The following is a 115,343-nucleotide window of genomic DNA, read 5'->3' as shown; positions in this document are numbered from 1 at the left end:
CCAAAGTAGAACTCCTGGCTTTGACCGAAGTGGAATATATTGTGTATTGGTTCACCGAGCTTCCTCTGATTTGCGAAGAGCGCTACAAGGAGATACTGAAACGCTCGGAAGCCCCCTTGACTTATACCCCGCTTACCGCGATTTCCATGCTCGAAGGGCTCCTGAAAAGCCTTGCCTGCTACCTCAACGAGCAACCCTATGCGTGCAGCAAATACATTGAAATGAAATGCCAGGAATTGGTATACATATTGACATGCTACTATCCGCTACACCAAATCAGTACATTCTTCTACCCCATCAGCACTTATACGGAAAGCTTCCAATATTTCGTCATGCAGAACTACGACAAGGTGAAGAATGTGGAAGAGTTTGCCCACCTCGGTGGATATACCACCACCACATTCCGCCGTCTGTTTAAAAATATGTATGGGGTCCCGGTCTATGAATGGATTCTGGACAAGAAACGTGAAGGAATTCTGAACGACCTGCAATACACCAAACAACGCATTTCAGTCATCAGCGCCCGCTATGGCTTTGATTCCCTATCCCACTTTGCCCACTTCTGCAAAGACTCTTTCGGAGACACGCCCCGCGCCCTGAGAAAACGTTCAGCAAACGGAGAAAAGATTTCCATTATCTGCAAAGAGCAAGGCAAAGACCAGGAGGACGAGTAAACCTTTTACTTGTCCGTAAACTTCGCATTCTGCCGGATTACGGAATTATTTCTTTAATCGCTTGCTTTATCGCTGGATTTCTCCTATTTTTGCGAAACATTTACAGAAGTATCCTGATAGAACAAATTTTCAAACTATTAAATAACTTAAATTCAATCATTTATGTGGTTAAGTAATTCATCTGTAGGAAGGAAAGTGGTGATGAGCGTTACCGGTATCGCCCTTGTCCTGTTTCTGACATTTCACATGGCGATGAACCTGGTTGCATTAGTCTCGGCTAATGGCTACAACATGGTTTGTGAGTTCCTGGGAGCAAACTGGTACGCATTGGTGGCTACGGTAGGTCTGGCTGCCTTATTCATCATCCACATCATCTACGCTTTCTGGCTGACTATGCAGAACCGTAAGGCACGTGGTAGCGAACGTTATGCCGTTACGGAAAAGCCCAAGACTGTGGAATGGGCTTCTCAGAACATGCTCGTACTGGGTATCATCGTAATCGTGGGTTTGGGCCTGCACCTGGTAAACTTCTGGGCTAAAATGCAGCTTCCCGAGTTGATGCACAACATGGGCATGCATGCTGACACCCTCACGCTGGCATATGCAGCCAACGGTGTCTATCACATTCAAAACACCTTCAGCAATCCGGTATTCGTAGTGCTTTACCTCGTTTGGCTGGGCGCATTGTGGTTCCACCTCACTCACGGTTTCTGGAGCTCCATGCAGTCTTTGGGCTGGAACAACAAAGTATGGATTAACCGTTGGAAATGTATCTCCAACATCTATTCTACTATCGTTGTCCTCTGCTTCGCTCTGGTAGTTGTCGTATTCTTTGCAAAATCATTGTGCGGCGCTTGCTAAATTCAAATTGTAAATGACTAAATTGTAAATTGCATTATGACTAAGATAGATTCTAAAATACCGGAAGGACCGGTGGCTGAGAAATGGACCAATTATAAAGCTCACCAAAAATTAGTGAACCCTGCCAACAAGCGTCGTCTGGACATCATCGTAGTAGGAACCGGACTTGCCGGTGCCAGTGCTGCCGCCTCTCTGGGCGAAATGGGTTTCAGAGTATTCAACTTCTGCATCCAGGACTCTCCGCGCCGTGCACACTCCATCGCTGCACAAGGTGGTATCAATGCTGCTAAGAATTACCAAAACGACGGTGACTCTGTATACCGTCTGTTCTACGATACAGTAAAGGGTGGCGACTACCGTGCCCGCGAAGCTAACGTTTACCGTCTGGCTGAAGTATCCAACAATATTATCGACCAATGCGTTGCACAAGGTGTTCCTTTCGCCCGCGAATACGGCGGTACACTGGACAACCGTTCTTTCGGTGGTGCTCAGGTATCCCGTACTTTCTATGCCAAGGGTCAGACCGGACAGCAGCTGTTGCTGGGTGCATACTCTGCATTGAGCCGCCAGGTGAACGTAGGCACTGTGAAACTGTATACCCGCTACGAAATGGAAGACGTTGTCCTCATTGACGGACGTGCCCGCGGTATCATTGCAAAGAACCTCGTTACCGGTAAATTGGAACGTTTTGCCGCCCACGCTGTGGTAATCGCTACCGGTGGTTACGGCAATGCCTACTTCCTTTCTACCAATGCAATGGCATGTAACTGCTCTGCAGCAATGGCTTGCTACCGTAAAGGTGCCTGGTTTGCCAACCCTGCTTACGTACAGATTCACCCCACTTGTATCCCGGTTCACGGTGACAAGCAGTCTAAGCTGACTTTGATGTCCGAATCTCTGCGTAACGATGGTCGTATCTGGGTTCCGAAGAAGCTGGAAGATGCCAAGAAACTGCAGGAAGGTACACTGCAAGGAAAAGATATTCCCGAGGAAGACCGCGACTACTACCTGGAACGCCGTTATCCGGCATTCGGTAACCTCGTTCCGCGTGACGTTGCCAGCCGCGCTGCCAAAGAACGCTGCGACAAGGGCTTCGGCGTAAACAACACCGGTCTTGCCGTATTCCTTGACTTCTCCGAAGCTATCAACCGTCTGGGTAAAGATGTCGTTGCACAACGTTACGGCAACCTCTTCGATATGTATGAAGAAATCACTGATGTCAGCCCATACGAAAACCCGATGATGATTTATCCGGCTATCCACTATACCATGGGTGGTATCTGGGTTGACTACGAACTGATGACCTCCATCAAGGGACTGTTCGCCATCGGTGAATGTAACTTCTCCGACCACGGTGCAAACCGCCTCGGTGCTTCCGCCCTGATGCAAGGTCTGGCCGATGGTTACTTCGTATTGCCTTACACTATCCAGAACTATCTGGCCGACCAGATTACAGTTCCCCGTTTCTCTACCGACCTGCCCGAATTTGCAGCTGCAGAAAAGGCCGTTCAGGAGAAGATTGACTGGATGATGAACATCAAGGGTAAGAAGTCTGTAGACTCTATCCACAAGGAACTGGGCCACATTATGTGGGAATATGTAGGTATGGGACGTACGGCCGAAGGCTTGAAGGAAGGTCTGAAGAAGCTGAAAGAAGTCCGCAAGGAGTTCGAGAAAGAACTGTTCATCCCAGGCGACAAGGAAGGTATGAATGTAGAACTCGACAAGGCTATCCGTCTGTACGACTTCATCACTATGGGCGAGCTGGTTGCTTACGATGCACTGAACCGTAACGAAAGCTGCGGCGGTCACTTCCGTGAAGAATATCAGACTGAAGAAGGCGAAGCCAAGCGTGACGATGAAAACTACTTCTACGTGGCTTGCTGGGAATATCAGGGTTCTGACGAAAAGGAACCGGTATTGCTGAAAGAGCCGCTGGTTTACGAAGCAATCAAGGTACAGACTCGTAACTACAAGAGCTAATCGGGAAGTTGAACATTTAAAGAATTAAAGAAAATGGATAAAAATATATCATTTACGCTCAAGGTATGGCGCCAGAAGGGTCCGAAAGCAAAAGGCGCTTTTGAAACATACCAAATGAAAGATATCCCGGGCGATACTTCATTCCTCGAAATGCTGGATATCTTGAACGAACAGCTGATTTCTGAAGGTAAAGAACCGGTTGTATTCGACCACGACTGCCGCGAAGGTATCTGCGGTATGTGTTCGCTCTACATCAACGGACACCCCCACGGTCCTGCAACCGGCGCTACGACTTGCCAGATTTATATGCGTCGTTTCAACGACGGCGATACCATCACTGTTGAACCGTGGCGCTCTGCCGGTTTCCCGGTTATCAAGGACTTGATGGTCGACCGTACGGCCTACGACAAGATTATGCAGGCAGGCGGCTACGTCAGCGTACGTACCGGTGCTCCCCAGGATGCCAACGCTATCCTGATTCCGAAGCCCATCGCTGACGAGGCTATGGATGCTGCCAGCTGTATCGGTTGTGGTGCTTGTGTGGCTGCTTGTAAGAACGGTTCTGCTATGCTGTTCGTTTCTGCCAAGGTGAGCCAGCTGAACCTGTTGCCCCAAGGCAAACCGGAAGCATTGCGCCGTGCCAAGGCTATGTTGAGCAAGATGGACGAACTCGGTTTCGGTAACTGTACAAACACTCGTGCGTGCGAAGCTGAATGCCCGAAGAATGTTTCCATCAGCAACATTGCTCGCCTGAACCGCGACTTTATCATTGCGAAACTGAAAGACTAATCCGGTCTTTCTGCAAATAATATAGGATGCGCTTCGGATAAACCTTTTGAGCAAGCTCAGATTTATCACTCAGCTTTCACTATATTTGATTAATATCACAAGAGACTCCTCTGCCGGGAAACCGCCGGAGGAGTTTTTTATGACATGCCGTTTACTTCAGATAAATTGCCGGCACGCAAGCTACGGGGAGAAGCCCCGAAATTCTTTTTGCAGAAATTGGAAAAATGAGGCAGCGATTCAAAGCCATATTTATAGCAAATCTCTGATATAGAAGCATCCGTATAACGAAGTTCATAAACCACGCTTTCCTTCCTCCGTTCCATCATCCACTCGTACACCGGTTGATGAAAAACAGAATTGAATATACGCCGGAAAGTAGCTACTGTATATCCTCCCAACTGGGCAAGTTCCTCTACCGTCTTGACTTTGGCATGATTCTGCAAGACAAAGTAGTGGAAGGAATTAGTATACTGGGCAAGAGGATGTATCAGCATGGAAAGCTCATAGTCGGAGTAGTAATTTCCAAGAATGAAAGCAAGTTCTTTCCGTTTGAAACAAAGCATTTCCCGGCAAATCTTCTCCTCGGACAAATAGGCCTTGGAACTTTCCAGAAAGAGCTGCAACTCGGGAGTAATGGTCAAAGGATAGAATATCAATGGAGGGGTAACCTCTTTCATAATATGGTTATACCGGTCCTCACAGAAGAATTCAGGCTTACTGAACCGGTAACAAACGCATTCCACATCCGTCATGGCAAGTATTTCGTACTTGGAACCAATAGCTTGAAGGATGAACTCACCTGCATGCAACACAGTTCCCGCATACTCCTTACTGTTGACAAGCACTTCTCCTTTCAGCAGGAAAATTATAATATTTTCCTCACACTTTCGCGCCGGCAGATGGAATCCTCTGGGGTGGGAAGCATATATTATTGCATTGTCCACAGCCTTGGGACATTGAGCGCATTGTTTTTTACCTCTGCAAGCAGAAGAGTTGGGCATCGGCAAGTAGATTTGTTTGTTTGTTGCAGTGACAAAAATAGATAAATAATACTCATAAAAGAAACATTCCCCGAAAACTTTCATAAAGAAGTTTCGGGGAATGAATAAAATAGAAGTAATTCAGTTTTTTATTGCGGACAGTGCCGTTTTATTTTTCCACGTTCGTATCATCAGCCGTACTCCATGGACCAACTTCAGGTACAAAGGTTACTTTTGCCGCCTTATTGGCCAGCGTCAGCGTATAACGTATCTTTTTGCCTTCACCCCAGGCTTGTGTATCATTCAAGTCAATGGCGGAAGTTACAGTATCAAGAAGAACGTCTTTCTCATAGATGTCATAGACAACATTGATTTTGGCATTCGTATCCAACGTCTGGGGCATCAACATCCAGGCTGTATTCACTTCCACACCCGTTGTATTCACTTCCAATGCACTGCCGGCAATCGTATGCGCATAAGTGGCTGTTCCTTCTTGTGACTTCCATGTTGAATCATCAAAACCATAAGTTCCCTTATTGTGCACGCCGGATATTGTAAGTGTTTTCAGTTTATAAGTCAAAGCGTCGGCTGCCTTGACAGTGAAATTTATTTGGGTCAGTATATGGCCGAATTTCAAAGATACCCCACTGGCATTTGATGCCTTGGTTGCATCCGTCACTTTCGCGGCTACCAAGTCCGTTTGGGCAGCTACATCTGCTACCGTATAAGTAATGGAAGGATATATAGCACCAGCAGCCGGTTGATTGTACGTCAAGGCTCCGGTACCCGGATTCCCGTAAGCAAAGAACTGCAAGTTATCCGTCATTGGCCAATAATATGTTCCCCCAGTCAAACTCCAGTTGGGAGCACTATAGGTTACTTTAACATCTGTCATGAATTCCTTCATCGCATCAAAAGTCGCAACGGAGGCCATTGCTGTCGCTCCCGTATTATAAGCATACACAGTGAACCCTACCTTCTGCAATTCCGGCAAATCAGTCACTGTGGCTCTCGTAGTGTTACCCACTACTGTTCCCAATTTAATCTCTGCCTTTTGTCCGGCATTCTCTATCTCCTCACTTTCCGAGCAACTCATTACTGCTGCTGCAGCCAAAGCCAAAAATAAAACCTTCTTCATAATTGTCTGTTATTAAAGTTAATATATTTATTTGTCTGTTTGCTATCAATTCACCGGTAGCTCCACATCCGTCTCATCATCCCAATCATCCACATCGCCACCAATCCCTCCATCTCCTTCATCGGTTCCCGGTTCCAAATCATCCACCACAACCTTGTCCTCCGGTACGGGAACCTCGATATGGATTTCCGACCCAGGAACGCCCACATCAGGTTCTTCTTCGCCTCCTCCCGAGGGAGGAGCTGTTTCAATCACTTCCGTGATATCCACCTTCACCTCTTGAACCGTTTTATCTCGTTTCACAATCTTCAGTGTCAGCAACATAGGACTATCCGCACGGGTCTTGGTATCTTTCAGTAATACAAAACTGGAGAAATACCCCCATAAAAGCCCGTTTTCACGCTTTGTATCCACACATATAGGTACCTCGCTCAAATGGCAAGCACGGTTGCCTATAAAGTAACTTCCGTTCAAGCCGTCCACATGGCAGATGATGCTCGATATTCTATCCCATCCTTCCACCTTTATATCAAAGGAATAATGGTCCACTACCGCTTCCGGCTTCCAGTTCAACGGAAGCGCCACATCACTCTGCCTTATTTCCACCTCGTCCAAAGCCACCACATACAAAGGGTCGGGCGACCAAACCATATCTTCGTGTACATCCAGCCCCGTACAGTGTCCCGTAAAAGCCTCAATCGTCTCATAACTCTCGTCGCCCCGTATCTGTATACTCTCCGTATTGAAGTTATAGGCCACCACCGCATACTTCCCCGGCGGTACCTTCACCTCACCCCCTCCGGCAGGCAGATAACTTTCAACCTTTCTCCCCTGAGTATCTTTCGGATAGAAGATAATCCGCATGGTCTGCGGCAGCTTATCCGTCACCCCTTTCCAATCCAGTTTAATCTGTACTCCGCTAACGGGATAATCATCCAGCATATCGCGGAAGTCACAGCTTCCCAGCATTGGCAACAGTCCGAAGAACAGCCAGAGAATCATATGCCGTGCATCTTTCATACCACTCATCTCCCCGACGTTAGAAGCCATACCAAAGAAATTTTTGCTTTTGTCGGCCCGATAAAGTGATACTTTCCACTGCTGACCCAAACCAAGTCATTTCCATAAGAAGTATATTTCCTGTACTCCGTATCCAAGTATCCAATGCCCACACTGAATTCAATCGCCAGATGCCGAGCCAGTGGACGCACGTATCCATAAGTTATTCCTGCAGCTGCGTAATACTTCCCCCGGTATCCCTTCTCCTTTTTCAACTGAAAATCATAGGTACCTCCTTCGGCATATGCTCCCAGGAAGTGTCCGGACAATCTTCCGCGCGTATGGCGGTTTCCCAACCAGTAACGCGCCTCTGTCCCTCCCGAAAGGAGCTGATAGCAGAAATTACATCCGCTGTCAGACCACCAAGGGCATTTGTACTCAACATTCAAAGACCACCTCTTTCCCAATGGCAGCTCCACTTCTATGTTCGGAGCCAAGGCCAGGTCGTAAAGCAAATTATTTTTTAACGCCAGCACCGTTTTACAAGTATGGCTATGGGATTCTACCGACTTATTCTGCCCTATTACCTGCCCCGACATCATGCAAAAAAGGAGTAGCCAAAAGACATATATAAAAATGCGTTTTCCCATAATTTCGCGTTGTATACAAACAAAAGTAGAAGATAATTACCGAATAAAAATCACTTTCCATCACTCTTTTCAAAGGCTGAAAGGTTCTGTGAAACGATTGAAACAGATTTGCAACTTCTGCCTTATCCGGGACGCTGTGAATAGATTCTTCTCTCTCAAAAAGTCAATCCGTGTGCGAAAACAGTAAAATTCAGTGAAAGAAATACAAAAGAAGTAGCAGGAACATTCTGAAATTTGGAAGATAACAACGGGAACCTTACATTTGTAATGTGATTTTTTTCATAGTATTAGATTTAAGGTTAACAAAGGTTGGAGTACAGCGGTACTCCTTTTTTTATGCCCATACGTTTCTCCGAATGACAAAAAATAGCTATCTTCGATGGCTTTTATAACTGTTAAAGAAGAAAACATCACCACTTGAGCCCATTATGAAAAAACCGGTACTCGCATTGCTTTCCATAATCCTACTTACCGCAGGATGTTCCCAACGGCCTGCTGCCACCACCAAGATACCCCTAACCAGCGCACACCGTGGTGCCGCCACCATCGCTCCCGAAAACACAATGGCATCCGTAGATTCGTGCATCAAATACGGTGTAGGCAATATAGAATGCGATGTCTGCATCAGTAAGGACAGTGTCTTCTACGTACTGCACGATTCCACCCTCGACCGTACCACCAACGGTACCGGCGCCATCTCCCAATGGCTGTCCGCCGACATCGACACACTGGATGCCGGCTCTTGGTTTGCGCCCCGATTTGCCGGACAACGGGTACTACGTCTTACCGACCTGCTACGCAAGGCCAAAGAGCACGGTTTAAGAATCACCATCGACTACCGCAACGGCGGTCTGCACCAATTACTGAATCTGATAAAGGACGAAGGCATGCTGGAAAACTGCAACTTCACCTTCAGCAAGGAGTATCATGCCAAATGCTTCAGAAAGATGGCACCCGAGGTAAGAACCCTGCAAGCCTACATCAAAAGTGAAAAAGACATAGAGCATGTCGTAAAGGAACTGCACCCCGACATCGCTGTCGTCTGGATTGACTCCCTTACCCCGCAATTCGTAAAGAAATGCCGTGAGCACAACCTGCAGGTACTGGCACTCGTCCTGGGGCTGGACGACAAGACGGAAGAGAACCAGAAGGCAGTCGACCTGGGGGTAGACATCATAGCGACGGACCACCCGGAAAAGTTCATCATGAAATACGGGAAACCGTCCATGTAAGGCAAGAGACCTGCCGCGCTCAAGTCAGCAAGTGATAGACACCGCCCACCATTGCCTTGACCACTCCCTTCATCTCCAACTCAAAAAGCAAGGCACTCATCCGGTTGACGGGTATGTCCGCTTCCACCACCATCGCATTGATATGGAGGTCTCCCTGCCGCATAAGGATGCGCACAACAAGCTCCTCCTCTTCCGTCAGTTCCGGAAAGAGATTACGCTGAATACCTTCTGTCCGGGCAGGCTGCTCCGCTACGGCCCAGCCCATAATCTGCACAAACTCTTCCGCACTCTGGATAAGGGCGGCCTTGTTGTCGCGTATCAACCGGTTACAACCGATGGAAGATTCGTCCGTAACACGCCCCGGAACGGCAAAGCAGTCACGATGATATCCCTCTGCCAACTCTGCAGTGATAAGGGAACCTCCCTTTGCGGCAGATTCCACCACAATGGTAGCATCACTCATACCCGCCACAATACGGTTGCGGCTGACGAAATTATGCTTGTCCGGATTCGTCCCGGTAAGGAATTCGGTCAACAGTCCGCCTTGTGCCAGCATGTCGATGGCTGTTTTCCGGTGTACATACGGATAGATGCGGTCCAGTCCGTGAGCAAGGACAGCAACGGTAGGGAGATGATTTGCCAAAGCGGCCCGATGGGCATGGATATCTATCCCGTAAGCCAGTCCGCTTACTACCAGCACATCGGGACAAAGAACGGCCAAATCGCGCAGGAAGTCGGCACAGAATTGCTTGCCGTAATCGGTGGCACGGCGTGTACCTACCATATCGACGACATGCAGGCGGTTGAAATCGGTGTTTCCTTTAAAGAAAAGTACAATCGGTGCGTCCTCACATTCACGCAAGCGGGAAGGGTAAGCCTCATCCTTCAACGTCAGGCAGGAAAGACGATTCTTCTCTACAAACTCCATCTCCTGCTCGGCACGCAGAAAGGCAGCGGGACAATCAAGAGCCGTCACTACCCCCGGATTCACACCGGGCATGATTTCGGGGAGCTCCTTCCGCCGACTGAATACTTCGGCAGCACTGCCCATACCCTCTATTAAACGCTTTGCCCCGATATGTCCTATACCGGGGCAAAGTGTGAGAGCTATACTGCAAATCCGTTCGTCACTGTTCATTCCACCAAAGATTACACGGACTTACCCGGGTTGAGATAAGGGGCAAAAAGGCGGTCGAACAGTTCGCTGTCGCTCAACCGGCCATTGACTACACACACGGTCTCGACCACGCCCTTGAGGCAGACCTTACCGTCGGAAGCACGGAAGATGTCTTGATAGAAGACGTACTTGATGCCTTCCTTCTTCATATAAAGCTTGGAGACAAACTCGTCACCACTCCTCAGGGGAGTCTTGAAAGCCATATTGATACGTGCCACTACCGGGTCTACCCCCTGCTCGTGCAGTCCGGCAAAGCTGACGCCGGCACTCAACAGAAACTCATGGCGCGTATGCTCCAGATAATGCTGATAATTGGCATTATTGACGATGCCTTGCAGGTCGCATTCATAGTCGCGCACCTTCATGGGAAGTTCATAGATATAATTCATATTTACTATTGGACTATTTACTATTTGATACTTAGCCACGTTGTTTCTCCACATCCAAGCCTTTGAACTTCTTCAGTTCCTCTACGCTGACCAGCTTGTAGAGTTTGTCACTGGGACGTATTTTCACCGATTTCATCGAGAAATGCTGGCCTTTCTTTACAGTCTGCACGGGTTTCAAATCGACGCGTGCCTCGTCCAAAGTGACGAATTCGGCACCCGTTGTGGGACCCGTAATCAGCAACTTGTCGCCTACGCTCACTTCGGCTGCTTCTACCAGGAACTCTGCCACACCGATGTTTGAGAAGTAGCGGATGCCCTTACCCACATAGATTTTACGTTCCGTAGCGGCAGAACCGTAGTTCTTGGTCCATTCGCCCAAGCGTTGTCCCAGGTAGTAGCCGTCCCAGAAACCACGATTGAAGACCGTCTTCAAACGTTCGTCCCACCGGGCAATCTTCTCATCGGTGAATGTATCGTCCAGATAGGAACGGATGGCTTCTTTGTAACACTCCACTACCGTGCGCACGTACTCGGGTCCGCGGGCACGTCCTTCTATTTTGAAAACACGAACACCTGCATCCAGCATCTTGTTCATGAAGTGGATAGTTTTTAAGTCTTTGGGGGACATGATGTATTGGTTGTCCACCTCCAATTCCACATTCGTCTCCTTGTTGCGCACCGTATAACTACGGCGGCATACCTGCATGCAGGCACCGCGGTTGGCGGAGTGGTTCATTTCATGCAATGAGAGATAACACTTTCCGCTGACTGCCATGCAAAGCGCACCGTGACAGAACATCTCTATACGTATCTGCTCTCCACTGGGACCGCAGATATTCTCCTCACGGATATGTCGGTAGATTTCTGCCACCTGCTCCAAATTCAGCTCACGCGCCAGCACCACCACATCGGCAAACTGTGCATAGAAGCGCAGGGCTTCCACGTTGCTGATGTTGAGCTGTGTGCTGAGGTGTACCTCCTGCCCTATCTGCCGGGCATAGCTCATCACTGCCACATCAGCGGCAATGACTGCCGAGATGCCTGCCGCCTTTGCCGCATCTACAATGGTACGCATCAGCGGAATGTCATGGTCGTATATAATGGTATTGACGGTGAGGTAGCTCTTCATGCCATGTTCGTCGCACGTCCGGGCTATTTCCCGCAAATCGTCGATAGTGAAGGTATTTGCCGAACGGGCACGCATGTTCAGGTTCTCGATACCGAAATAGATGGAGTCGGCACCTGCTTGTATGGCTGCTGCGAGAGATTCGCGCGAGCCTACCGGTGCCATGATTTCGAAGTCACTGATTGAGTGTTTCATCATTTCTTTTTGAATTAGAGTATGCAAAGGTAGGCTTTTTTCTGTACTTTTGCGGACAAATCCGCTTAGATTATGAAGATTAAAGATATAGACCTGGGCCCACGCCCCGTATTCCTCGCCCCGATGGAGGACGTCACCGACCCTGCTTTCCGCCTGATGTGCAAGCACTTCGGAGCAGACATGGTATATACCGAGTTCGTTTCTGCCGATGCCTTGATACGCTCCGTAGGCAAGACCCAGCAGAAACTGAACATCAGCGATGAAGAGCGGCCCGTAGCCATACAGATATACGGACGGGACACCGCCACCATGGTAGAAGCCACCCGCATTGTGGAGCAGGCACATCCGGACACGCTGGACATCAACTTCGGCTGCCCCGTGAAGCGCGTTGCCGGCAAGGGTGCCGGTGCCGGTATGCTACAGAACATTCCGCTGATGCTGGAAATCACTCGTGCCGTGGTAGATGCCGTGAAGATTCCCGTCACCGTGAAGACCCGCCTGGGCTGGGATGCCAACAGTAAAATCATCGTAGACCTTGCCGAGCAGTTGCAGGACTGCGGCATTGCCGCCCTCACCATCCACGGCCGTACCCGCGCCCAGATGTATACCGGTGAGGCGGACTGGACACTCATCGGCGAAGTGAAGAAGAACCCGCGCATGCACATCCCCATCATAGGCAACGGCGACATCACCACCCCCCAACGCGCCAAAGAGTGTTTCGACCTCTACGGCGTAGATGCCATCATGATAGGCCGTGCCAGCTTCGGCCGCCCGTGGATATTCAAGGAAGTGAAGCACTACCTGGAAACCGGCGAAGAGCTGCCCCCGCTCAGTTCGGAGTGGCGGCTGAACGTGCTGTGCCAGGAAGTGGAGGACAGCGTGAACCTGCTGGACGAACGCCGCGGCATTCTGCACGTACGCCGACATCTGGCGGCAAGTCCGCTGTTCAAGGGCATCCCCAATTTCAGGGATACGCGTATCGCCATGCTGCGGGCAGAAACGAAAGAAGAATTGTACAGCATCTTCGACACTATCAGTCCATTACTTCCTTAAAACACTTTCACGAAAGGCCATGATTCAACCCGAAGTAGAAATCCCACTCTTCCTCAGACAGTTCCGCAAGTAAATGATAATTTAGTTTTCACCACAGAGGACACAGAGTCTCACAGAGTTTTCTCCTTTTATAAGCTAAAACTATCTGTCATTCAGAGCGTAGCGAAGAATCTACTCTCCTTGCATACAGCTGCGCTATCCTAACAAGAGAGTAGATTCTTCGCTACGCTCTGAATGACAGATACTGCGGATTCGAATTCATTAAAAAAACTCTGTGAGACTCTGTGTCCTCTGTGGTGAAATAAATTCCCATTTACCAGCAAGTGTATCTACCGTGATTTATCGGAGTAACTCAATTGTTTACCGGAGTAACTCAATTCCCCTCCTTCTTTCTCATCGGAGCTATAGACTCCTCGCCTGAAACAGCAGTACTTTTTCCCTGCCTCCTTAATGGATAATGCGGAGATGCACCGTGCTAAAGGACGGAAAGCTTTATTCTAAACTGCGCCACGCGTCCGTGGGCTGTCGGGCACACGTATGTGAACCCGCCGTCACACGCACGTGGGCTGTACAGCCCGCGGACGTGTGACGCAGTTTAGAATAAGGGATAAGGGGAAAAATGACAAGGCATAAGCGGTTTCAGGCTCTATCTTTCACTAATTCCGCCCATGTGTTTCAGACGACAGACAATGGCATTTCAGACGATAACACACTGGAGAACAACATCTAAAGCACTTCATTTAGAACAAACACAGTGCTGGCAAATGATTTGCCAGCACTTGCCAGCACAGTTGCCAGCACTGCATTACATCCATTATATCAGCAAGTTGCATGCGGTAGTGCTGCGTGCTGGCAGATATTGCGTTTTTTGAAAATTCATTTCGCAAGAAGCCCCACCAATCCTGCCCGATTATAAACAATCACATCGCCGGGTGTCACAATCCAAAGATTGCCGTTGGCATCGGCATATAGCCCTATGGTGTAGCCCAAATCCTTCTTCCCCTCCGGAGTATTGAGCGAAGCAAGAGTTCCCGGAGGAGTTTTCCCGTCTTTGCCCATGCACACCACTCCCTCACCCGAAACCAGCCAAATAACTCCCTCCCTATCTACAGCCATCCGGGAGAAAGAAGTCCCCTTAGGCTCATAAAGCGGAATCCATTGACCGTTCCGGCAGGTAAGCAGATTGCTTCCACACACCAACAAGTCATTGCCGTCGGCACACATATCCCTTACACCGGACAAAGGATTGCCCCACTTGTCTTCGTAGGAATGTTCCACCGGCACACCGGAGAAACTGCCCGACACGATTTTAAACGCCGACTTTGCCCACACCTTGCCGTCGGGCATCATCAGCACCCGGTCACCTTTCAGCTTATCGGAAGATGCAAGCAGCTTGCCGTCGGCCGACAAGAGCACCGTAGGCGAGGAAGTACCTCCATACACAAGCAAATCTCCCGCAGATGTTACCGTGACTGTTGAGTTACGGCCGGCAGAACCGTCATATTTAAAGATTACGGGTGAAGTGGCTATGCTCTTCCCGTTCCAGCAGATTAAACCGCGCCCGGTATAGAGCAGCAGCCTTCTTTTACGATCTACCGCCACACTTGCTATGTCCATAGCATCGTATGCAGTGGTCACTTCGCGCTTGCTGCCGCTCTCTTTGTCGATTGCCAGCAGCGGACCGCGCTTATACAGAATATACATCGTACAAGGGGCTTCGGCAAACTGCAACACTTCACGTCCCGATGCAGGGATGCTGACAGCGGTCTGCGAAGAACGCTTCAAGACGCAAGAGCCGGAAGTAACGACCTGAGCAGGTTCCTGCTTTTGTGGAGTTACAGTCGTTGCAGGTTCCCCAGGCAGTTCAGGTTCGGGTTCCGGTTGGGGAATCGCGATTATCAATTCGGGAGGTACAAGCGGCTTCGGAACGCCCACGGACAATGCACCGTGTTTCAGCTTGAAATGCTTCTCAAAGTCGGGACGCATCGTGTCGCTGAACTCTTCCGGGAATTTCTGCCTCATATCCGGGTTGATTTCCACTCGGTAGAAGAGGGCAAGCACCGTGGCATCTGCCTTGGGGTCGTAATATTGGTAAAGGTCGTAGTAAAAATCCATCGGAGGAACCATCGCACTCAATAAGCTCTGGCTCAACTTCATGATGAGCGCACGGTGCAATGCTTCCGTATCGCCCATAAAAGTCACTTTCTCTTCTATTTCCACATCACCCGCCTGCATCACCACTTTACCGTTTATCTGCATGTTTGTACGTGAGCGCAAAGTGGCGCGATGGGATTTATAAATCTCATCCACCAAGTCCATACGGCGTTCCTTGCCCCTCCATGCCACAACATAGACTTTGGAACGGTTGCCGAAGTAATAGTCAAGGCTCGGCAAATCTCCTTCTCTCACTTCCACATTCTCGGCTCCGAAAGGAGTGTACCGCTTGATGTAGTCCACCATCGGAATGGAATTGTCCTTCTTTCCCACTACCATGCTGTACTTCTCCTGCGAAGAAGACAGCAGTCCGCCCACCGTTGTATATAAAGACTGAGGATTCTCGAAGTAGAACAAATCATTTTCCAAAACTTGCGCCCTACACGAGAATCCTCCTCCAATCAGTACAACGGCGAGCATCGTTAAAAGTCGCCTTATACTCATCCTTATTTATTATAACGGTTATTTCTTCAATGTGTCATATTCTTCTTTTGAGATAAAGACCACTTTGCAAGCACCGCCATACTTAGGCATATCGTAAGAGAGCTTCAGCTCCTCGTCCAACACCTGTTCTGCCTTCAGCTCTACAGCCTCACGATTGGGAGACATTCCGAAAGGATATTTCAGGCTTGCTCCCACTACATTCCCTCCTGCATCCACATACTTATAGCAAACGGGATAGCCTGTGCTTTCGCCTTTGGCTACCGTCAAAGGTTCGTTTATCTTGATGCGGAAAGAGATAACGGCTGCCACGGCTTCCTTGCCGTTGGCATACGCCTCGGTCACCGTGAGCGGGGAAGCGATGGAATAGAACAATCCTTCGGAAAGTTCATAAGGCAATTCCATGCCCACCAGTTTCTTGGCAGCAGCATCCAGTTTTGCTTCGCTGTCCTTGTCCAACTGTTGTTTTCTCTCCGCCAACTTAGTTAGTTCTGCCACGTCGGGCTTCTCCGCTTTGGCAAGTTTCTCCAATTTCTGCTGTATCTCAATGTCTTCCGCCTGATAATCTGCTATGATACCTTCCACTTCGCTTGTCGGGCTTCCAGCCTTGCCTGCACTGCCCGCCGATGACGACGAACCGCCTCCGCAAGCTGCAAACAATGTCACTGCCAATACTCCACAAAGCACTGAATACAAAACTTTCTTCATAGTATTCTCATTTTAATTGTTAGTCATCATTCTTTTGAAACCCATGTAATAGGAATGTCACGTGCCTCGAATCCTTCCATATTGCTGACTGTGAACAGCACTGCTTTCAAGGACTTGGTTTCGGGAGATACCGTAATACGGCGCAACTGACAATCCGTAAAGGTTCCTGCCGCAACATCATAGCCATTGGAACCCTGTTCCCATTGCTTGTCGCCAACAAGGTTTTCACCGCCGCCACCCACAACGCCTTTCATCCTGATTGTAGCGGAAGTTTGTCCGGCAAGCGGCATCACCTTAAAGATAACAGTCATATTTCCTGTTGCCGGATCACCTTCAGCGCTTTTAAGTTCCATCTTCCACTCCCCTAATTTAGGATAGACAAAAAGTGTCTCCTTTGAAACGTCAATGCCCGTGGCAGACTCTACACCTTTCTTTACTTTATTCCACAACCCGCCTTTTTTCTTTTTAGGCGCATCTTGTGCCATGACAGCCCCAACAGCCAGAAAAGCTGCCAATACTAACCAAACAACTCTTTTCATATTTATTATATTTAAATGTTACACAAGGCAAATATAGCCGGATGAAAAGAAGTTCTTCTCACGGAATTCCGTGAGATTTCAGACAAATCCAACAAAAATCAGATGGAAATAGTGAGATAACCGCTTGCCAAAGCCTTTACTACCAAGTCCGTCGAGTTCTTGGCTCCGAATTTCAGCATCAGGTTTTTGCGATAAGTTTCCACAGTGTTTTCCGATATGCACAGTTTTCCGGAGATTTCTCCCGTGCTCAGGCCTTCGGAAATGGCTTTCAGCACTTCCCGCTCCCTCGGTGTGGGGACATCCTGGTTCAGAAGTTTGGAACCGGGACGGTGGCGGAGCTTATGACGGATATGCTCAAAACGGGGGCAGAAATAGGACTTGCCATCCAATGCCGCCTGAATGGCATTCTTTATCTGCTCCGTATCGGATGTTTTCAGGATTACGGAGTCAACATTACTTTGAATCAGCTTATTGATAATCCAGATTTCCTCGTGCATCGTATTGATAATGATATGCGCTTTCTTATCTTTGGCACGGATTTCCTTGATTACGTCAAAGCCATTCATCCCGGACAACTCAATGTCGAGGATATAAATATCGAAAGTTCTTGTTTTCAGCAATCTGACGAGTTCCTCACCAGTAAAAACCGCCTGTACGCTCCCTATCTGAGGCATATCGTTCAATATACTTTTAAGCCCTTCCAATACCAGACCATGGTCGTCAACTATTGCTATCTCCGTTTTCTTATCCACCATAACTTTATATTACAATACACCTAAGTTTGTCTTTCTATTCTTTTGGCAAATATAACCGTATATAGCTTACCGCTCCTCACGGAATTCCGTGAGAAAAATTATTTTCTTATGCTTGCATTCAATATGCCAACAACCAGTTTTACCTTCGTACCTGCTTCATTGCTCTCTATATTCAGCTCTCCACCAACAACAGAAGCACGTTCCCTCATCGTCTGTATGCCAATGCCACTGTGCTTGGAAGAAGGATTGAAGCCTATACCGTTATCCATGATACAGATGGTCAGGATAACTCCATCCAATTCCATGCTGACAGTGACAGATGTGGCGGAAGCATGTTTCAGACTATTGTTCAGAGCCTCCTGAACAATCCGGTAAACTTCATATCCGATATTCTCCGGCACAATGCTCCAATCCACTTCCGAAGGATCCGAATAGTATTTCAACTGTACCTGAGAAGAATCCACCAAATGGCTTACGTAATCCCACAGCATCTCGTCAATCGTGGCATACCGGAAAACAGGCGGCATCAGCTCATGAGAGATATTCCTTACGTCCTCACGAGTCTCCGAAAGAAAAGAAAAGACAGAAACATCCTTCTCTGCCAGCAATTTCTTCAGACGAGTTTCCAGAACAAGCAAATTGTTGCTTACTCCGTCATGCAGCTCTTTGGCAAGACGGCTGCGTTCAGTTTCAAGCCCGTCGATATATTTCCGGACAAGACGCAGTTCGGATTCCTTCTTCAACACGGCAAATTCGCGTTCTTTTTCTTCGACAGCTCGCTTCAGACGCTCCGCCCTTGTTTTCTGCCGTTGGACGGCATAAAGAAATATCAACGATGAGACCACCAAGCAGCTCACCAGAATCAATATGCGCAATTTTGCCTTTTGTTCATCTCTTGCTTTCCGGGCGTTCAGTTCTACAATTTCAAGTTCTTTTTCTTTGGCCTGGTACTTCACGGCAAGTTCCTGCAACTCCTTGGATTTTTGCGAGTCGTTCATGGAATCCCGCAGAGCTACCTGCCTGTCAAAGTCCTCGTAAGCAACCTTATAATTTCCCAACCGATAATGGCATACCCGTGAGTTTGCATAAAGTTCCTGCAAAACAAAGTTGGAGGATTGCACGCCTTCCTGCCGGAGAATCCTATCGGCAACCCTCAATGCCCCGGCATAATCCTTCTCTTTCATCAGCCACTTCATCAGCGCCTGAAAGTAGCTGACCTTCGGCATCACAGCCCGTACAAGCGGAACACGTTCTTCTGCCTTCCGGATATACCGCCGGACGGAATCAACGGCATATTCCCTATCTTTCTGAAGCATGATATAATAGGACAACGTCCTCAGGTAATTGTCATTCACACCCAGCTTCTCAGCCAGCACCAACGCACACTTCAAATACAAATCCGCCGCTTCATCTTCTCCTTCCCTCTGGTAAATACAGCCGATATTGGAATATACCTGTGCCAAAAATATTTCATTATTTACGTCACGAACCGTTTCTATGGCCTTTGCCAGATAATTGCGCACCTCCACTCTCCGCTTCATATCTATACACAGCACGGCAAGATTGATGTACAATGCGGTCAGTTCCTCCATCTCACTCGAGGTTCTCTTTTCTTGCAACAAAGACAAATCCAGCGCTTTTCCATAGTACGCCAAGGAGGAGTCCATATTGCCCAATGTACGGTAATACATGCCAAGCGCACGGTAACTGCCGGACAGATAAAAAGAATCACGCAATTCCGTGGAAGCCTCGACAGACATCTTTTCATAATGAATGGCAGAGTCTTTTTCTCCCATTCTGTAATAAGTATCTGCCAGACAAGACAACATGATGTGGTAGGACGATTCTGCCACGTGTTGCTTTGCATACGGCTGCATCAGGTATAAGTAGATTCTTGCCGAATCATATTCGCCTATGGCATTATAATAATTCCCAATATAGATGCAACAGTTTGCCTGAGCAGCATTCTTACCCAGTTTCCCATAGATTGAGTAAGCTTTGGCTTTGTACTCCATATAGTGGCTGAGATTTCCCTGAAGCATGTCATACTCTGCCTTACAATCATAATAACGGGCAATGGATTCCGCATTTTTTTCACGAAGAGCCATCCGGTAACCTTTCTCCAGATATTCTGAAAAAGATTCCGAGACCTCCCCATTCTCTACCAGATAGGAACAGACATCCAGGCAAGCGGAAGACTTATCCGCTTTTCGGGCAACTGCCAGCAGTTCCTCCAACGAACCATTTCCGGTTGAAGAAGCAACTGTGGCAAACAACAAGAAAGAAAGACCGGCAACCAGTCTGAGTATGTATTTCATAAATATCAGATTTTCATCTTCATTTGAACATCGGCTGTGCAAACCACCGCTTGAACATCCACGTGGCTGCGATATAAATGCCGAAAGCCGAAACGAAACCCACGATAGAGTCTATCAGGTAATGCGCCTGAATATAGACCGTAGCCCCGCACAGCAGCAGATAGAAAGGAAACAGGCAGGCAAACAAGCGCTTGCTGCCACGCCATGCCATAATCATCAGTACCGTAGACATTCCGACGTGCGAACTGGGAAAAGCAGCCGTGGGACGCTCACCCACCTGCTGGGAACTCTCCACCAGGTTGTAGAAGAAGCCGTGCTCATAGCCCGGACCGGGAAGAAGTTCCTGATGGTGATGGAAATAGTCACCGATGGACGGGAAGATACCTTGCGCCACATGGTCGCTTCCAATGGCGGGAAAGTAGAACTGCGGCCCGGCAACGGGGACGAAGATATAAATAAGGTAATAGATGAAGAAAGCGGTGACGATGACGAACGAAACCTTCTCGAAAAGGTCGAAACGATAAAGGAAATACCACACCACCACCAGCAGAATCATCGGATAATAGAAGAAGTACCCCATATTAAACGGCTCGCTCACCCACATCTGCGGAAACCTTTCACAGAACCACACAGCAGGCTGTCCGCCAAACATCCACTGCTCCACCGACGCGAACATGTGGTCGAGATTGGGGAATATCCGGTTGAACTCAAAGGTGTCGGGATACCAATAGGAAAGCAGTGACATCTGGATGGCTATGCGCACAAAGGCAGAGAACTTGCAGGGTGCCAGCCGGTAAAGATACATCAGCAGGAACGTCATACCCGCAATGACAACACGGTCTGCAAGCATCTGCACCGGATGATCCATTTCCTGAAAAAGAAACAGAATGAGAATGGAAGTCAGCAAATTGTATATCAGCGTAATCTTCTCTACCGCAAAAAGCCCCTTACGGGTTTCTACCCTTTTAAATAAATCTAAAGCCATCCCTTATCCTTATACCAGGCAATGGTTTCCTTTACACCCCGTTCCAGGTCGTACTCAGGACTGAAGCCCAGTTCCTCGACGGCCGGTGTGATGTCACACTGCCAGTTGCGTTGTTTCATTATTCTATACTTGTCCGAATTGAGCGTACTGGTCTTGTTCTGCCGCTTCGCCCAAAATTCAGCGAGCAAAGATACGACTTTCAATACAATTAACGGACATCTCAAGCGAATAACAAACGGATTGCCCAATTCTTTCCTTATCAAATCGGAAAAAGCACGGCTGCTATACACCTTCCCGTCAGCCAGGAAATAGGCGCGGCGGGACACCTGCTTCTCTATCCCGAGGAAGACGGCCTGCACGATATCCTTTACATATACAAACGTCAAGTCCTGGCGGCAGAAGCCTACAGAAAAGTCCGTATGCTGCCGAATGGACTTTGCCATAAGATAATAATCCTTCTCACGCGGCCCGTATACACCCGTCGGCCGGTAGATGACGTAGGGGAAACCCGGAATACTCTGCAAATAAAGTTCTGTTTTCAGTTTACTGAGTCCGTAGGCGGTATTGGGTGAAGGGGGGTCACTCTCCATAATCGGGTCGTAGGTCCTCTCGCGTACCGGGCCGAACACACTCAGCGTACTGATGAAGATAAACTGCTTGGGAATCATGTTCAGCTCCCTCAGCGTATCGATGAAGTATTTGGTCTGCAGATAATTCACCAAATCGAATTCGTTCTTGTCCACACACTTCGTCACACCGGCACAATGGACAATATAATCAAACTTATTGTAGGTCCCTTTATGTCCCGAGAGTTGTGCCCTCAGTTCATTGGGGTGCGCAAAGTCCAGTTCGAGGAAATGTATCTTGCGGTCACGCAGATACTCGCGGCTGCTGGACGAACGTACACCCGCCCACACACCGAACTTGCGCTTCAACGCCTCCTCCACGATGAAACTTCCGATAAATCCGCTTGCTCCTGTAATTAAAATCGATTCCACTTCTTCTGTTACAAATTACTAATTACTTTTCATCCGGTCCGTCACCTTGACGCTCCTTGTGTTACTCTGTCGCCTCGTTACTCTTCTTCACCGGCTCCACATGGATGCTGACCAGTGTTCCTTTGCCGAACTGCCTTTTCAACTTGTTCTCCACCGCCGTTGCCGTCTCGTGAGCTTCCTCCAGCGAGATGCTACCATCCATACGCACATGCACCTCGATGGCACAATAACTGCCGATGCGGCGCGTACGAAGGTGATGCGGCGAGCTGATACCGGGAAAAGAAAGAATCGTCTTCAGTATCTCATCCTCCACCTCGGCAGGCAATGATTTCTCCAACAGTTCGTCCACACACGGTATCAACAACTGCACAGCCACCTTCATAATGAAGAAGCTGACAATAACCGCTGCCACCGGGTCCAGCACCCGCCAATGGTTACCCAAAAGAATAGCGCCACCTATACCCGCTGCCGTGCCTATGGACGAAAACGCGTCACTCCGGTGATGCCAGGCATTGGCAACAACCGCCTGCGAATTCAACTTCCTGCCCTTGAATACGGTATATTGATAAAGCACTTCCTTGAAAACGATGGATACCAATGCAGCCACCAGTGCCAGTATACCGGGTTCCTGCAGAGAGCCGCCTTGCAGGAAGCGGTAAATGGAGGAAGCCCCGTTCCAGAAAATGCCGAATCCCACAAACAACAGAAAAATACCGATAATGGCAGTTGCCAGCGTCTCGTACTTGCCATGACCGTAATCGTGTCCTTCATCTTCGGGCTTTGCCGAAATGCGCACAAAAACAATGACAATAATATCTGTAATGAAATCCGACAAAGAATGTACCGCATCCGCCAGCATGGCGGCACTGTGACCTACAATACCTGCAAAGAATTTGAAGACAAGCAAGAGAAAGTTTACCACACTTCCCACAACCGTCACCCGGTAAATGTCTTTTTCCCGTGTGGCATCTGCTTTTTTGTTCAGAGTTTGCATTTCCATCTGCTTTTCGTCTAAGGTACAGCCTATCTTCACTTTGTGTGCAAATATAGTACATAAATCCATTACAATCTGTCGTTCCTTCATTATTTTCAATAGAATGATAATATTTTGAAGTCTGAGTGAACGAAGGAACGTATTTATTTGTTTACTTTGCAAGAGGTAATCACCACAGATTACACAGATTGACACAGAATCTCTATTTATACATAAAATACATCATAACATTATGGCCAAAAAGAAAGAAAAGAAAGCCGGCAAACGCATGAAGAAGAAAGAGCTCGTCAAAGTACTGCTGGAATTCTTCCACACAAAGCAAGACGAAGTATTATCCCTGAAATACATCTTTGAACAACTCCACCTCACCACACATCCGCTGAAGATGCTGTGCATGGACATCTTGTCCGAACTGTCGATGGACGACTACATCACAGAAGTGGACAAGCACAAATACAAGCTGAACAACCACGGCGTGGAAATGACCGGAACCTTCCAGCGCAAGAGCAACGGCAAGAATTCCTTTATACCGGAAGGTGGAGGCGAACCGATATTCGTGGCCGAACGCAACTCGGCCCATGCCATGAACAATGACAAAGTACGTATCGCCTTCTATGCCAAACGTCGCGGACGCGAAGCCGAAGGAGAAGTCATCGAGATACTGGAACGTGCCAACGACACCTTCGTGGGTACCCTGGAAGTTGCCAAGTCATACGCTTTCCTTGTAACGGAAAACCGTACGCTTGCCAACGACATCTTCATCCCCAAAGAAAAGTTGAAAGGCGGCAAGACGGGCGACAAAGCCATCGTAAAGGTGGTGGAATGGCCCGACAAAGCCAAGAACCCCATCGGCCAGGTAATCGACATCCTGGGGCGCGCAGGAGACAATACCACCGAGATGCACGCCATCCTGGCGGAATTCGGCCTGCCCTATGTCTACCCCGCTGCCGTAGAGAAAGCTGCCGACAAGATACCCGCCGAAATCTCCGCCGAGGAAATAGCCCGACGTGAGGACTTCCGGGGTGTGACCACCTTCACCATCGACCCCAAGGATGCCAAGGACTTCGACGACGCCCTCTCCATCCGCAAACTGAAAGGGGGACTTTGGGAAGTAGGCGTACACATTGCCGACGTGACCCACTACGTGAAAGAGGGCGGCATCATAGACAAGGAAGCCGAGAAGCGTGCCACATCCGTCTACCTCGTAGACCGCACCATCCCAATGCTCCCCGAACGGTTGTGTAATTTCATCTGTTCACTCCGCCCCGACGAAGAGAAGCTTGCCTACTCCGTCATCTTTGAAATGACGGAAAAAGGCGAAGTGAAGAACTCACGCGTGGTACATACCGTCATCAAGAGCGACCGCCGCTTCACCTACGAAGAAGCCCAGGAGATTATAGAAACCGGCAAAGGAGACTTCCAGGAAGAGGTGCTCCAACTGGATAAGCTTGCCAAAATACTGCGTGAGAACCGCTTTAAGGCAGGAGCCATCAACTTCGACCGCTACGAAGTGAAGTTCGAAATTGACGAGAAGGGCAAACCCGTCAGCGTCTACTTCAAGGAGTCGAAAGATGCCAACAAGCTGATAGAGGAGTTCATGCTGCTTGCCAACCGCACCGTAGCCGAAAAGATAGGCCGCGTGCCCAAAGGCAAGAAAGCCAAAGTGTTGCCATACCGTATTCACGACCTCCCCGACCCGGAGAAGCTGGACAACCTGGCACAGTTCATCGCCCGTTTCGGCTACAAGCTGCGTACCAGCGGTACAAAGACCGACATCTCCAAGTCCATCAACCACCTGCTGGACGACATCCAGGGCAAGAAGGAGGAGAACTTGATTGAAACCGTCTCCATCCGCGCCATGCAGAAGGCACGCTACTCCGTGCATAACGTGGGGCACTATGGTTTGGCTTTCGATTACTATACCCATTTCACCTCGCCCATCCGCCGCTATCCGGATATGATGGTACACCGTCTGCTCACCAAGTACTTGGACCAGGGAGGCCGCACCGTGTCCGAACAGAAATACGAAGCCCTCTGCGAACACAGCAGCAGCATGGAGCAGATAGCCTCCAACGCGGAACGCGCCTCCATCAAGTACAAGCAAGTAGAATTCATGACCGAACGCCTGGGACAGACCTTCGACGGCGTCATCTCCGGCGTAACGGAATGGGGACTCTACGTGGAGCTGAATGAGAACAAGTGCGAAGGCATGATTCCTATCCGCGACCTCGACGATGACTATTACGAATTCGACGAAAAGAACTACTGCCTGCGCGGACGCCGCAAAAATAAAATTTATAGTCTGGGAGATGCCATTACCATTAAGGTGGCACGCGCTAACTTGGAAAAGAAGCAGTTGGACTTTGCACTGGTGTAACCTCACCCCCTCTCCCCTCTCCGATAGAGAGGGGAGAGGAGAGCAATGAATTGAAAACTTGCGAAACTTGAGTGAAGTGAAATAAAGAATAACCCTACAATATTTAAATATCCCCACTCCCCTCTCTTTCGGAGAGGGGCCGGGGGTGAGGCTTTGCACATGAAGACAATTACTATTACAGACCCTACACAGATTGAGGAAATTATCCGTAAATGCCCATACTGCATAGTGGGCATCACAGACCTTGAAGGAAACCCATATACGGTTCCCATGAACTTTGCCTATCAAGACGGGGTAATATACTTGCATTCCGGCCCGGAAGGCAGTAAAGTGGAGATGGTAACAAAGCACCCGCAAGTTTGCATCACCTTCTGCGAAGGACACGAGCTGGTTTATATGCACCGGCAAGTGGCATGCAGCTACAGCATGAAGTCGCGCAGTGTTATCTGTCGTGGGAAAGTACACTTCGTGGAAGACATGGAAGAGAAGCGACGCGTACTCGACATGCTGATGAAGCAATATACGGAAAATGAATGCAAATATGCTGAACCCGCCGTACGCAATGTCAAGATATGGGAAGTAAAAGTAGAGAAAATAAGCTGCCGGTCATTCGGGTTAAGACCAAGCGAACTATAAATACCATCTGCCGGTCACCTGCTCCACATTGATGGAGCGGATAACCGGTAGAAATATTTACTTTTACAACGGATATTCCTCAAATGCATACAACAGCGTCGAAAGATACCGTTCTCCCGTATCGGGCAGCAGCGCTACAATCGTCTTTCCTTCATTCTCGGGCAACCGTGCCAAGCGGGTAGCTGCAGCAACGGCAGCTCCCGAAGAGATGCCGACCAGCAGTCCCTCATACTTCGCCAGTTCGCGACCCGTACGGATGGCGTCATCATTGGATACCAGCAGCACTTCGTCTATCACGGCACTGTTATAGTTCTTCGGCACAAATCCGGCACCGATACCTTGTATTTTATGGGGACCGGGCTTCCCACCGGAAAGTACGGGAGAATCTTCGGGCTCCACAGCCACAATCCTTACCTTTGGGTTATTGGCTTTCAAGGCTGCACCCACACCACTCACTGTGCCTCCCGTACCTACACCGGCCACGAAAATATCCACCCGGCCGTCTGTATCACGCCAGATTTCTTGTCCGGTAGTACGCTCGTGCATTGCCGGATTGGCAGGGTTGTCAAATTGCTGTAGAATCAGCGAGCCGGGGTTGGCGGCTTTCAGTTCTTCGGCACGGGCTATGGCGCCTTTCATACCGTCGGCACCCGGAGTCAGTACCAATTCCGCACCGAGGGCTTTCAAAAGGTTGCGGCGTTCCAAGCTCATTGTGTCGGGCATCGTCAGTATCAGCTTGTAACCTTTGGCAGCGGCCACAAAAGCCAGCCCTACGCCCGTATTCCCACTGGTAGGTTCGATGATGGTGGCACCGGGCTTCAACAGCCCTTTTGCCTCGGCATCTTCTATCATGGCAAGCGCCACGCGGTCCTTCACACTGCCGGCGGGGTTAAAATATTCCAATTTGGCGATAACACGGGCTTTCAGACGCTTATTCTTGTTATAATTATTCAACTCCAGCAAGGGAGTGTTGCCTACCAGGTCGGTAAGGCGTTCTGCTATCTTCTTCATAATCCAACTGTTTTTAAATTCCTCATTCCCCTAAGGGAAAAGACTAACAATCCGGAGTGGAACGAGGTATGTTATTTCTTACAAGACAAAAGTAGCGCAAAATTGGTTCGTAGAAAATACCACAAATATGGTAAATACATACTATAAATGAGGGATATGTAGGATATTTGACGAGTATTTCCTATCTTTGTTGCCACTTTTAAACTTAAGGATATCATAATGAGTCCACTCAACTTTACCCACATTTTGACACAAGCAGTCGATGAGCTATCGGAAAGCGAATCATACAAAGGACTGTTTCACCAGCATACGGACGGCAACCCGCTGCCTTCGGCAAAAGTGCTGCGCGACATCATCGAACTGGCGCGAGCCATCATCTTCCCCGGATATTTCGGAAATTCTACGGTCAACAGCCGTACGGTGACTTACCATATCGGTGTCAATGTCGAACGCTTGTTCGACCTGCTGACCGAGCAAATCCTTGCCGGCCTCTGCTTTGCAGGCGACGGCGAATGCAACTGTTGTACCGAGCTCCAACGGGAAGAAGCCGCCTTATTGGCTGCCAAGTTCATCAGCAACCTGCCGGCAATGAGACGTACACTCGCCACAGATGTGGAAGCCGCCTACAACGGTGACCCCGCCGCACAGTCGTTCGGCGAAGTCATCAGCTGCTATCCGGCCATCCGCGCCATCAGCAACTACCGCATCGCACACGAGTTGCTCAAGTTGGGTGTTCCCCTCATTCCCCGCATCATCACCGAGATGGCGCACAGTGAAACGGGAATCGATATCCATCCAGGAGCGGAAATAGGTGGTTATTTTACCATCGACCACGGTACGGGTGTGGTAATCGGCGAGACCTGCATCATCGGCAACAACGTGAAGCTGTACCAGGGTGTGACCCTCGGTGCCAAGAGCTTCCCGCTAGACGAAGACGGCAAGCCCATCAAGGGTATTCCCCGCCATCCCATTCTGGAAGACAATGTGATAGTCTATTCCAACGCCACCATATTGGGACGCATCACCATCGGACAAGGAGCCACCGTAGGCGGCAATATCTGGGTGACAGAAGATGTTCCCGCAGGAGCAAGGATTGTACAGACAAAGGCCAAGAAGTAAGTCACAAACAACCAATAAACAATTAAAATCGTAAATAACTCAAATCAGCAGTTCAAGTAGTTAAATGGTTATCAGCCACTAATGAGAGAAACGAGTGACAACTACCCAGATTGCCGATTCACATAAAGTAAATGCATAGATGAGCGAACAATCTTTTGAAATGATTGCCAAAACCTTCCAAGGACTGGAAGAGGTACTGGCACAAGAGCTGACTGCACTGGGCGCCAACGAAATAGAAATAGGCCGCCGCATGGTATCTTTCAGTGGTGATAAGGAAATGATGTACAAGGCAAACTTCTGCCTGCGTACAGCCATCCGGATACTGAAACCCATCAAACACTTCACAGCCAAGGATGCCGACGAGGTTTACGAACAGATTAAAGCCATCCGATGGGAAGACTATCTGGATACGGACAAGACCTTTGCCGTGGACGCGGTTGTATTCAGTGAAGAGTTCCGTCATTCCAAGTTCGTTTCCTACAAGGTGAAGGATGCCATCGTGGACTATTTCCGCGAGAAGACCGGCGAACGTCCCGGCGTGCGTGTCAACAAACCGGACGTGCTGCTGAACATACACATTGCCGAAACCAAATGTACGCTGTCTCTCGACTCCAGCGGCGAATCGCTGCACCGCCGCGGTTATCGCCAGGAAGCAGTAGAGGCCCCGCTGAATGAGGTGCTGGCCGCCGGCATGATATTGATGACCGGCTGGCGTGGCGAATGTGACCTGATAGACCCGATGTGTGGTTCGGGAACCATTCCCATCGAAGCGGCGCTGATTGCACGCAACATCGCTCCGGGCGTATTCCGCAAGGAGTTCGCTTTCGAGAAGTGGGTGGATTTTGACCAGGAGCTGTTCGACACGATATACAATGACGACAGCCAGGAACGTGAATTTACGCATAAGATATACGGTTACGACAACAGCCCGAAGGCAAACGAAATTGCCACACACAATATAAAGGCTGCCGGCGTAAGCAAGGACGTGGTATTGAAGCTGCAACCTTTCCAGCAATTCGAGCAACCTGCGGAGAAATCCATCATCATCACCAATCCTCCCTACGGTGAGCGTATCTCTACCAACGACCTGCTGGGCCTTTACTCCATGATTGGCGAGCGTCTGAAACATGCCTTTACGGGCAACACCGCATGGATTCTTTCTTACCGGGAAGAGTGCTTCGACCAAATCGGGCTAAAAGCCACCTCCAAGATACCTTTATTCAATGGTGCGCTGGAATGCGAATTCCGCCAGTACGAAATCTTCGATGGAAAGTACAAGGAATTCCGTGCCGAAGGCGAGGAGTTGAGCAAGGAGCGCAAAGAATTTCGTCCGGCTTCTGGGGAACGGAAAGAGTTCAAACCCGGAGAAAGACGCGAATTCCGTCCCCGATTCAGTGGAGAGAGACGTGAATTCGGTAGCGAAAGACGCGAGTTCAACGGCGAACGCAGACCAAGAGAATTCAAGGACGGCGAAAAGCGCGAATTCCGTCCGCGTGAAAGAAGAGAGTTCAAGGATGGGGAAAGACGGGAGTTCAGACCGAGGGAAAGACGTGAATTCGGTGGAGAACGCAGAACAAGGTCGGGTGAGTCTTACCCGGAAAGCAAAAGAAGAGAGGCGGGAAAGAAGGAAGAAGAATAACACGAACAATGACAAGGAGAATGAATGCAAAGAAAATAAGTAAGAGCATTCTTGCACTGCTGATAACAGTACCTGCTCTGCTTGCAACAAACGCTATGGCACAAGAACTGAAAAAGCCGACCCTGGAAGATCTGATTCCCGGAGGTGAGACCTACCACAAACCGGAAAACAAATCGTACCAGTGGTGGGGCGATGCCGCTTGTTTGGAACTTGGCATCGACAATATAGAAGGTACATGGGCTGTCAAAGGATTAGGTGCCAAGCCCGGAGAGAAATTCACTGCCATCACATTGGAAGAAGCCAACGCGCTGCTGGAAGAAAAAGGACTTGGAAAACTGCGTCACTTTCATGCTGCAAAGGCTGTCAACGTACCCCGAGGCGTCAATCTGGGTATTCAAGTCCAAATAGACCCACTCCTGCTGCTGAACACCGGCAAGTACCGTGCCCTCGTCGACTGGAAGAAGAAAAAAGTCATCTGGAGCCAGCCTTGCCCCACCCAAGCCGCAAATGAGGATTGGAACGAGGTAAGCCGCCATTTGGCTTATACTATCGGCAATAATCTCTATGTGATGACCGATGACGGGCAAACCCTGAAAGTCACCAACGAACCGGAAGGTATCGTCTGCGGACAAAGTGTGCACCGCAATGAATTCGGCATTTCAAAAGGCACTTTCTGGAATCCTGCCGGGGACCTGCTGGCCTTTTATCGAATGAACGAAAGCATGGTCACCCCCTATCCATTGGTTGACATCACGACAAGAATAGCACTGGTGGATAAAATACGCTACCCCATGGCCGGCATGCTCAGCCATCAGGTAAAGGTAGGTATCTACAATCCGGCTACTCAAAAGACCATCTACCTGGACATGGGCGACCCAAAAGACCGCTACTTCACCAACATCACCTGGGCACCGGATGGCAAAAGCCTCTATCTGATAGAGCTAAACCGAGACCAAAACCACTCCGAACTGTGCCGGTACGATGCTGAAAGCGGAAAGCTGCAACAAGTGCTCATCGAAGAGAGACATCCCAAATATGTGGAGCCGCAATCTCCCATTCTATTCCTGCCATGGGACAGCCACAAGTTCATCTATCAAAGCCAGCGTGACGGCTTCAACCATCTGTACCTATACAATACGGAAGGGGAACTGCTGAAGCAACTCACCTCCGGCCCCTGGCTTGTACAAGACATCGTAGGTTTTAACCGGAACACGAAAGAGCTCATCATCAAGAGTACGGAAATCTCTCCTTTGCAGAGCAACCTTTACGCTGTCAACCTGAAGAATGGCAAACGCAGCTTGATAGGAGACCCAACCGGCATGCACTCGGCACAAATTTCCGGTTTCATGGGAACTTACCTCATCGACAATGCCTCTTCGCCCACTTGCCCCCGTATCATAAAACTGATGTCCACCAACCCGAAAAAACAACGGGAACACACACTGCTGACAGCCAAGAACCCCTACGAAGGCTTTGAAATGCCCAGCATAGAAGTAGGCACCATCAAAGCCGCCGACGGCAAGACAGACTTGTACTACCGCCTGATAAAGCCTGCCGACTTCGACCCGGCAAAGAAGTATCCCGCCATCGTCTACGTATACGGCGGCCCGCACGCCCAGATGATAACGAACGGCTGGATGAACGATGCCCGCGGCTGGGACATCTACATGGCAAACAAAGGCTACATCATGTTCAGCCTCGACAACCGTGGCAGCAGCAACCGTGGACTGGAGTTTGAAAACGCCACCTTCCGCCAGCTGGGCATCGAAGAGGGCAAAGACCAGGTGAAGGGCGTAGAATTCCTGAAAAGCCAGCCTTATGTGGACGGAGAGCGTATCGGCGTGCACGGCTGGAGCTTCGGAGGACACATGACTACGGCGCTGATGCTGCGCTATCCCGAAATTTTCAAGGTAGGCGTTGCCGGCGGACCGGTTATCGACTGGGGATACTACGAGATAATGTACGGTGAGCGCTATATGGACACTCCGCAAGCGAACCCGGAAGGCTACAAGCAGACAAATCTGAAAAACCTTGCCGGTAACTTGAAAGGACATCTGCTCATCATACACGACGACCACGACGACACCTGCGTGCCGCAGCACACCCTTTCATTCATGAAGGCGTGCGTGGATGCCCGTACCTATCCCGATTTGTTTATCTATCCCACGCACAAGCACAACGTCCTGGGACGCGACCGTGTGCATCTGCACGAGAAGATAACAAGATATTTTGAAGAATATCTTTAATGTACAATGTACCATATACAATGTACAATTTGCTATGCAGTGCGGGCGTGCAAATAGGGAGTAGATGGTAGAAGAAAGAAGAGAATAAAAGAGAGAATAAATCATTAAGTATAACAATCTGTACAACTTACCTGATGCCCCACAGCACAGACAAATTGTACATTGTAAATTGTAAATGAACCCATGAAAGTATTATTATTAGGCTCCGGTGGCCGCGAACACGCTCTGGCATGGAAGATTGCCCAAAGCCCGAAAGTAGAGAAACTATATATTGCTCCCGGCAATGCAGGTACAAGCGAAGCAGGCGAGAATGTGAACTTGAAGGCGACAGACTTTCCCGCACTCAAGGCTTTTGCCCTTGAGAAAGAAATCGACATGATTGTTGTGGGCCCCGAAGACCCGCTGGTACAAGGCATCTTCGACAGTTTCAAGGAAGACCCTGCCACTTGCCATATCGACATCATCGGCCCCACCGCCAAAGGTGCCACACTGGAAGGTAGCAAGGAATTTGCCAAAGGCTTCATGATGCGCCACAACATCCCCACTGCCCGCTACAAGAGCATCACCGCCGACAACTTACAAGAAGGACTCGATTTCCTCGCAACCCTCGAAGCGCCTTACGTACTGAAGGCCGACGGACTGTGTGCAGGCAAGGGCGTGCTGATTCTCCCCACACTGGAAGAAGCTCAGAAAGAGCTGAAGGAAATGCTGGGCGGCATGTTCGGCGATGCCAGCGCCACGGTAGTCATTGAAGAGTTCCTCAGCGGCATCGAGTGTTCCGTATTCGTGATGACAGACGGCCGCCACTATAAGGTATTGCCCGTAGCCAAAGATTACAAGCGTATCGGCGAAGGCGACAAAGGCCTCAACACCGGCGGTATGGGCAGTGTTACTCCCGTACCTTTTGCCGACGAAACATTTATGGAAAAAGTACGCACCCGCATCATCGAACCTACCGTAAACGGTCTGCTGGAAGAAGAAATCGGCTATCAAGGCTTCATCTTCCTGGGACTTATCAACGTGAAGGGCGAACCGATGGTCATTGAATACAACGTCCGCATGGGCGACCCCGAAACCGAAAGTGTGATGCTGCGCATCAAGAGCGACCTGGTAGACCTGCTCGAAGGCGTTGCCCAGGGCGACCTCGACCAGCGTACGCTGGAATTCGACCCTCGCACAGCCGCTTGCGTCATGCTGGTGAGCGGAGGATATCCGGAAGTCTACGAAAAGGGCAAGGTGATGACCGGATTCGAGAAGGCTGCCGAAACAGACAGCATCCTCTTCCATGCCGGAACAGCCACCAAAGACGGACAGACCGTAACCGCCGGTGGCCGTGTCATCGCCGTCTGCTCCTATGGTGAAACGAAGGAAGAAGCCTTGCAGAAAAGCTACCGCGTGGCCGACATGATAGACTTCGAGAAGAAATATTTCAGAAGAGATATAGGATTTGATTTATAAATGAGAACGAAGAGATTCCAGAACCGGATAACGGCAGGGCGGTTCACACTACCCGCCGCTATCCTGATTTCAGTATCCTGCTGGATACTGACTGCCGTTCTGTTGCCCGAGACGGAGACACAGCAAAGCGGATATTCCCTTTGGGAAACATTCTGCGACTTCTGCATCCCCACCTGGGCAAACCGTCTCTTCAGCTTTATTCTGTATGCCGTCATCGGGTACTTCCTAATACAGCTCAACAATACGTTCGCCATCATCCGGATGCGGGCATCGGTACAGACTTCTGTCTACTTCCTGCTGATATCCGTCTGCCCCAGCCTGCACATGCTGTATGCGGGAGACTTGGCAGCCGCCTCCTTCCTGGTGGCACTGTTTTTCCTCTTCAAGAGCTACCAGCAGGCACGGCCCACAGGCAATCTCTTCCACGCCTTTGTCTTCATCGGACTGGGCAGCCTGCTTTTTCCGCAGCTCATGCTGTTTGTCCCCATCTTCTGGATAGGTGCCTACAACTTCCAGTCTCTCCAACCCAAAAGTTTCTTCGCTTCCTTGGTAGGATGGAGCGTACCCTACTGGCTGTTGCTGGGACACGCCCTCTACTACGGGCAAATGGAACTCTTCTGCCAGCCCTTCCGCGAGCTGGTGACCTTCGCTCCCACCCGGTTCGACTATCAGCCGTGGGAACTCGCCACCCTCGGGTATCTCCTTGTTCTGTTCATCGTCAGCGCGGCACACTGTCTCATTGCCGGCTATGAAGACAAGATACGCACCCGAAGCTATCTACACTTCCTCATCCTGCTGAATTTCTGCATCTTTGTCTATATCGGACTGCAACCGGTATTGAGTGTCCACTTGATGTCCTTCCTGCTCATCGGTGTCAGCATCCTGGCGGGACACTTGTTTGTACTGACAAATAGCCGCAGTTCCAATATATTCTTCATTTGTGCATTTATCGGATTATTCATTCTATTAGGATTCAACATATGGACGCTTTTGTAGATACACTCGTACAGCTGCTGATTGACTGGGGATATGTCGGTCTGTTCATCTCTGCCCTATTGGCAGGAAGCATCATTCCGTTCAGTTCCGAGATAGTGATGGTAGCACTGGTCAAGGTCGGTCTGAGCCCGGCACTGTGCGTACTCTCCGCCACCTTGGGAAATACGCTGGGAGGCATGACGTGCTACTACATGGGACGTCTGGGACGTATAGACTGGATTGAGAAATATTTCAAGATAAAAAGGGAAAAGATAGAACGGATGCAGCATTTCCTCCAAGGGAAAGGGGCACTGATGGCTTTCTTCGCCTTTCTGCCTTTTGTGGGAGAGGCCATAGCCATTGCACTGGGCTTCATGCGCAGTAATCTGATACTGACCACCACGTCCATGTTTGCAGGGAAACTGGTGCGCTACATAGCTATGCTGTGGGCACTGCAAGGAGCCATTTCGATGATGAATTATTGACATGTAGTGAGTTTGAGCAATAGATGTATAGATACAACGCGTTGGATGTATAGATGCAACGTGCTGGATGTATAGATGCAGCACGCTGGATATATAGGCGCAACAACACGCTGAATCACAGAGAATTAAGCTAAATAAAAACATTCAACAAAAGCAGAAGTGATGCAACGAATCATAGAGAAGACGGAAGACGGAAGTGCGACACTGTTTGTACCGGAACTGAATGAACATTATCATTCGGTAAAGGGGGCACGTACAGAGTCACAGCACATCTTCATCGACATGGGACTGAAAGCATCCGCTACTGCCCGCCCGCATATCCTTGAAATCGGTTTCGGCACCGGACTGAATGCCCTGCTTACACTGGAAACTGCCGAAAAGGAAAAGAGACCTGTGCACTATACCGGTATTGAACTCTATCCGCTTGCATGGCCGGAGGTGGATGCGCTAAAATATAGCGACAATCCTCTGTTCGAGGAACTGCATCGGGCTGCGTGGGAAGAAGAAGTTGCCATAACTCCTTATTTCACACTGAGAAAAGTGCGGGCAGATGTCGAAACAATAAGCATTGACAGTTTGTTAATGATTAATAAATCTCCGTTCGATGTTGTCTACTTCGATGCCTTTGCACCCGAAAAGCAACCGGGAATGTGGGAGGAAAAAGTCTTCCGGAATATCCATGCCGCCATGAGCACCGATGGCGTGCTGACCACCTACTGCGCCAAAGGAGTAATACGCCGCATGCTGCAAGCCGTAGGATTCAAGGTAGAGCGTCTCCCAGGTCCCCCCGGAGGGAAACGGGAGATACTGAGGGGAAGGAAAGAGGAAGTGATAAATGGATAAGGAATAGTTGATAATGAATAGTTGATGCCCCCTGCCACAGCGCAGCCAAATTGTAAATTGTAAATAGTAAATTGTAAATGAAAAAGTTTTGTTTTTTACTCCTCATAGCCACCTTGCTCTTCTCGTGCAAGCAAGGAGGCCAACAGAACAAGAAGAATGACGATAAACCCGTGATTACCGTCACCATCGAGCCGCTGCGGTATTTCACCGAAGCCATTGCCGGCGATGAATTCACCGTCGTCAGCATGGTGCCCAAAGGTTCAAGTCCGGAAACCTACGACCCCACGCCCCAGCAGCTTGTCGACCTTGCCCAAAGCAAGGCCTATTTCCGCATCGGCTACATCGGTTTCGAGCAGACATGGACGGAAAAACTGACGGACAATGCTCCCCACCTGCAATTCTTCGATATGTCCGAGAATGTGGAACTTATTCTGGACGATACCCATGCACATCATCATAAAGACGGGCATGTACACGAAGGCCATACGCACGCCGGTGGTGTGGAACCCCACATCTGGAATTCCACCATCAACGCCCAAATCATTGCCGGAAATATTCTGAATGCACTCTGCGCCATAGACAAAGCCAATGAAAACGCCTACATGGAACGTTACAACGCACTCATCCGGCGGATAGAGCATACAGACAGCCTCATCTGCCAGATGCTTTCCAGCCCGAATGCCGACCGTGCCTTCATGATTTATCATCCGGCACTTTCCTACTTTGCCCGCGACTACAACCTGCACCAGATTCCTATCGAAGCCGGTGGAAAGGAACCCTCTCCCACCCATCTGAAGAACCTGATAAACTCCTGCAAGAAGGAGAAGGTACGCGTCATCTTTGTACAGCCGGAATTCGACCGCCGCAATGCCGACCTTATCGCCCAGCAGACCGGAATCCGGGTGGTGGCTATCAATCCCCTCTCATACGACTGGGAGGAGGAGATGATGAATACCGCCAGAGCGCTTGTAAAAGAGTAAACGATGATTCTGTCCATTTAACGAAGAAGAAGCTATGCCTGCATCCCCCATTATAGAGATAAAGAACCTCAGCGCCGGATACGATAACCGGACCGTACTGCATGATATAAACCTGATTATCTACGAACGTGATTTTCTGGGCATCATCGGTCCCAACGGTGGTGGAAAGACTACCCTTATCAAATGTATACTGGGACTGCTGAAACCCACCGCCGGGGAAATTCTATATCACTCCTGCCCCCCATCCCCCTCCGAAATTGCCAATTGTCAATCATCAACTGTCAATTGTCAATTATCTATGGGTTACTTGCCCCAGTACAGCAGCATCGACCGGAAATTTCCCATCACCGTAGAGGAGGTCATCCTTTCAGGACTCAGCAGCAAGAAGCCGCTGGCTTCACGCTTCACCGCCCGGCACCGCGAGAAAGCCTCTGCCGTGATAGCCCGCATGGGGCTGGAAGGCATGGAGCAGCGTGCCATCGGCGCTTTGAGCGGCGGACAGTTGCAACGTGCCCTCCTGGGCCGTGCCATCATCTCCGACCCGCAGGTGGTGATTCTCGACGAACCCAGCACATACATCGACAAGCGTTTCGAAGCCCGCCTCTACGAACTGCTGGCAGAGATAAACAAGGATTGCGCCATTATTCTCGTCAGCCACGACATCGGCACGGTGTTGCAGCAAGTCAAGTCCATTGCCTGCGTCAACGAAACCCTGGACTACCATCCCGATACCGGCGTTACGAAAGAATGGCTGGAACGCAACTTCAACTGCCCGATAGAGTTGCTGGGGCACGGGACACTGCCGCACAGGATATTGAAAGAACACAAGCATTCTCACGGATGACTGGAAGCAAAGGAGGCCGGCCCATTGTAGAACCGACCTCCCGTTACCCTTCCGAATAACTATCCGACAATCTTCTTACCCGTCATTTATATTGGAAAGCCTTATACGAATGGGGCAGTAATGACAAACGGAAAGAGTTCTTTGGTGTCACCGGACGCCTGCTCTGTACGGGTTCGGCAGGAAGGGGAGCCAGAATATCCCCATTCTCCAGATTTTCCAACCTCGTCACCTCATCATCGGTAACAATACGCACTTCCACCGGTTCATCATTGAAGTTCTCCACCACCAGTGTTTTATTGTCATACACAAACAATCCGACTTTGGAGGGAGCCTCCAGATAGATATCCATATCCCTACTCATAATGCGGCGAATCTCATTCAAGGCTTTTGCCGGGAAATCATATAAATTTCCCATATCATCGGGAATGGTCAATACATATAGATTGCCGGCGGCATAGGGAGCTCTCAACAAAATAGGATACCCCGATACTCCTCCCGTCAACGGACGGCCCGCACTGACTACTTCCCAAGCATCATTCGTATAATACTGAACCTGCGGTATCAATAAATCGCGTCCGGCTTGTCCGTATCGGCCAAAATCATTGACAAGAGCTTTCAAATCGGTACAACGCAACTCTACTATTTCGGCAATTTTTTCAGGAATGGCTTTCAGCAAGCCGCTTGTAATCACCACATCCCGTCCGCTTTGCAATTGCTTCCTAATGTCGGTCATGAGCTCCGGAGCTTGAGCCGCCTGGGCAGTCAGCAGCACCACTTGTTGGTCTTTCGGAAAAACGGGACGTATATCCATCGGCAAACCTATCATGCCCAGATAATTCTGCAAGAAATCATCACCCGCCACATGAAAAGGCTTGTAGGACTTGATGCCAATGGGGTTACCCAACTTACCTATCAGTTTATCAGTCTGTTTCAATACAACATCCGCAATGCGTGCCATGGTGGTAGGCTCTATGGAAGTTCCGTCCTTCTGCCGGATAGGGGCAGTCATCTCATCATAATTAAAGCTGGTGCCCATGCCCTGCCAAGGGGTACGGAACCTGGGAGACAACTTCACGCCCAGAAGCTGGTTATAGGCAAAGAGAATGATTTCGGGAGCCTTGGCAAGCATGGTCAGATGCAGCTGCTCAGCATAGCGGTCCATGCCTAGATTCAGTCCACCGGAGTCCACCCATCCTCCACCGTTGTAGCCCGGACGCAGATTATCGAAATAGCGGATAATATTATAGCTTAGATAATTCTGCAGATGCTGGTTGCCGGCAGGATCCCTTGTTTCGGTACCCGTCCAGACACCGTCAAAGAGTTGGGGACCTTCCTCCAGATTAAAGCCCAAACCTTGGAAATGGTCGTACCAGTTGGGATACTTGATGATTACCTTTACACGAGGATTCACCTTCTTGGCAGGTTTCAGCACAAGGTCGCGCCCGGCTTCAGTCATCAGCTTCAAACGGTATTCCGTCCAGCTCTGCGCACCTTTGGCTTTTATCTCTATGTCCGACTTGCAACTGGTGAAGAAAAAGTCATCCAGAATAAACTCGTCAAAGTGCTTTGCCGTATGTTCTGCAATCTTTCGCACCATCTCACGATGCTCGGGATTGGAATAGCAGAACGTCTCGAAACTGTTTGCCTCGTTGATGGTGTAGGTAATTCCTCCGGCAGTCTCTATTCCCCGGTCATGGAAAAATTTCTTAGCTTGCTCCAGGGTGGCGTCATCCACAATCAGTAAATCACGATGTGTTTCCAGATAAATCTTGTCCACTTCCAACTGTTGTGAAATCACATTCCAAGTCGAATCCAGCCAATGGATGTCCTTCATCTTGTCTACCTCGTAGGCACGTACATAGACCGATACCTTAAAATTGTCATAAGCTTTTGCCTGCATGGCCATAGTGCAGACCATGCAGAGCAGAAAAGCTACAATTACAAACTTATCTACCTTTATTTTACTGTTCATTACCATTCAATATTTTCTGAGATGCCAATACCATATACATAAACCACGTAGCATGTCCGCCCAAACAGTACTCACCCTCCTGCCATAAGAACGGGAAATGAAGTAATTCGGGCAAGTCAGGACGAATCAGATTTGTACCCGGAGACACTCCACCCGGAATATAAGACCAGTCGGCACGGTTGACACCATAGGCAGCTTTCATCGTTTCGGCACCGACTCCCGTTACAAACGCTGCCTGATTACGTCCCGGATGCATACCGAGCAGGTATTGGACAGCATTGAAAATATAGTCCGGTGCAAACAAGTCAGGATAGGCAGCATGCAGGTAACAGTAATTGTAGCCCAGATGCTGGGGTTCCCATGAACCGGAAGAACGGTTACCTCTGTCATGCGGCACTCCATACGGAGTTTTACTGCTATACTCCTGATACATAGCCTGCAACTCCGGCAGTGCTTTGCGAACAGCCTTGCTGAAACGTGCATTTCCCACAGCCTTGTCGAAACGTCCGATGAACCAACCCGTCTGACGGATGTTCTTGCAGATGAAATCCTGCTGCTGCAAAACGAAATCACGGTATTCCACTTCCTTTGTCGCCAGATAAAGTTCTACGGCAGCATGTACCTTGGCTGTCAGCACCCGGTTGTTGTCGCAGCGGGTAATCCTGAACAATTCACGGGCTATCTCCAGACAATCCGCTCCCAATGCATCGTTATGTCCCTTCAAGACACGTGAAATACCTGCCAGCCAGGCAGCCACTTGAAGTTCCCTACCAGGGTTGTCCTCCGTAAACACCCAGCGGTCGTCGGCAGTCCCACTGACATGGTCTGTATGGGCCGACGCATCACCCAAGTGTGCATACTGGCGTACGGTAGGACACAGAATCCCTCTGTAGAGACGCCCCAGAGCCTTCCAACCCGCCACTATCGTCAAAGCACCGTTTTCCACCTGCTGCAACAAGTCATTCTTTCCATCCGGCTGGTGAATCTCGACTATCTTCTTTTCAAAATCTATGGAAGTCTCGTCCCAATAGGCACCAAAGTTCTCACAAGCCATGGCAAGTATATAGGCCTCGCCTGCCTGGGATTCCACACGCAAGTCATAGTCCCCGCATCGTGCCATCCACCCACATTCAGCCCTGGAACCAAATCACCCGGCTGATACTTACAAAGAGTAGAGGTTCCTTGAGTATATCCGTCTATATGGTTGATATCGGTTTTGGCCATACGTGCATCGTCATGATGACAGAAGTCATGCCATACACGGTATTTTTCGTTCACACGCATGTGGCACATCTGTACCGGCAAGAAGTATTCCACCTCTGCCTGCCAGATACCCTTGTCCCACACATCTTTGGCAATGCGGAACACCGGAGAAGCAGCATCGCCGTACATCACCTGATAGAGCCCTTCTTCCGTCACTTCCGTGAAGTCGAACTGCAGATAGTGGTAACGTTGGAAATCTCCCCAATCCTTGGCAGCCTGCTGCTTTACCAGTTTCCTGCCATCGGCAACAATGCGATAAAGGGCAGGTTGCTTGAAGTCTGTATCCCGTTTGTCCAACTCTATGACAGCTACTTTCTTCTGTCCAGGATGGTAACCTACTTGAGAGGCTTGCACCACCGGTGCATAACGCCAGTCTTTAGTGACTGTCGGACGGATTATCCATTTCACCGCACCTTCCTTTGTCCCTACCGGGAACTCCGAACGGAGCACAAACCAACCGTTGTTATGATTTATCCTTCCATCATACAGCAGCAAGTCTCCTTTCTCACTTTCAATCGTAATCTTTGCCAAATCATCCTGAGGATTGAGTACAAACTTTTTCCCCTCGGCAAAAGGAGCAGAGACGATATCATCGGCAATCATCGGGTTATAAGTCTTTCTATCCAACAGCAACTGGTCCAAATCAGCTTTCCCGCCAGGGTTGAAATCTCCGATATGCTCCATGTTGGAAGACTGTTTCATGGTGGGCCCCATCGCCTGGTGGGGAAAGACTCCCGTCCGGTTGTCCATAATCCACGGCTTGCCCAGCAAAGTGGAAGGTACCAATTCCAGATTAAAGCCCAACTTGCCGGCAAACCGCTCGGGCACCGGTTGGTCCAAATCAACGGTCAATACCAGATAATCCTTCTCGCCTTTGACCTTAATGGTATAGCCAAAAACAAAATCCGGATAAAGCATCGGATTAAAGCCTGCCATATGTTTGGCCGAATCCGGATAACTCAATGTGACACGGATTTCATTGTCAGCCTCATCCACCACCCGGCTTCTCATCTTGGGCAATCCCTGCCACTGCCCTTGCGAGATTTCAAAGCGCACATCTCCATTGGCAGCCCTGCGGTCTCCATTCAAAACAAGGGTCAGTCCTCCCTGGTGTCCTTCAGGGTAGACGTCACTGAACACCATCACATTGGCCCCGCCATTCTCAAAATATCCCGATGGATTGATTCTGAAATCCTGGGCGTGCAGCCCCATACAAAGCATCAGTGATGCTGCACCTGCTATAAATTTCTTCATAAATACTATTTTAAACGATTATGTATTTCCACTCTCAAGCGTACCGTATGATACGGGCAACGCCACATACTCACTTTGGGAGTATCCTTCTTGGGTTCTCCATCAAAACAATCACTGTACCATTCACCGTATTCCCGGTCTATCATACAGTCCTTTACGAAAGTCCAAACCGTATCGGCCGATTGCAGATAAACGTCATTCCCGCTGATTTGCCAGGCATTGACACAAGCTATCATCGTTTCAATCTGGCCCCACCATGAGGCATGCCCGGTTGTTCTTCCGCCCTTCTTTTCATACATCATATACCCTTTGTCACTCAGTCCTTCCGCCAAGCAAGCATCCGTCACATCCAGCGCAAGCCGATTCGCCCTATCCATCAGTTGCCGGTCTTCTAACACACGGGCAGCCTCACAAAGCAGCCATCCCGCCTCCACATCATGCCCATAAGAGTCCATCTCAACCAGACTGTTCCATGCATTATCAAAGAACAAATTAAAATGCCTCCTTGAAGAGTCATAAATACGGTCCATAAACAACCCGGTGCAGAACTTGAGTCGTTTCCTCAGTCCGTCGTCTTTCCAGCATTGATATAAAAGGGTATAAGCCTCCAACACGTGCAAATGCGCATTCATAGTCTTGGGTGCATTGTTATCATAATTATCCAGTTGTTTCCAATCTTCAGTAAAAGATTCCACATAACCGTCATATTGCGATTCACGGCCTTTCTCCTCCAAGGTATGATATAAACCGACAGCCATATCCAGACTCTCGCTGTTACCTGTTGCCAGATAGTGTTCAGCCAGCCCATAGATGGCGTAGGTCATAGCATACGTATATTTGGAAGCATTCAGCACCTCACCGTCAGGATTGACCAGCCAATATACCCCACCATGTTCCTTGTCTATAAATGTATCAATGAAGTAGCGTTGCGATTTATCCGCAAGCTTCAGATAAGCCTCATCCTTAAACGTACGGTATGCGGCAGAAAAACTCCACAGAATCCGGGCATTCAGAACCCCTCCTCTCGGAGCATCCACTACCGGAGTACCATTCCGCAATACAGTTCCATAAAAACCGCCGTCGGGAGCCACTGCATAATCCATCCAAAACGGCAACACGCTGTCTCTGACATTCGTGACAATCTCTGTACGCATGCGTGTCTGCATATCTGTCTCCCCTAAATGCGACCGGCAACCTGCCAGACAATATGCAACCAGCAGTGCTATCCAATAAAACATCTTCCTTTCCATAATTATTCTCTAAAACCATCAAACTTTTCCTTGTATAATTCCCCGTTTATCAGAGACTGGTGTTCGTCGTCTCAAGTACTGGTGTTTGTCATGTCAGACACCGGCTTTCATCACGACAGACGCTGACGTCTATCACAACAACTACTGGTGCCAGACATTTCACTCACAAATATTTTATTATTAAGTGTTTATTTATAATTTATCAATATCCCGGATTCTGGTCAGCCTGATTGATGAGCGGGTTGGTCAGAATCTCATTCGTCGGAATCGGGAAGATTTCCTGATAAGCCTCGTGCTCAAAGAAACGGAATGAGTCACCAGTCTGCAGACAAGCCTCTTGTGAAGAGTTGGCTGCTGTCTTCGGATATTCGGCGGCAAACCATTCTTTGCACATACCCATACGGCACAAATCATGGTAAAGCGAGAACTCGGCATTGAATTCATGGCGACGCTCTATAATCAGCGCCACCTTCCATACCGGAGAAGTATAGCCTTTGGCTGCTTTATAGCTTGTATAATAGGTCTCTGCATCCGGCACTTCCACCGTCTGGGTATTCAACATGTCGGCGGGTAGGTCAATCATCGTCGCTCCCATCTCCAAATTACCCCAAGCACGGTTACGTATCTGACGTATCATGTTCCATCCGGTAGCGTTGTCACCTGTCTCGAAACAACATTCTGCATAGTCGAGCATGATGCCTGCATAACGCTTCAGAGTCAATGAAATAGGATTGAATACTTTGTTGTTCTCACCTGGCTTGCATCTCCAGTATTTCAAGGAATAAACAGTAGGCATATTTTCGGAGCCTTGGAAAAGACCGTCAAAACCACTTGTCACCCCTACAGTCTGCCCGGTAATGGGATGCGTATCCCCTTTGGCAACAGCAGAGTACTGGCGGCGTTTGTCACCCGGTTCAAAGGAACGTACAAACTCCCAAGAAAGACAGAGAGAACCCCAGCCTCCCCATTCGGGTGCCGCGCACATATATCCGTACCACATCATGGCATCTGAAGACGAATCGGCTCCCCAACCCATATATCCTTGTTCATGATACATCACCTCAAATACGGACTCTTTGGTCCAATGTGTATCCCAGGCATGAAGGTTACCGAAGCAGGGCTCCAATGAATAGGTTCCACTGTCCACTATATCCTTCAGTTCCGTCTTGGCTTTCGTAAAGTCTTTCTTCAACATATACAGCTCGGCCAAATAAGCTTTGCAGAACCCCTTGGTTATACGTCCGTATTCACCATTCATGGGTAACCAATCCAGATGGTCGCGTCCAAAAGACAAATCTTCCTCGATAGCCGCATAAGTCTCATCCACGGATTCCGGGCGTGCCTTTCCTACCGAAGTAGTATAGGTTTCACCGGTAAGCAACATCGGTACCCTTCCGAAAAGTTTCGTCAGGTAAAGGTAGTTATAACCGCGGATGGCACGTGCTTGCGCTTCATAAACGGTCTTGGAATTGCTGTCCGCAAATATAGAGGCATCCGCTGTCTCCAGGCCAGCCAGGAAACGGTTTGCACGGTCCACTGCACGATAACTCATCCGCCATGCAGTCTCCAGGGAACCCTTATCGGGTTTCCAGGCATGACGCTGCCATTCCGCATCCCAACCGGAAGCCTGACAGTCCATCGTAGAATGGTTGGCAGCAAATACCTGAGGCTTGAATCCCCATGTCTCGTCATCACCGGAACCGTGCTGGTCCGTATAAAAGGTATCATAAAGTCCGTTCAATCCGGAAAGGACATTCTCCTCCGTCTTAAACATGAAATCCGCCGGAAGAATATCGTAATGATCCACTTCCAAATAATCGTCACAAGACGTTACGGTGCTTAAGGCCAGCACACCGATCAACAGTTTATATAAGTTTTTCATAATCATATTTTTTATCCGTTAGTATTAGAACTGTACACTCAGACCGAAAGTAACCGACATCGGGAACGGATAACGTCCTCCGTCAAATCCCGAATACAATACATTGGAGTCACCAACTTCCGGATCGCCGAACTTATTGTACGAAGAAATGGTACATACATTGTCGACACTGGCAAATACGCGTGCATTTTCCATTTTCACCGGTTTCAGCACATTCTTCGGGAATGTATATCCTATCTGAATATTTGAAATCTTCAGATAATCCCCCTTCTGGATGTAGGCGTCGGACACACGCATATTCTTATTATAGTCTGTCTTGGTGATACGCGGATATTTGGCACCGGTATTCGAAGATGACCATGCATTATTGATATATTCCTTCAGTACATTCTGATAACCGCCGTCGGGTGCATAGACAGAGGTCAAGCGGGCCGAAGAATAAGAAAGGATATCCATACCGGCTACACCGTACAAGTTCATCGAGAAATCAAAGTTTTTCCAGGAAGCGGTAAGGTTCATTCCGTAAGTGAACTTGGGATATCCATTGCCTATAACAGTACGGTCGGCATCGGTAATCTGCCCGTCACCATTCAAATCAACAAACTTATAGTCGCCGGGCTGAGTAGTCTTGTCCTGATATACACCACTTTCAACTCCCTTTTCAACCGCCAGCCTATTCATTTCATCAATTTCGGCCTGGGTTCTAAAAATGCCTTCTACCTTCCAGCCATAGTAGGAACCTACAGGATAGCCGTTCTGTGTAATGGAGTGGTTGTCCCAGTTGTCGCCATCTTGTGCTGAACCTGACTTGCTGAATATCGGATCGCCGACTTCAATAGCCTCGTTCTTCAGAGTAGACCCATTCAGTCTTATGCCGATATTCCAATCGCTGAAGCTCTTGTTCCACGCAGCAGTAAACTCGAAACCTGAGTTACGGATATGTCCCGCGTTAGTATAGACATTGGAGAAACCGGTAGAAGGACGAATCTGGCGATACAGAAGCAGATCCTTTGCGTCACGGATAAAGTAATCGGCAGAGAAAGAAAGCTCATTGTTCATAAAGGCAAAGTCAATACCGATATTTGTCTGCTCATTGGTTTCCCATTTCAAGTTGGTATCAATTTCTTTCTGCTGGGCGATACCGGCACCGTTAATCACACTCGAACCATTAAAGAACCAGTACATTGCATTTGCCGAAGACAACTGTGCAATGGACAAGTTGGTACCATTGCCCGCATTACCGGTCTGTCCCCATCCGGCACGCAACTTCAAGTTACTGAACAGTTCCAAATCCTTAATGAACTTTTCCTCGGAAAGACGCCAAGCTACAGAAGCGGAAGGGAATGTACCGTAACGATTGCCGGCACCAAAGTTCGAAGAACCGTCGCGGCGTACCGTTGCAGTCACAATATAGCGGTCGTTCAAAGTATAAGTCAGACGGCCGAAGTAAGAAAGGAATCTTGTCTTCAGGTCCAGCCCGCCATCCGTTTGCTTGGAAGAAGGATCATTGGTCAATGAAATTTGGCGGATGTTATCTGCCGGGAAATCGTTGGCACTGGAATTCAGCCAGGCACCGTTCGTATCACTGGTAGAGAAACCGGCCATTGCACTTACGCGGTGGTGCTCATTGGACCAGTCATAGTTCAAGAACGCTTCCAGACCAAGTGAGGTAGACTGGCTCTGATTCAGCGAGAACGAGTCCTTACGGTCTTGAGTTCCAAAAGTTCTGTCATTGTAAGCCGTATAGCCATTATAACCTCTGGTATAATAATTATAGCTGGCAATGGTCTTGAAAGTCAATCCTTTGTACAAATCGAGCTGCAGGAAAGCACTGGCGAGCAGACGGTCCCATTTATTGATGCTGTCGGCAGTCTTGGCAGCAGCAACCAGATTGTCAGCTCCCTTGTTCACATCCCCATTACCTTCTTTCTTGTAATGTCCCCAAGTACCGTCGGGCAACACAATAGGCATGGAATAGAAAACACCGTCCTCTACATAATCCATGGTTGGAATGGCTTGTGCATAGTTTCTCAGGTTGCCTCCTCCCATCTTTTCCGAATGCGCATAGTTCAAGTTCAAGCCTACATGCAGGAAGTCTTTCACTTTGTGGGTGATATTAGCGCGTGCCGTCAAGCGTTTAAAATTCGATTCAATCACGATACCTTGATTGTTCAAGTAACCCAGAGATAAGTTGGCCTGGGTATTTTCGCTGCCTCCCGAAGCAGAAAGATTATAGTTCTGCTGTAATGCCGTGCGTGACATTTCGTCCTGCCAGTCAATGCTGTTCAGTCTGCCTATGTAATCCTCGCCATACGCCAGATTGGTCATGGCAATACCGTCATTCTTGACGGCGGAACGTACAGCGCTTGCAAACAAGTCCGCGTCAGCCACATCAATCTTATTCGAATTGAACTGAAGGGCATAGTTGGCCGAGAAGTTCACCTTTGCCTTACCCTTACCGCCGCTCTTGGTAGTAATCATAATGACACCATTGGCACCGCGGGTACCATAGATTGCTGTAGCCGAAGCATCTTTCAGAATTTCGATGGACTCTACATCATTAGGATTCAAGAAATCGATGGAAGTTCCCACCTGCACACCGTCCACTACATAGAGTGGGTCGGCAGAGCCATTCACGGTTGCCACACCGCGGATACGGATGGAGAAACCTCCTTCCGGGTCACCGGAAGAACGGATGACAGATACACCTGCCGCAGCTCCCTGCAAACCTTGTCCCAAGTTCACCGGATTCCGCTTCATCATTTCCTCCGCATTCACGGAAGCCACAGAACCGGTGAGGTCGGATTTCTTCATCGTACCGTAGCCCACAACAACTACCTCATCCAAGGTTTCGGTATCCTCCTTTAAAATAATTTTCAGAGCATTCATATTCCCGGTTACTTTGACCGTTCGCGCCAGATAACCGATGTAACTGGTCTTCAGCGTAGAACCTACGGGACACTGCAAGGAGAAGTTACCGTCCAAATCGGTAATCATACCGTTTGTCGTACCTTCCACAATGACATTGGCACCGATGATGGGCTCGCCTTTCTCATCCACCACTTGGCCCTTCACAGTAACTACACTCTGCTGTACGACAGTGACACCTGCAAACGGCTGTACGCTTGTTGCAAAGAGAGGTCCGGCACATGCCAGCGATACTGACATGATACCCAAATACTTCATCACATTTCTCATAAATACTAAATACTTAGGTTTAACAAATACCCCGGTCATAAGCACATCGGGAAAAAGATATGCGACACAATTTTGTGCCACTATAGAGGCACTGCCGTGCCATTGGGAAGGCACATCTGTGCCACCATAGTGGCACAGATTTCGGTAACTATATCCCTTTCTCTTCCATACCGACAGGGGTGAATTCAATATAGATTTTCAAAGATTAAGTTCAGAAACTCAGGGAAGTGCCTTCAACCTGGTTCAACAGTTGCGGTTTGGCCTTTCCACAATCCACTTTCACAACCTGAATACGGTTGTCGGCAGGTAGACAAACCAATCCTTCCGCCTGCTTCTTGTCAGCACTGTATACCTTCAGGCTCATTTTGCTCCAATCCATCTCAGCAGTGGACTGCGCCAACTTCAGATGAGGAAGTACCGAACCGTCACGTACCAGCATGATTATCGGCAGACTGCCTGCTTCAATCCGGTGCCATCCGCCTTCGTAGACTTTCTCTGTCTGGTAGTCTATCCATTTTCCTTCGGGAAGGTAAACTGTGCGGCCCGTCATACCGGATTCAAGCAAGGGGGCAACCAGAATCTGCGAACCGAAGAGATACTCGTCATCCACTTTCCATGCTCCCGGATCATCGGGGAATTCTACAAACAAGGCTCTTAGCATCGGTAAGCCCTTTTCTGTACATTCCCTAGCCTGAGCATACACATAAGGCATCAGACGGTACTTCATCTCTGCACTCTTGCGGAAGACATCCTGCACACGCTTGCTGTCATACAACCACGGCTCTGTCGGAGGTGCCCCATGTGCGCGGGTATGGGAAGTAAGGAAACCGAACGGTATCCAGCGGCAATACAAGTCCTCCGGAGTGGATTTTACAAAGCCACCCATATCATGGCTCCAGAAGGAGAAACCGGACAAGCCGAAGGACAAGCCTGCACGAAGCGTACCCAGCAGACCCGTGTTCGTAGTTGCAGCATCACCGCCCCAATGCAATGGATAACGCTGGGAACCGGCCCATGCGGCACGTGCCCACATTATATTCTCGTTGTGCAACTTCTTGGTTATCTCGGACACTGCCATATCATAACGCACCGGATAGAGGTTATGCTCATACCATCCGCTCTTGCCGGAAGCGTAAATACCGTTCAGTGGAGCAGCCTCGCCGAAGTCTACTTTAATGGCACTGACACCGATATTCAGCAATCCCGCCAGTTTGTCCTGATACCACTTTACGGTTTCCGGATTGGAAAAATCGAGCACCACATCTTCGTAGGGAAGTTCACCATTTCCATTTTTCACATACATGTCTTTCTCTATCAGTTCAGAGAAATAACGATTTTTAGGAGTGAAATAAGGCAACTGCCACAAACATACATGGAAACCTTGTGACCTCAAATCCTTCAACATCTGCTGTGGATTCTGGAAACGGTTCTCGGAGAATTTATAGTCACACTGCCAGTCCACATCAAACCAGCCGGTATCGAAATGGATAACATCGCACGGATACTTGTTCTTACGGATATTGGCCGCTACATCATAACCTTCCTTTTCACTGAAATAGGTAATACGGCTCATCCACGTACCGAAAGACCACAAGGGGGGCATGCCCGGCTTTCCTACCAAATCGGTGTACTCGTCCAGAATATCTTTCGGCTCGCCGAAGAAAACGAACAAATCCAGGTTCTCGTCACCCATGAACATTTTGTTCAGCCCAATATAGGTAGCACCAAAATCACAAGTCACGGGAGCGGATGTATGCATAAACATACCATATCCCCGGTTACTCATAAAGAAAGGAATCGGTTTGTACATCTGGTCCGTCTCAGGCCCTTGTGGGTCTGTAACGAACAAGTTCACCTTCTGTCCGGCCTTGTTCAGCCCAGTGGCAGACTCTCCGCAACCAAAAATCATTTCATCTGCAGTCAAGGTAAATACCGGATTGATGCGGCGAGCATTGTCGCTTCCCCGCTTCACAAAACAGAACGGCGTATATTTTACCTGCGTAGAGTCCGCGTCGCTCAAAGCGGCAGTCTGGCTCAAGATACGTCCGGCTTTATCCTTCAAGACGATTCTCCAGGGATTCTTGTTAATCTGAATGGTTCCATAGTCGCTGGAATAGATAATCTTGTCATTCGTCTCGATAACTTTCCAGCTTCCATCCCTGCCCGGTTCCTTTGCCAACATGATGGAAGCGACAGGTTTAGGTTCCACCGGGGTCGTTAGCATACGGATACGTACCGTACGCGGAGTTACAAAGTCAATCTTGAATTTGAGGTTAGGGTCATTTTCATAGGCAGTGAAAGGAAAATCGAGCATTCTCATTTTACGGGGCTGTGCACCGTTGGTATTGAAGGCTTGACGGGGCATCAGATGCCCGCGTTTCCAGTTCACCAGCCCTTCACCCGACTTGGCATCGAATGACTCCAGGTGATCTGCAAAAAACAAGGTATTACTCAAGTCACGGAAATCGGTACTCATGTCCAGAGGTTGGTTCATCAAATACGAGGTACCGTCATTGACATGTGGCTGTGCCAACAGATTGCCGCCGGCAAACAACAGCATCGCCACTGCTAAAAGTTCTTTCTTCATACTATTAGGATTTAAATGATCTCGCCTGCAAATGTATTTTTCTTAAAGGAAACACAGATGCCTTAAAAATGTCTTTTAATATCCGGTTTTGTTTCATAGAACCCATATAGGGCCATTGGAAACAAAATGCATACTATTTTTCACCAAACGGAGGATATCATCCCACGCGAATACGCAAATCTTCCCTTGCTCGTTCGGAGGATTATATTTAAGTTTGCAGTTACAATATTGTTAATTCTTCTAATAAAGAAAATACATGAAACAACTGCTCCTATTCTTTATATGCAATCTGGCCTTCCTCCTTGCTGTTCAAGGTAATTCAGCGGAAATCCCGCCGGCTGTCATGTTCAAGCAGCTCTCTACAACAGAAGGACTCTCCAACAACAGTGTCCGAAGCATCTACAGAGACAAAAGGGGATTCCTCTGGGTGGGAACAGAATCAGGACTCAATAAATACGACGGCTACTCCTTCCAGCAGTATTACCAAAACAACTCCGATCTGCCGGACGATGCCATCAGCGAAATCTTCGAAGGACCGGACGACAATGTATGGATAAGGACTTCCAGCGGCTACAGTATCTATAATTATAAGACCGGTAAATTCGACAATGACTATAAACCCATACTCGATGGGCTGCAAATCCCCAGTAAAAATATTCTGAGGATGGGAAAAACATCCAAGAATGAGTTTTGGGCCTACGACTATTCCAAACTTTACATACGAAGCATGGACAACAGCTCCATCAAAGCCTATCCATTGGCAGTTGAAAAGATTTCATGCCTCTATATAGGTGTCCAGTTCATTTATATAATGTACTCCAACGGTACCCTATACAGTATCAGCAAGCAGACTTCCGAAGTCAAAGAAATAGCCATTCCCGCCGTCTATAGACCTTTGCTGCAGAATCATGAGCCACACATTTACATAGACCAAAACGAAAGCCTATGGGTATACACCTTCCAAAACAGCCTGCTTTTGCACAAGAACAGTTTTACACAGCAATGGGAGGACATCAGCCTGAACGATAACACCCACATACAGTACAATCGCGTGCAACGCATCCTCGACCTGGGAGACGGCAACGTATGGATACTTACCAGCCATATGGGGTTGTTCGTTTACAACGCCCTAACCAAATCTCTTACCAACTTGGTGCACAATCCATTGAAACCGCACACCATTGCCAGCAACAATCTGAATACCATTTACCGGGACAAAGACGGAACCATATACATAGGGAATTTCAAACACGGTATTTCCTATTATAGCCCCATGTCCCAAATCATACTATGCAACAAATCCCTGGAATATGATGATATCCTAACCTTCTGCGAAGACACAAACCAGGAATCCATTTACTACGGAACAGACGGTACGGGACTAATCCGACGTTCACTGGTGACCGATTCATACGAAAAGATAGTAACTCCCGCCAATATTGTAGTCGACTTATCCATCGACTCCAAAAACCGCCTATGGATAGGCACCTTCCAGAAAGGACTGCTATGCTACTCGAAAGGGCAAATCAAACAATACACAGTAAATAACAGCCAACTTCTCGAGAACAATGTGTATACAGTAGAGGTGGACAAACACGGATACATCTGGATAGGTACCATGAAAGGATACATACAGAGGTTAAATCCGGAAACCGGGCAGTTTGACACCATCTTGTACCGTCCGGGAGAATTCTTTGTCCGTGATATGTACTATGACAAAGACAGCACCCTTTACGTAGCAACCAGAGGAGGACTCATTATCATCGATACGGAAACCCAAGCCTATAATATATACGCCGAAGCCAGCCGCTTCAAGGAGAACAATATGCTCACTGTCTATAAGGACAGCCGGGACCTTCTTTGGATAGGACATCCACACGGACTGAGCATATGGAACCAGAAGAACGACTCCATCTACTTTCTTGACCAGAAAAACGGGCTTGCCGCCAATCTCGTCAGAGCCATCACAGAAGACAACAACAACCAAATGTGGATTGGCACCGGCAACGGCATCTCACGAATCAAAATAACAAACGATACATACACCATCGTGAACTACTCCGTAAGCGACGGACTGATATGCAACGATACCAATGTCCACGCCATCCTCAAACTGCAGAACGGCAATATACTGATAGGTACTCCTCAAGGTTACCAGACTATCATTCCACAAGACATCCTGACCACAAGTTATGATGCCAACATTTACCTTACCGACATTGAATTCAAATCCGGAATGCCCCATCCGGACATCCTGAACGGCAGCTCACTTGAATGTGCACAACATCTTTCCTTCACTGAAAAGGAAAATTCATTCACTCTGTCCTTCTCTGCCCTCGACCTGGTGGAAACGGATAAGATAAAATATGCCTATAAGATTCATTCCAACTGGATTTATGCTGAAAACAACAAAGTAAACCTATCCATGCTGACTGCCGGAAACTATACTTTATCCGTCAAGGCATGCAACTCACAAGGCATATGGAGCCCCAACGTCAAGGAACTGAAAATAAAGATACTCCCTCCTTGGTGGCGCACCTGGTGGGCCTATACCATATATACCGGTATCATTTTGTGTATCCTTCTGTCCATTATCCGCAATCTGCGCTTACGCCAAAAGCAGAAACAAATCATGCAGGCCATCGAGGTGGAAAATGAAAGGCAGCAGAAAATCAACAATATGAAACTGCAGTTCTTTGCCAACATAAGCCACGAACTGCGGACTCCCTTGTCACTTATCATCAATCCGCTTGAAGAGTTTTTCGTAGACCATCCCGAATATCGTAAAGGCATTCTGGATATAGTCAAACAAAATGCCGACTATCTGCTGGAATTGATTAACCAACTGCTGGATTTCAGAAAGCTGGATGCCAAGGCTGAAACCCTGAAATGCAAACATGACAACATCCTTATCATTCTGAGTGAAATATTCCACTCTTTCGATCCGATAGCACAGAAACGGAACATCAGCTATAGCCTTACCGCTCCACAACATTCTGTATTCATGGATTTTGACTATGGCAAGATACGCAAGATATGCACAAATATCCTGTCAAATGCATTCAAGTTCACTCCCAATAAAGGAAGCATCTCACTGGATATTGCCGTAAGAGGCACAAATCTGGAACTGACCTTTACCGACACCGGTTGCGGCATAGAGGATGGAGCCAAGGAGAAAATATTCCAAAGATTCTATCAGTCGGGCAAAAACCAGTCGAGCAACGGAGGCAGCGGCATTGGACTGCACATTGTTTCCGAATACGTAAAGATGCATCAGGGTACTGTCTGTGTCAGGGATAACCAGCCTTGTGGTTCTGTATTCCTGATTACCCTACCCCTGCACCAGAACAGTAATGAAACCAAAAACGGAGAACCGGTCGAAGAACCGGAAATAAAGGAAGAATCCCATCCATTCACCATACTACTCGTAGATGACAACTACGACTTCTTGAAATTTCTCTCTGAAAGTCTTGCCAGGCAGTATCATGTATTAAAAGCCACAAACGGAAAACATGCACTAAATGTACTGGAAAAGGAAGATATTGATTTAGTGGTCAGTGACATCATGATGCCCGAAATGGATGGTCTGGAACTATGTTCAACCATCAAGAACGATATACGCTATTCACATATCCCCATCATCCTGCTGACAGCCAAAGCAAGCGAGGAGCACCAATTGGAGGGACTTAACGTCGGCGCAGACGACTACATCACCAAGCCTTTCAATATGGAAGTCCTCAAACTGCGTATCAACAAGATTATTGAAATGAACGTAAAGCGGCAGGAAATATTCAATCAAGAAATTAAAATCGAACCAAGCCGCATCACCATCACCCCTCTTGACCAGCAGTTGGTAGAAAAAGCCATCCAGATTGTAGAGGACAATATCAGCGAAACCGAGTTTTCCGTCGAGGAGCTTGCCAGCAGCCTGAATATATCACGCAGCTATTTCTATAAGAAAATGATTAAGATTACGGGAAAGAAACCCATCGAGTTCATCAGAACCATCCGCATGAAACGGGCACAGCAACTCCTGACAGAAAGCCAAATGCAAGTTTCGGAAATTGCATATACCTTGGGGTATAACTCCCCCAAGGTATTCTCCAAGCATTTTAAAGATGAATTCAACATCAGCCCGTCCGAATTTATAAGGCAGCAGGCTGAATAGGAACATCATTTTGACATCAAAGCATCCAACGAAGACACCAACGCCACCAAAGCGGCACTCCAATTAATGGCTATCTCATTGGAAGCATACGAACCCTCCACATCTGCATAAGACTCATCCGGCAGGTTGGAAGCATAAGCAACGCCATCCTGCTGCCCAGGATTGGGACCGCCAACCAGGAAACCGGGAAGAGGTGCCTCTATGTCATCCGATGCAGAGAGACGATGGTGCGGATACAGAGGACTCTTCATCCCGAAACCGGTAACATAACAATATCCCGTAGCATTCTTTCCTAAAATGTAGTCCATATTGCGGTAGGCGTTCGTCAGGTACGACTTCTCGCCCGTAAGCAAATAGGCGCAAACCAGTGAAGTGGCTTGGTTAGCACACCCTTCGGCAAGGCATCCCCAGAAGAAATCTTTGGCATCGTTGCCGTAAGGAGCATGGAAAGGAGAGCGGTCAGCACCCCGCACAGCCTCGGCAGCATAGTCCAGTAACAGGTCTTTCATGGCATTTGCCAATTCCACGTCTTCACCCTGATATTCCCTGCCCGGTTGCAGCCAGGCAAACACGCCCAACGCAGTGGTATTGCCCCAAGAAGGAGTCTTATATGCAGTGGGCAGATGCTTCTTCACTTGTTCCCGGTAAACAGGCTTTCCCGTAGCAAGATAGAGCTCGGAAGCCGCCCAGAAGAATTCGTCATCGGCACTACGATCACCGTAAGCTCCCGTAACCACGGCAGGTTGATATTGCTTGTTGAGGAGGTCCTGATGATAGAGCGCTTGCGGATGCGCTTCTGCCCAGGCGTAAGCACGTTCGGCAGCCTGTAAAGCCACTGTCGAAAAGCCCGGATAATCCTCTTCGTAAGGAGCAAACAAGGCAGAAGCCTGCGCCAAAGCCGCAGCATAGTCCAATGCCGCCGTTACTGATTTCTGAACCACATAACGGGGCTGCCTACACTCCGTAGGCTTGATGAATCCCTCGAACGAAGGGGTAGTCAGCTTGTGGTAGACTCCTCCGTCGGCAGGGTCTTGCATAGTCAGCATCCATCTCAGGTTATAGTACATCTCGTCCAGCAAATCGGGCGTGTGGTTTCCGCTTTCCGGGATGTTGACCCGTTGACGGATAAAATAGTCAGGAAAGCGGGCATAAATCGCCTGCATCAGTCCGATGGAATAGGCGGAGTTCACAATATACTTGTTATAGTCTCCGGCATCATACCATCCTCCCGGAGAAGAAATCACCGTTCCCGCCTTACGTTCCGGCCCGGCAGCATTGGGATGTATCAGTACCTTGTCATCGGGATGGCCTGCCGGACGGCTCCACCGACCCGCATAAGTCGCTTCGATGGGCATGCCCGTACGTTGGTAATAGAAAGATTTCAAAGCAGCATCGGCCAAAGGGGACAGTACTCTTTCTTTTATTTCGAATGCCACTGAATCTCCGTTAACCATCAGAAAATAGTTTCCCGGTGCCGTGATGTCACTGAAATCCAATATCGTCCTGCTCTTATCCGACCAAGCAGATGAAGCAATATATCCGGGCTTACCGGAAAATACCCGATTGCCCGTGGCTGCATCTACTATGGTAAATTCACGTACCTCACCGGTATTCACCACTGCTACTTTTTCCTGCTGGGGATAGTACCCTAACTGATTCAAACGTATAGTTTCTGAAGGATGCCCTAAAGTGGCCATCCCTCCCAGAACTGTAAACAGACATGTAGTTATATTCATATCACTATTCTTTAGTAATCATTTATATTATTCTATTTCAAAACTATTTATCAGACAATAAGGTAATGAAACTGATGGCCGGCAAGTGTACCCGTACCTGCCCATTCTCCACTTTCACTGCAGTTTCCTTCATGCAGTCCTTTGTATTGGTCACATAGACTTTCAGTTTCTTCACTTCTGCAGGGATACCGGAGATGACAGCCTCGCAATCCGCCCCATTATTGACCATATGGACGGCATATTCTCCGCGCACCATATTTCCGAAAGCCGCACAGTTTACATTTTTCTTGCTGCTACTGACCGGAATGGCCAAAGCATCGGCCGGAGTGGAGGCCAGTTGCTTGATATTCCAGAAACGTTGCGTAGGACGCAAAGGACCTTTGGAACCATAAATGCCGCCTCCCCACAACAACGAATAGTCTGAAGTGAGCTGCCACTGCAAGATGGACAATGGTTGGCAAATCGTACAAATACGTGTATACAGATTGATTTCATAAAGTGCAAACGTCGACTCATTGAATATCTCGGCATAACCATGAGCAGCGGCATCCGTACTACCCTCACCAACCAAGAGTGGTACATTAATCTCTTTGGCAGCATCCGCCCACTTCCTTAACGTAACATCATCACAACCACGCCATGAATGGAAAGAAACTGCACCAATATACTTATGAGTCTCAGGATTGTTCAAAGCAGGAAGGATAAAATCGAAAGTAGTGGCATCCGAATTGTCGCCAAGCAGCATGCGGGTAGGAAGATTCAACCCTGCCAGATAAGCACCGAACTCCTTAATGAAATCTGCATGCTCCTGCGGAGTGTGGAGGACATCAATACCCAAATCCGATTCATTGAACGAGAACATGGAGAACTCAATACCATAATACCGTTTGGCATACAACAGATAATCTGCCATGGATTTATAAATCTTCTCCTTTTTCCGGTTATCCAGACGATAAGCAATGACACCACCTTGACGGGCATAACTTGCAGGACCTCCGTCAATGGCCCATGCAGGCGGAAACCAACAGCTTAGTATTACCGGCATTCCCATCGCCTTCAAGCGTTTTGCCATGAGGAGACTTTCCTCCACCCGCTTGTTCAGTCCCCCATTCTGTGCCACGGCAATAGGATCGGATTCTTCTTCGGGTTGCCACAATCTCCACGGAAATTCCACACGGCCATAAGCTACGCGCAAGTTTTCCAGACAGTAATCTATCACTTTAGGGTCGGCAGCAGGATTCTGCAGGCGGAAATTCCCTCCAAAGCCTGCAAACAAACTTCCCGGATTCTGCATATCCAATGTAATTTCCGCGTCACTGTGATCTATCACTCCGGAAGCATGCAGTTCCATAGACAATGCTGTTCTCCCAGCCTTTTTCAGAATCGGCATTAGCGAGATATACACAACAGTACCGGTAGACTCTTTTTCAACCGTGGCCTTTACAGACTTATTGAACTTGAATTCCAACTTCCTATTGGCCGAAGTAACGGTCAGCTTCCTGCCACTTACCCTTACTTTGGCATCAATGTAGTTTTCCGGACTTAAAGCAATACAGTAATAGGCTGCCTGGTTCAAAGTAGTGTCCGACAGCGCATCAATAGAAATCTCCACCAAGCCTTTTCCCTTATCGGTCACTTTCTGATGGAACTTTACACCTCGCAGAGTAGCCGTCACTTCCTGCATATTCCCCTCACGATGGAAAACGGGACGGACCTGCTTCTCCTTTCCGGTAATCTCCATATCTCCTTTCAAGGTTCCGACACGCAGGGATGACTCAAAGTCTATCAATTCACCGTCTACGCGGACACCCGTGATATTGCTCCATGCCATCACTTCCGTCTGGGCAGAAAGCGGCAGAGATAATATGCCACACAGCAATACAACTATTCCAAACTGGAAAATTCGTAAATTCTTCATAATATCAAATCTATAAAAGGTTGTCATTTCAGTCTGGTATCAATCTCAAACCCCATACGGCTGTTATGATAAGGACAATTCCACATACTTGCTTTAGGCTCCTTGTAGCGGGGAGTTCCATCTTCCAGCACCGTTCTGAACCATTCACCATACTCCTTGTCTATCATCCGTGATTTGATGAAGTTCCAGGTGCGGACGGCACTGTCCAGATAAGATTGTTCACCAGTCAGTTGCCAGGCATTGATACAGCCGACCACAGTTTCCGCTTGGCACCACCAGGAAGCGTCCTTCCTGATTTTGTCCTTATGTCGTTCATACATCATAGCTCCCATCGGGTTGATGCCCTCCTTCAAGGAAGCATCTGCAAGTTCCAATGCTACCTTCCTGCACCTCCCGATAACCTCCGGGTCACCCAGAGCCTCTGCAGCTTCCGTCAGCAGCCAAGAAGTTTCGATATCATGCCCGTAAGAGTCGATGTCATCCAGATTATTCCAATTTAAATCACAGTATGATATCAAGTGATGTGTTTGTGGGTTGTACAGCCTGGTTGTTATTAAGTCTATTACTTTTGCAAGGCGCTTGCAAAGGCTGTTATCCTTCCATACTTTATATAAAGCCGTGTATGCCTCTAATACATGGATATGTGTATTCATTGTTTTGGCAGCAATGCCATCTCCATCATACCCCAGCTTTTGGGGAGTTCCCCATTCGCGGGTAAAGGATTCTATATAGCCATCATTTACGGGATCTTTGACTTTGCTCTCCATTATCCGATAAAGCTCTATGGCTTTTTGCAGGCTTTCATTGTTGCCCGTTGCCCTGAAATGTTCGGACAACCCATAGATAGCATAAGAGCAGCCGTAAGTCTGCTTGTTCGTATCCAATGGGGTACCGTCCGCTTTTATCAGCCAATATACGCCTCCATACTGCGAATCAATGAAGTGATCTATGAAATACCGTTGCGCCCTGTCAGCCAATTTACGGTAGGCAGTATCGCCATACATCCGGTAGGCGGTTGAAAAAGTCCAAAGGATGCGGGCATTCAGTACACCACCTTTGGGAGCATCCGCTATCGGGGCACCGTCACGTCCCAATGAACCATAAAAGCCTCCGGAAGAATCTACGCTGTATCTTTCCCAAAAAGAGAGGATATTCTCTTTCAAGTCCGAGGTTATTTCATCTTTTAAAACCTTGTCTACGTGTGACTGTGCTTGCAGGAAAGGTGTAACCAGCAACCATACTGTAATCAGCAAAAAAACGGAAAACATACGTTTCATAATATAGCGATTTAAGGAGTTAGCCATAGTTACATTGCAAATGTACAAAAAAACAAATGGACACTACTCATTGCCATCCTTTTTCAAGGGATACAATTGGTTCCGATAAAGGCTATTTTTGGGTACTGAGTCCTTGTTTTACCAGACATCAGCTTCTATTGGCTCAAACGTGGGTATCCGGCAGCTCAAGCGCCATTGTCTGACAAATATAACAATGAATATCATAAAAATAGAGGAAAAAGACACATTTCATAACGTTATTGGCTACAAACAAAAGCCATCCGTTTCCTTTTTAGTCCGTATATTAGTAGAAAATTTTGTAACTCAAAAATAGATACTATGAGAAAGAAACATTTCCTATTTGCATCAGTCTTGGCACTGCTTTGCGGCAGCAGTGCGCTGCATGCGCAAGACTTCAAGCTGACATCCTCCGGTTATTTCAAGAATCAGGGAGTCGACATCATGGCTTTTGATGATATCTATCCCGAAGGACACCAAGGAGGGGTATGTATCATCATGAACGGACACCGTGTGGCGACGAATGGAGATATCCGTCTGGAAGCCACACCCGGACAATGGCAGCCCGTACCGAAACAGCTCGACCGGAAGCTCGGTGACAACAGCATCACCGCCACGCTGTGCTATCCCGACTCCTCACGCCATCTCACCGGATTCAACCCGATGATTTACCCGGACCTCCACCTTATATATACGGTAAACGTGGAAAGCAAAGGTAAAAACATAGAGGTGACCGTAGACCTTGACCGCCCCATTCCCCAGGAATTCATCGGAAAAGTGGGCTTCAACCTTGAATTCTTCCCGGGTTCCCTCTTCGGCAAGCCCTGGATTATGGACGGTCAGAGCGGCATCTTCCCGCAACAACCCAACTCTCCCCTAATGACAACCCAACCCAACTATCTGCATACGGGAAATTATCATGACGGCAAGCAATCGCTGGCAGACATGGACAAACTGATAGGAAAAGGTTACAGCCCGATTGTGGCCGACGACATCATCAGCGAACCTTATGCCAAAGGCCGTAAGTTTACCTCCCGCCCCGACGACCCTTACAACAAAGTAACCATCGAATCATTGAGTGGTGACCTACAACTGTTTGACGGGCGTATGAACCACAATAACGGCTGGTTCGTACTGCGCAGCAACATAAAACCGGGTGTCACCAAAGGGGCCGTCAAATGGATTATCACTCCGAACGTAGTGGCCGACTGGATGTATCAGCCGGTTATCCAGACTTCACAGATAGGTTATCATCCCGCCCAGGACAAGGAAGCCGTCATCGAAATGGATATACGTGACAATAGAAAGGAAACGGCACAAATCATCCGCATTGACGCAGACGGCGAGAAAGTGGTCAAGAACGTCACTCCTGCCAATTGGGGCAAGTTCCTGAGATACAACTATCTGAAGGTGGACTTCACGGATGTGAAGGAACCGGGACTCTACAAGATTAAATACGATACCTCCGTATCCCCTATCTTCCGCATCGACAATGACGTATATGCCCGCGGCGTATGGCAGCCCGTACTGGAATACTTCCTTCCCGTACAGATGTGCCACATGCGCGTCAACGAAAAATACCGCGTATGGCACGACTGCTGCCACATGGACGATGCCCAGATGGCACCGGCACACAATCATATCGACGGCTACGACCAGAAAGAGGGCCTGTCCAAGTTCAAACCGGGTGAAGTGGTTCCCGGAGTGAACATAGGCGGCTGGCACGATGCCGGAGACTTTGACCTCCGCATCGAATCCCAAGCCGGAGAATCCTATATCCTGGCACTGGCCTACGAAGCTTTCCACCCGAATCTCGACGTGACTTCCATCGACCAGATAAACCGTGTGACGGAAATCCACCAGCCCGACGGTAAGAATGACTTGCTGCAACAAGTAGAGAACGGCGCCCTTACGGTAGTCAACGGCTACCTGGCACTGGGACGTCTCTACCGGGGAATCATCTGCAACGACCTTCGCCAATACGTACTTCTGGGTGATGCCGCCGCCATGACGGACGGAAAAATCGGTAATGAAGACGACCGTTGGATATTTACAGAGGACAACCCCGGACGAGAACTGTCGACAGCCGCCCAACTTGCTGCCGTATCACGCGTATTGAAAGGCTTCAATGATACATTGAGTGTACATTGTCTCGACATTGCCCGCAAAGTATATGCTTCTACCGGAAACGGCAACAACAGAGCCTTGTTCCCCAAAGTGCAGGCAGCCGTAGAACTGTACCTCACCACGGGCGAACAACCCTATATGGACTTCATTCTGGACAACAAAGAGCTCATCATCAAGCAGATAGGCCGCATCGGCTGGTACACGGCACGTGTGGAAAAACAGTTTGCACAAATGAAGAACAAGAAAGCCAAAGCTTTCTCCACCGCTTTCCGCAAAGCTCTGACCGGATATGAACAAGAGCTGAACAAGCAAGTGCAGGAGACTCCTTACGGCATTCCCTACCGTCCACATATCTGGGGTGCAGGCTGGGATATACAGCGTTTCGGCTTCCAGCACTACTTCCTGACAACCGCCTATCCGGAAATATTCCCGAAAGCACCGGTATTCAATGCCCTCAACTTCATTCTCGGATGCCACCCGGGCTCCAACCAAGCTTCCTTCGCCTCGGGTGTCGGCGCACAATCAGCCACTGTGGGCTACGGACTGAACCGCGCAGACTGGTCGTATATTCCCGGTGGAGTCATTTCCGGTACAGCTCTTATCCGTCCCGACTTCCCGGAACTCCTCACGTTCCCGTTCCTCTGGCAGCAAACTGAATATGTGCTGGGAGGAGGTTCATCCCACTATATGTTCCTGGTACTTGCAGCAGAACAGTTGCTGAAACAATAAGAAAGACAGAGGGGGAACAAAACCCTCTGGATGTTTTCTTTTAGGCGCGGATTACACGGATTTCACGGATTTAGTTTACTGCATCCATGGATTCCGCGTAACCCGCGCCTAATATTATAGTATAATGAAAGTGTTTATCTACTTTCCGTTCTTTCACCAATTATCCGTACGGAACGGAATGGTAGGCAATTCATTTCCGCCAATCATCGTACCAATCTGGAAATCATGGAAACAATAGCGCACGCTGACGGGATGGGATACCTTTTCTGAAGAGATTACCACTTCATTCGTCTGCCAGTGCAGCCATACTTTGTCGGCAGGATGGAACACACGGTCCTCACCCGCCACTTCGAAACCGCGAAGGTCATAGTTGCGACAGATACCCATTTCCAAATGGTCGAAGGAAACCCATGCTTCACTGCCTTTAGCAGTCCATGACTTATATTGTGGGCCGAAACAGTGTATCTGCTTCAATCCATAGGTAAGGTTCAATGCCAGATAGCTCAAGCGTTGACCTACCTTTGTCTTGTTGCGGGGATGGATATTGTACATCTCATAAGGCTCTACAAGGTCGTTTGTCGAAATCATACCACTGTTCGGAATCAGGCTTTGGGCACGGAATTGCGCTTCACGTAGGTAAGCAGCTTTCTCTTGCTGGGTACCTCCATAGGCGTACGGCGCTATTTCGGCAAAGTAGAAAGGCAATTCGCCCAGCCCCCATTCCTTGCGCCACAGCTGCACCATATCGGCCAGACGCTCGGCGTATGTTTCATGACGGCCTACGTTAGACTCGCCCTGATACCAGATGAATCCCTTTATGGTATAGTTCTGAAGCGGCTTCAGCATGGCATTGTACATCAGCATGGGGCGGTGCATGGGGTGCAGGCGTTCGATGGAATCGGGGTTGAGAGATATGTCTGGATAGTTTTCCAGCAGTTCACGGCTTATCCAACCTTCTACAGTGGCTCCACCGTAAGCGCTACAGATGATGCCGACCGGAATCCGGAGGGCACGGCTCAACGAAGTGGCAAAATAGTAGGCCGTCGCACTGAAATCGGGTGCGGTTTCTATGGAAGATATGTTCCAGCTACCTTTGCAGTCGGTTTGTGGTTCATAAGTCTGGTGCTTGGGAACGGTGAACATACGCACGCCTCTGTTTTCGGCAGAAGCTATGATGTCATCCGCTCCGTTCATGATGCAACAGCCGGCAAAGCCTTTCAGGGGCATTTCCATATTGCTCTGGCCGGAGGCAAGCCATACTTCACCGATTAGGATATTCTTCAACGTAGTTTTTTCTCCGTCATCAAAGGTTATCTCATAAGGCGTGTACCCTGCTGCCGGAGTTTTCACGGCAAGCAGCCAACGTCCGTCCTTATCGGCACGGCAAGTGGAGGTTTGTCCGTTCCACGAAGGCGTGACGCGTACTTCGGCTTTCGGTGCAGCCGTTCCCCACAGTTTCACTTCAGTCTGCTGCTGGAGTATCATGTTGTCGCCTACCAGTGCAGGCAGCTTTACTTTGGCGCCCAGCGAGGCGGCGCAGCATAATAGAATCAATGCAAGAGTCTTACTTTTCATAGTATATTTGTGTTTAATCTCATATTCAAAACCAATAACGTGAGCAAAAATAAGGCTTTTTTGCTCACGTTCTCCGTTTCATGTGCAAAAAGTGGGTGTTTTTGCACATGTACTCAAACAAAATTATACATAGATGTATTATACATTGATGTATAATTTGTATATTTGTCATTAAATCAAGAACAGAAAGCTTATGAAATCACCTTTTCAATACGGCACACTGGTTGATAAAGAGAGTTTCGTCAATCGGGTAGAAGAACGAAAGCAACTAAAAGAATTGCTTGGATCGGGTATCAACGTAATGCTTATTTCACCGCGCCGATGGGGAAAATCGTCGCTTGTAAAAGTAGCTATGGACGAACTGACACAAGAAGACAAGCATATCCGTGTCTGCTTCATTGATGCATTCAGCATCAAGACGGAAGCTGAATTCTACCGCATCTTTGCGCGAGAAGTCATTTCTTGCGCCGCCTCCACCCTTGAAAAGAGGCTTGAAGATGTGAAACAGTTTCTTAAAGCCGTTTCTCCCAGTATCACATTGAAGAGCGACCCAACCGATACCCTCTCCTTTGACCTGAAATTGGAACTGGAAGAAAAAAGTGTCATGGAGATACTGGAACTACCCGAAAAGATAGCAGCTGCCAAAGGCATACACCTGATTGTCTGCATCGACGAGTTCCAACAACTGGCACTACTACCCGGCTACAAAAGTATGGAGGGAAAAATGCGCTCTGCCTGGCAGAAGCAGCAACAAGTTTCCTATTGCTTTTACGGAAGCAAGCGGCATATGATGATGGACATCTTCAACAATTCTTCTAACCCCTTCTACCGCTTCGGACAAGTACTGTTCCTGCAAAAGATAAAGAAAGAGGAATGGGTGCCCTTCATCGTCAATGCCTTCCACCGGACGAACAAAGAAATCAGCGAACAGCAAGCAGAACAACTGTGCGACATCGTGAAATGCCATTCGTGGTATTTGCAACAGTTGTGCTATTTCATCTGGAGCGGTACGTCTGAAAAAGTGACAGATGAGATTATCGAAATCCGTACCCGCCAACTGATAGACACCAACATGCCTATGTTCATGAACGACACCGAGAACCTGACTGCTGCCCAAACTGCCATGCTTCGTGCTGTAGCCGATGGTGAATACCGCTTCAACTCCATCCCCGTAGTGCGGAAATATGAATTGGGCAGTGCACAGACCATCACACGCAACAAGCGTATGCTGACAGAACGTGATTTCATTGAGAAAGAAGGAAACAAGTATGCTTTCTCCGACCCTATATTCGAGCTTTGGTTCAGAAGGGAGTATTGCTAAATGTGAGAAAGGGCGTGAGCAGGAAGTGATGCTTCCTGCTCACGCCAACAACTAAAGTTTCATAGACATTAAAATGCTTCTTCCTTGTAACTCATACATAGTAGACTCTATTAAGACCATCTTAGTACTTATTCCACTCATGCACAGGTTTCTTATCCTATGATTATCAAACAGCCTCTGGCCTTGAGAATCTATATATTCAGTATGTACATATACATCTGCATTCTCCAAATCCACTTCTTTCAACTCTGATAAAGAATATTCAAGTTCAATAGAGGCATGCATTTTCTCCGTTATCACAACCGGATTAAATGACTTACAACTATATGCATGATTCACTTTCGTAAACTCATTTAGTAACTTAGGATGGTAAAGATTAATATGGCTATTGATTATTACTGCATTTTGCCAGTTCTTATTTACATAGGTAACCACAATACGTATCATATCATCCCTGATTATTCCATCACAAGCAATCAATGCTATTTTTGTTTTCTTTTCTATATATTTACGATAAAATGGGATTCCAGCAACAATTGCTGATATGACTATAGACAAAATAGAAATTACTAAAGATGCTATTTCCATACAAATTCTTTTTCTAATTCTTCATTCCATTTCTATAATATTTAAAGTTCTCCATGTTTCACTATTCTTATAACGTTCTTTACATCCTTTAGGTACATATATAACAAGTTCACCATTTGTCCTATAAAAAGTTCTCTTTTCAATAAAAGGAGGCTCCTCTCTATTTATATATATTTTCGTAAGATTTGTACAACCGGTAAAAGCATTGTCGCCAATACCAGCAATACTTTTGGGCAAAAGCATAGAAGTCAAACTAGTACATTCCCAAAATGCATTATCATCTATAAAAGTAATATTATCTGAAAAATTAATATCAGTCAAACTATTACATCCCCAGTATTTACAACCGATTATTACTCAATATTTTATAGATAATAAGTCAGAAATATGGTTGTTATTTTTAATTGCACATTCTAAAAGGTGAAGATTTAACGCTTTTATTGATTATTAACTCAAAAAGGACATCAACTTGGGTCGTTTCTTCTCTTTTCCTTGCTATTCGTTTCCGATATTCCACTTTTGTTTTGGTCTATCTCATATGTACTGCAAAGGTATTGATTTTTGTTTGATATTGCTCCTTGCTTGCTCCTTGTCGTAGATTAATTTTCACACAGGAATTTTTGTTCTCTTTCTATAGGGGCTTGAAACAATCCATTTATTGGAAACAATTAAAGACGGAGCTGGTTTGCCCCAGTGCTTTTTAAGAAACAGGGCAATTATTTTATCTCCACAAAGGCTCTTGTTCCCAATTATGAGGAAAGCCTAATAAACGAGTTCTTACTGATGGGTATTTCGATAAAAGCTGCTTGAAATCTGCAACAAAAGTGTTGCCCATAGAAATGGAGTTAAGCCAATACACCACATAGCAGAGTTGCGGATAAAGTGTTTGTTCACGGAACGAGAAATCCGTAATCCATGTGTTTGGCATACGCATAGGCATCATTGGCTTGACAGGAAAGACCCGATTTGACAGTCTTGAATGATGGGCGCAGCAATTACGAAGTACGGGTCTGGGTACGGATTAAAAGGCTAAGTGATTATTTCCAGTCATTTAGCCTTTTTAATTATCTAATTTTTCCCCACATTTTCCCCACAGCTGTCTATTTATATATTTTTATATATTTTAGAAACATATTTTTCCGTAAAGTTATGTACCTTTGTCGGCAAATAAAGATATTCTCGTCAAACAAATATAAATAATATAAACATGGAAAAAAACAGAAAAAAACAAATCGTAGTTTTGAGTATAGCTTTAGTTTGCATTTTCATCTTGGTATTTTCATTGTTCCATAAATCAGCGACAAAAGATAGCGCAAATCCTCCTTTAACAAATGTTTTGACTGATAGCATTTCTCAAATTGTCTCAGCTTGTCCTGGCGAAATTGGTGTGGCGGTTATTGTTAATAACAGAGATACGGTTAAGGTCAATAATAAGAGTGTTTATCCTATGATGAGTGTGTTTAAGGTTCATCAGGCATTAGCTCTTTGTAATGACTTTGACAATAAAGGAATTTCACTTGATACCTTAGTAAATATAAATAGGGATAAACTTGACCCAAAGACTTGGAGTCCTATGCTGAAAGATTATTCAGGGCCAGTCATATCATTGACAGTGAGAGATTTGCTGCGTTATACTCTTACTCAGAGTGACAACAATGCAAGCAACCTTATGTTTAAGGATATGGTTAATGTCGCTCAAACAGATAGTTTTATAGCCACACTCATTCCTCGTTCAAGTTTTCAGATAGCTTATACGGAAGAGGAAATGTCGGCTGACCATAACAAGGCTTACTCTAACTATACATCTCCTCTTGGTGCTGCAATGTTGATGAATCGTTTGTTTACTGAAGGTCTTATCGATGATGAGAAACAAAGTTTCATTAAGAATACGTTAAAAGAATGCAAAACAGGTGTAGATAGGATAGCAGCTCCACTTCTTGATAAAGAAGGGGTTGTTATAGCGCATAAGACAGGTTCAGGTGATGTTAATGAAAATGGTGTTCTTGCAGCTCACAATGATGTTGCCTATATATGTCTGCCTAATAATATCAGTTATACCTTAGCGGTATTTGTTAAGGATTTCAAGGGAAATGAATCACAAGCGTCACAATATGTTGCGCATATATCAGCTGTAGTATATTCTTTATTAATGCAAACTTCAGTAAAATCTTAAACTGCACTTGCTTTGATAATTAATGATAAACAATCTAAAAGCACTCTAATCGTTATCGGAGTGCTTTTAGATTACTAATCAAATTGCTTCTATTATAATTTGAATCCTCTACTTTTTCTTTCTTCCTGTTGCGGCACTCTTGCTCCATATCTAAGCCTGTGCCATTGCTCCCTGAACCAGTCGGCAATCGGCTTCCTGTTTATTGTCAGGTTCAGCCTGCTTTCATCGTCAGGGTCATTTTCCACCCTTAAAATATCATCCTTTATATCAAAGTTCCGCCTGTGTTGCTCGGAATAGATTTTACCGCTACATTTCAGGGCTTCTTTTTTGACTATAAGACTTTCAGTCATTTCTTTAGAGAATCCCAGCATGGCACAAAACTTTTCCATGCGCAGCATTTCCCTGAACATCGGAAACCACCTGAAAGCCTTGTCTATGATTCTGGCGAGCCGTGACAGTTCTTTTTCTTTCATGTCAAGTTCCTGCCTGTGCATTTCTCTGAGATTGTGGATTTGCGTATCATGCTGTTTCTGCATCTGCTGTACTTGGCTCTGCAATTTTTCAATATTGGTGTTCCGTTTTGAAACCTCGTCTTGCAGTTTTTCGTTGGCACGTTCCAGTTCTTTCAGTTTTCCACTCCCGAAAAGAGAAGCAACTCCACTAGTTATGGCTGTCGCTGCCGTGGTGGCTGTCTTCTTTAACTTGTCAGTGCGTATTTCTGATTTCACCTGTTTCAGTTCCTGCTCGGCAAGATTTATCTGTTCTTCTTTGTGCCGTTTGGCTGCATCCATGCGTTGCAGTTCAGCTTTCTGCTTCTCAATGATAAAGTCGTTCCGTTCCAGATGCTCCTTACCAGTGACAGCCTTTGACTGCCCGCGTTCCATCAGCAGGATGTCGGATGCAAGGGTCTGCATCTGCATCATGTCATCGTCATTGAGCTTTCGGCTCTTTCCTGTTTCGTGGTTCATCCAGTCGAAAACGATATGGGCATGATAGTTCGGCTTGAACCATCTGTCCCCGACTTTGAAGCTTTCCCTGTCTTCCGCTTCCGGCTGACCGTTCAGCCAATGCCCTTCATCCTTGTGCAGGAAGATTTGCAGCGGTGTGATTCCCCAGCGTCTTTGACACTCCTCACCGAATTTACGCACGTCTGCCAGTGTGGTGTCCGACCTGACAAGCAGCACTCCTTCACGTATGGGGGAGCATCCCGCAATCTTGACTATTTTACCGTTCTTGCCTTTGCGTTCACGCTCCTTTTCCTGCATGGCACGTCCGGTCTTTTCCTTTACCATCTGTCTGATATTGTCATAATGCATCCGCAAATCCGGACTGCCGAAGTCGGGATTTATCCACTGTTCGTTATCGGTGGATAGTTCAGGAACGACATAGATTCTGGACTCTCCGATGTGGCGCATGTATTCGGCAGTCCTCCTGTTGTGAGCCTCGCTCGATGCGATGTTGCAGGGCTTGATATGTATGCTTGATTTTGTTGCCATAGATACTTGTTTTTTGGTTTGTACTTTATTGTTTGCTTTTCCGCTGTCCGTAAACGCATGGGGTTCTTAGGGGTGCAACCCATAAGCGGAGATTGCAAAGAGAGGGTCACTCTTTGCTCTGGGTTCTCAGGGGAGAAACGCCCTGAGTGGGTCATTAGGGTAAAACCCTAATCCCCTCGGGAGAGCCCACAACTACGTAAGCGGAGCGTGTAGTTATAGTGGGCTATATCAATGGCAAGCCATTGTCTGCAAACTCCAGCCTACGGCTTCCGCTCTCCTCCGTCAGGGAGGTTTTTCATCATCGTTGCCGATTGGAGATGCACCGACCAGCACAAGGTCTAAATCGTCTATCAGTTTTTGCAGGACGGGATTCTTCTCTATCATCCGCTGGAGGATTCTCTCAGCCTCGACCAAGTGGTTGGCTGTACTCATCACCTTGCCCTCCCGTATCTGAAAGATAATCCAATCGGCTATGTCGATATGGGCTTCTTTTTGTTTCGGGGTGGCATTCCTTTCGATGATGTCCGAAACCACCACCTTACAAAAGTACATGCTCTCGGCTCGCTGTTTCCACTCGGCATAAGCATCGGCATCGGGAAAGAGAAGCACGGTTCGCCCTGACAGTACACGGAGTTTCTCTTCTCTCATCTGACTCTTACCACCCGTAGCCAGCCATACATAATCGGGGAAGATAGCAGAACCGATAACGGCACTCTTCTCGGATTCCACCAAGACCACCACCTTGTCGGGATGCGTTTTCAACAAGTGTTCCCCGAAAAGGCATTGGGATAGTTGCCAATCCTCTGCCAACACACGCTGCTTTTTCAATATGCTGTGTATCCAGTTCACTGCCGATGTCTGTCCTCCCTTGATACGGTGTCCGTCTTCGGGATTGTACTGCATCACCTTTCCCGTGCGTACCTTGCCCGTCCTGTCTATCTGCCAAAAGATAACAGAGCCGTCACGGGTAGCCCCCAAACGGTATTCCTCCAACAACCGCTTCAACACCTCTTTCGCCTTGTCGCCATAGTAGGAAGTAAGGAGTGTGAAGAGGAAACGGAAGAAATTGCTACGCTCGCTTTGCGACTTCTCCACATAGTGAGGGGGAATATAGCCGATGGCTGTCGGCTTACTTTGCTGCTTCACTTTCTTCTGCTCTGCTCTTTGCCTGTCAAAAGAGAAATCATTGGTAGTTCTGTGTTCAGGATGCTCTTGAAAATACTCTTTCGGAGTGTAGTGATACCCACAACCGCTTTCGTGGTTACATCTGCCGACCGATGGATGCAACGGCACATTATTTTCGTCCACGTAATAGACGAAAGAATGCCTGTCTCCGCATTTGGGGCAGGTATGCCGTGTTGCCGTTCCTTTATACTTCTGTAATGAATAATTGCCCATAGCTTAGTCCGTTTTTGATGGTTGATTGTCGGCTGTCCCATCCTGTCCCATTGTCCCACACTCTAAGGGTTGGGACAGTGGGACACTTGGGACACCTGCGTTTTTACTCTCTTTGCTGCGCTGGATGATACGGTTTACGGTGGACTTGCCACAATTCACCTGTGAGGCTATCTCCCTGACGGACTTGCCCGATTGGGAGAGTTGCAGAATTTGGCAATCCCTTTGGCTTGATTCATTGTCGCCCAATTTTTTCAAGTGTTCCTTTTCCGTGGAATAGCCCCTGAACACGAACTGCAAGAAAGCATCCACCTTGTCAATCTCGTAAACGATTACATTATCCGCATCATGAGAGAACGTGCCATAGCGCACTTTAAGCTGCTTCACATAGCGAAGCCCTCCGTCTTGGGCACTTTTTCCAATGGTGAACACGCTGTCAAAGAAATTGTAGAGCCGTTTGCTTCCGGCAAGGTCGTTGGATGTGATGGGACAATCCAAAGAGCGTTTGGGCGTATGTGCTAGGACAAGGATAGAGAGCGCATATCTCTTTTTGAGATTGTTCAGCTGAATCATCAGCCGTCCTGCGGCATCGCCTTTCTCCATGGCGCAACACAGGTAGGTAAGATTGTCAATGATGAAAATCTTGCAGTCGGTCTGCACAGCCATCTGTTCAATGCCGCCTATGATAGCTTCCTCAAAGTTGGCATCCAAAAGCTGGTTGCAGTCAATAGACACCCGATAGAGTTTGTCGGGAAAGGTGTAGAGCTCTCCATGCTCGTTGGTATAGCGGAGCTGGAACTGCTTTTCGGACAGTTCAAAGTCCAGATACAGCACATTGTCGGTTCGGGCGATGCGGTCGGCTATCTGCACGGCAAGGATGGACTTGCCCACGTTGGAATCGGCAAACAAGCAGGAGAGTTCCCCCTCGTACCAAAAGCTGTCCCACAGCGCACGGGGCGTAGGCAATAACGATGCTTCAAGAATGGTTTGGTTTGCCGTCTTGATATTCATCATGCCTACACTGTCGGGCATACCGTTATGCGCTTGGGATGCTTTTGTGAGGTCGCCACGTATCAGGTTGATATAGTTCTTATCCTCTTCCATATCATTCACCAGTTACGTGGGTTGGGCTTGCGACGGTGGGAAGAGGATAAGGACTTGTTCAGTTCCTCGTCTGACAACGGTATGGGATTCTTTCGGGCGGTTTCCAGCCACTTGTCCAGTTCGTCACGGTAAAGGCAATAGCGTTTGCCGGGCTTGGTGGCAGGGATTGTCCCTTCTGACAGTTTCATGTAGAGCGTACCCTTAGGGATACCTAAATACTCTGCTGCCTCGTCCACAGACATGGGCACGTGGGTGTCCACCGTTTTGGCATTGTTCACACTGCGCTGCTCGGCGAGCAGGCTTTTCAGGCTCATCACTTCGTCTCGAAGCTGAGCGACAACCTCGGGGAGGTCGTTGAAGGTAAGAATTGATTTTTCCATTCGCGTACTCGTCTCTTTTGTAAGACTTGGCGCAAAGGACTGAAATGATATATCCGTGAATATCTCCACGACACGTCATTGCAAAATAATTCCCGAATAATTAAGCCCAGCCATAAATGACGGGTAAAATTACTCGGGAAACGATGTAAAACAGGCGGTTATGAGTTACCGGATGGTTGTCGTTGGTGTCGTGATTATCCTAATTCCGCACATAATCCTCGGGATAGTGGAAATCAAGTTTGCCGTTTTCGGGTTCATCAATGGGAATTTCCGTCTTTAACGGCTCTACCTTGAAATTCTTGATGGTTGATAAGTCTGTATCAGCAAACGATTTCGGGAAAAGGGCTTTGATGAACTTGGCACGGTTATCCCCATTGTAGTATCTCTTGTACAGGAAACGCTCAGAGATATTCCATACGAAGTGACGGAGTGGAATGTTGTTGATGTCTTTGGTAAACGGTCTTTGTATGGGCTTCGGGGTATAAGTGTTAAGATTCATCCATTTGTCCACCTCAGTACAGATGTGGTTCACGGTTTCTTGGTCGGCAATGCGAGGCAGGTAATAATGGCAATACTCCATGACCATGCGGATGCGCTCTTCCTTTTCCCGTTGCTCTCTGCTTGCGTAATTGGCACGGTTCTTTTCGTGAAGATCCGGGGCGATAGTAAGCTCTATCGGTTGTGTTTGGATAAGTGTCTCTTCTTTTGTCGGGGATGATTCGGGTACAGGCTCAGGGACTGATGTAGGTCCAGGCACAGATGTGGCTTCTTCAAGTGTATTTTGTGACAGTTCTTCCTGCACCTCTATGGCTTCGGCAATCGTTTCTTTCTTGCCGAACTTGATTTTGTAGATTTCGTATGTATCAAAGATAAGTGTCTGAAAGGAGAGATAGAGCAACCATCCCAACAGGTTACAGCATACGAATACTATCCACCTGACAAAGTTGTCTTGGTTGAAGCTGTCCGCTATTACCAGCGTGGCAATGGAAGATATTAGGACGATGGCGAAGCCGACAAAGCCCAAGATGATGTATTTGTCCTTGATTGATGATTCCATATTTCGTTGAGAGATTGAATGTTCCTGTATTATTTTGTGCAAAGTTAATGCTATTTTTCCCAATTACTGCCCGTTATTTGCGGTTAGAACGGTCTTTTTCAATGTATTTCACGAAATGTCATCATATCATACTCTGTTTCATACTCTGAGGGGCTTATAAATGGTGGCATCAAGCCAAAAACATAGAGGGGCGATTATAGCCTTGTAGCCATAACCGCCCCTCTGAATACCTGTCAATGTGAGACATTTATGCCTCCTTGCGCTTCAAGGTTATCTTGTCCACCACCTGACACATCTGCTGCGCTGCTATCTTGGAATAGATTTGTGTGGTGGTAATGTTCTTATGTCCGAGATAGGCTTGGATGACAGCCATGTCCGTTCCCATTTCCACGTGCAGGCTTCCGAAGCTGTGGCGGGTACAGTGAAAGGTGATTTTCTTGGTTATCCCTGCTGCCGTGAGCCACCGTTGGAGTGGTCCTTGCAGCATCTTGTCCTTGAAATCCTCAAAGATAAGTCCCTCGCCCCGTTCTCCCAGCAGTCCATAGGCTTCATCACTGATGGGGTTATGCACTATTTCTTTGGTTTTCTGCATACGGGTGGTAACGAACATCCTGCCGTTGGTGTATGGTTGTATCTGCTGCCACGTGAGCTGTCTGATGTCGCTCTTTCTCAGTCCCGTAAGACAGGCGAAAAGAAAAGCTTTTTTCAAGACCTCCTCCTCACAGGGTGTTTCGGCAAGCCGTATCAGTTCCTCTTGGCTCAAATGCTCCCTGATGGTGGGAATGCACTCGATGCGGTCTAAGAAGCCGTTTGGGTTCTCCTTTATCTTCCTGTCACGGTAGGCGGTGTGCAGCACGGCACGGAAAGTTGACCAATAGCCTGCTGCGGAGTTGATGTGCAGCTTTTGGTTGGTGTGGATGGATTGGGGTGCATCAAGCAGGTATTCCATGAACTTGCGGCACAAATCCACATCCACCTCCTCAAAGGTGCATTTGCCGTTCACGAACCGCTGGAAATGCTTGTATACGTGCTGCCACTTGATATTCTTGCGGTCAGCCAGTCCTTTGAAATAGGCAAGGAAATCGCCCTTCATCTTGGTCTTGTCAAAAAAGCCGTTGTTTTCATTGAAAATGGCTTCGTAGCGCTGGTTGCGCAGGATGACCGCTTTCTTCATCATGCGTGCGTTGAAGTCCCGTTCCTGCTGGTTTGCAGGTTTGGCGAAGATGTAAATTCCTAAGGCTTCACGTGTAATCACTCTCATGGTGACATTGTCACGGTAGCCGGGATAGTAGTCAAGGCATAGTGAATACTGTGTCCCGTTCTTAATCTTGCGCTTACGCAAGGTAACTGTTTTGCATTTACTCATAATAATTATGTTTTAATTGGTTGTATACATTTTGGAGTTGTATCCATGTTTCCGATGGCAAAGGAACAACGTGAAATATCCGTGAATACCTCCACGATACATCATTTTGAAATAATTTTCGATAATCCCGATTTTTCACGGTTATTTGTTCCTTTCAGCCATGACACGCTCCACATCTGAGCGCAAAAGCAGGTTTTTCACACCCACCTTTATCTTTTCGATGTGCTTCACCTTGACGATATGGCAGATGTTGGCTGACGAAAGACCATAGATTTGCTGCACCTGCTCAACGGTATAGTAGCGTTCATCGTTCACAAGGTCAGTTCTGCGGAGTTCGTTCAAATGTGATTTGGAGTAATAGGTACGCCCGTACTCTCTTTTAGTGGGTATCTTATGGCGATAGGTGTAGGCACGGAGTGCGGTCGGCTTCATGCCGAACAGTTCCTCCACCTCCTCGGTCAGTAGCCAGTCGGTAATTTCGCTAATATCAACTGCCACACCGAAAAACTCGTCAATATGCTTCTTGCTGTAATAGTTCTTTCCTGCGATACGGCAGATGGGGATATGGTTACGCTTGGCGGAAGTGTAAAGCCATGACTGCTTTACCTTAAAAAGGGACATCACCTCCTCGCCCGAATAGAAGTCCAACACTTCTTCGCTTTCCTTTTCCCTTTTTTCTCTTTTGGCAGGTAAGGAAGATGAAGATGATTTCCTTGGTGTGGAGGTGTTGCCGGGCAGGATGCGGTGATAGGGATTGCCCTCCAACATCTGCTCGATGTCGGCTCTGCGGATGAATGCCATGCGGTTGCTGATGCGTGAGGCTTTCAGCTTGCCGATGGCTACAAGTTTGTAAATGTACTGTCGGGAACAGCCCATGAGGATGGCTGCTTTGGAAAAGGTGAGATACTCCTGATGCTGTATCTCCATCAAGGGTTGGGCGACTTTGAAGAGGTTGTTCTTCTGCATCACTCTGGCTCGTTTGGCTTCTGCCTGACAAGCCTCACTGCAATATCTTTGCATACCGCTTCGGGTTACAAAGGACTTGCCGCAAAAACTGCATTTTCTGGTTGCTTTCATACCGTTTTATCGTTTAATGGTTCATTTCTTCAATCCTATATCTCTGAAATGGTAAACGGATGTGAACGGAAGTCAACCATTGTCGCTTTTCTACACAGTGTGACTGTTTCCGCATATCGGGGCGGTTATTGTCGCTTGTCGTAAACGGTTGTAAACCCTTGTCAACTGTCTGCACGGTGTGACAAAAAACAAGCCCCGCAAATTCTCCACGTCAGAAATACGTCTCAAAAATATGTGGAAATTTGGGAAGCGACAAATGGCAACCGAAAAGTGTTAAATTTTAGAATATGCTGGTAATTAAAGATTTACACTCGGATATTTCTGATTAGTTTTGGTTGTTCTATGGTTATAAATACAATCATAAAAAGCATATTCATTTATTTCTTTTACTGTATTAGGTATATTAATAATTTTCTTTCCTGCGGCAGGATAATAGATTAAGGTTTCCTGCTTTTTATCACACAGCATACCATCTATCGAAGCATACCAACGATTCTCTGAATCAACATTGATTGAAACCAATTTATAACAGCGATTGAATGCCAATTTATCAATAAAAGAAACGTTCCTAGGTATATTTACAGAAATCAAACTGCATGCGCTAAAAGATTCCCAACCAATACTTCTACAGTCATCTGGAATGGAAATATTTTCTAATTTTTCTGAAAAGAAAAATGCTTGAGCTTCTATTTTCTTTGTATTAAAAGGTAAATATATAGAAATGAGATTAGTGTGAGAAAAACAACCTCCAGGAATTATATTATCTATATTTACACTACTACCATATTGAGAATAATTTGTTCCACCCGAACAGATAGTAGCTTGAGCAATATCCAATTCTCTTAATTGCCCTAATGTTGGATTTCCGTAATAATCTATTCCAGCCATCTCGCGAATAAGACGCAAATCAGTACCATTTATAAAACCACTTATCTCCAGATGAGTTATTAAGTTCGCCTCCACATTTAATAATTTCTTTAGTGTACCTGCTTTTTCAACATACACCTTAACATGTTTTTCTTCTATTTGTTTTGCTTCTTGAATAATCCGAATAGTATCAGCTAAAGTACTCTCTATAGAAGTAAAAACAATGTTTCCAACTCTAGATTTTACTTCTGAATTTTCTTCAATATGAAAAAAGAGCCTATCTTGTTTAAAACTTTTAGTTACTACATTTTGCACTAACTTTATCCATTGAGAGTTTTCTTCATCAATATGTATATTATAATTGACATTAGTTTCTACTGATATTTCTATAGTCTCTCCTTTTGCTGTAATATCGTATTCCTTTTGCGACAACAATATCGCATCTTTCTGCACCTGGACAATCTTCAACGTATCTGCCACAGATTTATCATTCCTATCATAATAGATGATTTCAGCTTCCCTCTTGTCATAAGTTTCATTAGGAGTAACAGTATAATAAAGCGTATGGCTGGAAACACTTCTCGTTACGGTTGTGGTAATCCAATCTACCTGCGGCATTTTCACATCAAAGTCAAAATTGCTGTTCAGTTCTACGGTAATTTGTTCTCCTTTATCAGAAACGGTATATTCATTCTTAGTCAACAATAAAATGCCTCCTCCTGTCTGATACACCTTCAAGACTTCCTCCAATTCACCGCTTCGGAAGATGATTTCTCCTTCGCGCTTGTCATATTCCTCGCTCTTGCTGATGTAAAACTTCCGCATAGTTCTATCCATGTCAGTTCTTGTAGCAGATTCGTGCATTTGATTATGTCCTTTGTCGCCCATAATTATTTGCCCGGAGCCAGAACCTTCACGTATCCAGCTTTGATATTGCTCTGGAATAACAACTTCATAAGTAACATTTGCCTTTACCTCCACCTGGATTTCTCCTCCGTTCTTATCTACTTCAAACTTTGCAGTAGTCAGAGTGATGGCATCTTTCTGTTTCTGCGTTACTACGATACTCTTAGTCAAATCACCGGCTGCCAAGTTCAATACCACGTTACGGTCATCGACTCCTTCATTTCTTATTACTTTAACTAAGACTTGGTTTTCTCCGGCTTTTCCCTTATTGGGGAACACCGTACACCAGCTGACATCACCGCCTGACTGTGAAACATTTATCGACCAATCTTTATTGGTTGTAAAAGAAAGAATCGCTTCGCCACTATCCGAAGTGAAATCCAAGCTTTTGGTAAAGTAAATCTCACTATCAGGGTTAGGGATAATCTCTGCCGGAGCATCATCATCCGAACAACTACTCAAAGCGGTCAACAGGCACAAGACTGCCATTGAGTACAACAAACGCACATAGATGGAACTTTTAGAATTCACTTTAAATAGAATCATAACCAGATAATATTAGTCCTCGCGTTCCTCCGAGAATATAAAAAAAGACAGCGTGGAACTGCGTGCTATTCATCGTCTTTGAAGGTCCTGAGAAAACCCGATACACCAATGAACAGACAGCAGACCCACGCCGAAACCAGCGCAGGAGCAGTCCATGCCATTCTTGTGTATCATTGATGAATTTCTCAGGTTCTCAAAGACAAGAATGAAGCACAACGCTTCTTACAATATCATTTCACAAAAATATTGAAGCTAAGGACACTTCCTTGCTTCGATGGCAAATTTAACGATAAAGAATGAAAACAAGAAAAAGATTGGAAAGTATTTTTAAGGCTGATACCTACAGAAGATAAATATGATTTTGTCATTCTGACACTTTGTATTTTCTATCGCACGAGAATCCCGTATTTCCGACCGATTATCCACACAGAAAGAAATACGAGAGCGAAAATCCATAAGTGTCAAGTTATAAGCATTATACCAAAACGAACGTCCTTCCAATAAATCGAAATCACACCTCCGAAAGCCCTGATACACCGAAAATGCAAAAGCAAAAGAACGTTTTACTAAAACAGAGTAACCGTTTTACTAAAACGCAATACCCCTTTTAGTAAAAAGCAATCACCCTTTTAGCTTAAAGGTGTAGCCAATTTCTGCATAAAAGCCCTACAAAAGCGGAAGAATATGCAAGAAGAACGCATCTTTATGACCCCAATATCCACAATATATCCTAAATTCGTCCTTCTGCCCAACCATGTGCGGCAGAGAAATCTACAGAAACATTACTTTTTGTCAAAAATATAAGGATATTACTGCCTTTCAGTACCTTTTACAACAACCCATGCAGTTCCCACGCCCGCACATGCCATATTCCTTCATTGGACGGCAGGCAGAAGTCATCAAGCGAGACAACCAGTTTCTCATAATTATCTTGTATCGCCTCCAGCGAAGCATACTCACGGCGCACCGTCTGTTCATCTACCAGCATGTAGGTGGATTGCAGATATATCGTACGGTCACCTTTCCGAGCGATGAAGTCCACCTCTTTTTCTTTAGCACATCCGGTATAGACATCATAGCCCGCCCGAAGCAACTCCAGATAGACAAGATTCTCCAGTTTATAACCCACACCATAGGCTGTTCCGGGATAGAGGAAATTCTTAAAGGCAAGGTCGTTGATGTAATATTTCGCCGTACCGGACAGTATTTCCTTTCCGCGCAAGTCAAAGCGTTCACAACGATACGCCAAGAACGAGTCTTCGATATAGCCTATGTAGGCAGCCACGGCATCATAGCTCGTCTTCCGGCCTTGGCTCTTGAAATAGTTCACGATGTTGCCGATGGACACTAAATTGGAGGCATTGCCTACAAGAAACGCAAAAAGGTCCTCAAGCAGCCGGGGGTCACGTATGCTGTAGCGTTGGATGATGTCCTTCAGCAAGATGGTGTCCTTCAAGGCAGACAAGTAATTGCGCTGCACCTCCTGCTTTTCGGGCAAGACAAAAAGTTCCGGGATTCCGCCCGTATTCATATAGCCCATATAGCTCTCACGGTTCTGTTCCAGATGCCTTATCTCTGTATACTCCTGATAGCTGAAGGGATATATCGGAAATTGGACGTATCGCCCGGAAAGCAGCGTGGCAAGCTCACCGGACAGCATCCGTGAGTTGGAGCCGCTGATAAAGAGCTCGTACTCCTCGGTATAGTCCTGCGAATAAGAATTGACCGACTTTTCCCATTCTTCGATGAGCTGCACTTCGTCGATGAAAATATAAATCTCCTCTTGTCCAGAGATTGTACTTCCTAAGTATATCCATTCTTTCGTTCATAACCTAAAAAGTTTGCGAAAAAGGCTAGATTTTCGGTTATAAACGAAAGATTCATTTAGACAAGCAAGGAGGATATTTCCTTTCCGCATCCCCCTTTATCGGCCGGATATTCCCTCTATAGAATCATCATTGTTGCATCTATATATCCACCGCGTTGCATCTATACTTCCACCGTGCTGCATCTATAGATGCAGCAAATCCCTTAACCTATCCTAATAATGCTGCTTATTGTCACCTATTTAGAAGCGAAATCATTATATTTGCGCCCATATATGCCAATACGTTGACTAAGCGATGGCAAAACAGCTTGTAAAAAACAAAACTGAATAATAACGAATTTCATCTGAATGAAACAGTACAAAACCGTAAACAACCTTGTAGGCTGGATTACCTTCCTCATTGCAGCGACGGTCTACTGCATGACCATCGAACCTACTGCAAGCTTTTGGGACTGCCCGGAGTTCATCACCACCGGCTATAAGCTGGAAGTAGGACACCCGCCCGGCGCACCGTTCTTCATGCTGGTAGCCAACCTATTCTCACAATTTGCTTCCGATGCCTCCACCGTTGCCAAGATGGTGAACTACATGAGCGCGCTGATGAGCGGCGCATGTATCCTGTTCCTTTTCTGGAGCATCACGCACCTGGTACGCAAACTTGTGGTGACAGACGAAAACAATATCACACGCGGCCAGATGGTTACCATCATGGGTAGCGGTCTGGTGGGCGCACTTGCCTACACGTTCAGCGATACCTTCTGGTTCAGCGCTGTGGAAGGCGAGGTGTATGCCTTCTCCTCACTGTTCACTGCCGTCGTATTCTGGCTCATACTGAAGTGGGAAGACGTCGCCAACGAGCCTCACAGTGACCGCTGGCTGATTCTCATCGCCTACCTGACCGGTCTGAGTATCGGCGTGCACTTGCTGAACCTGCTCTGCCTGCCCGCCATCGTACTGGTGTATTACTACAAGAAGGTGCCCAATGCCAATGCCCGAGGCTCCCTGCTGGCACTGCTCGCTTCGGGCATACTGGTTGCAGCCGTACTCTACGGCATCGTGCCGGGTATCGTGAAAGTGGGCGGCTGGTTCGAACTGCTCTTCGTCAACACGCTGGGCATGTCCTTCAACACGGGTGTCATCGTATATATCATCCTGCTGGCAACCTGCCTCATCTGGGGTATCTACGAAAGCTACACCGAACGCAACAAGGCACGTATGGCACTCTCGTTCATACTCACCATCGCCATGCTGGGTATCCCGTTCTACGGACACGGTACCAGCTCGGTAGTTATCGGTGTCATTGTCATTGCCGCATTGTGGCTCTACCTCCGTCCGAAGACGCAGGCAGCCGTCAAAGAGAAATTCCGCGTATCGGCACGCACGCTGAACACCTCGCTGCTCTGCACCATGATGATTGTCATCGGATATTCCTCGTATGCACTTATCGTCATCCGCTCCACCGCCAACACGCCGATGGACCAGAACTCTCCGGAGGACATCTTCACACTGGGCGAATACCTGGGACGCGAGCAGTATGGCACACGCCCGTTGTTCTATGGCCCTGCCTTTTCCTCGCAAGTGGCACTGGACGTGAAAGACGGTTACTGCGAACCGCGCATCAAGTACAACGGCACGAAGTTCATCCGCAAGGAGAAAGCTACGCCCGACGAAAAGGATTCGTACATCGAAATCCCCGGACGCATTGAGTACGAATACGCCCAGAACATGCTGTTCCCGCGTATGTACAGCAGTGCCCATACACAACAATACCATGCCTGGCAGGACATCAAGGGTTACGATGTGCCCTATGACAAATGCGGCAACATGATTATGGTAAACATGCCCACACAGTGGGAAAACATCAAGTTCTTCTTCTCCTACCAGCTCAACTGGATGTACTGGCGCTACTTCATGTGGAACTTCGCCGGACGCCAGAACGACATACAAGGCAGCGGAGAAATTGAACACGGCAACTGGATTACCGGTATCCCGTTCATCGACAACTGGCTGGTGGGCGACCAGAGCCTCTTGCCTCAGGAACTGAAAGACAACAAGGGACACAACGTATTCTACTGCCTGCCCCTGCTGCTGGGTATCATCGGCCTGCTATGGCAAGCCTACCGTGGACAGAAAGGCATCCAGCAATTCTGGGTGGTCTTCTTCCTCTTCTTCATGACCGGTATTGCCATCGTGCTCTACCTGAACCAGACTCCGAGCCAACCGCGCGAACGTGACTATGCCTACGCCGGTTCGTTCTACGCCTTCGCCATCTGGATTGGTATGGGTGTGGCAGGACTCGTCCGTCTGCTTCAAGACTATGCCAAGATGAAGGAACTGCCTGCTGCCGCCATCGTTTCCGTAGCCTGCCTCTTTGTCCCCGTGCAGATGGCAAGCCAGACTTGGGACGACCACGACCGCAGCGACCGCTACATGGCACGCGACTTCGGCCAGAACTACCTGATGTCCCTGCAAGAAAGCGGCAACCCGATTATCTATACCAACGGTGACAACGATACCTTCCCCCTCTGGTACAACCAGGAGACCGAAGGTTTCCGTACCGACGCCCGCACCTGCAACCTCTCGTACCTGCAGACCGATTGGTACATCGACCAGATGAAGCGCCCCGCCTACGACAGTCCTTCTCTCCCCATCACGTGGGACCGAATGGAGTACGTAGAAGGCACCAACGAATACGTCCCCATCCAGCCTGAGTACAAGAAAAGCATCGACCAGCTCTATGCCGAAGCCGAGAAGCAGGCACTGGACGGTAATCCCGAAGCACTGGTCAATGTAAAGAAAGAATTCGGTGACAACCCGTATGAGCTAAAGAATATCCTCAAGAACTGGGTGCGCAACAAGAATCAGGACTTGAAGGTGATTCCTACCGACAGCATTGTCATCAAGGTAGACAAGGAAGCCGTGCGCCGCAGCGGCATGATGATACCGGGCGACTCAATCCCCGACTACATGCACATTTCGCTGAAAGGCAAACGCGCCCTCTACAAGAGCGAGTTGATGATGCTCGAAATGCTGAGCGAGGCCAACTGGGAACGCCCCATCTATATCGCTGTCAGCGTAGGCAGGGAGAACCAGCTGAACATGGAGAACCACTTCGTTCAGGAAGGTCTTGCCTATCGTTTCACTCCGTTCGACACCAGTAAGACGGGCGTGACAATAGACTCCGAAAAGATGTACGACAACCTGATGAACAAGTTCAAGTTCGGTGGCATCGACAAGCCGGGCATCTATATCGACGAGAACGCCATGCGCATGTGTCACTCTCACCGTCGCATCTTCTCCCAACTCGTGCAGCAGCTGATGCGTGAGGGCAAGAAAGACAAGGCAAAAGCCGCCCTGGACTATGCCGAAAAGATGATTCCCGCCTACAACGTGCCTTACGACTGGCAGAACGGTGCCGTACAGATGGCAGAAGCCTACTACCAACTGGGCGAAACCGCCAAGGCGGACGAGATGATGAAAGCCCTTGCTGACAAGGCTGTAGAGTACCTGACCTGGTATCTGAGCCTGGACGACAACCGCTTCATGATTTCTACCCGTGAATTTGAATACCACTGGGCTGTACTCGATGCCGAGGTGAAGGCCATGAAGAAGTACAACTCCAAGCTCGCCGAAATCTACGAGCCGAAGGTGGAAGAACTGTATAATATGTATGTGGACAGAATGAAGGAGTGAGAATAAGGATTAGGGATTAAGGATTAAAGGATTAGGGATTAGCCTGTGCAGTTCATCACTAATCATTAATAACTAATCCTTAACCCCTAATCCTTAATCCCTAATCCCTTAATCCTTAATCCCTTAATCCTTAATCACGTGTTTATAGAACAACCTCCTGAGTTTTTTCGCAAACTATATCCCGGTGCAGTCTGGAGGATGGACCCCAATGAAAAAGCCGTTTATCTGACTTTCGACGATGGCCCTATCCCCGAAGTAACTCCCTGGGTGCTCGACCTGCTGGATAAGCACAACATCAAAGCCACCTTCTTCATGGTAGGTGACAACATACGGAAGCATCCGGACGAATTCCGGATGGTAGTTGAGCGTGGGCACCGCATCGGTAACCACACCTTCAACCATATCCGTGGATTTGAATACACGGCCAAGAATTATCTGGGAAATACCGAACAGGCGAAGATTTTCATGGAAATGGGTGGGGACATCAATTGCAATGTGGAGAAGGTTCTCTACCCTCTCTTGTTCCGCCCTCCCCACGGCCATATGTTCGCCAACCAGTATCTCACGCTGAAACGAACCTACAAGATTGTGATGTGGGACCTCGTGACCCGCGACTACAGCAAGAAGCTGCGCGGTCCGCAAGTGCTAGCCAACGTGATGCGCTACGCCCGCAACGGCTCCATCATCACCTTCCACGATTCCTTGAAATCCTGGTGCAACGGAAACCTGCAGTACGCATTGCCGCGCGCCATTGACTTCCTGAAGGAAGAGGGATATGAATTCAAAGTATTATAAACTTGAAACAGCAGAAAGTTACCAACATCTGCTGTCACAATAAATTCCACATAAAATAAGAAGGGGTTGTCTCGGCAAAAGGCAACCCCTTACATTTTATAGGCTCATGTCCTGTTCCACAAGAATAAACAGATGTTTTATAATTACCAAGTAAATGTACATCTGTATTCATCCCACTGGTCTTTTACAACCAGTTCCGTAGGATAACTGTCGGAATTCAATGTCCATGTAAAATACATATCGGACACAGAGTCCTCGCCATTGTATGTACAATGCCCTACAAGCGGCAGATGTTTCGTAGCCTTACCAAGCATGCCTCCATAATAGGCATATATCATCTCGTCCATATCCACATCCAGTATTTCATCAAACAACATCAGGCAGCCCTTATTCTCGATAGGAGCTGTTATATTATCCGTCGTATAGTCTATGGCAGCACTATACTCCCACTCGTCATTGCTGTCGATAATTCCGTCACCATTGAGATCACCACTAGCTACATAACGTGTGGAAGTCTTCACCACATCTCCATCCTTATAGGTGATGTTCGTTATTTCACCATCGCTTTCAGAGCGTTTCATTACAACCAGATGGCCTTCAGTGTCGTATTCCATCTCCCAAGTAAACTCATCGGCATCGGGAGTACCAGCGTGGTCTATTGAGTTGCAAAATTCCACATAACCATCGCTGTTGAGCTGCAAGTTCAGTTCTGTAACATCGCCCTCTTCATCCGTCACGGTGATTCTTGCTCGGTCCTTTGCAACATCTGCCTTTGTAGTAGCGGGAAAGTACTCAAAGACGGCTTTATCCCCATCCTCAGTTGTAATGTTCGTCACCAGCCCTTCTTCATTGTGAGAAATCGCCATACCCGAAACCGACTTCGGAAGCCCTCCCGTAAACACTTGCGAAGGATTGACCACAGTGGCGGTGTTTTCGCCACCCTCACCATTCTCATTTTCGTCATCGTCACTGCAAGCAGTGAATCCCAAGCACAACGCCACACCCAACATGGAGGCAGCCATCATTTTAAACATTTTCATAAGTTACAAATCTTGTTTTATCCCCCATCCCTCTAAGGAAAATCCATAATAACAAAAGTATAAGGAATGCCGTCCGTATCTCACGACAACAAGACTCTGCCATTCAAACCCGGACAGATACTTTTGGCCATTTATCATTCCCAGACAAAGCTTAATATTTTTTGCAAAGTAATAAACTTTTCCTTTCACTTCTTGTCACTGAAAAAGGTGATTTTTCAGCCACATACAGAAAAAATTCAGCATCTCCAATAAAAAGCAAAATGAATAAGACGTATATTTGCAACAACTAAGCACAGATTGAATTCCACTAAAATATACCGATATGAGGGTACGCCATACTAAGCTATTATCACTCCTCTTTTCTTTAACCACTATCCTGCTTCACGCCGGAGAAATACCAACAGACACTCTGTTGGCACACTTCTACAACCGGGCAGCCAATCTCATGGAAGAAGGACACTACGATGAAGCGCAACGTAGCTTCGACAGCGCCTTTGCCACCCGGAACGTAAAGCACTCCTTCATGTATCCCATCTTGCTGAACGAACAAGCCACACTACTGATCTATGTGGGAAAGACAGAAGAAGCCTTTGCCATGAAAAAAAATGTGCTCCCCTACCTGCCGCAGATAAATGATTTGGAAAAGCACATCAGCGTATACAACGATTTGGGCCTCCTCTACCGTCAGCACCAAATGAATGACTCTACACTCTACTATTACAATAAAGCACTGGACAGTGCCTTGCAATATGGGGACGAAAGCTGGATAGCCCACATCTGCAACAATGTGTCCATCCTATACTTCAATATCAGGCAGCTGGACGAAGCCGAAAAGTATACCGACATGGCCGCCGAACATGCCGCCAGAACCGAAGACCCATTCGTAGCTTTCACCACCTGGCAAATCAGAGCAACCATAAAGGCTGAACTAAAACAAGCTGGATGATGCTGAAAAATCCAACCGCAAAGCCTGGAACATTGCCTGCCACGGAGAGGGAAACGAAGACCTATGGAAGATACGCTGCCTGCCCGGCATGCTGAGACTCTTTGAACGAAAAGAACAACCCGATTCCATAGACCACTACTTGAAATTGGGGAACAAACTACTACAACGGGTACCATCCAACTCCATCGCTGCCATAGGATTCATACAATCGAGGGCAGCCACCGAAACAAACCGCAAAAACTATGCCCGCGCCTTGAAGGACTTCCACTGGCTGCGTAACCGGAAAACCGGTACCGAGCCCAAAACATTATTTACACAAATGGCACGATGCTACGATGCCTTGGGAAACCCCAAACTGGCCTACACCTATATGGATAGTGCCCGCATGTGGACTGATACGCTGGCACAGCACAATCTGACGCAACAAATGGCAGAATTCAACGTGAAATATCACACACAAGAAAAGGAATTGGAGATAGCCCACCTGCAACAAGAACAACTGGAACACCAAGCCTTCCTGCTAAAAGCCTCCATTGCTGTAGCCCTTCTGTCCGGTCTTGCTCTCATTACTTTGTTGACGCTCCGCCACAAGAAACGAATAGCCGAAAAGAAGATTGAACTGCTAAAGCAAGAAAACGAACTGAACTCGGCACGCCGTTACATTGAAGGGTTGGAAGAGGAATGCAAATATTTTGCCAAGGAACTGCATGACGGCATAGCCAACGACCTGCTGGGGCTGCAAATGAAGATAGAAACTTCTGCCAGCAAAGGGAATGAGCAGGAACTGGCCTCACTCGTCAGCAAACTGAGAAACAACGTGCGGAATATCTCACACGAACTGATGCCTCCCGAATTCGAGCATCTCAGTCTAGACCAGATACTCGACCGTTATGCTGCCAAACTGACCGAGAACACCGGCATAGAGGTCAGCTATCATCCAACGGAGAACAACGCATCACGCCATCTTCCCAATGAAACCGCTTATGAGCTGTACCGCATCGTACAAGAGCTCACCATGAACATCGTGAAACATGCCTCAGCCAGTCATATAGTCATCAGTCTCCGTGCCGACAATGAAAATAAATATACCCTGCAAATTACAGACAACGGTAAGAATGCAAACAAGCAACAAACAGCAACAAACAACAATGACGGCATAGGATTGCGCACCGTAAACGACCGTATCAGAGCCATCAACGCTACCGCCAATGTATGCTCGTCAACAGAAAACAACGTTTTCACCCTACTGCTTAACATAAACGAATGAAACCAAACAAAGAAACATACAGAATACTGGTAATAGATGACCACCCGATTGTTGCTGAAGGCATCATCGCATTGGCCTCGCAACTCGAAGGAGTGACGTGCAAAGGAGCCACTTGTGCAAAAGACGTGGAACAACTGACCCTCAAAGAGAGATTCGACCTTTGCATCATTGACCTTGAACTACCGGATATGAATGGATTCCAACTCATATCCCACCTTCACAGCCAGATACCCGAATGCGGCATTTTAATCTATACCATGCATGAAGAACCTTGGATCATAGCCAAATTATCCACCCTAAACATCAACGGAGCTGTTTCAAAAAATGCCAGCACCAGCGAATTGAGAGACGCCATCAGTACACTGAAAAACGGAACCAGATACTTCAGCAATGTTTTCAGCGAACTGGACAAGGAAAAACAAAACACCCTACCATATGCACTTCCCGAATTGTCGAGACGTGAAAAAGAAGTGCTCGCCTATCTCTCGCAAGGACTGAGCACTTCTGAAATATCCCAATTACTATTTCTCAGCATCAATACAATACAGACTTACCGGAAGCGCCTGATGGAAAAACTGGAGGCCAAAAACGTTGCAGAACTTGTCTACAAGGGGAAGAGCTTATTCTGAGAACACTTGTCATTCGTCCGGACAGTTACAAACCTCCAACTTCTCAATCTTCTCCGTCTGAAAAGGAAGAAAATCAACTTAGCGGATACTCACCGTCATCGGATTGCGCACCTTCTGTGCAAAATCAGCCATGTATCGGTTCCAGGCTTCAGCAGTCTTGATGTCCGCGCGGTCCCAGGCAAAGCCCCAGTAATACACGTAGTCAGCGCCCGGCTCATAGTCGCTGACAACCAGTACATGACCGTCCGCATTGTTACGCATCTTCTTCTCCTCTATGGGGAAAAGCACGGTTTTGGCTTCCTTCACAACGGCAGGGAAAGCGGCCCCCATAAATATCTTGCCATTATCCGGTCCGGTAGTGGGGTCTACATACGTCATATAACCACCAGCGGCATCAGCCACCACAGCACCGTCCGGTTCGTGCAGCACAATACCGGTAACAATGGGCAAAGATTCCTTTAGATTGCTATACGAAACGGCAGTACGGTTCAGATGAGAACCGGCATCCAGCGTAATCAGACGTGTTTCCACCACCGCAGTATCCCCTTTCACAGCCAACGGATTGAACTCCAGCTTCACGGTGAAGCGCAACGGACCGTTGTCCAGCACCTCCTGCGTCTTGTAGCACCACGGATAGATAATGGTATCATTCACCATCAATGCAGACACTCCAGCTCCCAATGTTGGGCCTACTGCATAGCAGTCCATGCCATAACCGTGGTCTATATGATAGGAGAATGTGCGTACCAGCTCATCGGCTGCCTTCGGGTCTGTCTTGCGCAATTCATTAACCTGCTTCCAGGAGTCTGCATCCAGTTCCTTGGCATACATGTCTTCCAGTACCGGTGCAGCAGTGCCTCGCTTCGTGAACAAGTCGTAGCCGAAACCGCGTTCACCCCTTGCCTGCAATGCAGGACCGTAGGCACGGAAGCCTACCAAGTCGTTCTCCCAGGCCATGTCGTCCAGACGTTCGGGATACTGCCGCCCACAAGCCCTTACCTCCACATCGACGGGAGTACCGGCCTGGACGGTATATGCAGCCGATGCATTGGCGGCTACCGTAGCAGGGAAGATTAATTTGTCATCGTAGGTCACTTGGTAAGGCACCTGCTCCCCTTCGACATTCAGAACCACAATCTGTGCGGTGTCTGCCAGATTCAGAAGGTTTGAGATTTCGGTCATGGACACCTCTACCATCTCATCGGAACGGTCCATCGCTAACGGATTGGTTACCGTAACAGTCACTATCTTGCTATCGTTGCAAGCAAGACAGCAGAGGGCCGCCATACATAATAAAAGAAAGTTTCTCATATAATCATTGCTTTTTCCTAATCAGTTGTATAACTTTCTTTTAGGCGCGGATTTCGCGGATTATACGGATTTTCCTTATCCTTTCCGCGAAATCCGCGTAATCCGCGCCCAAAAGAAAAAGGTGACAAGTGACATTATCCTGCCACTTTATCACCTTCTCAATTATCCTTAAATTTATTTCGGTTGCTTTCCGATATAAGCCAAGATACCTCCGTCTACATAGAGGATGTGACCGTTTACCGCATTAGAGGCTTCCGATGCCAGGAACACTGCCGGACCGGTAAGTTCTTCCGGAGCCAGCCAGCGGCCTGCCGGAGTCTTGGCGCAGATGAACGAGTCGAACGGGTGACGGCTACCGTCGGCCTGCTTTTCACGCAGCGGAGCAGTCTGCGGGGTAGCGATGTAACCCGGACCGATACCGTTACATTGGATGTTATATTCACCATATTCAGAGCAGATGTTGCGAGTCAGCATCTTCAAGCCACCCTTGGCAGCGGCATAGGCCGACACAGTCTCACGCCCCAGTTCGGACATCATAGAGCAGATATTGATAATTTTACCGTGGCCCTTCTTCATCATGGCAGGCAGAACAGCCTTTGATACGATGAACGGAGCATTGAGGTCGATATCGATTACACGACGGAAGTCAGCAGCCTCCATCTCGTGCATAGGAACACGGCGGATGATGCCGGCATTGTTTACGAGGATATCAACAGAGCCTACTTCCTTTTCAATCTGGGCTACCATGGCCTGAACAGCAGGTTCGTCTGTCACATCACATACATAACCGCGTGCCTTGATACCCTTTTCAGTATAGGCAGCCAAGCCTTTGTCTACCAACTCCTGGTTGATATCGTTGAAACAGATAGTTGCTCCTTGCTCTGCAAAAGCTGAAGCGATAGCAAAACCGATACCATAAGAAGCACCTGTAACAAGGGCTACTTTACCTTCCAAAGAAAAATTCAAATACGGATTCATAACGTTAAATTATTAAGTTTAAATAAGTGATATTCTATTTATGTACGATTTGCAAGTAGTTTATACTCAATGGAAACTTTATTTTGGGAGAATGCCTTCCCTATAAGGAAATCGCAGCGAATGCTTTTCGTATCGTAGCTTTTCACATCATCGGGATGCTCAGCATAGCGAATTTCATAGTTCGTTTTCATGATTGCACTACATTTAATAGGTTATAACTTCAGCCATCAAATACACATCGTTTGCGTACACGATGCAAATGTAACAAAAGAAAATGGAGAAACCGTATAAATTTGTGTCAATTATATAGCAATATCGTTCAAAGATTCGTAAAAAGAAAAAATCTATACCTATAGTGCCAACAAGAGGGGGAAAGAATAACAAAAAAACCCACTAAAACTTGCGATTTTAGTGGGTTTTTAGCTGCAATTAGCTGCATCGTAGTTGGACTACCAGAAAACAAACTTCTTTAATAATCCAATATGATATTCAATATCTTAGCAAACATGCTTATCATACATGGCACCGATTTTGGCACCTAATAGTACGCAAACATACCCATCCGCAATCTGGAAAGAACTCTAATTATAAGAACAAAGGTATGAGTTATTTCGGAATTAATAGACAAAAACGGATAAAAATCGTATTTAATAATAGTATATTTGCCAAGCCAATTGATACTAATTATTCAAAAACAATATGGAAAATGACCCCTATACACAAGGAATAATACGAAATGTAAAGCACAATCTCATCGCAGGTATCATACTCGCCGTCATAGCTACACTCGTAAGTCTCATTGCATGCTCTCCGGGAATGACTATCGAAGAGAACGAAAAGCCGCCGCATATCGTTGACGATTGGCCGGAGGCTACTGATACAATCAATATCATACCTGACAGTGTTCGTGACATGACTCATGCAGACAGTATCCGCTTTGGATTGCTTCCTCCGGATGATTGATAGCAAACCGAAGTCCTGCAGCAACAGATAGACTCCGGAACCTGCCGATAGGTGATAGCAATCAATAGCAGCTCAAGAAGATTGGCCAATGAAAATTGATAGCAGATTTCCCTTCAGGAATGGCAGCCGGTTAAAAGATTTGCCACCAGTCCTATTGTGCGTTGTGCACGGAGCATCCGGCTCTTCGTCCGCCCCTGCCCCCAATGCACGCCGCCAGCCCGCAGGCGGGCACCCAGGCAGCACGCAAAGGGTGCAGCGGCTACGGCGGTACTCCGTCGCGGGCATAGGCAGGGGAGATGGTGTTGCCGCGCGGGCTTCCGGCTTCTGTGGCCGTGCCGCCTCCCCCTTTGGGATTGCTTGTACATGGCGGGGCAGGCCGCCCTGGGACAGTGTTGCCGCGCTCCCGGTATCGTCGGGCCCGTCGCCCGCCGATGTTGCGGTGGCCGTATGCTCCAGCGGTATTGCCTTTTTTCTCTGCCGGGGCAGAAAAAAGAGAGAGGTTCTTAGTATTCAACATAATAATCCATATCGAGGGGGCGTCGCAAGCGCCGGCTATTCCCCTCGATAAATATTATTATATTTAATACCGGTACCTACGTCAGCGCTCCCTCCGGTCGTCAGAGCTGCCGTAATATCGCAGTTCCTCGCCCCCACGCCTGGGGTGGAGGCATCTCCCTCCGGCTTCGCCGGGCTGCATGCTCCCTGCGGAGCGTGTCTCTGTGCGCCGCCTGCCGTCCGGCCAAGCCTTGGGGTGTGTCCGCGAAGCGGCCAATACCTTTCCCACCGGCTTCACCGGACGATGCCGGGAAGCCTCCCATACCCCTGCATATCCATCGGGCAGTTACTCCGTATATTTTCCTTTTTTTCTTCACAAAGATAGGCTCCGGCCGCCATGCAATCAAGAACCGGCTGCGCCTATCCGGAAGAAAAAAATCCTGAGCGCCGGGACGGCGTGCGGTTTTTTCCTCCCGGATTTCTTGCTTGCATGTCGTCCTCCACCTGGGTGGAAGTTTAGAAAAAAGGGAAAAAATGTGGTGGGCGTGCGCGGTGGAAAAGCTGTCAATCCGTCATTCGCGGCACAAGAGACGGGAAGTTTTCACACTAATTATTAGGAATTTACAAGAAAAAAGCCTATCTTTGTGTTACTGAAATAGGGAGACACCCTGCCATCAATAACTGTAATACGGAAACAAAAGCATGAAAAAGGAATTGGGAAAATGGCTGATGGATATAGCCAAGTACATCACCACCGCCGTGGTGCTGACCTCGATTTTCGGAGAAGTGGAACAACAGTGGATAATCTACGCGGGAGGTACGCTTGCCGTAGCCTTGTCACTGGGCTGGGGCTTGTACCTCGTACGCGACAAAAAGGAAGGAGTATAATATGGGAGCACTGATAATGTTTGCATTTATAATCGTGGTTGCCAACGCAGCCGGATTGTATTACTGGTACCAGGAACATAAGAGCAAGCCCAAGAACACGAGCTGCTAAACCTCTAAACGCTGCGCTATCGGCATGACGGGCTTCTTCATCCATGACCAACCCCAACAGTACCCGAATTCTGAAAACGTCCACCTACGGGCTGGAGACTTCGCCCGACGGGCAGGAACTCTTCTTGTGCCGTTACAAGAAACCGGGCTGGAGGCTTCGCCTCGATGATGCCGCCACCGACAAGACCAAGCTGGCCGCAACGTTGCGCAAAGCCGCCGAATGGCTCACCAAACGGCAGGGATAACCGCACACCGGCACCATCACAGCGCACGCCCACCACATTTTTTCCTTTTTTTTCTAAACCCCATTCAGGTGGAGGACGGCATGCAAGCAAGAAATCCGGGAGGAAAAAACCGCACGCCGCCCCGGCGCTCAGGATTTTTTTCTTCCGGATAGGCGCAGCCGGTTCTTGATTGCATGGCGGCCGGAGCCTACCTTTGTGAAGAAAAAGAAGGAAAATCCACAGAGTAACTCTCTTTGAACGCTATCTACATTTACATCGCATTAGCTTATGTTTTTCAACCCTACATCATCCTGCGGCAAGTACGGAAAAATGTCCGGAATGTCTCCATGGCAGCACATATCCATACGCCCGGCACCGCCCGGCCGTTTTTTGCTTTCGTTTTTTCAAATCCTGCCGGGACAAAAAAAAATCGCCCCGACGTTTTTTCATTTCGTCGGGACGATTTCAAGTGTTTCTTGCGTGGAAAACGAAGGATTAGCCCAACGGATTCTCGCCCTGGTCGCCATCACTTCCACCGCCTCCGGGATTCTCACTTCCACCGTCCTCGGAGCCGCCTTGGCCTTTGGTTGCAACAGTAGAAGTTTTCTTGTAGGACAATGTCTTGCAAATGTCCTTCAGTTCCTTGCAGGGAACAAACACGATACGCGCCTTCTTGATGTTGGCAGCGGTGAATTTATCGGCAGACACTACGCCTTCGGTACTGATGGCCAGACGGAAGGAGCCGAGGTCGTTGATACGGACAATCTGACCGCTGGCCAGCTTTTCCTTGGCAATGTTCATCACGTTGTCCATCACGGCCTTGGCATCGGCGCTGGTCACGGTGGAACGGTCGGCAGCGGCACGGGTAAGCACGTCAAAGGTACATTCGTCGGTGGCTTGCACTTGGGCGTAGAACTTGGGGGCTTCCTGCGGTTTCGCAGGATTCTTGCGGGCTGATACGGAATAGGATACAGACATGGTAAAATAGGGGTTAAAGGGTTGATGTATATGTTACGCCTCCCCATCGTGGAGAAGCAGAACAAATGTACGCATGTACGCGCGTAAAGTCGGGCGGTTCGTGAGGATGCGTGCTGATTTGTGCAGATATATGCCGGATTGTTACCGGTTGTTACCCCGACTGTTACGGGCTGTTACCATTGTTACCGGTTGTTACCTACTGTCCGGGCACGAAAAAGCCGCTCCGTGATGGGGCGGCTTCCTCCGGAACTCACGTCGGGCGGCTACTTGTTCCCAGCTTTTTTATCACCTGGTTTTCCCAGCAGAGAGGCGATGAAGTTGCGGAAACTCTCGTTTGTAAATACGAATTTCAGGACACGGAGTGTCCATTTCAAAGCGGTTTTCATAGCGGTATCACGTTTTAAATGTTCGCTGGCGAAGGTACGGAGCAACGGAATAGCCACGACCGCTATGTGTGGTTGTGTACGGATGAGTGTGTTTTTCGTGCGGTTCTGTCACCCGTTGCGGTGGAAGGCCTCGGCGCAAAGCGGAGCATATTCCGTGGAGGCGTCGAAGCAGGGACACTGCTTGAGCCATTCTTGCGGCTCAATGACGCCGTTACCGTTCAGGTCGGGACTGAGGTCGCGATGGCCGCAGACGGTGCTTTTGGGGTACAAAACGAGTAACTGCCGGATGAGGAAGCGCAGCGCTTCGCGTTGCTGCGGTGTACGTGTATCGGCAGCGGCCCCGTCGGGCTGCAGACCGCCTTCGTAGGCAATGCCGATGCTGTGGGCATTGAAGCCCCGCACATGGGCACCGACAGTATCGAGAGGGCGCATCGGGAATACGGTGCCTTCCCGGGTGATGTAGAAGTGATAGCCGCAGGCGGTGAAACCCCGCTGCCGGTGGAGGCGGTCGAGGCTTTCCGGGGTAAGCTGGCGGTCGCACCGGGAAGCGGTGCAGTGCACTACGATAAGGTTGACGTTTCGGTTACAGTCCAGACGGAGCGTCGGCAGATTGGCGGTAGACATTGCGGCAGTGGCGGCTGCAATGGGTTGGGAAACGATAGCGGGTTGTGTCATGAGCGTGCTGAAGGTTGGGGTTACTGTATAAAGGTATAGGTGGCAAACGCAGTGGCAGAACGTCAGAATGGGGAGCCGAAGGCAACCGCTATCAGGTCTTTCTGCCGGGGTGTCAGTACGCGGGCCGTCAGGTGGTAGTGGGTTTCGTCGAGGGCTTGCAGCAGTTCGGGACTGTCTTTTATCCAGGCTTTCAGGCGGATGCTGGCGCTTGCCGGCGCGATGTTGGGGAAGTAGAGCACGGCCAGCTCCTTGAAACCGTAGGAACGGTTCTCCAGCTGGCGGGCGGCAGGGTGACGGGCAATGCCGGATGCAGGACGGCAGGTGTCGGTGTTGCGTAGGGATGTGCGGAAAACGTCGGAGGTCATAAGCATAAAGGTTTGATTTACATCAGTAAAGGTACGTCTTTTTGTACGGAATGCCACGGATTGCAGGCCAAGACTATATATAAGTATAGTTAGGGGTACCCGATAACTACCCGATGTGTGTGCAAAGATGTGTGCAGACTGCCCGGCATCGTCCGGCGAAGCCGGTGGGAAAGGTATTGGCCGCTTCGCGGACACACCCCAAGGCTTGGCCGGACGGCAGGCGGCGCACAGAGACACGCTCCGCAGGGAGCATGCAGCCCGGCGAAGCCGGAGGGAGATGCCTCCACCCCAGGCGTGGGGGCGAGGAACTGCGATATTACGGCAGCTCTGACGACCGGAGGGAGCGCTGACGTAGAAGCAAGGGCGTATTGTTAACATAATAGCGAATATTTTTAGCGTAGCGCAGCCGGGAATCAAGCGAAGCGCCCGGCTGAAAAATATTCTTATTATGTTATAAAAACTCGCCCTCCTCTCTCTTTTTTCTGCCCCGGCAGAGAAAAAAGGCAATACCACTGGAGCATACGGTCGCCGTAACATCGGCGGGCGACGGGCCCGACGATACCGGGAGCGCGGCAACACTGCCCCAGGGCGGCCTGCCCCGCCGTGTACAAGCAATCCCAAAGGGGGAGGCGGCACGGCCACAGAAGCCGGAAGCCCGCGCGGCAACACCATCTCCCCTGCCTATGCCCGCGACGGAGTACCGCCGTAGCCGCTGCACCCTTTGCGTGCTGCCTGGGTGCCCGCCTGCGGGCTGGCGGCGTGCATTGGGGGCAGGGGCGGACGAAGAGCCGGATGCTCCGTGCACAACAGGTGGCAGCACTACTCCCTCAACGCCACCGCCTGCAACCGTTGCAGTGCCTCGACATAACCGCACAACGCGCGGCGCATCTCGGTAAACTCCTGCTCCCTCTCCCGCCGCTGCTTCGCTTCCTCCCGATAATGGGCACAGAAACGGGGATACTCCTTCATCACGTATTTCAGCGCTTCGCTGCCGGTAGATTTACCCACCAGCGCCTTCAGCCGCTCCAACTGCTCCGCTTCCTCCGCTGTCAGCCGCAGGGTGAGTGTCGATACCTTCTCCGTGCTCATGGCCGTATCTCCTTCCCGTTTCCGGACGCTGCCCGAAGCGCCGCCGCCGCTTCCTCACGGTTCATCCGCTCGGCACGCTCGAAAGCTTCCCGATAGGTCCGGTACTTCACGCCGAAGCGCTCAATCGTTGCCCCGCATGCCGTGATGCGGTGTGCCACACACCACCCGTGCGCCATCTTGCGAGGGTAGTACTTGCCGCTAATCGGAGCGGCTGCCGTCTGTTGTCCATTCGTCATTTTCGATGTTTTTTTGCTCATGAGGCGTACCACATGAGCGTTTTTCCACTGTTTTCGCTCACGACACACACGCCGAGAGCGCACTTTGTCTCTGGCTTCCCCCCCTCACGAAGCCTTGGCAGGCACCGCCTTCCGCAGCTTCGAGAGGATGTACCTTGCCGGCATGTTTATCTTGCCCTTCGACCTCCGCACTTCGTCGATTGCCTCGCGCAACGCCCTCTCCTGCCCTTGCGCCGCCTCGAGCACCCGTTCGAGGTCATAGCTCGGCACCTTGACCTGCCGCAGCATCTGCCGCAATTCTTCGGACGTGTCGGCCGCCTGCCGCCTTACCGTGAGCCGCCCCGCCGCCACCAGCGAGCGAAGCGAAGGCAGCAGGTAGCTGCACACCGTGAGCCTGCCCCGGCTCTGCCGCACCTCGTCGGCCAGCGCCCACAGCGGCGAGCCGTCGGTATCGATGCCCTCTATCGTGCCTATCCAGCGGACATCATCCGGGGCAATGCTCATCGACCTGAACAGTAGCTGCAGTCTCTCCTTCCCCGAAGAATGCGAAGCTCTCTCCTCCTCCTCCCTTGAGGGGGAGTTTGAGGAGGAGTTTTTATTAGCATAACTCTTAATAGATTTGTCGCATTCTTCTGAGAAGTTTCCAGAAGTTTCCGGAAATTTCTGGAAATCTTCCGGAAACGCTTCCTCCTCCTTTGCTTCCAGCTCCGACAGAACCCGCTTCCCAACGCCCTCTGCCCCCGTTTCCGTCTGTGCGGTTACAGCCGGAACGGCAGGCACCGGCGCAGCGGTTCCCGGCACATCGGTAACGGCTTTCGGCACTGCACCTCCCTCGGCTTTCGGGATGATCCGCATCGGCGGCAACTCTTCCCTCGGGAAAAGCTGCGGCAACGGTTCCGGCGCCTGGACGGTCTTCTCCGTTTCAACCAGCCGTAGGTCTTCCTCGATGGCGGGTGTCTTCTTGCACACCTTACAGATGTCGATGTAGCGCGTCTGTATGCTCCTGGCCGTCAGCACCCCCTTCTCCTGCCACAGCCGGTTGTCGAAAAGCCCTATCTCGGCGCAGTAGCCGATGATGGCCGTCACCTCTTCCTCCTCGATGTCCCAATATTCGGACACGTCGAAAAGATGGTCTTCGGTGAACGTCAGGCAGTAGCCCCTCACCCGGTAAATCTCGTTGAGCACGTACTGATAGACAGCATACCCTGCACAACGGTACTTCTTCTTCAGGCGCTTTATCTTGATGTCCTGAAAGCGGTCCGTCTCCGCCTTGTAGTAACTGAAACCCTGCTTAGCCATACTCACTCCTTTCCTGCTATGATTTTCACCAGACACGCCTCTATCTCCTCGCGCTTGTACAGATAGGTTTTCCCGAAGCGGTAACAAGGCAGCTCGCCCTTCGTCCGCAGCAGCTTCAGCGTGGAGTTGCTGATAGAGAATATACGTGTCACGTCCGCACTGCGCAGATACTCCTTATCTGTCATTTCCGTCAGGCATTCTGCCGCCTGCAGGGCATTCTGTTCAAAAAGTCTCTTCTTCATATTGATAATGTATGTTTATTGATTACTTGCATGATTGTCGCCCTCCTTGCCCTTGTTGGCATAAAGCTCTTTGAGTTGTGCCATGTCGTCCATCACCTTTTTGTCCACAATCTTGGCATACAGCTGCGTGATGGTGAGCGAGGCATGCCCCAGCATCTTGCTGACCGTCTCGATGGGGATGCCGTGCGATAGCGTGATAGTGGTGGCGAACGTGTGCCGGGCCATGTGGTAGGTGATGTCTTTCCGGATGCCTGCCGCTTTGGCGATGGTTTTCAGATAACGGTTGATTGCCTGGTTGCAAGGCACGGGGAAAATGGGCTGCTTCGCCTTCTCTCCGTGATAAGTGGCATACCTCGCTATCAGCTCCTCGGCAGGCTCCAGCAGCGGCACCGCCACACGCTGCGAAGTCTTCTGGCGGTGGTAGTTGAGCCAATGCGAGCCGTCTATCCCCAACGTGATGTTCTTATTCGTCAGCATCAGAATATCCACGTAAGCCATGCCCGTATAGACGGAGAACATGAATATGTCCCTCGCAATGCCCAAGTGGGGCGGCAGCGTGACTGCCTTGAGCCGCCTGATTTCTTCCTCCGTAAGATACCCTTTTTCCACATACTCCTTGTGCACCTTCAGCAGGCATACCGGGTTGTTCGTTATCCACTCATTCTGTATGGCCAGATTCATAATCCGCTTGAACCGTGCGATATGCTTCAGCGCCCCGTTGACGGCACAGCGAACCGTACCTTCACGGCGGTAGCCCTGCAGGTAGGCGAAGAACTCATAGACAAAAGCCTTGTCTATGGCCTCTATGGAATAGTCTGAGAGATGGAACTTGATACGAACGAAATCGAGCAGGTGTTTTCTTGTGACGATATATCCGCGGTAGCTTCCCGGGCGCAGGTTCTTGCGCTCTACGGCCTCGTGATAGTCGAAAAGTTTGGTGATGGTGGAGTATTCGTTCTCTTTGGCCTTGAACTGCAGCTTGAAGTTTTCGATGCTCAGTTCATAATGTTTCTGCTGAATCCGTTCGACGGTTTCAGTGACGAGCAGCCCGGTTTCCTCGATAACCCGGTTTGCTTCCCGGTCAGCTTCTGTCTTTCCGGCAGCCCTCTGCGCCTTGGCAATCCACGATGCCGGACGTATTGATACATTCAGGGGAAAGTCGTATCTTTGTCCCCCGACAGTGACTCGGCAATACAGCGGGACTGTATTCGCCTCTTTTTTGGTTCTGCTCTTTCTTGCCCAGAACAGAACTGAGATTTTCTTCGTTACACTCATTTTTTAGTAGTTCATGAGTTCCTTCGAAGATTGCGGTAAAGGGAGGTTGCTGTGTCACCTAATTTGGCACCGAAATCGTGTCTGTTTTTTTCGATGCCTATTTAGAAGTAACAAAAAAACCCACTAAAACTTGCGATTTTAGTGGGTTTTTAGCTGCAATTAGCTGTATCGTAGTTGGACTACCAGGATTCGAACCTGGACAAACAGAACCAAAACCTGTTGTGCTACCATTACACCATAGTCCAAACATAGGGCTTTCTGTTAAAAAGCGGTGCAAAGATAAAAGGAAGCCCCGAAATATCCAAATATTTCGGGGCTATTTTTACTGCCAAAGCATTATTTCCTTAATTACTTCTCTTTAGGATACCGCTATTTGGCGATAATCAGATAGTAATTCTTCTTGCCGCGCTGTACCAGCAGGTATTTTTCGTCCAGCAGGTCGGCTGTCGTAATCACCTGGTCGAAAGCAGCCAGTTTCTCCTTATTCAGAGAAACGCCACCGCCTTGCACCAGCTTACGCATCTCGCCCTTGGAAGCGAATACAGCAGCATTATCCACGAACAAATCCACCGCCTTCACACCGGCAGCCAGTGCATCACGGGATATTTCGAACTGGGGAACACCCTCGAACACAGCCAGCAGCGTATCTTCGTCCAACTTCTTCAGTGCATCAGAAGTTGCATTGCCAAACAAGATGTTGGATGCATCCACAGCAGCATTATAGTCCTCTTCGGAATGAACCATGATAGTCACTTCCTTGGCCAGACACTTCTGAAGGACGCGCAAATGGGGAGCAGCCTCGTGCTCGGCCGTCAGAGCGTCAATCTCCTCCTTGGACAGTGCAGTGAATATCTTTATGTAGCGTTTGGCATCCTCGTCGCTCACGTTCAGCCAGAACTGGTAGAACTTATATGGAGAAGTGTAGCGCGGGTCGAGCCAGATGTTTCCGGACTCTGTCTTGCCGAACTTACCACCGTCGGCCTTCGTAATCAGCGGGCTGGTCAGTGCAAATACCTCCCCACCGTTCGTACGGCGAATCAGTTCGGCACCGGTGGTGATGTTACCCCACTGGTCGCTGCCACCCATCTGGAGCTTGCAGCCTTTGGTTTCATACAGATGAAGGAAGTCGTACCCCTGCAACAGCTGGTAGGTGAATTCCGTGAAGGAAAGACCGTCACGTGCCTCACCGTTCAGACGCTTCTTTACAGAATCTTTCGCCATCATATAGTTCACGGTGATGTGCTTACCCACTTCACGGGCAAAATCGAGGAAAGTGAAGTTCTTCATCCAATCGTAGTTGTTCACCAACTCGGCACGGTTGGGGGCATCCGAATCAAAATCCAGGAACTTGGAGAGCTGGGCCTTCATACCGGCCAGGTTGCGCTGCAACGTCTCTTCCGTAAGCAGATTGCGTTCGGCAGACTTTCCGGAAGGGTCACCAATCATACCCGTAGCACCGCCAATCAGTGCCAACGGCTTGTGTCCGCAACGCTGGAAGTGACGCAAAATCATCACACTGCAAAGGTGCCCGATGTGCAAAGAGTCCGCAGTAGGGTCGAAACCAATGTATGCAGTCACTTGTTCCTTAGCCAGAAGTTCTTCCGTACCCGGCATCATATCGTGGAGCATGCCACGCCATCTTAATTCTTCTACAAAATTCATCGAATGATTAAGTTATCTGATTAATTATTTAAGTGATTATCTATGAATTGTTTGATTCCTATTTTAATCTGCGCAAAAATACGACTCTTTATTCGAAGAAACAACTCTTAGGGTTTAAAAAAGACTTTGCAGACATTTCTCCGGAGTGTTTCTCCAAGCTCCTCGGGAGAGATGCCGCGCACTTCGGCAGCGCGTGCATACAATTCCCCGATGGAAACTTCGCTTTCATCCGTTTCGATGAACAGCCGGTCGGCAGGTACCCGGCACAAGGCTGCTTCCTGGTATTTCTCCCCGAATGAAAGGTAAAAGCCATGTTTCAGATATTCCTCCGCCAGCGCCGCCTTGCCACGGAAACCATGTATTATCCACGGATTCGACGGGCGCAAGTCCCGCTTCACCTTCAGCAGTTCATCAACCGCCTTCACCAGATGAATCACCAGCGGCTTTCCCACTTCCTCTGCCAAACATGCCTGGCACCTGAACACTTCCACCTGCAAATCCATCGGAGCATCTGCCAGCTTGTCCAGCCCGGCTTCGCCCACGGCAAGTACTTGGGGATGGCGCACTAACTCCTCCAGGCCGCACACCCTGCTAGCCACAGCACCTTCAACTCCTGAGTGTTCACCTCCACTCCGACCTATATGCCAGGGATGTATCCCCACCGAATACCATCCGCCGCTCTGTGGAGAGAACGTTTCGGGATAGCAATTTGCAATGGCAGTTCCGGGTACTTGCGGAAGCCGGTGTGTATGTATGTCAACTGGAATATTCATGGAACGGGATCATATCCGGAACCTCCCCAGGGATGGCAGCGCAGAATGCGCCTGACTGCCAGACAAAACCCCTTGAAAGGTCCGTGTTTCTTGATGGCCTCCACCGCATATTGCGAACAAGTGGGGGTAAAACGGCATGAAGGCCCTATCATGGGCGATATGCACTTCTGATAGAAATAGATGGGAAGCAGCAGCAGATATGAAAGCAGACGCTTCATGACACCTGCGGAGTTTGCTCGGCTTCAGCATTTGCCGCTACCTTCTCGGCAATGCGTGCCAAAGCTGTCTTCATACGGTCCTCGATGACAGAAGAGTCTACCAACTGGTCCGAAAGATAGATGAAGGCCACGGCCAGACGGCACTTTTTTTCCGTCAGCACGGCCAGCAGTCCGTGTTTGTTCATGCGGTAGGCTTCACGTATCTGGCGTTTCACGCGGTTGCGCTTCACCGCCCGCTTGAAACGGCGTTTCGAAACACTTACAAGAATGGAAACGGGTGCCTCCAGCTCCTCCACCGGCAGATACACCACACGCAAAGGGAAAACCGAAAACGAGCGTGAGCCGCCCGCAAACATCTTCTCTATCACTTTCTTCTTGTCCAACCGTTCGGACTTACGCAAGGTATTTGGCATGGGGTGATGAGTTATAAGTTATGAGTGATGGGTGATGAGTTATGAGTGATAAGTTATGGGACGATACAAAAACGAGCTACAAGTACCTGGCAACATAAAAGCACAACCACTTGTAGCTCAATTTTATAAATCCATTGTTATGTCTACAAGCTATAAGCAAATCACTCATAACTTATAACTCATAACTCTTTTTACTTTCCTTTATTATTCTCCTTGATAAACATGTCAAGCGCCGCCGTCATTGAGGGTGCCTGCACGCTGGGAGCTTCCAGGTCAAGACGAAGTCCGGCATCACGGACTGCCTGGGCAGTGGTAGAGCCGAATGTTCCGATCTTGATTTCCTTCTGGTCAAAATCAGGGAAATTCTTCTTCAAGGCACTGATGCCTGCCGGACTGAAGAACACCAGCATGTCATAATCAAAAGCCTCATCTGCAGCAAAGTCATTGCTGACAGTACGGTACATGACAGCTTCCGTGTGCTGAATCTTATTCTTATCCAGCAGATTCTTCACGTCATCATTGTGCACATCCGACATTGGTACCAAGTACTTTTCAGTCTTATGCTTAACAATGGAAGGTATCAAATCGTCAATCTTCCCGGTGTTTCCGAAGAAAATCTTACGCTTACGATACTGCACATACTTTTGGATATACAGAGCAACGGCCTCCGTCACGCAGAAATACTTCATTGTTTCGGGAATTGTCACACGCAATTCTGTACACAAGTGGAAGAAATGATCAATAGCATGACGCGAAGTAAAAATAACGGCAGTATGATCCAAGACCGAAATTTTCTGTTGTCTGAACTCTTTCGCTGAAAGGCTCTCCACTTTGATAAATGGGCGAAAATCTATTTTCACACCATACTTCTCGGCGATGTCGTAGTAAGGAGATTTCTCTGATGCCGGTTTCGGCTGCGACACAAGTACTTTCTTAATTTTCAACGTCCTAAAATTTTATTATCAAATAACTGTTTAGCTGCATCACACCTTGATATAACACAAAACAAGGCATGATTTCAAGGGCACAAAAGTACACAATTAAAAGCAAACCGCCATATAAATTGTTACAAAAAAGCTTTAACCACTTGTATAACATCAATATTTTAGCAAAAAAGGCTAAAATCAATCCGATTATTATCGTCAGCTGCAAACTCAAATCAAAATAGACTACGAACAGGGCAAACGGGAAAAGGGCGAATCCCAAGTAATAAAGTAGCGTAGAATAGGACTCAAGCCATAGCGTTGTAACACTTTCGTCAAAAAAAATCCAACCCAGAAAAGAGTAAAGCATCCACTTCAAGCACAAATAGAGAAGACACATACCGATGTAAATCCCCAATAGAAGTCCCGGCGGCACATGGTGTACCAGTTCCGGCTGTATATCATTGAAGTAGTTGAAGATACAGACGCCTGCTAGGATGCAGGTCTGCAGGATGAGCAGCAGCAGATAGCGCATATCGGCGGCTGTGGAAGTGGCAAATATGCTGGTACGTTCGCGATGAAGCAGGAAATCCTTCACCAGTTGCAGCAGGAACTTGCGGCTGCGTGACAAGACATAGGCCGACAGAAAGAAACAGCACAAAAGGACCACGGTGATGCCATCGTCCATTCTCGGAGAATATGGAATAGGAATCCCCTCCGTCCCCACTACTGCCCAAGCCATCAACAGCCCTATCATATTGCAGCGAATTTACGGATGGAGGCGTCCCACAAGGGAGTGGTATATATCAGTTCCACGGCTTCCTGCGGTGTCTGCGCCACATGCCAGATGGCACCGTGCTGCACGCGCATGAAGTTTTCGTCCACCGCCTGCCGGAGCATATCGAGCAGAGGGTCGAAATAGTTCTTGACATTCAGTATCACAATCGGGTTCAGATACAGTCCGAGTTGCTTCCAAGTGATGATTTCCAGCAGTTCTTCCAGGGTGCCGCAACCACCGGGCAGGGCGATGACGGCATCGCTCAAGTCGGCCATTGTCTTTTTCCGTTCGTGCATGCTTTCCACTTCCACGAGTTGGGTAAGTCCGGTGTGATGCCATCCCTGCTCCACCATGAAGCGGGGAATGACGCCCGTCACCTCTCCCCCTGCCCGGAGTGCCGCATCGGACACAGCGGACATCAGTCCCATATTTCCCGCACCATTAATCAGGCGAATTTGCCGCTGCCCCAGCAGAGTGCCCAACTCACGGGCTGCATCGAAATAAACGGAATCTATCTTTGTGCTCGAAGCACAATATACGCATACGGAATTTATCTTGTTCATCATCTTGCTACCTCCTTTTTAGGTACCGCCACAAAGGTACATGATTTCGGGGAGATTTGAAACAAATTTCTTTCTTCCCACTTACGACAGAAGATTTTTCATGAGTCAATGACGGATTATGTGTGCCGCAGGCACTGGTAAGGCACATTAAACAAGGCTACACCCTTTGCCCCGGATAGCTACACCCTTTGGGGTAAATGGCTACACCATGTCAGGGAAAGGGTGTAGCCTTATATAATAAGGCATTAGTGTCCACTAAAAAATATTAGTAAATTAAGAAAATCATATCATACAATGATAAGTTATTATACAATTTCACAAGAACTAAAAACAAAACAATAACAAATTCTACAACCCAAAGATATTTCATCGACATATTCCGAATCAGAAAATAGTCAACTAACAACATTAGTCCAAAATCCAATATAGCAGCACCTATTACCAAGAAGAGCATAGGAGTCCAATCACTTTGCACTATTTTATGTATCAAAATAATTGATAATGTTAGTATAAAAATATGTATAGGCGTAATTTTTCTTATTATTCTCATTTTATCTCTTTTTCATTCTTTGCATATATACTCCACTAGGATTAAACCTAATTATCGATTTAAAAGCATGCTGCTGATGCTGCCGTTGTACTTGACAGCACCGGTGCCAGTGTTGTAATACAGATTCTGGGTGAACTTCGTTCCACTGATGCCCGTCAGCCAGCTGCGGACATTGTACACATACGTCAGCTTGTTTGTACTACTTCCGTGCAGGGACTTTGATTGCAGTCTTCCCAAGTTGTCATACGCATAGTCGGCAAGGGTTATCTTGGTGCCGCCTAGCGTATGCTCCACCTTCAAGAGTCTGTCCGCATGGTCGTAGTTGTAAACATGCACCTCCGTGCGGGTTGTTTTTCCGCTTGCCGTATGAGTATGTGTTACCGTAGCAGGTTTGTCCGTAAAAATGTAGATTGTAGAGGTTACATCATATCCACCCAGCAAGTAGCTCTGTACCCTCTTTGTTTCACGACCTCTTATGTCATAGTAGTGGGCTGTGTAAATCTTATCATACCGTTATCGCACTACCCGTCAGCGCCCCCTGCCATAGCCAGAAATGTCTTGTGTAAACCCGTCTACAAAGGTATAACCATCGTAGTAGTTCTGCACATGTACCACTGCATTGGAAGACAGATTCTTTCCGGTACACTCACCCTGCTGAGTAAGCCGGCCCAAAGCGTCATACCGGTAATACGTCCACTTAGGGATGCCTTGAGCACGCTGGTTACAGTGCTGGGAGAAAGTAGGTAACAGTAAGTGACGACTTCCACCAAGAGTTCAGTATGTTTATGAAAATCCCTACTTGTACACAATGGTATAAGCAGGGATTCATTAAGATTTAATGGAATTAAAATACCTGATATTCAGTAAACACTTACAATGATGAAAGAACTTTAAAATCCATTTTGTCGTATATAATATAATATGCCTTCTAAAGAATTATACAATAAAAAGTATTTCTGGAGTTCACTTACATAAATGTAACAATAGTGATTGTTTTCATTTACCAATTCTTGTTGCAATGTTTTCCCGACCTTAATCTTACTGCTTATAATCCATGTAAACTCACTTTTATATCTCAATTGAGTTATTGAGTCCATCGGACAATTTCTCCATGTTATAGCTTTTACAGTATCGGGAAGTACAACATACTCCCACTCATTATCAACTATGGGATAATTCAAATCTATTTCTGCACCTGTTATTCGATAAACAAATAATTCAAAATAATCACCATGACTCCAGCCAATAAAATCCTTATGAAATATTATATCAGCATTTATATAATTAGGAAAAAGGCATTCAAAATCTTTTTTTTTCAAAGGAGTATAAGCTATCTCGCTATAAACTCCATAACAAATAATGGAAATAATTCCTCCTAATAGTATATAACTGATTACTTTTTTCATTTCTTTTTATTTTATTACTGGTACAATTGCATATCCATAACCATATATCAAGAAATCTTTTCCATCATTAGCCTTTCCTGGTCTTCCAACCCATGTAGCAAAATCTCGAAAAAACCTACCGTCCATATTGAAATCATATTTATCCATATACTTTTCTAAACCAATAAACACTTTGCCTTTTTCGGCATCTATCAAAGTCATTTTTAGTGTTCCATAAGTCTTTCCGGTATTAGTCAATCTCCAGATAAAATTCTTGTAAATCGGATTCTTCCCTTTAAAAGACGATGTATTTATTCCATGAAGTTCTATTTTGCTTTGGTCTACGAATAAAGGATCTCCAGATTTCCCTTTCCACCAAGCATCTGCTTCAGCCTTTGTTAAATACCCATCATAATCCGGTCTGTCTTTAAGGCTTGTATAACTTTTCAAGTAATTAGTTCGTGCTTCATCATCTACCAACCCATTATACCCTAAATCATGACTTAATGCCTCTTCGTGGGACATGCCTTGCTTAAAGTTTGACTTGCTCATTATAATGGCTACGCCTTGCAGACCTTCATCATCAGTACCAAGCAACTTACCTTCTTCATCATAAATCGGGCTTGTGGACATTCCTGTCGGATCGATATAGCGTACTGGATTATTATTACAATATGCATACATCCCTATTGAATAATATCTTTCTGACAATGGGTCAACCGTTGTAAACCGTCCCAATGCCACATCATAATGACGTGCACCGTAATCATACCAATTCAAACCCTTCTTCGTGTCAAACTCCTTACCATTATACTTGTAAGGCTGGACACTCGTAGTACTCGCAAAGACACCTCCAAAAGGATAATAGTGGTTAGTCTCCTCGACGCTTCCGCTCTGGTTAATCACTACACGATTGTTACCTTGATGGTCCTTCAAATAATAATGGTACTTGTTGTCACTCAAAGTAACATAACCCTCGTCAGTCAACAATAGTTTCTGGACTCCGTTCTCATAGACCACATTCCCGCAGTAATCCGTTGTGGTGGTAGTACTGCCTATCTTATGAACCGTTCTGAGCTTTGTACCGTCGGCACCATAAGTATAGGTAATCGTGCTACCATCACTAAAAGTTACTACACTAGGCAAATTTAAACAATTATACGATATATTGGTAATTCCCTTGTTTAAATCTTTAGTTAAATTCCCGTTGGAATCGTAGTTGTATTCATTCGCCTGCTTCACGCCGTCCTTGAACTCGAAACCGTTGTTGTAAGCAGATGTGGCTACAGCATCATCTACACGGGTCAACTGATTACCACCGAGGGTGAAAGTCAGGTTATCAATCAGACCATAGGTAGAAGCTCCGGTTTGACCGTAGCGTTGCAGGGTCTTGATGTTGCCGTTCTTGTCATAGGCGGTTACATTCTCACTGAAACGGTCGGTGTTCGCGTTGATGCCGGCTGTTTCGCCGTAGGTCGCGTTCAGCAGCCTGTCCAGCCCGTCGTAGGTGAACTTGTAGCCGCGGACGGTGCTTTCATTCCCTGCCTTCCAAGTCATGCTGCTGATGCTGTTATTGTATTTGGCTGTTGTAAAACAAATTCCGCGTAAGCTTGCTTCCACTGATACCCGTCAGTCAGCTGCAGACATTGTAAGTGTACGACTGCTTGTTCACGGCAGAACCGTGCAACGACTTGCTCTGTAGACGGCCCAGATTGTCATAAGCGTAGGCGGCAAGCGTTACCTTACTCGAATCATCAACCTGATACTTCAAGAATAGTTCACGTTGAACAGGCTGATTATGAGATGTCCGACAAGACAATACCTCTCAAGGTGTCAGGAATACTAAAAAGTCCAAAGATTAGATACAATGCCCCCTAAAAGTTGGATAAAATACTTTTAGGGGGCATCTCAGCAATATTAAAACACATCAGATGAAGAATATCTGCTGCAAATCACTTCGTTACCTTCGTCCATACTTCCTTAACATATATACCAAAACTATAAAATTCATAATAGGGACCAATATATATATCATAGGCAATTCAAAGAATAGAAATAAAAGGAACATTATAAGACCTAAAGCTACTGAATATAAAAAGCATATACCTAAAAATATAATGTTATAGGTATTACTCTTAATAACTATTCCAAGAAATGATATTAATAACAATATGATTGCGGCAATAAAGGTCTCAATGGATTTAAACGATAAAAGCCAAATACTTTGTACAGCCCCCAAAAACGGTATTGTTAATTTTAACATATTCCCTTTTAGTATCATTTATTTCTCCTTATTATGTATCCTAATGGATTGTTCTTTTCTATAGCCTGATATGCCTTACTTGGCAAATAAGGATTTACTTTTACATTGAAAATGTCCCCAGTTTGCCTATTGATTACTCTCATTTTGTTCATTGTTTCTATACCAGCTTTATTTAATGATTTTTGAACTACGATTATTAGCCCCATACTGATACGGAGACATCGAATGATACTTCTCAGCAAATCTGTCATTAGTCGTAAACCTACCCAATGCCGCATCATAATGCCTTGCACCATAATCATACCAGTTCAACCCCTTCTTCGCATCAAGCTCCTTGCCGTTATACTTGTAAGGCTGCACATTGCCTGAGCTTGCAAACACACCACCGAAGGGATAGTAATGGTTCGCTTCCTCAACAGCACCGCTGGAACTGAGGACTACGCGGTTGTTTCCCTGATGGTCCTGCAGGTAATAGTGGTACTTCTTGTCCGAAAGCGTAACATACCCCTCTTCCGTAAGAAGAAGCCTGCCAACACCGTTTTCATAGACCACATTGCAGCAATACACAGTAGGAACCGGATTGCCCGAACCATCTGCCTCCTTATACATCATGCGCCGCTTGATGCCGTCGGCAGTATAGCCATGCTGTATGAAACCGCCGGAAGCAAAAGTGACGCCCGTTGGCAAATTTAATACATTATATTGAATACCGCTAATTCCCTTGTTCAAATCTAAAAAAGGCTATCCTAACATGCAAGATATAGGAAATCTGATGTTAGGATAGCGATTAAAATCATTCTACTTGAGATAATCAACTCACATCAGAGCAAGATAACACCTCATATTTATCATTCTTTCTTAATGCAAGTATAGATGGAGTTTCATTTTCATAATAAAGTCCTATACTACCAGTATGATGAAAATAGAAGAAAAATTGTTCCCTCGAGTTATATATAAAGTTTCCATAAGGAGCAATTCCTTTCATAATGCAATCTAATGCAACAGATAGGTAAGCATCCCAATCATTACAGACACAACAGCCAGAATATCCCTTAGCAATATTCGATTCTTGCAATATATGCAAGTAAGATGCCGTCTCTTTAGACAAAAATTGAGGATCGTAGCACAATGTATTCTCTTGAATATTCCAAGTATCTATGCAAAAGTCCCACCATGATGGACTAAAGATAGATAATTCATCTACAACTGCACCAAACAAATCACAAAATAGAGATTTCATGTCGTCAATGCTAACTGAATCTTTTTTTATGTATATTTCAATTTTATGCCCTTGAGCATCAATACCAGAATCAGAATCAAACTTTACCCAACAGAATGGGAAAGATTCACCTTCTTGCATTTTTAATATCTGTTTTCTCATTTCGAAAGCTCCTTCCATGGGATAAAAATCCCTACATCACTTTTATGTTTATTAATTATGAAATTCCCATACTTATCAGCATCTTTATACCATTCTAAGCCTTTACTTGTCTCTTTATAAACTTTATAAAAACTACCACCATGCTTTGTTTGGTCTTTTACCCACCATAGCCCATCTGATTTACTTTTATAAAATAGGCCTCTAATGGGATGTTTCATTACTTTAGAGGATCCTTGTTTAGTCAAATTCCATAATCCTCTAATTGTATTCAAGTTTGATGTCTTTGCAAAACCAGGTAAAGGAGGGGTTCCCGCCATTGGAGCAACACCCGTTATTACTCCATCTATTCCTACCTTATAGGTAAACCGCGTTTGTTCACTATAATAGGTAGAGCCAATATCTAAAAGATAATAACCCGCATATCCCCAAAAGCCAGAAATTGGTTCTAAAGCTCTAGTCCCTACTTTTGTCAAAGCATTAGGTACAGAAACAGCCACTTCATCCAAAGCCACAACGTCTTTCTTCGGATCGAATTTATTCCAATCAATGTCCTTTACATCTACAGTATCAGTTCCCAATGGATCAATATAATTCAACGAATTATTTAAACAGTAAGTAAACGGGCTCGTTGAATAATAGTTTTCTACAGAAGGATCCACCGTCGTAAACCTCCCCAACGCCGCATCATAATGTCTCGCCCCATAATCATACCAGTTCAAACCCTTCTTTGAGTCATATTCCTTACCGTTGTACTTGTAAGGCTGAGCATTGCCCGTGCTTGCAAATACACCACCGAAGGGATAGTAGTGGTTCGTCTCCTCCACTGTGCCGCTTTGGTTAATCACTACACGGTTATTCCCCTGATGGTCTTTCAAGTAGTAATGATACTTGCTGTCACTCAAAGTAACATAACCCTCTTCTGTAAGCAGCAACTTCTGCACTCCGTTTTCATAGATCACATTTCCGCAATAATCAGTTGTAGTGGTTGTACCTCCTATCTTATGTACAGTCTTCAACTTTGTGCCGTCAGCTGCATAGGTATAGGTAATGGTACTCCCGTCACTGAAAGTCACCACACTGGGCAAATTTAAACAATTATATTGGATATCAGTGATTCCCTTGTTTAAATCTTTAGTTAAATTGCCGTTAGCATCATACGCGTACTCGTTCGCCTGCTTCACACCGTCCTTAAACTCGAAGCCACCGTTGTAGGCGGAAGCCGTCACGGCATCGTCCACACGGGTCAGCTGATTGCCGTTCAAAGTGTAAGTCAGGTTATCAATCAAACCGTAACTGGAAGCAGCGGTCTGACCGTAACGTTGCAGGGTCTTGATGTTGCCGTTTTTGTCATAGGCGGTTACATTCTCACTGAAACGGTTGGTGTTCGTATTGATGCCGGCTGTTTCACCGTAGGTGGCGTTCATCAGGCGGCTTAATCCGTCATAAGTGAATTTGTAACCGCGGACTGTACTTTCGTTCCCGGACTTCCAGGTCATGCTGCTGATATTGCCATTGTACTTCGCTGTACCCACACCCGTGTTGTAGTACACGTTCTGTGTGAAGCATGTACCGCTGATGCCCGTCAGCCAGCTACGCAGGTTGTAGGCATATGTCAGTTTGTTGATGCTCGTTCCGTGATACTGCTTGGTCAGCAAACGACCGAAGTTGTCATAAGTGGCTTTTCCACTGCCTCCCAATGTATGCTCCACCTTGCTCACCCTGTCAGCATAGTCGTAGCTGTAAGTGTATACTTCCTCTCTTGTAGTCTTTCCGGAAGCGGGAAGTAAATAAAAAACTATCCTAACATGCAAGATATAGTAATATCTGATGTTAGGATAGCAATTAAATAGATTATTTCAAGAATATAAAATACTTATTTATTTAAGATATACAAAACTCCAGTTTCGCAATCTGTATTAAGATAAACTCCATGATGAAATAACAAATAAATCAAATATTTTTCTTCTGGATATGACAAACCAACAGAAAGTACACCTTTCTCATTAAAAAGCAAAGAAATAAGATTTTCTACTTTTCCTTTATAAATTGAATCTATGTATGGCTGTGGAGTTACCATACAGTCCATTTCCTTTAGTGAACAAAATGTAATGCTGTCTATACCCAATGTCTGTTCTAATAAAATTGGAAAAAGTTCATATCGATATTTCTTATTAGCTACCCCATCATTCAGAAATAGGTACATATCTCCTTCTCTTGGAACTATCGAATATACACTATCTTTGTATTCTATATTCATTGCAACAAAAGGGCTTTGCCAAGTAGAATCAACAAACATATCTTCATACCTCTCACTTGTTTTATGTACACACATTACAAATAAGAGATTAATACCCAACATAAGGATAATCTTATTCCAACAGTTTTTGGGGTATTTTCCTTCCACGATATTCCGTTCTTTTTGCATCTCCTGTTCTTTTTCTAATTTTATTCTCAGTATTAATAGCACGAATTTCTCTCATGGGTATTCCATTTCCTATATTTTCATAAGACATAATACCTTTATCTACATCCGACGAATGCTGTAACTCATGGATTAAACCAATTCTTGGTGTCCGATGATTTCCATTAATATCCGTTTTAACATCAGGGTCATAATTTATAATGCTTCCTTGCGGAATGTCTTTTTTAGCTTTTTCTCTATCAAATCCTGAAGAATTAGACTCTCCTCGTTTAGTCCTTGTTATTGAATGAACATTCTTACTTTTCTCCAGTTCAATAATCATCTCACCAATTTCCTTATCATCCTTCTTAAGTTGCTGCAAATCTGCTTTCACGTCCTTTTGATACTTGGTATCAAATCCAAAGAACATTTTCACATTATCTATCAAACCATTCGGGTTCGGATTTACAACAATTGTATCTCCATTCACATCTATGTTATTCACCGGATTATTCGCCCCATACTGATACGGTGACATCGAATAATACTTCTCTGCAAACCTGTCATTCGTCGTAAACCGTCCCAACGCAGCATCATAATGTCTCGCCCCATAATCATACCAATTCAAACCCTTCTTCGTGTCAAACTCCTTACCATTATACTTGTAAGGCTGGGTATTGCCTGTAGTGCCAAACACACCACCGAAAGGGTAGTAATGGTTAGTTTCCTCCACAGTGCCAGACTGGTTGATCACTACACGGTTGTTACCCTGATGATCTTTCAAGTAGTAATGATACTGCTGGGTACCGGTCAGGTTGATGTAACCCTCTTCGGTGAGTAACAACTTCTGAGTACCGTTTTCATAGATCACATTACCGCAGTAGTCAGTCGTTGTGGTTGTACTACCTATCTTATGGACTGTTCTCAGTTTCGTGCCGTCAGCACCATAAGTATAGGTGATTGTGCTACCATCACTGAACGATACCGTACTGGGCAAATTTAATACATTATATTGAATATCGGTAATTCCCTTATTCAAATCTTTCGTTAAATTACCATTGGCATCGTAGGCATACTCCCCTGCGGCACTTGCACCGTTTACAAAGGCAGTGTTTGTACCGTATGCAGCGGTACTCACGGCATCGTCCACACGGCTCAACTGATTACCGGTCAATGTGTAAGTCAGGTTGTCTATCAGGCCGTAGGCACTGGCACCAGTCTGGCCATAGCGTTGCAAACTCTTGATGTTACCGTTCTTGTCATAACCCGTAACGTTCTCCGA

General features: G+C 47.6%; 91 protein-coding genes, 1 tRNA gene and 6 pseudogenes (1 of these 98 running past the window's edge). 29 read left to right on the top strand and 69 right to left on the bottom strand.

The features are described 5' to 3' along the window. The 4 genes from DW947_RS16010 to DW947_RS15995 all read left to right on the top strand — a co-directional run. A protein-coding gene (locus DW947_RS16010; protein WP_005834304.1) for a helix-turn-helix domain-containing protein crosses the window boundary here: on the top strand, window positions 1–674 show its 3' portion. 229 nt of this gene lie to the left of the window's left edge; only the last 674 of its 903 coding nucleotides appear in the window; its start codon lies beyond the left edge, outside the window; it ends in the stop codon at window positions 672–674. A gap of 162 nt (window positions 675–836) precedes the next feature. Then, window positions 837–1,535: a succinate dehydrogenase/fumarate reductase cytochrome b subunit gene (locus DW947_RS16005; protein ID WP_005830923.1), complete on the top strand. Its 699-nt coding sequence runs from the start codon at window positions 837–839 to the stop codon at window positions 1,533–1,535. A 36-nt stretch (window positions 1,536–1,571) separates the two neighbouring features. After that, window positions 1,572–3,518: a fumarate reductase/succinate dehydrogenase flavoprotein subunit gene (locus tag DW947_RS16000; RefSeq protein ID WP_005830924.1), complete on the top strand. Its 1,947-nt coding sequence runs from the start codon at window positions 1,572–1,574 to the stop codon at window positions 3,516–3,518. A 33-nt stretch (window positions 3,519–3,551) separates the two neighbouring features. After that, the gene (locus DW947_RS15995; protein WP_005830925.1) at window positions 3,552–4,307 is read left to right on the top strand and encodes a succinate dehydrogenase/fumarate reductase iron-sulfur subunit; all 756 of its coding nucleotides are present in this window, start codon (window positions 3,552–3,554) and stop codon (window positions 4,305–4,307) included. 137 nt (window positions 4,308–4,444) lie between these two features. Here DW947_RS15995 and DW947_RS15990 read toward each other — a convergent pair whose 3' ends face one another. The 4 genes and pseudogenes from DW947_RS15990 to DW947_RS15975 all read right to left on the bottom strand — a co-directional run. Next, window positions 4,445–5,308, bottom strand: a complete 864-nt coding sequence (locus DW947_RS15990; RefSeq protein WP_035447330.1) for a helix-turn-helix transcriptional regulator — start codon at window positions 5,306–5,308, stop codon at window positions 4,445–4,447. A 148-nt stretch (window positions 5,309–5,456) separates the two neighbouring features. Continuing rightward, complete coding sequence (locus DW947_RS15985) at window positions 5,457–6,425, bottom strand: fimbrillin family protein (RefSeq protein WP_117962961.1); 969 nt, start codon at window positions 6,423–6,425, stop codon at window positions 5,457–5,459. A gap of 45 nt (window positions 6,426–6,470) precedes the next feature. Then, window positions 6,471–7,475 carry a DUF5119 domain-containing protein gene (locus DW947_RS15980; RefSeq protein WP_087333179.1) on the bottom strand — a complete coding sequence of 335 codons (1,005 nt, stop codon included), beginning with the start codon at window positions 7,473–7,475 and terminating at the stop codon, window positions 6,471–6,473. Further along, a pseudogene (locus DW947_RS15975) lies at window positions 7,451–7,966 on the bottom strand (DUF3575 domain-containing protein); the annotation flags it as partial. The gene DW947_RS15980 and the pseudogene DW947_RS15975, both read right to left, overlap by 25 nt. Window positions 7,967–8,502: 536 nt before the next feature. On the opposite strand from DW947_RS15975, the gene DW947_RS15970 reads away from it, so the two are divergent. After that, window positions 8,503–9,306, top strand: a complete 804-nt coding sequence (locus DW947_RS15970) for a glycerophosphodiester phosphodiesterase (protein WP_098032018.1) — start codon at window positions 8,503–8,505, stop codon at window positions 9,304–9,306. A gap of 19 nt (window positions 9,307–9,325) precedes the next feature. Here DW947_RS15970 and dprA read toward each other — a convergent pair whose 3' ends face one another. The 3 genes from dprA to DW947_RS15955 are packed head-to-tail and all read right to left on the bottom strand — an operon-like array spanning window position 9,326 to window position 12,196. Continuing rightward, entirely contained in the window at window positions 9,326–10,444 is a 1,119-nt protein-coding gene (gene dprA / locus DW947_RS15965; protein WP_117962959.1) for a DNA-processing protein DprA, read from the bottom strand. A gap of 11 nt (window positions 10,445–10,455) precedes the next feature. Further along, complete coding sequence (locus DW947_RS15960; protein ID WP_044468320.1) at window positions 10,456–10,872, bottom strand: acyl-CoA thioesterase; 417 nt, start codon at window positions 10,870–10,872, stop codon at window positions 10,456–10,458. Window positions 10,873–10,903: 31 nt separating this feature from the next. Then, on the bottom strand, window positions 10,904–12,196 hold the full coding sequence (locus DW947_RS15955; protein WP_119958555.1) for a peptidase U32 family protein: 1,293 nt from the start codon (window positions 12,194–12,196) through the stop codon (window positions 10,904–10,906). Window positions 12,197–12,265: 69 nt separating this feature from the next. Here DW947_RS15955 and dusB point away from each other — a divergent pair, with 69 nt between their 5' ends. Next, window positions 12,266–13,246: a tRNA dihydrouridine synthase DusB gene (gene dusB / locus DW947_RS15950; RefSeq protein ID WP_117962957.1), complete on the top strand. Its 981-nt coding sequence runs from the start codon at window positions 12,266–12,268 to the stop codon at window positions 13,244–13,246. 876 nt (window positions 13,247–14,122) lie between these two features. Here dusB and DW947_RS15940 read toward each other — a convergent pair. From DW947_RS15940 to DW947_RS15905, 8 genes are all read right to left on the bottom strand, one after another. After that, complete coding sequence (locus tag DW947_RS15940; RefSeq protein WP_133303611.1) at window positions 14,123–15,904, bottom strand: hypothetical protein; 1,782 nt, start codon at window positions 15,902–15,904, stop codon at window positions 14,123–14,125. A gap of 18 nt (window positions 15,905–15,922) precedes the next feature. Continuing rightward, on the bottom strand, window positions 15,923–16,609 hold the full coding sequence (locus DW947_RS15935; RefSeq protein WP_117962953.1) for a hypothetical protein: 687 nt from the start codon (window positions 16,607–16,609) through the stop codon (window positions 15,923–15,925). A gap of 26 nt (window positions 16,610–16,635) precedes the next feature. Then, a complete protein-coding gene (locus DW947_RS15930) occupies window positions 16,636–17,148 on the bottom strand; it encodes a hypothetical protein (protein ID WP_133303610.1) in 513 nt (170 codons plus the stop codon). A gap of 98 nt (window positions 17,149–17,246) precedes the next feature. Next, complete coding sequence (locus DW947_RS15925) at window positions 17,247–17,903, bottom strand: response regulator (RefSeq protein ID WP_117962949.1); 657 nt, start codon at window positions 17,901–17,903, stop codon at window positions 17,247–17,249. 98 nt (window positions 17,904–18,001) lie between these two features. Continuing rightward, window positions 18,002–20,221 carry a tetratricopeptide repeat-containing sensor histidine kinase gene (locus DW947_RS15920; protein ID WP_117962947.1) on the bottom strand — a complete coding sequence of 740 codons (2,220 nt, stop codon included), beginning with the start codon at window positions 20,219–20,221 and terminating at the stop codon, window positions 18,002–18,004. 19 nt (window positions 20,222–20,240) lie between these two features. Further along, window positions 20,241–21,206, bottom strand: coding sequence for a phosphatase PAP2 family protein (locus DW947_RS15915; protein WP_117962945.1), 966 nt, complete (start codon window positions 21,204–21,206; stop codon window positions 20,241–20,243). Beyond that, the gene (locus tag DW947_RS15910) at window positions 21,197–22,204 is read right to left on the bottom strand and encodes an NAD-dependent epimerase/dehydratase family protein (RefSeq protein WP_005830955.1); all 1,008 of its coding nucleotides are present in this window, start codon (window positions 22,202–22,204) and stop codon (window positions 21,197–21,199) included. The genes DW947_RS15915 and DW947_RS15910 overlap by 10 nt, the downstream gene beginning before the upstream one ends. Window positions 22,205–22,265: 61 nt before the next feature. Next, on the bottom strand, window positions 22,266–23,204 hold the full coding sequence (locus DW947_RS15905; RefSeq protein WP_117962987.1) for a cation diffusion facilitator family transporter: 939 nt from the start codon (window positions 23,202–23,204) through the stop codon (window positions 22,266–22,268). Between the two features lie 226 nt (window positions 23,205–23,430). Between DW947_RS15905 and rnr the strand changes: the two genes are divergently transcribed. Beyond that, the gene (rnr, locus tag DW947_RS15900; RefSeq protein WP_005830959.1) at window positions 23,431–25,575 is read left to right on the top strand and encodes a ribonuclease R; all 2,145 of its coding nucleotides are present in this window, start codon (window positions 23,431–23,433) and stop codon (window positions 25,573–25,575) included. A gap of 159 nt (window positions 25,576–25,734) precedes the next feature. Then, entirely contained in the window at window positions 25,735–26,211 is a 477-nt protein-coding gene (locus tag DW947_RS15895) for a pyridoxamine 5'-phosphate oxidase family protein (RefSeq protein WP_035457531.1), read from the top strand. A gap of 63 nt (window positions 26,212–26,274) precedes the next feature. Here the strand turns inward: DW947_RS15895 and cysK are convergent, their stop codons facing one another. Beyond that, on the bottom strand, window positions 26,275–27,222 hold the full coding sequence (gene cysK / locus DW947_RS15890; RefSeq protein ID WP_022400956.1) for a cysteine synthase A: 948 nt from the start codon (window positions 27,220–27,222) through the stop codon (window positions 26,275–26,277). A 219-nt stretch (window positions 27,223–27,441) separates the two neighbouring features. Here cysK and epsC point away from each other — a divergent pair, with 219 nt between their 5' ends. From epsC to DW947_RS15845, 9 genes are all read left to right on the top strand, one after another. Further along, window positions 27,442–28,341 (top strand): serine O-acetyltransferase EpsC, encoded by a 900-nt coding sequence (gene epsC / locus DW947_RS15885; protein WP_005830965.1) that lies wholly within the window; start codon window positions 27,442–27,444, stop codon window positions 28,339–28,341. A 139-nt stretch (window positions 28,342–28,480) separates the two neighbouring features. Then, window positions 28,481–29,980: a THUMP domain-containing protein gene (locus tag DW947_RS15880; protein WP_009037570.1), complete on the top strand. Its 1,500-nt coding sequence runs from the start codon at window positions 28,481–28,483 to the stop codon at window positions 29,978–29,980. Window positions 29,981–30,000: 20 nt separating this feature from the next. Further along, window positions 30,001–32,226 (top strand): S9 family peptidase, encoded by a 2,226-nt coding sequence (locus tag DW947_RS15875; RefSeq protein ID WP_117962943.1) that lies wholly within the window; start codon window positions 30,001–30,003, stop codon window positions 32,224–32,226. A 183-nt stretch (window positions 32,227–32,409) separates the two neighbouring features. Then, window positions 32,410–33,684: a phosphoribosylamine--glycine ligase gene (purD, locus tag DW947_RS15870; protein WP_117962941.1), complete on the top strand. Its 1,275-nt coding sequence runs from the start codon at window positions 32,410–32,412 to the stop codon at window positions 33,682–33,684. Then, window positions 33,685–34,680: a hypothetical protein gene (locus DW947_RS15865; protein ID WP_117962939.1), complete on the top strand. Its 996-nt coding sequence runs from the start codon at window positions 33,685–33,687 to the stop codon at window positions 34,678–34,680. It abuts the gene before it with no gap. Then, window positions 34,665–35,144 (top strand): YqaA family protein, encoded by a 480-nt coding sequence (locus tag DW947_RS15860; protein WP_117962937.1) that lies wholly within the window; start codon window positions 34,665–34,667, stop codon window positions 35,142–35,144. The genes DW947_RS15865 and DW947_RS15860 overlap by 16 nt, the downstream gene beginning before the upstream one ends. Before the next feature lie 162 nt (window positions 35,145–35,306). After that, window positions 35,307–35,987 (top strand): tRNA (5-methylaminomethyl-2-thiouridine)(34)-methyltransferase MnmD, encoded by a 681-nt coding sequence (mnmD, locus tag DW947_RS15855; protein ID WP_057088818.1) that lies wholly within the window; start codon window positions 35,307–35,309, stop codon window positions 35,985–35,987. A gap of 77 nt (window positions 35,988–36,064) precedes the next feature. After that, on the top strand, window positions 36,065–36,967 hold the full coding sequence (locus DW947_RS15850; protein ID WP_119958554.1) for a metal ABC transporter solute-binding protein, Zn/Mn family: 903 nt from the start codon (window positions 36,065–36,067) through the stop codon (window positions 36,965–36,967). Window positions 36,968–37,001: 34 nt separating this feature from the next. Then, window positions 37,002–37,811: a metal ABC transporter ATP-binding protein gene (locus DW947_RS15845; protein ID WP_117962935.1), complete on the top strand. Its 810-nt coding sequence runs from the start codon at window positions 37,002–37,004 to the stop codon at window positions 37,809–37,811. 82 nt (window positions 37,812–37,893) lie between these two features. On the opposite strand, the gene DW947_RS15840 is transcribed toward DW947_RS15845, so the two are convergent. From DW947_RS15840 to DW947_RS15815, 7 genes are all read right to left on the bottom strand, one after another. Then, complete coding sequence (locus tag DW947_RS15840; protein ID WP_182012136.1) at window positions 37,894–39,783, bottom strand: hypothetical protein; 1,890 nt, start codon at window positions 39,781–39,783, stop codon at window positions 37,894–37,896. Further along, window positions 39,773–40,903 (bottom strand): glycoside hydrolase family 9 protein, encoded by a 1,131-nt coding sequence (locus DW947_RS21895; protein ID WP_243635095.1) that lies wholly within the window; start codon window positions 40,901–40,903, stop codon window positions 39,773–39,775. Before DW947_RS21895 ends, DW947_RS15840 begins: the two co-directional genes overlap by 11 nt. Next, window positions 40,792–42,300: a cellulase N-terminal Ig-like domain-containing protein gene (locus DW947_RS21890; protein ID WP_243635094.1), complete on the bottom strand. Its 1,509-nt coding sequence runs from the start codon at window positions 42,298–42,300 to the stop codon at window positions 40,792–40,794. The genes DW947_RS21895 and DW947_RS21890 overlap by 112 nt, the downstream gene beginning before the upstream one ends. A gap of 5 nt (window positions 42,301–42,305) precedes the next feature. After that, on the bottom strand, window positions 42,306–43,550 hold the full coding sequence (locus tag DW947_RS15830; protein WP_117962931.1) for an AGE family epimerase/isomerase: 1,245 nt from the start codon (window positions 43,548–43,550) through the stop codon (window positions 42,306–42,308). 202 nt (window positions 43,551–43,752) lie between these two features. Continuing rightward, a complete protein-coding gene (locus DW947_RS15825) occupies window positions 43,753–45,432 on the bottom strand; it encodes a RagB/SusD family nutrient uptake outer membrane protein (protein ID WP_008662437.1) in 1,680 nt (559 codons plus the stop codon). A gap of 24 nt (window positions 45,433–45,456) precedes the next feature. Then, a complete protein-coding gene (locus DW947_RS15820) occupies window positions 45,457–48,630 on the bottom strand; it encodes a SusC/RagA family TonB-linked outer membrane protein (protein ID WP_229078291.1) in 3,174 nt (1,057 codons plus the stop codon). Between the two features lie 211 nt (window positions 48,631–48,841). Continuing rightward, complete coding sequence (locus DW947_RS15815) at window positions 48,842–51,217, bottom strand: TIM-barrel domain-containing protein (protein ID WP_117962927.1); 2,376 nt, start codon at window positions 51,215–51,217, stop codon at window positions 48,842–48,844. 256 nt (window positions 51,218–51,473) lie between these two features. Between DW947_RS15815 and DW947_RS15810 the strand changes: the two genes are divergently transcribed. Beyond that, entirely contained in the window at window positions 51,474–55,385 is a 3,912-nt protein-coding gene (locus DW947_RS15810) for a two-component regulator propeller domain-containing protein (RefSeq protein WP_117962925.1), read from the top strand. 5 nt (window positions 55,386–55,390) lie between these two features. Here the strand turns inward: DW947_RS15810 and DW947_RS15805 are convergent, their stop codons facing one another. From DW947_RS15805 to DW947_RS15795, 3 genes are read right to left on the bottom strand one after another with little or no spacing between them, the layout of a single operon-like run. Continuing rightward, entirely contained in the window at window positions 55,391–57,121 is a 1,731-nt protein-coding gene (locus DW947_RS15805) for a glycoside hydrolase family 9 protein (RefSeq protein ID WP_117962923.1), read from the bottom strand. Between the two features lie 43 nt (window positions 57,122–57,164). After that, the gene (locus tag DW947_RS15800; protein ID WP_229095657.1) at window positions 57,165–59,039 is read right to left on the bottom strand and encodes a hypothetical protein; all 1,875 of its coding nucleotides are present in this window, start codon (window positions 59,037–59,039) and stop codon (window positions 57,165–57,167) included. Window positions 59,040–59,062: 23 nt separating this feature from the next. Next, on the bottom strand, window positions 59,063–60,316 hold the full coding sequence (locus tag DW947_RS15795) for an AGE family epimerase/isomerase (protein WP_008662425.1): 1,254 nt from the start codon (window positions 60,314–60,316) through the stop codon (window positions 59,063–59,065). Between the two features lie 339 nt (window positions 60,317–60,655). Between DW947_RS15795 and DW947_RS15790 the strand changes: the two genes are divergently transcribed. Continuing rightward, window positions 60,656–63,190 (top strand): glycoside hydrolase family 9 protein, encoded by a 2,535-nt coding sequence (locus tag DW947_RS15790; RefSeq protein WP_005831008.1) that lies wholly within the window; start codon window positions 60,656–60,658, stop codon window positions 63,188–63,190. 153 nt (window positions 63,191–63,343) lie between these two features. On the opposite strand, the gene DW947_RS15785 is transcribed toward DW947_RS15790, so the two are convergent. Beyond that, on the bottom strand, window positions 63,344–64,765 hold the full coding sequence (locus DW947_RS15785) for a sialate O-acetylesterase (RefSeq protein WP_117962919.1): 1,422 nt from the start codon (window positions 64,763–64,765) through the stop codon (window positions 63,344–63,346). A gap of 193 nt (window positions 64,766–64,958) precedes the next feature. Here DW947_RS15785 and DW947_RS15780 point away from each other — a divergent pair, with 193 nt between their 5' ends. Then, window positions 64,959–66,086: an AAA family ATPase gene (locus tag DW947_RS15780; protein ID WP_008662419.1), complete on the top strand. Its 1,128-nt coding sequence runs from the start codon at window positions 64,959–64,961 to the stop codon at window positions 66,084–66,086. Window positions 66,087–66,137: 51 nt separating this feature from the next. On the opposite strand, the gene DW947_RS15775 is transcribed toward DW947_RS15780, so the two are convergent. Both DW947_RS15775 and DW947_RS15770 read right to left on the bottom strand, forming a co-directional pair. After that, complete coding sequence (locus DW947_RS15775) at window positions 66,138–66,674, bottom strand: hypothetical protein (RefSeq protein WP_117962917.1); 537 nt, start codon at window positions 66,672–66,674, stop codon at window positions 66,138–66,140. Window positions 66,675–66,695: 21 nt separating this feature from the next. After that, window positions 66,696–66,995, bottom strand: coding sequence for a leucine-rich repeat protein (locus tag DW947_RS15770; RefSeq protein WP_034532649.1), 300 nt, complete (start codon window positions 66,993–66,995; stop codon window positions 66,696–66,698). 886 nt (window positions 66,996–67,881) lie between these two features. On the opposite strand from DW947_RS15770, the gene DW947_RS15760 reads away from it, so the two are divergent. Continuing rightward, complete coding sequence (locus DW947_RS15760) at window positions 67,882–68,847, top strand: extended-spectrum class A beta-lactamase CfxA3 (protein WP_004348227.1); 966 nt, start codon at window positions 67,882–67,884, stop codon at window positions 68,845–68,847. 92 nt (window positions 68,848–68,939) lie between these two features. Here DW947_RS15760 and DW947_RS15755 read toward each other — a convergent pair whose 3' ends face one another. The 9 genes and pseudogenes from DW947_RS15755 to DW947_RS15715 form a co-directional block, all read right to left on the bottom strand. Further along, window positions 68,940–70,343 carry a hypothetical protein gene (locus DW947_RS15755; RefSeq protein WP_004292734.1) on the bottom strand — a complete coding sequence of 468 codons (1,404 nt, stop codon included), beginning with the start codon at window positions 70,341–70,343 and terminating at the stop codon, window positions 68,940–68,942. A 282-nt stretch (window positions 70,344–70,625) separates the two neighbouring features. After that, window positions 70,626–71,741: a DUF6371 domain-containing protein gene (locus tag DW947_RS15750; RefSeq protein WP_004292742.1), complete on the bottom strand. Its 1,116-nt coding sequence runs from the start codon at window positions 71,739–71,741 to the stop codon at window positions 70,626–70,628. A 3-nt stretch (window positions 71,742–71,744) separates the two neighbouring features. Further along, window positions 71,745–72,842, bottom strand: coding sequence for an AAA family ATPase (locus tag DW947_RS15745; protein ID WP_004348225.1), 1,098 nt, complete (start codon window positions 72,840–72,842; stop codon window positions 71,745–71,747). A gap of 5 nt (window positions 72,843–72,847) precedes the next feature. After that, the gene (locus tag DW947_RS15740) at window positions 72,848–73,222 is read right to left on the bottom strand and encodes an excisionase family DNA-binding protein (RefSeq protein WP_004338328.1); all 375 of its coding nucleotides are present in this window, start codon (window positions 73,220–73,222) and stop codon (window positions 72,848–72,850) included. Window positions 73,223–73,421: 199 nt separating this feature from the next. Further along, window positions 73,422–74,279, bottom strand: a complete 858-nt coding sequence (gene tnpC / locus DW947_RS15735) for a transposon Tn4555 protein TnpC (protein WP_004339687.1) — start codon at window positions 74,277–74,279, stop codon at window positions 73,422–73,424. Between the two features lie 247 nt (window positions 74,280–74,526). Next, window positions 74,527–75,645, bottom strand: coding sequence for a tyrosine-type recombinase/integrase (locus DW947_RS15730; RefSeq protein WP_004338318.1), 1,119 nt, complete (start codon window positions 75,643–75,645; stop codon window positions 74,527–74,529). A 141-nt stretch (window positions 75,646–75,786) separates the two neighbouring features. Beyond that, window positions 75,787–76,722, bottom strand: coding sequence for a transposon Tn4555 protein TnpA (tnpA, locus tag DW947_RS15725; protein WP_004292844.1), 936 nt, complete (start codon window positions 76,720–76,722; stop codon window positions 75,787–75,789). A gap of 297 nt (window positions 76,723–77,019) precedes the next feature. Further along, a complete protein-coding gene (locus DW947_RS15720; RefSeq protein ID WP_229095787.1) occupies window positions 77,020–79,041 on the bottom strand; it encodes a BACON domain-containing protein in 2,022 nt (673 codons plus the stop codon). Between the two features lie 829 nt (window positions 79,042–79,870). Continuing rightward, a pseudogene (locus DW947_RS15715) lies at window positions 79,871–80,827 on the bottom strand (ATP-binding protein); the annotation flags it as partial. A 390-nt stretch (window positions 80,828–81,217) separates the two neighbouring features. Between DW947_RS15715 and DW947_RS15710 the strand changes: the two are divergent. Both DW947_RS15710 and DW947_RS15705 read left to right on the top strand, forming a co-directional pair. Next, window positions 81,218–84,562 carry a DUF2723 domain-containing protein gene (locus tag DW947_RS15710; protein WP_117962916.1) on the top strand — a complete coding sequence of 1,115 codons (3,345 nt, stop codon included), beginning with the start codon at window positions 81,218–81,220 and terminating at the stop codon, window positions 84,560–84,562. A 138-nt stretch (window positions 84,563–84,700) separates the two neighbouring features. Beyond that, the gene (locus tag DW947_RS15705; RefSeq protein WP_005831030.1) at window positions 84,701–85,357 is read left to right on the top strand and encodes a polysaccharide deacetylase family protein; all 657 of its coding nucleotides are present in this window, start codon (window positions 84,701–84,703) and stop codon (window positions 85,355–85,357) included. A 143-nt stretch (window positions 85,358–85,500) separates the two neighbouring features. Here DW947_RS15705 and DW947_RS15700 read toward each other — a convergent pair whose 3' ends face one another. Beyond that, the gene (locus tag DW947_RS15700) at window positions 85,501–86,397 is read right to left on the bottom strand and encodes a DUF4595 domain-containing protein (RefSeq protein WP_117962914.1); all 897 of its coding nucleotides are present in this window, start codon (window positions 86,395–86,397) and stop codon (window positions 85,501–85,503) included. Window positions 86,398–86,719: 322 nt separating this feature from the next. Between DW947_RS15700 and DW947_RS21885 the strand changes: the two genes are divergently transcribed. From DW947_RS21885 to DW947_RS15685, 3 genes are all read left to right on the top strand, one after another. Then, window positions 86,720–87,343: a hypothetical protein gene (locus DW947_RS21885; protein WP_243635093.1), complete on the top strand. Its 624-nt coding sequence runs from the start codon at window positions 86,720–86,722 to the stop codon at window positions 87,341–87,343. An 88-nt stretch (window positions 87,344–87,431) separates the two neighbouring features. After that, window positions 87,432–88,610, top strand: a complete 1,179-nt coding sequence (locus DW947_RS21880; protein ID WP_243635092.1) for a sensor histidine kinase — start codon at window positions 87,432–87,434, stop codon at window positions 88,608–88,610. Further along, a complete protein-coding gene (locus DW947_RS15685; protein WP_025832309.1) occupies window positions 88,607–89,239 on the top strand; it encodes a response regulator in 633 nt (210 codons plus the stop codon). Before DW947_RS21880 ends, DW947_RS15685 begins: the two co-directional genes overlap by 4 nt. Before the next feature lie 78 nt (window positions 89,240–89,317). Here the strand turns inward: DW947_RS15685 and DW947_RS15680 are convergent, their stop codons facing one another. The 3 genes and pseudogenes from DW947_RS15680 to DW947_RS21875 form a co-directional block, all read right to left on the bottom strand. Next, a complete protein-coding gene (locus DW947_RS15680) occupies window positions 89,318–90,550 on the bottom strand; it encodes a DUF4861 domain-containing protein (RefSeq protein ID WP_005838041.1) in 1,233 nt (410 codons plus the stop codon). Between the two features lie 174 nt (window positions 90,551–90,724). Then, the gene (locus DW947_RS15675) at window positions 90,725–91,528 is read right to left on the bottom strand and encodes a gluconate 5-dehydrogenase (RefSeq protein ID WP_005831048.1); all 804 of its coding nucleotides are present in this window, start codon (window positions 91,526–91,528) and stop codon (window positions 90,725–90,727) included. 56 nt (window positions 91,529–91,584) lie between these two features. Further along, window positions 91,585–91,719, bottom strand: a pseudogene (locus DW947_RS21875) (5-keto-4-deoxyuronate isomerase); the annotation flags it as partial. A gap of 508 nt (window positions 91,720–92,227) precedes the next feature. Between DW947_RS21875 and DW947_RS15665 the strand changes: the two are divergent. Then, a complete protein-coding gene (locus DW947_RS15665) occupies window positions 92,228–92,491 on the top strand; it encodes a hypothetical protein (RefSeq protein ID WP_057098000.1) in 264 nt (87 codons plus the stop codon). Window positions 92,492–93,108: 617 nt separating this feature from the next. Here the strand turns inward: DW947_RS15665 and DW947_RS21450 are convergent. Then, window positions 93,109–93,363, bottom strand: coding sequence for a hypothetical protein (locus tag DW947_RS21450; protein ID WP_133303609.1), 255 nt, complete (start codon window positions 93,361–93,363; stop codon window positions 93,109–93,111). 325 nt (window positions 93,364–93,688) lie between these two features. Here DW947_RS21450 and DW947_RS15650 point away from each other — a divergent pair, with 325 nt between their 5' ends. Then, window positions 93,689–93,874 carry a DUF6722 family protein gene (locus DW947_RS15650; protein WP_057097998.1) on the top strand — a complete coding sequence of 62 codons (186 nt, stop codon included), beginning with the start codon at window positions 93,689–93,691 and terminating at the stop codon, window positions 93,872–93,874. Window positions 93,875–94,026: 152 nt separating this feature from the next. Beyond that, entirely contained in the window at window positions 94,027–94,227 is a 201-nt protein-coding gene (locus tag DW947_RS15645; RefSeq protein ID WP_229095783.1) for a transcriptional regulator, read from the top strand. A gap of 474 nt (window positions 94,228–94,701) precedes the next feature. Here the strand turns inward: DW947_RS15645 and DW947_RS15640 are convergent, their stop codons facing one another. The 26 genes and pseudogenes from DW947_RS15640 to DW947_RS15510 form a co-directional block, all read right to left on the bottom strand. Then, on the bottom strand, window positions 94,702–95,184 hold the full coding sequence (locus DW947_RS15640; RefSeq protein ID WP_117962908.1) for an HU family DNA-binding protein: 483 nt from the start codon (window positions 95,182–95,184) through the stop codon (window positions 94,702–94,704). 263 nt (window positions 95,185–95,447) lie between these two features. Beyond that, the gene (locus DW947_RS22005) at window positions 95,448–95,570 is read right to left on the bottom strand and encodes a hypothetical protein (RefSeq protein ID WP_259321207.1); all 123 of its coding nucleotides are present in this window, start codon (window positions 95,568–95,570) and stop codon (window positions 95,448–95,450) included. Between the two features lie 108 nt (window positions 95,571–95,678). Next, complete coding sequence (locus DW947_RS15630; RefSeq protein WP_117962981.1) at window positions 95,679–96,194, bottom strand: N-acetylmuramoyl-L-alanine amidase; 516 nt, start codon at window positions 96,192–96,194, stop codon at window positions 95,679–95,681. A 113-nt stretch (window positions 96,195–96,307) separates the two neighbouring features. Beyond that, on the bottom strand, window positions 96,308–96,988 hold the full coding sequence (locus DW947_RS22115) for a DUF4248 domain-containing protein (protein WP_229094248.1): 681 nt from the start codon (window positions 96,986–96,988) through the stop codon (window positions 96,308–96,310). Between the two features lie 441 nt (window positions 96,989–97,429). Next, window positions 97,430–97,618 carry a hypothetical protein gene (locus tag DW947_RS15620; protein WP_229094247.1) on the bottom strand — a complete coding sequence of 63 codons (189 nt, stop codon included), beginning with the start codon at window positions 97,616–97,618 and terminating at the stop codon, window positions 97,430–97,432. Between the two features lie 77 nt (window positions 97,619–97,695). Then, window positions 97,696–97,935, bottom strand: coding sequence for a hypothetical protein (locus DW947_RS15615; protein WP_117962979.1), 240 nt, complete (start codon window positions 97,933–97,935; stop codon window positions 97,696–97,698). 105 nt (window positions 97,936–98,040) lie between these two features. After that, the gene (locus DW947_RS21745; protein WP_207389425.1) at window positions 98,041–99,234 is read right to left on the bottom strand and encodes a DUF4373 domain-containing protein; all 1,194 of its coding nucleotides are present in this window, start codon (window positions 99,232–99,234) and stop codon (window positions 98,041–98,043) included. Between the two features lie 2 nt (window positions 99,235–99,236). Next, window positions 99,237–99,476 carry a helix-turn-helix domain-containing protein gene (locus tag DW947_RS15605; protein WP_057097992.1) on the bottom strand — a complete coding sequence of 80 codons (240 nt, stop codon included), beginning with the start codon at window positions 99,474–99,476 and terminating at the stop codon, window positions 99,237–99,239. Between the two features lie 15 nt (window positions 99,477–99,491). Then, window positions 99,492–100,751 carry a site-specific integrase gene (locus tag DW947_RS15600; protein ID WP_117962904.1) on the bottom strand — a complete coding sequence of 420 codons (1,260 nt, stop codon included), beginning with the start codon at window positions 100,749–100,751 and terminating at the stop codon, window positions 99,492–99,494. A 174-nt stretch (window positions 100,752–100,925) separates the two neighbouring features. Next, a tRNA-Gln gene (locus DW947_RS15595) sits at window positions 100,926–100,996 on the bottom strand. Window positions 100,997–101,120: 124 nt separating this feature from the next. Continuing rightward, a complete protein-coding gene (gene tyrS / locus DW947_RS15590; protein WP_005834072.1) occupies window positions 101,121–102,413 on the bottom strand; it encodes a tyrosine--tRNA ligase in 1,293 nt (430 codons plus the stop codon). Window positions 102,414–102,520: 107 nt separating this feature from the next. Continuing rightward, a complete protein-coding gene (locus DW947_RS15585) occupies window positions 102,521–103,186 on the bottom strand; it encodes a TatD family hydrolase (RefSeq protein ID WP_009037550.1) in 666 nt (221 codons plus the stop codon). Next, on the bottom strand, window positions 103,183–103,404 hold the full coding sequence (gene yidD, locus DW947_RS15580) for a membrane protein insertion efficiency factor YidD (RefSeq protein WP_005831056.1): 222 nt from the start codon (window positions 103,402–103,404) through the stop codon (window positions 103,183–103,185). The genes DW947_RS15585 and yidD overlap by 4 nt, the downstream gene beginning before the upstream one ends. Then, a complete protein-coding gene (gene rnpA, locus DW947_RS15575; protein ID WP_022400586.1) occupies window positions 103,401–103,817 on the bottom strand; it encodes a ribonuclease P protein component in 417 nt (138 codons plus the stop codon). Before rnpA ends, yidD begins: the two co-directional genes overlap by 4 nt. A gap of 191 nt (window positions 103,818–104,008) precedes the next feature. Next, window positions 104,009–104,761: a uroporphyrinogen-III synthase gene (locus DW947_RS15570; RefSeq protein ID WP_005834069.1), complete on the bottom strand. Its 753-nt coding sequence runs from the start codon at window positions 104,759–104,761 to the stop codon at window positions 104,009–104,011. A gap of 4 nt (window positions 104,762–104,765) precedes the next feature. Continuing rightward, window positions 104,766–105,497 carry a DUF4271 domain-containing protein gene (locus DW947_RS15565; RefSeq protein WP_117866735.1) on the bottom strand — a complete coding sequence of 244 codons (732 nt, stop codon included), beginning with the start codon at window positions 105,495–105,497 and terminating at the stop codon, window positions 104,766–104,768. After that, window positions 105,494–106,081 carry a TIGR00730 family Rossman fold protein gene (locus tag DW947_RS15560; protein WP_117601092.1) on the bottom strand — a complete coding sequence of 196 codons (588 nt, stop codon included), beginning with the start codon at window positions 106,079–106,081 and terminating at the stop codon, window positions 105,494–105,496. Before DW947_RS15560 ends, DW947_RS15565 begins: the two co-directional genes overlap by 4 nt. Window positions 106,082–106,682: 601 nt before the next feature. After that, window positions 106,683–107,072, bottom strand: a complete 390-nt coding sequence (locus tag DW947_RS21740; protein WP_182012134.1) for a hypothetical protein — start codon at window positions 107,070–107,072, stop codon at window positions 106,683–106,685. A gap of 87 nt (window positions 107,073–107,159) precedes the next feature. Continuing rightward, window positions 107,160–107,303 carry a hypothetical protein gene (locus DW947_RS21735; protein ID WP_182012132.1) on the bottom strand — a complete coding sequence of 48 codons (144 nt, stop codon included), beginning with the start codon at window positions 107,301–107,303 and terminating at the stop codon, window positions 107,160–107,162. 218 nt (window positions 107,304–107,521) lie between these two features. Continuing rightward, window positions 107,522–108,037 carry a hypothetical protein gene (locus tag DW947_RS15545; RefSeq protein WP_117962902.1) on the bottom strand — a complete coding sequence of 172 codons (516 nt, stop codon included), beginning with the start codon at window positions 108,035–108,037 and terminating at the stop codon, window positions 107,522–107,524. A gap of 603 nt (window positions 108,038–108,640) precedes the next feature. Then, window positions 108,641–109,763, bottom strand: a pseudogene (locus DW947_RS15540) (RHS repeat-associated core domain-containing protein); the annotation flags it as partial. 708 nt (window positions 109,764–110,471) lie between these two features. Continuing rightward, window positions 110,472–111,011: pseudogene (locus DW947_RS15530) on the bottom strand (RHS repeat-associated core domain-containing protein); the annotation flags it as partial. Between the two features lie 79 nt (window positions 111,012–111,090). Then, window positions 111,091–111,660: a hypothetical protein gene (locus DW947_RS15525; RefSeq protein ID WP_243635091.1), complete on the bottom strand. Its 570-nt coding sequence runs from the start codon at window positions 111,658–111,660 to the stop codon at window positions 111,091–111,093. Between the two features lie 560 nt (window positions 111,661–112,220). Beyond that, window positions 112,221–113,438, bottom strand: a pseudogene (locus tag DW947_RS21865) (RHS repeat-associated core domain-containing protein); the annotation flags it as partial. Window positions 113,439–113,533: 95 nt separating this feature from the next. Then, complete coding sequence (locus DW947_RS15515; RefSeq protein WP_117976562.1) at window positions 113,534–114,019, bottom strand: hypothetical protein; 486 nt, start codon at window positions 114,017–114,019, stop codon at window positions 113,534–113,536. A gap of 10 nt (window positions 114,020–114,029) precedes the next feature. Then, the coding region (locus tag DW947_RS15510) for an RHS repeat domain-containing protein (protein WP_220392993.1) at window positions 114,030–115,343 on the bottom strand (1,314 nt) is incomplete at its 5' end.

It is taken from the genome of Bacteroides sp. AM44-19, from assembly GCF_003603395.1.
GTDB lineage: Bacteria > Bacteroidota > Bacteroidia > Bacteroidales > Bacteroidaceae > Bacteroides > Bacteroides uniformis.
Note: the sequence above shows the minus strand (reverse complement) of the source record. Positions and strands in the feature narration are given on the sequence as shown.

Coding starts and splice junctions, on each gene's coding strand:
- DW947_RS16005 (WP_005830923.1), top strand. CDS start 837: ATGTGGTTAAGTAATTCATCTGTAGGAAGGAAAGTGGTGATGAGCGTT.
- DW947_RS16000 (WP_005830924.1), top strand. CDS start 1,572: ATGACTAAGATAGATTCTAAAATACCGGAAGGACCGGTGGCTGAGAAA.
- DW947_RS15995 (WP_005830925.1), top strand. CDS start 3,552: ATGGATAAAAATATATCATTTACGCTCAAGGTATGGCGCCAGAAGGGT.
- DW947_RS15990 (WP_035447330.1), bottom strand. CDS start 5,308: ATGCCCAACTCTTCTGCTTGCAGAGGTAAAAAACAATGCGCTCAATGT.
- DW947_RS15985 (WP_117962961.1), bottom strand. CDS start 6,425: ATGAAGAAGGTTTTATTTTTGGCTTTGGCTGCAGCAGCAGTAATGAGT.
- DW947_RS15980 (WP_087333179.1), bottom strand. CDS start 7,475: ATGGCTTCTAACGTCGGGGAGATGAGTGGTATGAAAGATGCACGGCAT.
- DW947_RS15970 (WP_098032018.1), top strand. CDS start 8,503: ATGAAAAAACCGGTACTCGCATTGCTTTCCATAATCCTACTTACCGCA.
- dprA (WP_117962959.1), bottom strand. CDS start 10,444: ATGAACAGTGACGAACGGATTTGCAGTATAGCTCTCACACTTTGCCCC.
- DW947_RS15960 (WP_044468320.1), bottom strand. CDS start 10,872: ATGAATTATATCTATGAACTTCCCATGAAGGTGCGCGACTATGAATGC.
- DW947_RS15955 (WP_119958555.1), bottom strand. CDS start 12,196: ATGATGAAACACTCAATCAGTGACTTCGAAATCATGGCACCGGTAGGC.
- dusB (WP_117962957.1), top strand. CDS start 12,266: ATGAAGATTAAAGATATAGACCTGGGCCCACGCCCCGTATTCCTCGCC.
- DW947_RS15940 (WP_133303611.1), bottom strand. CDS start 15,904: ATGAGTATAAGGCGACTTTTAACGATGCTCGCCGTTGTACTGATTGGA.
- DW947_RS15935 (WP_117962953.1), bottom strand. CDS start 16,609: ATGAAGAAAGTTTTGTATTCAGTGCTTTGTGGAGTATTGGCAGTGACA.
- DW947_RS15930 (WP_133303610.1), bottom strand. CDS start 17,148: ATGAAAAGAGTTGTTTGGTTAGTATTGGCAGCTTTTCTGGCTGTTGGG.
- DW947_RS15925 (WP_117962949.1), bottom strand. CDS start 17,903: ATGGTGGATAAGAAAACGGAGATAGCAATAGTTGACGACCATGGTCTG.
- DW947_RS15920 (WP_117962947.1), bottom strand. CDS start 20,221: ATGAAATACATACTCAGACTGGTTGCCGGTCTTTCTTTCTTGTTGTTT.
- DW947_RS15915 (WP_117962945.1), bottom strand. CDS start 21,206: ATGGCTTTAGATTTATTTAAAAGGGTAGAAACCCGTAAGGGGCTTTTT.
- DW947_RS15905 (WP_117962987.1), bottom strand. CDS start 23,204: ATGGAAATGCAAACTCTGAACAAAAAAGCAGATGCCACACGGGAAAAA.
- rnr (WP_005830959.1), top strand. CDS start 23,431: ATGGCCAAAAAGAAAGAAAAGAAAGCCGGCAAACGCATGAAGAAGAAA.
- DW947_RS15895 (WP_035457531.1), top strand. CDS start 25,735: ATGAAGACAATTACTATTACAGACCCTACACAGATTGAGGAAATTATC.
- cysK (WP_022400956.1), bottom strand. CDS start 27,222: ATGAAGAAGATAGCAGAACGCCTTACCGACCTGGTAGGCAACACTCCC.
- epsC (WP_005830965.1), top strand. CDS start 27,442: ATGAGTCCACTCAACTTTACCCACATTTTGACACAAGCAGTCGATGAG.
- DW947_RS15880 (WP_009037570.1), top strand. CDS start 28,481: ATGAGCGAACAATCTTTTGAAATGATTGCCAAAACCTTCCAAGGACTG.
- DW947_RS15875 (WP_117962943.1), top strand. CDS start 30,001: ATGAATGCAAAGAAAATAAGTAAGAGCATTCTTGCACTGCTGATAACA.
- purD (WP_117962941.1), top strand. CDS start 32,410: ATGAAAGTATTATTATTAGGCTCCGGTGGCCGCGAACACGCTCTGGCA.
- DW947_RS15865 (WP_117962939.1), top strand. CDS start 33,685: ATGAGAACGAAGAGATTCCAGAACCGGATAACGGCAGGGCGGTTCACA.
- DW947_RS15860 (WP_117962937.1), top strand. CDS start 34,665: ATGGACGCTTTTGTAGATACACTCGTACAGCTGCTGATTGACTGGGGA.
- mnmD (WP_057088818.1), top strand. CDS start 35,307: ATGCAACGAATCATAGAGAAGACGGAAGACGGAAGTGCGACACTGTTT.
- DW947_RS15850 (WP_119958554.1), top strand. CDS start 36,065: ATGAAAAAGTTTTGTTTTTTACTCCTCATAGCCACCTTGCTCTTCTCG.
- DW947_RS15845 (WP_117962935.1), top strand. CDS start 37,002: ATGCCTGCATCCCCCATTATAGAGATAAAGAACCTCAGCGCCGGATAC.
- DW947_RS15840 (WP_182012136.1), bottom strand. CDS start 39,783: ATGAACAGTAAAATAAAGGTAGATAAGTTTGTAATTGTAGCTTTTCTG.
- DW947_RS21895 (WP_243635095.1), bottom strand. CDS start 40,903: ATGGCACGATGCGGGGACTATGACTTGCGTGTGGAATCCCAGGCAGGC.
- DW947_RS21890 (WP_243635094.1), bottom strand. CDS start 42,300: ATGAAGAAATTTATAGCAGGTGCAGCATCACTGATGCTTTGTATGGGG.
- DW947_RS15830 (WP_117962931.1), bottom strand. CDS start 43,550: ATGGAAAGGAAGATGTTTTATTGGATAGCACTGCTGGTTGCATATTGT.
- DW947_RS15825 (WP_008662437.1), bottom strand. CDS start 45,432: ATGAAAAACTTATATAAACTGTTGATCGGTGTGCTGGCCTTAAGCACC.
- DW947_RS15820 (WP_229078291.1), bottom strand. CDS start 48,630: ATGAGAAATGTGATGAAGTATTTGGGTATCATGTCAGTATCGCTGGCA.
- DW947_RS15815 (WP_117962927.1), bottom strand. CDS start 51,217: ATGAAGAAAGAACTTTTAGCAGTGGCGATGCTGTTGTTTGCCGGCGGC.
- DW947_RS15810 (WP_117962925.1), top strand. CDS start 51,474: ATGAAACAACTGCTCCTATTCTTTATATGCAATCTGGCCTTCCTCCTT.
- DW947_RS15805 (WP_117962923.1), bottom strand. CDS start 57,121: ATGAATATAACTACATGTCTGTTTACAGTTCTGGGAGGGATGGCCACT.
- DW947_RS15800 (WP_229095657.1), bottom strand. CDS start 59,039: ATGAAGAATTTACGAATTTTCCAGTTTGGAATAGTTGTATTGCTGTGT.
- DW947_RS15795 (WP_008662425.1), bottom strand. CDS start 60,316: ATGAAACGTATGTTTTCCGTTTTTTTGCTGATTACAGTATGGTTGCTG.
- DW947_RS15790 (WP_005831008.1), top strand. CDS start 60,656: ATGAGAAAGAAACATTTCCTATTTGCATCAGTCTTGGCACTGCTTTGC.
- DW947_RS15785 (WP_117962919.1), bottom strand. CDS start 64,765: ATGAAAAGTAAGACTCTTGCATTGATTCTATTATGCTGCGCCGCCTCG.
- DW947_RS15780 (WP_008662419.1), top strand. CDS start 64,959: ATGAAATCACCTTTTCAATACGGCACACTGGTTGATAAAGAGAGTTTC.
- DW947_RS15775 (WP_117962917.1), bottom strand. CDS start 66,674: ATGGAAATAGCATCTTTAGTAATTTCTATTTTGTCTATAGTCATATCA.
- DW947_RS15760 (WP_004348227.1), top strand. CDS start 67,882: ATGGAAAAAAACAGAAAAAAACAAATCGTAGTTTTGAGTATAGCTTTA.
- DW947_RS15755 (WP_004292734.1), bottom strand. CDS start 70,343: ATGGCAACAAAATCAAGCATACATATCAAGCCCTGCAACATCGCATCG.
- DW947_RS15750 (WP_004292742.1), bottom strand. CDS start 71,741: ATGGGCAATTATTCATTACAGAAGTATAAAGGAACGGCAACACGGCAT.
- DW947_RS15745 (WP_004348225.1), bottom strand. CDS start 72,842: ATGGAAGAGGATAAGAACTATATCAACCTGATACGTGGCGACCTCACA.
- DW947_RS15740 (WP_004338328.1), bottom strand. CDS start 73,222: ATGGAAAAATCAATTCTTACCTTCAACGACCTCCCCGAGGTTGTCGCT.
- tnpC (WP_004339687.1), bottom strand. CDS start 74,279: ATGGAATCATCAATCAAGGACAAATACATCATCTTGGGCTTTGTCGGC.
- DW947_RS15730 (WP_004338318.1), bottom strand. CDS start 75,645: ATGAGTAAATGCAAAACAGTTACCTTGCGTAAGCGCAAGATTAAGAAC.
- tnpA (WP_004292844.1), bottom strand. CDS start 76,722: ATGAAAGCAACCAGAAAATGCAGTTTTTGCGGCAAGTCCTTTGTAACC.
- DW947_RS15720 (WP_229095787.1), bottom strand. CDS start 79,041: ATGATTCTATTTAAAGTGAATTCTAAAAGTTCCATCTATGTGCGTTTG.
- DW947_RS15710 (WP_117962916.1), top strand. CDS start 81,218: ATGAAACAGTACAAAACCGTAAACAACCTTGTAGGCTGGATTACCTTC.
- DW947_RS15700 (WP_117962914.1), bottom strand. CDS start 86,397: ATGAAAATGTTTAAAATGATGGCTGCCTCCATGTTGGGTGTGGCGTTG.
- DW947_RS21885 (WP_243635093.1), top strand. CDS start 86,720: ATGAGGGTACGCCATACTAAGCTATTATCACTCCTCTTTTCTTTAACC.
- DW947_RS21880 (WP_243635092.1), top strand. CDS start 87,432: ATGCTGAGACTCTTTGAACGAAAAGAACAACCCGATTCCATAGACCAC.
- DW947_RS15685 (WP_025832309.1), top strand. CDS start 88,607: ATGAAACCAAACAAAGAAACATACAGAATACTGGTAATAGATGACCAC.
- DW947_RS15680 (WP_005838041.1), bottom strand. CDS start 90,550: ATGAGAAACTTTCTTTTATTATGTATGGCGGCCCTCTGCTGTCTTGCT.
- DW947_RS15675 (WP_005831048.1), bottom strand. CDS start 91,528: ATGAATCCGTATTTGAATTTTTCTTTGGAAGGTAAAGTAGCCCTTGTT.
- DW947_RS15665 (WP_057098000.1), top strand. CDS start 92,228: ATGGAAAATGACCCCTATACACAAGGAATAATACGAAATGTAAAGCAC.
- DW947_RS15650 (WP_057097998.1), top strand. CDS start 93,689: ATGAAAAAGGAATTGGGAAAATGGCTGATGGATATAGCCAAGTACATC.
- DW947_RS15645 (WP_229095783.1), top strand. CDS start 94,027: ATGACCAACCCCAACAGTACCCGAATTCTGAAAACGTCCACCTACGGG.
- DW947_RS15640 (WP_117962908.1), bottom strand. CDS start 95,184: ATGTCTGTATCCTATTCCGTATCAGCCCGCAAGAATCCTGCGAAACCG.
- DW947_RS22005 (WP_259321207.1), bottom strand. CDS start 95,570: ATGAAAACCGCTTTGAAATGGACACTCCGTGTCCTGAAATTCGTATTT.
- DW947_RS15630 (WP_117962981.1), bottom strand. CDS start 96,194: ATGTCTACCGCCAATCTGCCGACGCTCCGTCTGGACTGTAACCGAAAC.
- DW947_RS22115 (WP_229094248.1), bottom strand. CDS start 96,988: ATGTTAACAATACGCCCTTGCTTCTACGTCAGCGCTCCCTCCGGTCGT.
- DW947_RS15615 (WP_117962979.1), bottom strand. CDS start 97,935: ATGACGAATGGACAACAGACGGCAGCCGCTCCGATTAGCGGCAAGTAC.
- DW947_RS21745 (WP_207389425.1), bottom strand. CDS start 99,234: ATGGCTAAGCAGGGTTTCAGTTACTACAAGGCGGAGACGGACCGCTTT.
- DW947_RS15605 (WP_057097992.1), bottom strand. CDS start 99,476: ATGAAGAAGAGACTTTTTGAACAGAATGCCCTGCAGGCGGCAGAATGC.
- DW947_RS15600 (WP_117962904.1), bottom strand. CDS start 100,751: ATGAGTGTAACGAAGAAAATCTCAGTTCTGTTCTGGGCAAGAAAGAGC.
- tyrS (WP_005834072.1), bottom strand. CDS start 102,413: ATGAATTTTGTAGAAGAATTAAGATGGCGTGGCATGCTCCACGATATG.
- DW947_RS15585 (WP_009037550.1), bottom strand. CDS start 103,186: ATGAATATTCCAGTTGACATACATACACACCGGCTTCCGCAAGTACCC.
- yidD (WP_005831056.1), bottom strand. CDS start 103,404: ATGAAGCGTCTGCTTTCATATCTGCTGCTGCTTCCCATCTATTTCTAT.
- rnpA (WP_022400586.1), bottom strand. CDS start 103,817: ATGCCAAATACCTTGCGTAAGTCCGAACGGTTGGACAAGAAGAAAGTG.
- DW947_RS15565 (WP_117866735.1), bottom strand. CDS start 105,497: ATGATAGGGCTGTTGATGGCTTGGGCAGTAGTGGGGACGGAGGGGATT.
- DW947_RS15560 (WP_117601092.1), bottom strand. CDS start 106,081: ATGAACAAGATAAATTCCGTATGCGTATATTGTGCTTCGAGCACAAAG.
- DW947_RS15545 (WP_117962902.1), bottom strand. CDS start 108,037: ATGAAAAAAGTAATCAGTTATATACTATTAGGAGGAATTATTTCCATT.
- DW947_RS15525 (WP_243635091.1), bottom strand. CDS start 111,660: ATGAGAAAACAGATATTAAAAATGCAAGAAGGTGAATCTTTCCCATTC.
- DW947_RS15515 (WP_117976562.1), bottom strand. CDS start 114,019: ATGTTGGGTATTAATCTCTTATTTGTAATGTGTGTACATAAAACAAGT.